Origin of the sequence: Paenibacillus sp. 7516, from assembly GCF_002272715.1 — a bacterium.
Lineage (GTDB): Bacteria > Bacillota > Bacilli > Paenibacillales > Paenibacillaceae > Paenibacillus > Paenibacillus illinoisensis_A.
Genome location: NZ_NPBI01000020.1, coordinates 461,372 through 557,572, shown reverse-complemented (window position 1 = coordinate 557,572; position 96,201 = coordinate 461,372). Strand labels below are relative to the sequence as shown.

The following is a 96,201-nucleotide window of genomic DNA, read 5'->3' as shown; positions in this document are numbered from 1 at the left end:
CATTCAGAACAGATTTGAGTAGGTGGTATGCTTCACCAATCAACTGCATATCTCCGTATTCAATACCGTTGTGCACCATTTTGACGTAGTGTCCGGCACCATCCGGTCCGATATATGTACAACAAGGATCATCGCCAACTTTGGCGGAGATGGCTGTCAGAATCGGTTCAACCAGCTCGTACGCACTTTCCTGTCCGCCCGGCATAATGGAAGGGCCTTTCAGCGCGCCTTCTTCACCGCCGGATACACCGGTACCGATGAAGCGAATTCCTTTTTCCTCCAGCTCTTTGCTGCGGCGCTGGGTATCAGGGAAGTAGGCGTTTCCTCCGTCAATAATGATGTCGCCCTCATCCAGGTGAGGCAGTAATTGTTCAATGGTTGCATCAGTCGCTTTACCGGCTTGTACCATGATCAAAATTTTGCGCGGGGATTCCAGGGATGCCACGAACTCTTCAATGGAGAACGTGCCTGTGAGGTTTTTGCCTTCAGCTTCTTTCAGAAGATCATTGGTTTTCTCCGGGGAACGGTTAAATACCGACACCGTGAAGCCTCTGCTTTCAATGTTAAGGGCCAAATTTTTGCCCATTACTGCAAGTCCAATGACACCGATCTGTTGTTTTGCCATCTGGGTCCTCCATCCTTTGCTCCAATAATTTTATTGAAATTGACTCTCAACAATACCCCCATTTTAACGGTTTTACGCATGGAAGTGAACCCCGTACCCCTGCTGCGCAACGAGAAAACACCCCAAATATCTGAGGTGTTCATCGTATTTTCATAAATACGGTCTTCGTGCTCAACCTTCGAGCATCAGCATGTGCCCGGACAGACGCTTTAATGTTTCTCGGCAGATGTCTGCTTTCTCTGTATTTTCCATCTGAATGGCAGCGTACAGACGCTCCAGTTCATCATCAATTTCCATCCGCAGGAGCATGAGCCGCTCCTCCCCTTCTCGCGATAGAAACATCTCTTCCATCTCCTCCGCCGTCGGCGCGGGTTCCTTTTGAAAAATGACACGCTGTTTGAATCCGGAAACTTCCACAAGACGTATGACCTCACCAAACAAAATGTTCTCGACCGTCATCTGCTGATCCTTGAAACGTTTAACGACAGCATGCCCGCGTGTATCCCCAATCAGCTTCTCGAGCCATTCTGCCAGCTTGGCGTCCTTAATGATGTAGTCACCTGTCATCTTGTAGTTCCCGCTGCGTGTCTGTTGAAAACGGAGCTTTACCAGCTTGCGCCCGGTGCGGACAGACAGAATAAAAAAGGATTCATCCTCGCTCCAATATAGTGAATACCCTTCACGAATAAGGTCTTTGATCAAATTTTGGATATGCCGACGGTTGAACCGCAGCTCCAGATTGCAATATTCAACTTCATAACTCTTATTCACGGCACTCCCCTCCATTTGTACCGGATGTGCTACCGGTCCTCTTCTTGCAGTGCTTATTTCATTGCTTCTTCCGTATCGGCTTACCCTATTTTATACTTCATTTTATGTAAGGGTACTTGGTTATTTGACTATTTTTCATCGAATCCTGCAGGGGAATCAATGTTTCCGCAGATGCACAGGGGCAAGCCCCCGAATTTCATGATTTAATGGACGCGAAATGGAGGAATACAGATGAATTTCTCGGGGTTTAACGACAACGATTTTGATGTATTTCAAGTTCCAGGGTTGGAACCGCTTATGGAATTGCTGATTGAATTCCCCCCATGTTGTGGCCTGCATATAGCAAAAGGAGTTCCAACACCGGATTCAATCCGGTATAGGAACTCCTTTTTATGTTCATTTGGCAGGTGCTGTGCGATACGGTCTTCGCGATAACACAAAATGAACAACCGCAAGCCCGGCCATAACAACAGCACTTCCGATAAATGGAGCGGGGTGGCTGATGTGGTCCCACAACAACCCCGAAACGATAGGACCCACTACCATGCCGGACCCCTGAAGGGTGAGGAAAAATCCCCAGATGGCCCCTCGCTCCCCCTTCGGTATGAGCGTAGCCACGAACGTATTCCAGGCAGGTAAAATCATGGCATAACTAACCCCTACCATCATAACGATGCCGAAAACAATCGGAATGGATGTAATGGACGAAAAGGCAAACAGACTTGCAGAGGCCAGTAAAAAGCCCATATGCAAAAATATCGAAGTACCGAATCGATCCACCATTTTCCCCACTGGAAGCAGGGCAATGACCGTTATTCCGCCGCCAGCGATTAACAGCAGACTATACAGGTTTGGCGAAATATGAAGGTCTGTTCGGGTATACAACGTAATAACCGGACTGAGGAGGCCTATAACAAAGGACTGCATAAACAGGGCAGGGTACACCAGCGGATTGACATTAAGCGTGCTCCGCACCCGCTGCAGGGTCCCCTGCACACTGTTTTTGAGCCTGATTAACGGTGTAAGCAGATGGGGCTTCGGCGGGTATTTAACCGCTTTTCCGGTCGTTTCCCCTACTCTATGCTGTTGTTCTTCCACCACCACCCGTCCTGGTAAAATCATGGCGACCAAAATAACAAGGACAGCACAGCCAAGAAGGACAAGAAATACGGTACGATAATCGTGGTCGGTACGCTCAAGCAGCCAGTTCATGCCGATCGGTCCAAGTCCCGTTCCACCCAGAGCGGCCATTTCCAGCGCCCCCATGGCTGTTCCGTTTTTGTTTTGAGGTCCGGACAAGGCAGTCACACCCGTCATGGCACAGGGCCAGAGCGGTGATGTCCCCACACCAAGAATCAGACAGGCCAGAGCCAGTCCAAATGCACTTTTGAAAAAAATAATCATGAGTACCGCAATTAATGTACAGACCAGGGCCGTCACCATCGTTGCACGAAAACCGATGCGTTCTGCCGCCCAGCCGGATGGTGCTCTGAACAGATTGTCCCCCAGGTATTGAAGGGCAAAGGCTACACCAATCACCCCTGCGGACAATCCCAAAATATTATCCATATACACTGGCAGGACGGCCACCAGTAGTGCTCCTTTAATCACTTCAACCAAGAAAAGTGTTAGCCACATCGCGATGAAAAATGGTGATCGCAAAATTTTGACTGGTTTGATGTCTGTCTGCATTTCTTATTCCCCTTTCGGTGTTCACCGGCCCATCTCCTATCCATACTGTAACCGTCAGGGATACGCCCAAATCTTAGCAATTTGAAAATTTGTCAAGCCTACCGCTTGCATTCGGTTCCTAATTTGCTATACTCATCTTTGTTTGACATTTTATCAGGAAAGGTTGTGACAGCACTGATGGATCACCGCCGTACGCCGCTGTTTACCGCTTTAAAAAACCACGCGGCACTCAATCCGGTGCAATTTCATATCCCGGGACATAAAAAAGGATTGGGAACGGATACCGAATTTCGTGAATTTATCGGCGATAACGCCCTCTCCATAGATTTGATCAACATCGCTCCGCTGGATGACCTTCATCAGCCAACCGGTGTCATTGAGGAAGCGCAGATTCTGGCGGCCGATGCATTCGGAGCCGATCATACCTATTTTAGTGTGCAAGGCACAAGCAGTGCAATCATGACTATGATTCTGTCGGTATGCGAACCGGGTGACAAAATTATTGTGCCCCGCAACGTTCATAAATCGGTCATGTCTGCCATTATTTTCTCAGGAGCGAAGCCTGTATTCGTATCTCCCGCACAGGATGCCAACCTCGGTATCGATCACGGCGTGACTACAGGTGCTGTACGACGTGCGCTTGAGCGTCATCCGGACGCCAAGGCATTGCTGGTCATTAATCCAACGTACTTCGGTGTATGTACAGACCTAAAAGAGATTGTTGAACTCGCACATAGCTACCAGGTTCCTGTACTTGTGGATGAAGCACATGGCGTACTCATTCATTTCCATGAGGAACTGCCGTTGTCTGCAATGGCGGCCGGAGCGGATATGGCTGCAACAAGTGTGCACAAACTCGGCGGTTCCATGACACAGAGTTCCGTGCTGAATCTGAACACCAAAAACGGATTCGTGAATCCGCAGCGTGTACAGACCATTCTCAGTATGCTGACTTCAACGTCCACTTCGTATATCTTGCTTGCTTCACTTGATACGTCAAGACGCAATCTGGCGCTGCACGGTCACGAAATGGCGCAAAAGGCGATTGATCTGGCCCAATTCGCGAGACGTACCATTAACGACATTGACGGATTGTACTGCTTCGGCAAAGAGCTGCTCGGTACGGAGGCAACCTTTAACTATGATCCAACCAAAGTAACCATTCATGTCCGTCATCTCGGCATCACAGGCTATGAGACCGAGAACTGGTTGCGTGAACATTACAATATTGAGGTCGAGCTCAGTGATATGTATAATATTCTGTGCCTGATCACTCCTGGCGATACGGATGAATCGGTGGACATCTTGCTGAACGCACTGCAGGATCTGTCCCGTACGTATTATCAGGTTAACCCTGCACATGAACTTGTGGTTAAGGTTCCTGACGTTCCACAATTGATGCTCACGCCGCGTGATGCATTCTACGGGGATACGGAGGTCATTCCTTTCAAGGAATCTGCAGGACGTATCATCTCTGAATTCATCTACGTATACCCGCCTGGAATTCCGATTCTGCTGCCGGGTGAGGTTATTACGCAAGAAAATATTGATTACATTATCGACCATGTAGAGGTTGGATTGCCTGTAAAAGGCCCTGAAGACCGCAGTGTTACCAATGTCAAAGTCATTGTGGAAGCAGATGCGATTTTCTAGGGGATTACTCTAATGATCCTACCCCATGGGTAATGATATCGAAGGGACCAAGCTCTGGCTTGGCCCTTTTTTGTTACTTTTTTAGAGCGTGAAAACAAACAAAAGACCCCTTGAGATCAAGGAGCCCCGTTGTTCTATTGCATAAGAAAAATTACTCTTGTCCTGCGACGAGCTCGTTGTATGCCGCTTCAACGCGGTTCCACTCGGCTTCGTCTTCAATATTGTAGAGCACCATTTCCTCGTCTTCTTCTTCCATACGCAGAATGATGCCGTCAGCTTCAGGATTGTTACGTTCCAGCAGGAGCGCATAAACATGGTTTTCCACGTCAAACGTCTCCACCAAAACCATCTCCACGTCATTTCCGTTCTCGTCTGTCAGAGTCAGAAGAACTTCTTCATGCTCGTGGTCGTGGTCATGATCGTGACCGCAGCCGCAGGCATCGCCGTGTTCATGTGTGTGATCGCTCATTGATATACCTCGCTTTGTAAATAGAAATTGTGTAACCTTGCATATCGTAACATGTTCGCAAGGCTAGGTCAATTTACTCAGCAACGTTATTTTTCGCCTCATTCGTTTAGTGCGGTAATGATTTTCTCTGCCACCAGAACGTAGTTGCTGTTTGCATTTTCTTTAATATGAAAACCAACCTGGTATTTGCCAGCACGACTGAAATCATACGTAAAATCGTAAGTCCGGAACCAGAAATTATCTTTCTGGGTTTTGAGCTCCTGGGATTGAATATCCTTCACCTGGCCACTCGGATTGGTAATTGTCACCTTCACTGCAGCCACATCCGTTGTTAAGCTGTCCACTTGAGAAAACACATTGAATTTCAATTTGCCAACGTTCACGTTGCCAAATACGGTGTCTCCCTTAAACAGAAAAATATGTACATTCGGCTTAATCACCGTTACTCTCTTGTTGATGTTATCCCATTTGGCGATCCCCCCCGCTTCTCTCACGGGTACATAGGTCGTTCCATCAATCAGGTAACCTCCGTCAGCTGCTTCCTTGCCGTTAAAGAGCACCCGAACCTTTTCGTTTACGGAATCCGCAAACAATAAAGACCCGCCGAGCAAGGAGAATACCGTGACACACAGCAATATTCTTTTCCATTTCATTCCGTCAATATTCCCTCCCCTGCTGCAAGCTGTTGTACATTTATACTGCAGGTTCAACTACAAAGTTGCGCTGTTTTTCATCATTTTTCATTTTTTATCCAGAAAATATCCCATCCCTTGGAACAATCAAAAAGAGGCCCCTCTCCTTCGAGAACGCCTCTGTAGTATGGTTATTGTAAATGTAACCTTATACGAATTCTTTCAGGGAAACTTTAGCCTGAAAAGAGACTAGGAAGTCGTGTGTCGAGTTAGGATGCAAGGAACGCCTTTCCCTACGGCTCCTGCCGTCCGCATGCGTGCAGCGTATTCCATGCCTCGTGTACAGGGTGTCTTGCACCGCTCGCACACATCTGAAGTGACCAATTTCATGGACACACGGAGTTTGTCACTCTTCAACGCTGATGCTTTTTTACCTTTTGCCTTTGCCATCCCGGATTCCCCATTTCCGCAAGTGCTTACTGATGTAGTGCATCATATGGGGATTCGCCCGGTTTGGTGTCAATGCCGAACGACTATTCTTGGGAAATCGTTAGATAAAACCACCGTTTACACGCAATGTCTGTCCGGTGACCCACTGCGATTCAGGGCTGACAAGAAAAGAGATGACACTTGCAATGTCCTCCGGTTCGCCCAAGCGACCAAATGCATTCATCTTACGCAGCCCTTCCAGCTGCTGCTCTGTCTTGCCAGCGGCAAACAGTTCCGTATTCACCGGACCAGGTGCCACTGCATTAATGGTAATCTGTTTGGAGCCGAATTCCTTCGCGAGCTGACGGGTAAATTGCTCCACTGCACCCTTGGTACCTGCGTACACGCTATATCCGGGAAACATCTGGCCAATTACGGAGGTGGAAAAGTTCACGATTCGTCCGGAGCTCTCCATGATTTTCAGGGCTTGTTGACAGGCAAAGAATGTTCCCTTTACATTAATTGCAAATTGCTGGTCAAACTCCTCCTCGGTAACGTCCGCCAAAGGTGTTGTTTTCATCACTCCAGCGTTGTTGATCAGAATATCCACTTTGCCCAGCTGCTTCACCGTTTCCGCGAATAAGTGCTCCACATGATTTTTTTGTGCCAGATCTGCGTGGATCGTGATCGCTCGGACACCCTTTTGCCGAATTAGTCCTGCCACTTCTTCTGCCTTGTCTGGACTGCTCGCATAGTTGATGACGACATCTGCGCCAAGATCGGCGAGCTGCAGTGCTATAGCCCGTCCAATTCCCCGTGATGAACCAGTGACGATGGCAACTTTACCTGATAAATTTGTCATGAGATTACTTCCTCCCTGAATTCAGATGAAATACACCTTGCTCAATCAGCAACCAAACCTGCTCGAATTCCTCATCGATGGTCTCACGATGCCATTCATACGCATGTGCGGGATGATGAAAGCGAGCAGTTGCGTGTAAAATTCCTGCAGCGTCCTTGTTCGGGTTCGGGAAACGAAGCTGCTGGTCCTGCTGTATAATCTCGGTGAGATGCTGTGTTAACTGCTCCACATGTCTGTATATGAGTTCTGCCGATTCCTGTGTAACCTTGGCATACATATCAAATAACTCTGTGTCTGATTCTGCATAGTGCCGTTTAAGATGAATTAAGGTTTCGATATATTTTTTGAGATGTTGTATTCCTTCTCCAGCATCGGTCTGCATGCTTACGACCTTCGCAAGTGGAGCGATAATCTCATCTTCCAACCACTGTGCCGTTACCCCTTCGAGTAATTCCTTCTTGCTGGCATAATGCCTGTAAATGGTTCCATGGCTGACTCCGAGCAATTTGGCTACATCTGTAACGGAGGTTTTGGCAGCACCAAACCGCCTGATGGTTTCCTGCGTGGCTGTAATAATCTGCTCTTTGGTTAGAAATTCAGAAATTTTATCTTTGGTCATATTCCTTAAGATGGTTAAGACGAACCATCCACTAGTCACCTCCATCGTAAAGTTAGATTAACACAGATTTTTACAAATGACAAATATTGATTTTTGTCATTTGTCATTATAATAATATGTACTTTTTTCACACAGCAAAAAAGAGCCCCAGCAACGGACTCTTCATCTCATCCTCTATTTATTCAGAAAACATACTTGAACAGTAAGAATAGGACAACCAGAATTCCTCCAAGAATCAGCCAGTTGCTGATTTCCCACCAGATGCCTTTACCTCCACCAGATATAAGCTGTTGTTCGCGCTCTTGGTGACGCTGGCTGTGTGTTTCTGTCTCTGAGGCATGCGGTGGTTTGCTAAAATCCATCATATACATTCCCCTTTCCAGCAGGATTTCCCGCCTTCAAGTTCCATTATAACCCAGAATTGAGTTAAAGAATGAATGATTCTCCTCATCGTGGATGGTGTCATCTATTCAGTTGATAACTCATTCTCTGTAACCCACTTGTGATTTTTCACCGGATCTCCTTCAGTTGTCGGCGTGTAATCCACCATATACACTGTTGTCTGTTCAGCGGAATCAATGGTACCGGTTGCCCCTTTCATACCGGACATATGGTCGGCTTCCAATACAACTTCTTCACCAACTTTATAGGGCTCTTTGTTGTGCTCCTTTATTTCCTCGTGGATCACCCACTTGTGATTCTTCACAGGCTCTCCCCCCGTTGTCGGTGTATACGTAACAGCATAAGCGGTCGTTTCGTAGGCTCCAACAATCGTGGCGGTTTCCCCTTTCATACCGGACATGTGGTCGGCACTCATGATAACCTGGCTGCCAACCGGATATGTAGGATCCACCTTTTCCATAAGCCCTTGTGGCAGCTCTCCTGAATCCGAATGGTGCATTTCTCCTGTAGCATGACTGTTATTGCTGTCTCCGCTGCCATTACTGCTATTCTGTTCCGTATTTTTACCGCAACCACTTACCATCAGACTTCCCGTGATCAGTAGAGATACCATCATCATTACGTACTTTTTCATGTCAACTCTCCTTTGAAATACGAATCTAGATATCTTATAATATACCCCACGTGGGTATATTTCAACCTTTAATCTCCCAAAGTTTATCCTTAGACCCCCATAATAAAAAACACCTTCAACTCTGTCCTATTCCCTTTTTACAATGGCAATAGGACAGACATTTGAAGGTGTTCTTAGTTCGTATTGATTGTTACGCCATCTCCAGAGTTACATTTACATTGCCTCTGATTCCTTTGGAGTATGGGCAATAGTCATGAGCAAGTTTGACAAATTTCTGTGCGGTCTCTTCATCCAAACCCTCGATTTTTACTTCCAGCTCGACTTCCAACTTCACTCCGTTGTCCGAAGGATCTGTAACAAGCATCACCGTTGCAGATACGGTACTTCGCTCAATCTCCACATTATGTTTCTTCAATTGAAACTCCAAAGCAGAGTTAAAGCATGCACTGTATCCTGCTGCAAACAGCTGCTCCGGATTCGTAGCCGTAGTCACTTTACCGCCAAGCTCCGGTGGTGCAGCTACATCCAGCATAAATACGTTATCTGGTGATTGCACAATCCCTTGACGTCCACCTGTATTGATTACTGTCGTTTCATATAGAGTTTTCATTGTCATTTCTCCTCTTTATCATTGAATTTTATTTGATAAAATAATCTCATTTACTTATTGTTTACAATTTGATTGTATACAATTTAATTGCGTTTGTAAACAATTATTTTGTTATAAAAAAAGAAGCCGCCATTTTGGCGACTTCAACACTTTGTTTTCTTAGTTTATTACATCTGAGTTTGATCCAAGTTTTTAGCGAATCTTCAAAACAAACAAGAAAAAAGCCCTTGCTACGCAAGGACTTTTCGTTATGATCTGTAGTGGGCTCGAACCACTGACCCCTACCCTGTCAAGATAGTGCTCTCCCAGCTGAGCTAACAGATCATGATAACCTATTCTGTTCGAATGAAGTAACAGTATCATACCAAGTAAACGCGTACAATGTCAATGGTTTATTGGTTATATTTTGTGGAGATTGGAGCACACTAAAGGAACGATTACCATTTTATTAAAGAGGTGACTCCCATGCCACACACAAATTCCCATAAATCCCGGCCCCATAGCAAAAAATTAGGCTTCATACTTTCCCTTACCATCCTTATTCTCGTGATCTCCGGCTGCAGTCTGGAACGAGATGAACATACCGTGCAATTCCAACAACTACAGCAATCGAATGTAACGGATGATCTGCCTGTTTGGCTCGATGTCTACTCGAAATCTGTCCATGAAGAGGTTTATTCGCCCCAGGGAAACAGTGAACTTTTGCCCTGACACTCTTGCATGTTCTCACTCATCCTCATCCCACTTTCTGGAGTAGGCTTTCTTGGTTACGTAATATAATAAAGCGATCATTCCGGCAGACATCAAGAGTGTAATGGTCATAATTCCTGCCACGCCCATCCTCTTCTCCCCTCTCCCAATATGTTCCAGACTCAACTATACAGGAAAAGCGATTTTTTGTATAATGCAGTCTGATATGTCGCTCAAGAGCAGAAAGAAGGAATGGAATTGGCAGCGGAAATTAGTTATGTAACGACAGATGAACAGCTCCAGCAAGCATTGGGCATCCGCCATGACGTTTTTGTCATCGAGCAGCAGGTGCCTGCCGAGATTGAAATCGATCAATTTGATGTCATCAGTCCTGATGTACATCATGTTTTATTAAGTACGAACGGACAGGCTGTTGCTACAGGACGACTTATCTATTACAGCAAGGATACGGCCAAAATGCAGCGAATCGCTGTGCTTCAATCCCATCGTTCATTCGGTTATGGACGTGTACTCCTGCTAGCCATGGAAGAGCGGGCACGCGAGCTTGGCTTGACTTACTCTGTACTGGATGCACAATGTCAGGCCCAGAAATTCTATGAGAAGCTCGGATATGAAGTGATCTCGGAGGAACCTTTTTATGATGCCGACATTCTGCATGTACGCATGAGAAAGAGCCTGTAAAACCTTATCCTTCGATGAATCTACGTGTTTACAAGTGTTCTACGATGTCATGCATACTTTTCTTCGATTCGGACAGGCTAAAGGGGAACTCAAAATTCTCATTTCCTCAGATAAGGAGTGTGACATGATGAATCAGACGACACGTGAGAGCTTCACAGCAGTACAAAAAAATGGTGACGGTGATCTGACTGGCTTCCAAACCTCATCTGGACGCATACTGGATTATCAACAAGCGCTTGCAGAAGTACAGGCAGGAGCCATAGCGGGTGTAAATGTGTTTAAAGGCAAGGACGGGGAAATGCACATTCGCGGTGATGCGGACGGCGACCCGACCAACAATCTGGATCAACTCCCCACTTTCTGAATATATGAACGATGTGTAATAACGAAACAAACGCCAGTCCGGCATCCCGGATTGGCGTTTTTATTTCGCAATAAAGTTTCCCTAGTATTCCAAAAAATATTTAACGGCATCTCCGGCAGGTTGACTCTTACGAATCGGCTGCGGATCCTGTTCCCATGCCTGCAAGATTTGTATTCCTTCCAGCGTGGACTTATTCGTCCAGTTAATATGCTGTCTGCGCTCCAGTTCAAGCAATGATTCGTGAATGAGAGCCCGGCTTCGCCCCGTCTTGTTCTCCAGCTCATCCATTCGGGGCATACGTCGTCGCTGCCCGGCATAATTAACGATAATCCGTAAAATCTTCCGTTCAAAATCGTTTAACATATGCCCGCCTCCCCGTCCTTATGAAGGATAGGACGCCATGCCAGAATACCTTGCTCCAGAAAAGTCCGGGGTGATCCATCTGCTCCTGCGGACGCTCTGATTCTCCCACCTCGCACACTGTTAATTCGAATCTGACGCTGCGTAATATGTCCTGCACGATCCATGTACACGAGCTCCACCATCTGGCCAATATATTTTCCCAGCATAATCATCCCTCCAATAAGAACGTTTGTTTGTATTACCTATTATATGCGAACATAAGTTCTTTATTCAATAACTAAAAAAAGGATTTTATACAGCAAAAAACCAGGCTTGTCCCTGCAATCAGAGATGCCTGGCTTTTTATATTTTTTAGTGTCGATCCGATTCACTGAACTGCACCTTTTTTAACTGCTGCGTAGACGGATTAAAATCTACATTGACATACACCGCAAACTCTTTGCCATCCTTGCCCCGCACCCATAACTTAAACTGCTCCCGGGATTGATTGGCTGTCAGCGATGTACGTCCAATATGCTTGTAGTCCAGTATGTCTACATTATACTTCGTTTGCGTTTCTTTTACCGCGATGATTCCCCACTTCGCATAATCCGGAATGGGAGCCGCTGAACTGGTGGCTAGTCCCGAAAAACCCAGCATAATCGTCATCAGTGTAACGATAAGTAATCTCATATCAATCACTCCTTGGGGCTTGTTTCCGTTAGCCTGCCCAGGGGAGGATTATTTTACACGATCAGTCGAATGATTAATGATACAGGTTGCTGCACCCAGCGAATAATCTGAAGGATTGTTTGATGCCGATCCAGGGGAGGATTGAAGCTTATTCCCCAGTCACCTGACAATAAATGATTCGTAGGGTCCGGATTGGACGGTGTATCCAGCCCATACTTTTTCTCCAAGGCTTCCCTCGTTTCTTGATCCACTTCGACTTGATGATGAACATAAGCAGAGACATGCTCTACATGAAGAAGTAAAAGTATACCTATAGTAAATACAGCAATAAGCCAACGTTTGAGCAATTCTTGTCCTCCTTTTCATTACCCTTAGCCAAAATCCCCATGACTCTGATTGTAACCCTAATCCATCCCCATTGGAAACTAGATCCTGAATCGGATATATACGTCTTTAGCCCCAAATATGCTATATGCGGTTTGATTCTCCCATTCTATGTGTAATAGGCCTTGATAGACTGAAGGATGATCTGAACACCCATTTCGAGGAGGTTATATGTAAATGTTCAAACGAATGGATGAAATCTTGATTGAAATTCCTAATGTCGAGAAGCCCGATCCCAATGCAGCTGCATCCATACAGGAACTGCTAGGCGGCAAATTCGGAGAGATGTCAACGTTGAACAATTACCTCTACCAGTCGTTTAATTTTCGCTCCAAGGAAAAATTGAAGCCCTTCTACGACCTCGTCATGAGTATTACAGCCGAAGAATTGGGTCACGTGGAGCTGGTATCTCACGGGATAAACCAATGTCTCAGAGGTTCAACCGTCTACAAGGAACCCGATGATACACCACTTGGTTCCGTGAAGGATGCACGTCTATCCTATCATTACCTGGCGGGGGCCCAAGGCGCCATGCCTTTTGATTCTATGGGCAACCCGTGGACCGGTGCAAATGTGTTCAACAGTGGTAATCTGGTCGAGGATCTGCTGCATAACTTTTTCCTCGAATGCGGCGCACGTACACATAAAATGAAAGTATACGAAATGACGGACCACCCTGCTGCCCGGGAAGTGGTTGGGTTCCTGCTTGTACGCGGCGGCGTACACGTTGTTGCCTACGCCAAAGCGCTGGAAATTGCAACAGGCGTGAACGTAACCAAGCTGGTTCCTATTCCTTCATTGGACAACAAGGCGTTCACCGAGACCCGAAAATATGAAGAAAAAGGCGTACACACCAAGCTGTACACGTATAGCGATAAAGACTTTAATGCCATCAGCCAAATCTGGAAAGGAACACACCCTGAAGATGGACAACCACTTGAAGTCATTCAAGGTGTTCCAGAAGGCTTTCCGATTCCAGAAGCCCCAGCGGTGGAAGAAGAATTCGCCCCAGGCATTTCACATGAGGACTTCGCGGAAATTGCACGTCGTCTGAAAATGGCGGGAAATATTGTTGATTGATAAAGCATGATCATTGATCATGTCATAATAATTAAAGCCCTCGTTTGCTAGATAAGCAGATCTGAGGGCTTTTGTTTTTTATGCTTCATTCACTTTTTTTGTTCTTGCACCGATTCCACTGGCTCCACATCCTGAACTTCGAGTTCAATCTGCGCCTGATTATCATCCGTTGACATGGCATCCCTCATGCGAACCGTCCAGATTCCTTTATCGGCATGGAACTCAACGTTTTCAATGACCGGCAAACTTATCTCCTTACCATCGGATAAATAAATTCCGCCGCGAATTGCGTCCGCCTCACTGATCTTCGCGCCAGCGGGAGTTGCCGCAGCATACTCTGCAATGGACTCTGCACGACCTGGATAAGGCTCAACCTCCGGACTTCCATCCGTCCAGACTTCAACATACGTACCAATCTGAGAATCAGGTACATTGGAGAACCATTTTTCCGGATAGTACCTACTGGTTTCTCCGTTCGTTCCGATGTCCTTATGTTCTGGATCCACAACAAGGATGGAATTCTCTTTGCGATCCACCACATAGCCGGTAAACCCTTTCTCTCTTGGAGCATCTGTTCGTGGCGGTTGTTCCCCTTGCTTCTGAACCTGTTGGGAACACCCTGTAAGAATTAAGATGATGAGCAGCATAAGAACGATATTACGACTGGCCACTTCCATTCCCCCTCTATTGACAACATGCGGTGCAACCTATTTCTCTTCAAATAGACGACTTTCCACTACCCGATGTTGCAAAAGAAGAGCATGATTATCGATCAATTTCTTTGGGATCTTTTGTACGCATACCTTCCCCAAATGATCAACCCCGCACAACACAGCAGAACACAGTAACCCCAGGCAAAAAGCATGGCAATTCCCAGCCCGATATTGGCATCCAGCCGTTCATCGGTTAACTCGGTATAAAAAGCAAAGCCCAAGGGCACCGCCCCCACGATAAATAATACAGCCATCAAACCGCCCCAGCGTCTGAACACCGGCTTTTGATGTGATTGCGACAGTTTTTTAATGCCCCGATACAGGATGACCAGAAGCAAAATGAATATCAGCCACGTGCCAAGAATTTGCGCCATCTTGTCCGCCTCCTTCGAATATAATCCCAACTTATCATGTAGAAAAATCATTTCCTGCTTATCCATTATATTTCGCCCTTCTCCGGTACATTAATCACATCCATATCAATTAAAACAAAAACGCCTTCACCCGGCCCTATGCGAGCCAAATGAAAACGTTCTGTTACCATGTAAATTGCTCTATCTGGTTCTGCTCAAGAGATAGAGGAAGTATGGCGCACCGAGGATCGCAACCAGAATTCCCGCCGGAATCTCGGAAGGCTGCAGAATGACACGGCCCAGCGTATCCGCAATGAGAACAAGAAGAGCACCGACCAAAGCAGAAGCAGGCAAAAGAAACTGATGTTTCGGACCTACAAGGCGTCTGGCCAGATGCGGTCCGATGAGACCTACAAAACCAATCCCGCCACTGACTGATACGCAGGACCCGGCAAGACCTACGGCAGCGGCAAGCAGGATGAGTCTTTCACGATTAACCGATGCACCAAGTCCACTGGCGGTCTGGTCCCCAAGGTTCAGGACATTCAGCACACGCGCCTTATATAGAACGACCGGAATAAGAATGATTAGAAATGGAAGCAATGCCGTTACGAACTTCCAGTTGGATCCCCAGATGCTGCCTGCCATCCATGTCGCCACAAACTGATACTTCTCCGGACTGAGCCGAAGTGTAAGCACAATCATAGCAGAGCTGATTCCGGCAGCCACCCCAATTCCTGTCAGAAGCATACGGGTAGGCATGATGCCCTCTCCCTTTTTATATGAAAGGACATAGATGAGAAAGGCAGCAAAACTGGATCCAATCAAGGCTAGAATCGGCAGCAGAAATACAGGGGCCGCCGTTGTTGTAGGAAAAAAGGATACAAATAGCATTACGACGAGCCCCGCGCCTGCATTGATCCCAAGTATCCCCGGGTCCGCCAGTGCGTTACGGGACACGCCTTGCAAAATACATCCGGACAAGGCTAGACCGGCACCAACCATAATTGAAATTACGATCCGGGGCAAACGGAACTCAAACAGGATCAGCTCCTGCTTCGGTGTTCCCCCGCCGAATATCGTACGCAGCACCTCAAAAGGGCTCAGCTTCGTGAACCCCGTGTTCATGCTGATCATAAATGCTGCAATAATCAATGCACCAAGTACAATCATGACAACGGTGCTTTTCGTTCTCTTTTTGCGCTCAGCACCAGTGAGAGTTGAGGATCCCATAATTATAGAGACCTCCTTTCTTTACGGGCCAGATAGAGGAAGAACGGTACCCCGATCAAGGCAACCAGAGCACCGATTGGTGTCTCGTATGGCGGATTGATCATCCGTGCAGCCAGATCGGCAAACACCAGCAGCAAGCTGCCCATAACAGCGGAACATGGAATGATCCAGCGATAATCAACCCCAACGATCTTACGTGTAAGGTGGGGGATAATAAGTCCAACGAAACCTACAGCACCGACCACGGATACGGCTGTACCTGCAAGAATAAGCACAACGATAAGACCAACTAGCTTAATCAAGCCGGTACGTTGTCCCAGTCCGACGGCAATCTCTTCACCGAGACTAAGAAGCGTGATAGAACGAGATATAATCAAGCCTACAATGAGTGCAGCCAGGACCCAGGGGAACATGACCTCCAGTTGAGACCATTTTGTACCGGCAACACCGCCTGCTGTCCAGAAGGCCAGATCCTGTCCAATTTTGAAATACAATGCGATCCCTTCACTCAGTGCGGACAACATGGCGGATACCGCTGCTCCCGCCAACACCAGTCTAAGAGGCGTAAGGCCCGACCGGGACGCTGCTCCGAATCCATATACAAGCAGTACGCCAAGCCCTGCCCCCATAAAGGAATACATAATGATATACATGTACGGCATGCCAGGGAAAAAAGCGAAACACACAGCCAGGGCAAATCCCGCCCCGGAATTGAGCCCAAGCAAGCCCGAATCTGCGAGTGGATTGCGGGTCATCCCCTGCATGATTGCACCAGCTACAGCGAAGCAGGCACCAACCATCGCCCCACCAAGAATACGCGGCAATCGAATTTCCCAGATGATCTGATGCGGGGTAAGATCCGGGTTGAAGTTAAAGATGGCTTGCCAGACTACACCGAGTTTAATATCTGCGGCACCAAAAGAAATGGACAAAGCCATACCCAGGGCGAGCAGTACGAGACCACCAGTCAGGATCAACGTAGCAGCCCAGGGACGAGTATGTATTTTGGCTGTCGGAGATTCCGCATTATGACTTGCCGATGAAGCCTTCGAACTCATATGTGCCCACCCTTGTTATGAGTGGAGTAGACCAATCCTATGTACATAACAATCACCTCTCTGTTATTGCCGTTCTTTTAATGATATTGATTCTCATTCCCATACATCATTGTATGTCAACAATCTCTCGCTGGCAATGGACAAATGGGACAAGTTTTTTTGCATTAAGCATTTTTTAGATCCAAAAAAGCTGCACCGAGCATAAGGGCTCAGGTGCAGCTTGTTCTTTTGATGTTAACGGCTATGTACTCCAGTCAATGCGGCCAGTACATCGGGAACATCCGTAATGATCGCCTCCACACCCATCTGGATCAATGCTTGCATCTCTACAGGATCGTTTACGGTAAACGGATGTGTCGAAATTCCCTGAGCCTGGGCAGCAGCTACTTCCTCCTGTGTTACAGCCAGCTTATATGGATGCAGTGCCGAGGCCTCCAGTTTGGCTGCATAGTCATAAGGACGATAAAGTTTTTCCATGTATAGAAGTGCTGTCCGAATCTCGGGAGCAATACGTTTGCACTTCACCAACGATGCATGATTGAAACTGGAAAGGATCACTCGCTGTTCCAAATCCCAATTTCGAATGGCTTGCACGATCTTTTCCTCCATGCCCTTGTAACCAACAATTCCATTTTTCAGTTCCAGATTAAGCAGAATCCTTTTTCCCTGGACGAGACCAAACAGCTCTTCCAGTGAAGGGATGCGCTCTTGGGCAAAATCGGCATGGAACCAGCTACCTGCGTCAAGTGTGCGCAATTGCTCGTATGTTGTATCCTTAACCCAGCCGGATGCACCTGCAGTCCGGTTCAATGTCTCATCATGAATCAATACCAATCTGCCATCACTGGACATCTGAACATCTGTCTCAATACCCGTGGCTCCGAGCTGCAGACAACGTTCGAACGCAGCCATTGTATTCTCGGGGCAGACGGCGGAAGCTCCCCTATGCGCAATAATTTCAATCGCCATTCCTCAGCACCTCCTGTATTCGCACATCAACTCTAGCAATTCCACTATACGACCGGTTTGTCATAACCGTATTAACAGAACGTTTAATGCGTGTTCGATTCCATATTGGACGAAGATGGTTTGGGGAAGATGTCCATTCAGATTGGGGATTCACTCATTTTTGCGAACTCAATCTGCAAATCGACATAACATAGTATGAGCGATAGAAGTTCCGTACCCCGCCATAAGGAGGTTGACTATTGAAGCCCTTAAGGAACAAGACCCTTCCCCCGCGATCTCGCATTTCCCAGTCACAGTCGGCTTCCAGGCATTCCAGTCCCTCTGTGCACATCAAAAACCAGTCTAGCAAAAAAACAGCGTCGAATCAGCGGAACACGAATTATATCTCTTCCAGAACCTTGGATCAGCTGGCTGTTGTCGCTGCCATTCTCTCCTTGATCGCAGCTGCCATAGGGCTATATATCGCCTGGAAATCACTGAGTATACCAGACGAGACCGCTGTTGTGGTATAGACCAGTGCAAGTTGTAGAACAGCTCTGCATGCCAGACGGTTGACTCTGCTCCTAATTGTCATGCGGGAGCAGGGTTTGTTTATTTTAAGTTCTAACCATTTCCTCGCTGGAAAAACAAAAAAACCGTTCCCCTGAAACGCCGACAGCTGCCGGCGTTTCTTCGGAAAGGCTTATTCCTCATTCGGTGCGCTTCAGTTAGAGCCTTCCCATCCGGGAATGGCTGACCGAATTACAGAATGAAGGTGCGGGAGATGATAACCAGCAGAATGAACAGTACCAGAATCGCGCCTGTAGATGTCCATGCTCCGCCGCCGAAGCCTCCGTATCCATACCCGTAATCTGTGCCTTTGATTTCGCTCATGAGTGACACTCCCCTCTTAAGAAAGTACACTATAGACTATGTCTCAGGCCGCAATTTGCTTGGGCAGAACGGAAAGTTTTCCGCAGATGCCGGTGGTCACCCCCTATCTTATAGATTACTTTTGTTCATTAAGCTGAGTCCATTTCTGTGTCAACTGTGCGGGAACGTAAGCCGACATCTTCGCAAGCAGTTCGGCCGGTTCGGATTCAAGGCTCCACAGGCTGAGATGGGAAGTATTCGAAAATCCTTCATGGACACTATGCTCCACCAGTTTCATCAAAGGTTCGTAATATCCGTTTACATTCAATAAACCAACTGGTTTGCGATGAATACCGATTTGAGCCCAGCACAGCACTTCGAACAATTCCTCAAAGGTGCCCATTCCACCAGGAAGGGCGATAAATCCATCCGATAGTTCCGCCATCGTTGACTTCCGCTCGTGCATTGTCCCTACTTCAATCAGCTGTGTAAGGCCTCCATGCACAATTTCTCCACGAAACAATCCGGTTGGCATAACGCCAATGACCTCTCCGCCATTCTCCAGAGCTGCATCAGCCACCGCACCCATTAATCCCATGCACGACCCGCCATATACGAGGGAGAATCCGTTATCTGCAATTTGCTTGCCCAAGTTAATTGCCTGCTGTGTATAGTCCGGATGATTTCCGGGGTTGGAACCTGCAAAAACACATATACGTTTCAAAGGGCTTCACTCCTTCTTGTTGTCTATCTCATTAGTATATAACAAGAATGTCATTGCTATGTTACCCCTTCGTATGGTCTGGAGACAAAAAAAACCTGACCGTTTGCAGCCGGCCAGGTTCCCATGTTATTACACATCATTTAGAAGGGGTTGTTACATTTAATATAAAGGCCAAAGATTAAATCTATATGATCTTTACATGAAATGAATATTAAATATACAAGCCATTTTAGCGTATGCCCCGTCTGGAACGCACTACAAACATATGCTTGTCCTTGCGAAGCAGCCGTCCATCTGCAAGCTCGACCTGATCTTCATCATGGCGAAGAATCGTCGTGGACAGGGCTACAATTTTGGCACGCCGCCATATCATGACCTGTGACTTGAAATAGATCGCATTGTCAAATTGAATGGCCTTTTTCATCACATATCCGACCTTATGCACCTCAGAACGTGCTTTCTTCAAGGGAAGGCTCTCTTCGGGCAGAGGTCTGATCATTGCGATATTGTCGAACGACACCTTGATCCGCTTCGGTCCGATTCGTACACAATCCGCTTCTTCATCCCACTCTACCAGGGTCCCTTTCAATGGCTCCCGTATTCCCGTTGCCCGATATACTGCTACTTTTCGTCCAACCCAATGCCGCAATGTCCTCACCTCCGCTTATCTAGTTTTCCGGTATAGTCCAATCAATCGGTTGAATACCTTTGGAGGTCAGGAAGTCATTGGCTTTGGAGAATGGCCGACTGCCCAGAAAACCACGATGGGCGGCAAGTGGACTAGGGTGTGTTGATTCCAGCACCAGATGTTTATCCCGGTTAATAAAGGCTCCTTTTTTCTGTGCATGACTGCCCCACAGCATGAACACCATCGGTTCCGAGCGTTCATTCAAAGCACGAATCACTGCGTCAGTGAACTTTTGCCAACCCAGCCCCTGATGAGAATTCGGCTGGCCCTCGCGTACCGTAAGCACATTGTTAAGCAGCAATACACCTTGTTCCGCCCAGTGCACCAAGTACCCGTGTTTCGGAATTGGCAATCCCAGATCTGCATGAAGTTCCTTATATATATTTAGCAGTGAAGGCGGAATGCGTACACCTGGCATAACCGAAAAGCTCAGTCCATGGGCCTGTCCAGCTCCGTGATATGGATCCTGACCCAGAATGACCGCTTTGACCTGATGATAAGGGGTAAGTTTGAGCGCGGAGAACAGATTTTCTTTGGACGGATATACCGTTTGTGTTTTGTATTCTCCCGCTAATGCATAACGTATATCGTTAAAATACTCCGATTCAATCTCTTCTCTAAGCACTGTGTCCCAATCGTTTCCAAACATATGTATGGGCTCCTTTCCCTGATGAAAACATACCCGTGCCGCCAGAAAGCTCTGGCTGCCCTTGTGCTGAGCCTGATTCAAGGCTCACAAACTATCCATCATTTTAACATACCTCCGGGCGGCAGGCCAGAAATGTGCTGTAGGGTCATGTCTGCTCAGATTCTGACTGGTATCCTCTGATTATTCTATAAGCCATTTTCATGAGCTATAAACTAAAAAAACGAGCCCCCGGATGGCTAAACCAACCGGGGACCCGTTTATGTTTATGCTTCCACTTTGCGAAAGCCCATGCACTGCTTTTGCTTAGTACTTGATCAGATCCAGTGTTTCGTCGAACAGGAAGCCTTGCTCCTCGATCTTGCTTTCATTGCCGACAACGCAGCGATTGCCTTGTTCCAGGATTGCAGATACGAGGGCAGCCGAATCAACGATATGGGCTTCCGTTGTGCTCAGCACTTCATCACGCTCCTGCTGCAGATCTGCTTCGGTAACGTTGGACAAGTAGCATTCCAGTGAGAAATTCCCTTCCGAATATGGTGTTCTCGGGGTGTCCAGATCCTGGATGGCACCGATAATATACCGCGTCATTTCACGTTCATCCGCTTTGAAGTTTTGCAAATACTGCGGAATGTCTTCATACACTTTGTACGTTTTCTCCAGGTTAGGGTCTCTGTATGAGGCCAGATAGCTGTCTCCATTCCGTCTAAAACCACTCATGCAGCCGTAGGCACCACCCTTGGCCCGGATATTCGTCCACAGATAATCAAGAGACAGGATCCCCTGAAGAACCCGCAGCGAGCCTGTATACTGGAAGCCCTTGGTGAGGAAGTTACCTGTCTGAACGACATATTGCACTTCCGAAGGGGACTTGAAGCCTTCATTATGATGAACCTCCTGGAATTCAGCAGGCTCCTTCGCCACATCATGTGTATACAGCTTGGATTTCAGGTCAGACACCTGCTGCTCCAATCCTTCATACCCTTTCTCATCTGCGGTATAGCTGACAAGCAGCAGTTCAGGTCGGAAGATCATGCCTGTCAATTCTTGAAGACGAGCAGCAAGCTCTTCTTTTCTCTCATCATAGTTCGCCTGGAGCTCTTCAAGCCATTGATAAAAGGCGATTCCACTCACAGCTTCCCGGAAAGCAGCCACCGCTGAATGTTTGGCAGAGGATCTGCCCATGGCCGCAGAATGTCCGCTATTGATCAAGCTGCGCTGCAGCTGCCCCTTCAGTTGGGAAATGATCTCATACAAGCGCTTCGAGTCGTCGAAGCGGGAAGTCAGAATGATCTCTTTGATCATGTCAAACGCAAATCCCAGCTTGCTGTACAAAACCTTCGCCCCGAATTCGAAGTGAGCCCGGTACGCGTTGTACTGTTTCGCATCAGCACTCGCACCTACGCTTGCACTGATTCCGCCAGAGTGGATATGGATTTCATTGGATAACTCGTTGAACGAGAAATTCTTCGTATCCACATAACCAAGTACACTTTTCAGCAGACCGGCATAAGGCAGCAGATGCTGCGGGATCTCTTTGACATCGAATAAAAGCTTCAGATAACCAATCCCGTTGGTGTATAGATTGTGATGCAGGATCGTTGTGCCCTCTACCGTCTTCAGGGTTTGGTACAGGGTGGATGCCTTGGGTTCGATATCTTCAATCGACAAGGTCGGAATAACCTGCTGCTGTTCTTTAGTCGAAGGCTCATTTTGATAATCCGCAAGCTCTTTCGTTTTTTGCACCAATTCTGCGATTTCGGTTTCATTCAGACTGGACTGATAGGTTTTAAGCCGGGTACGCAGCGCTTCTTCCTTCCGCTGATTCAGCCCTTTATCCGGAGTCACGGCAACAAATGAGGTATGTGTATTTTGCAGCAAATACTGCTCAATCAACTGCTCGAAGTATCCTTCATTCATTTTGGTTCGCAGCGTTGCAAATACGTCATTGGCCTCCAGGTGCGCAAATGGTGCCTGATCATCATAGAGCCAGCTCTGAAGCGTGTAGAAGCCATAGATGAGCCCTTTCGGCATTCTTCCAAAATCAGCTTCACGATGGTTGAATTCATAGGAGTTAATTCCCGCAAGCAGCGCCTTGGGATCAATTCCTTCCTTCACCACTCGCTGAAGCACTTCCTGCACTGTATCCAAAAATACCTGCTTGCTCTCCAGGTTACTCTTCTTCAAACCGATGGTCAGTACAGGCTGATACAAGCTGTCGTCATACGAGCCATAGACTTCTTTGGCAATCCCCTTATCCAGCAGTGCCTGCTTCAGAACAGCTCCCGGTGCACTCAGAAGTGCATACTGCAATATTTGAAAGGCAATGTTCAGCTCCTGATCAAGCGTGGTTCCAATGACGGCATTATACGTCAAAAAGCTGTTATCCACTTCCGACTCGGTACTTCCCGCGGAATAGGTTTTGACCACATCAACCCGCTGGCTGAAGGCTTCCTGTATCCCGATCTCCGAGTCAGTCTCGATACGATCGTACTGGTTCAGATAGGTTTCATCCAGCCATTTCAACTTCTCTTCCATATCCATATCACCGTACAGGTATATGTAGCTGTTCGAAGGATGATAGTATTTCGTGTGGAAATCGAGCAAGCCCTGGTAGGTCAGATCTGTGATCTCATCCGGAATGCCCCCAGACTCGCAGGAATAGGTTGTATCCGGGAAAAGTGAATTCAGGACGGCTCTGCGTACAACACGCTCCGGTGAGGAAAATGCTCCCTTCATCTCGTTGTACACCACACCGTTATATGTCAATTCATCCTCTGGCGAGGCCAGATTGTAGTTCCAGCCCTCTTGCAGGAATATTTTCTCGTTCTCATAAATATTGGTGTTCAGTACCGCATCCAGATAAATATCCATCAAGTTGTGGAAATCATGATCATTGCGGCTGGCGATCGGGTAGATCGTTTTGTCCGGGTACGTCATTGCATTCAGGAAGGTATTCAGTGAACCCTTCAACAGCTCCACAAAGGAGTCCTTAGCCGGAAACTTCTTGGACCCGCACAGTACGGAATGCTCCAAAATATGAGGTACACCCGTATTGTCACTCGGAGGTGTTCTAAACCCGATACTGAATACTTTGTTGTCATCCTCGTTGGATAAAACGACAATTCTGGCACCTGACTTTTTGTGTTCAAGCAGGTAACCATCTGATTTCAGTTCCTCCATCCTGCGTTCCTGTAAAACCTGGTAAGGCTGAAGTTGTTTCAACATATGCTGATCCTCCATCAAAAGAAATTTATTTTGCTTCCTTGAGTTCCGCAAGATAAAGGTAATTTATGCCTATGGATAGTATACACCATCGTTTCATGTCTTCCTAACTTACAGCCTGAGGCAACTAGACGTCTCCTGATATGTATTATGTACAATTTCGGTTTATGAACCCGAACGGCCTGGAAATTCAATTCCATATGCTCAAAATGGGTATAAAAAAAGATCGCATTAACAGCTTGTTCAACAAGCGTCATGCGATCTTCTTCATAAGGATGCCGAGGACCGGGATCGAACCGGTACGGTAGTCACCTACCGCAGGATTTTAAGTCCTGTGCGTCTGCCAATTCCGCCACCCCGGCATATGTAAGTATTACTTTATTACTTGAGGCGACAAGAAATATCTTATCATAGGATTGAACATTATGCAACATATAATTTTTTTTTTAATTACAACTCCCATAAAAAAGTGAAAAGGCACTACCAGCATCAGCTGGCAGTGCCTAGAAAGTCCGAGTTGCGGTCCCGGACTTTCTATAAACCATCTATATTAAGGGAGGTGTGAGATCATAATACCGCCCCAACATTAAAGAAACCTAAAATCAGGCTTAAATTAAACTAAAAAGTTGCAAGAGTCCTGGTCTATGCATCTTCCCCCTTCACAATCGGTGCAATGTGGGCAGCATCTTCCTCACTGCATTCCACCACAATAAGGAAGTGATCCTGAAGAAGCCACTGCTCATAATACTGGGCATCCTCTTCAGCAATGCCAGCTTCTGCCAGAGTAAGAACGAGATCATCCGTTTCTCCTCCAATTTCATTGCCAGCCAGTCGGCGAACCGCTTTGCCCGCAGAGATCGTCTGGTCCATGCGTTTTCCCAATGCTGCGAGTACACCCTTGAAGACGCCGAATGCACCATCTGTACCAGCACCCTTCAACGGTTTGTCCAGGCCTGCTTTTTCGCTGATCAAATCAAGATCCAAATGCTCCTTCGCCACAACTCCCATCGCTTCCGCTTCCAACCCTGCTTCCTTGAGCTTGTTAAGCATGATAATCGCTTCGTTCTCCGTTTGAACCAGTCCAACCAATAATTGTGTCATTCCGTTCCCTCCCTAATAGGACATGTTAGGACCCAAAACGTTAATCCGTCTTGGGATCAAGGCTTTAGTCAAACCATCTATTTCATAAGTCAATTCACCTAAACCTGAAGCATTTATTTCTTTTCTGGAAATCCATACCTAGTTCTGATAGACTAGATAAAGAAGCCAAATTAACCATTGAAATTATTGACATATTAAGCAACCATCTCATAACCAGGAGCAATGTCTTATGAAAAAAGAGGTAGAAATTGCCATTCGTCGCAATCAACAAATTGTAGTTCGCAACACCAGCGGTCAAACGGTGACCGGATTTCCCGAGCGTTCTGCTGACTCATCCATTCTTACCCTGCGTACGGTCCAGGGAAACCTTTGGATTCCTTTTGATGAGGTTGAGCAGGTTACCCGCATACTAAGTATCCGTTCCCATCATATGAAGGGCCTGCAGTTGAGTATTGCAGATCTGTAGCTTCTATCGCTGATCAAACCAAAAACCAGACCCTCACGGGTCTGGTTTTGCTTTGGTCTATGGGTTTGAATGTTCAAGCTACTTTACAACAAACTTCACCCTTGTTCCATCCGGATATGTACTCAGCTGATTACCAACCCATGAACCCGCTCCGCGGTTGTCCTTGGGTGTAATGTACTCGATATCTGCATTTGACCCGCCTTCAGCACACATGGCCATGGGCCACTCATCCCGATCCTTCCCTTTCTTCACGGGTACACCCTTGAGTGATAGGTCGCGATTGGCGTCTGCGCCCTCACGATCAATCGTACATACATCCGAGTGCCCTGCCTTGATAGCGTTCTTGATATGCTTCGCCGTCTCCGGATACCGATCTGAGGGAAAGGTGATGGTGTGATCCACGCCCTGACTGCTCCCATTAAACGGGGATGGCAGATCCAGCGGCAATTCTCCCTCGAACCAAGCAAAGACAGCCAGAACCACCAGCGTTACCAGCGTAATAAACGATTTCTTAAGATTGCTCCAACCTTTGTTTTTCTTCTTCCTTGTGCGCTTCCTCTTCATGCTGTCTCCCCCGTTCCCTCTTGCATTATACCAGAACGTTCGTTCGTGAAACAATACCAAAAAGACAGTCCGCATCACCCCGAACTGTCTTCTTTCCGTTTATTCTTATTAACCGCTTGTTATCCCACATGTGGGATAACAAGCTGCCGTAACAGTGGTAGTGTTACATGGAAGTGCGTTCCCTGACCTGGCACACTCTCTACAGCAATGTCCCCCTGCATCAATTCAAGCAGTTCCTTGCAAATGGTCAATCCCAGTCCACTGCCACCAAATCTGCGGGCATGAGACACATCTGTCTGGGTGAACGCCTCAAATAATTGATGTAACTTCTCTTCAGGAATACCGATTCCCGTATCACTTACGGTGAACAACAAGGTAATGGAGTCGCCTTGCTGCTCCTTCACATCAAGCTGCAGTAACACTTCACCTTGCTCCGTGAACTTAATCGCATTGCTCAGCAGGTTATCCAGTACCTGACGTAGACGCAACGGATCCCCGACCAAAACGTCCGGTACCTGCATGTCGGCCTGACAGCGCAATTGAACCTTCTTCTGTTCAGCCGCAGGCTCGTGCGTTCTAACGATCTGTTGAATGAGCTTAAGGGGCTGAAATTCGATCTGTTCAACTTGCATCTTGCCGCGCCCCAGCTTCGCCATGTCGAGACTGTTATTCACAATATTGAGCAGGGCTTCACCGGACTGACGGGCAAGGTCCAAATATTCTTCTTGCTCCTTACTGATTTCACCCATGCTGGTTAACTCGATCATGCCCATAATTCCATTGAGCGGTGTGCGCAGTTCATGGCTTAATTTCCCGATAAACTCCAGCTGTCCCCTGCTGTTCATCTCCGTCATCCTGGCCGCCCTGCGAAGCTGCTCTTCGGCATATTTCCGTTCAGAAATGTCATATTGGATGCCAACAAAGAAGAGACACTGACCTTCATCATCAAATATGGGATCAATGTTCAATTCGTTCCAGAATTGTTGACCACTTTTGGTATAGTTTAAAATATCAATTTTAATAGACTCCTGCCGATTAAGCGCCTTACGAATTTTGCTTACAGTTTCGGGTTTCGTGTCCCTGCCCTGAAGGAATCGGCAGTTCTGTCCAACCACTTCTTCGGAGGTATATCCTGTCAGAGCAGTGAACTGTTCATTGACATATATCAATGGTTGCTCTGGTGAAGTTGCATCGACCACAGTTACGGAAGATTTAAGCTTGGATATTAAAAACTCCCACTGAATGGGTATGGAGTGCTTATTTTGGATGCTCATGCTTCCCCTCCTGTTTCTTATGGTCCGTATCGTCAAATGCATATATAATTAAAATGATAACAATTGGGTATTGGATCAACCGAAATCAATATATTTAATTGTAACACAGTTATTCAAATGATGTGGTTTGTGGGTAAAATACGCTTAACTCACACCAACCCGTCAGGAGGAAAACATCATGAAATTTCTGTTGATTGTTATTATTGTTATTCTGGTATTGTATTTCTTCACCAGACGCAGACGTCGTTAATTTCGATCCGGGTCATGCAAACAAGGAAGGAAGATCGGGCATGAGAACCCTCTTTTTTATTTTCATGACACTTTGCATTATCAATCTCTGTTTTCCCAAGTTCGGATGGTATCTCCGTTATGGATGGATTTCCAGAGGAGAGTCCGAACCCAGTAAGCCTTATATGACGTTCACCCGCTTGACCAGTTTGGTGATGCTGATTATTGCTTTTACACTTGCATCAGCTTGAAGAGCATATACTTATGAAGCAGTTGTCCATCCGGATCACTGCTTTTTAAGCTATCAATGAACAAAAAATGATAATTTTATTTGTGGTGCATTACCCTCTGTCCCTTTACTATTAGTATTGTTATTCAGCGAGTACTGAATATATATGAACCTAGAAAGGGCATCTATGCATGAACATCATTTTCTACCCATACTGGGCTGCGAAGACACTCCTATCCTTTATTCATGTATTATATATCATGGTTATCACTTTACTGGTCTATGAACAGACCGGATCGGTGCTCTATGCCGCACTATTTCCTGTCATTCAGATGATGGCACGAATTGCGGCCACCTTAAGCTCTCCCTGGCTTGTGGGACGATTCGCTGTGGCTAAACGGCTTATCAGCATTCCCGGAGCAAAGGCGCTTATGTTCACCGGCATTGCCATATCACTTACTTACCTGACTTTACATATCCCTGTCTTACTGGCCGTTATCACCGTTCTTTCCTTTCTGGAGGGCTGGGAGTCGCTGGTGCTTGACACCATCACCCCCCGCCTTGCTGTACAAGACGAAGAGCTCGTAAAAACGAAACGCCTGCTATCCTTCTCCAGCCAGACCGCAACCATTGTTGGATATGCGATAGCCGGTTTGGTTGTCAGTCACTGGGGAGCTTCAACGACATTCTGGACGGCTGCAGCCATGTCATGGGCCAGCTTAACGCTTATGGTTGCCATCGGTTTGCTTTTGGACGACACTACTGAAAAGGAGGACCTCAGACATCTTGAACGCCCTAATCGAAATGTCTTCCGGGAGGGCTTGCTATTGACTGGAGGCTTCGGCGTGTCTGCCATCTTGTTTGGATGGGTTGCGGATGAGTCGGGAATCTGGCTGGTCTATCTCATCGGAGGAGCCGTGCTAGTTCTTTCATCTATGTTTTCTTCCGGATTAATTCAAGCACGCCAGCAGCGCCGCTCGATCCGAGCATAGGCATTTTTGAATAAAATAAAAGACGAGCAGATCTCTGCTCGTCCCAGGTTGTTCCGAACATTGGCGGAACAGCCTATTTTTTTTGAAAAACCATATGCACTGGTCGTATCATTATCTATTCTAACGGGTAATCGGTTAGCGGCTTGCCTTGCTTGTAATATAAAGTCGGTGACAGAATATTGAAGAAAATATGAGCATCAGAAAGGCCTTCGTCTGCCAGAATGCCATGGATGGAAGATGCAATGCGATTGTGAACTTCCTGATCACGCTGGAACATCAGGATCTCAATCGAGGCGGGAGATGGGGTGAGAGCTTGTACATCATAACGCTCTGCCTTCAGTCTTTCTCGTGGAATATTACAAATGAGAGCCATCTGCTCAGTAATCCGGGGGACAGTTCCCTCCAATTGGTGACCTGTGAATCCTCTAAAGCGAATAAACGGCATTACGATCCCTTCAATCTCTAAATTTAGTCTCTTATGTGATTTTAAGCACATTGTTTTCGCTTGTCAAATACAAGGGCTTGCTGCTGCTGCCGCGTACTTCTCTTATCCACATAGGAAAGGCCCCGCTGAGATCTCAGCAGAGCCTTGAATGATCCATCCGTTCCGTTACCAGGTACGAGTTACAACCAGAACGATTTCGTGATGATGACGAGCAGAATGAAGAGCACAAGAATTGCCGCAGTAGAAGTACACATACCGTATCCTACTCCACCAACATTGTTACAACCGTATCCAACGTGACTCATTTGATTGGCCTCCTTTGAATTTCAAGGTATGCCATAACATATGCCATATCAGCACAATTGACCGGGCATATCCCCAATCTGCTACGCCCAATCCACATTAACTATTCCAGGCAAAATACACTGATATTCAAGTCAGCTGCCATCCAGTCCTGTCCTGTCCCTACTGACTTCAGGTCAATGATTCGGGTCCGAGTATCGTTTCTCGACTCGATCAGAATTTCGCCACTCGGAGCGATGCAGTAGGCAATTGGAATACTGATGTCCGAGTCCCGATAAGCTCCGTCAGCATGGCTTGTCCCCAGGATCACACACTGCTCCGCAATCGCAATCTGCCGCGCCTCCTCCAGCCATTCCGCATATTGCTCCTCACTGAACATTCCAACACCGATGGAATGCATGATTAAATGCACCTGCCCATCAAACTCCTTACGAAAACCCTGCCGCACTAATTCGTCACACAACAAAGTACTGATTACCCATCCATCCTCCTCAACCGTAGTGGCAGGTGTGTATTTTGCCTTTTCAAGCACGATGTCTCCAGCCTTATTCATAATGATGGCTCGATCCTTGGGTCTCTCATCCAATCTGCGGTGTCCGGATATAATCATCGTTTCATACTTCGCAGCCAACCTGCGTGCCTCTTCCACATTCTGATTCAGATAACCCTCTGGATACAGCACAATATCCACATCAGGGTTGGATCTAAGCTCCCTTTCCAACTGGCTAAGGGCTGGCTCCAGTTTCGGTTGACCAATCAGGATTTTCATCTCATGTGTCCCCCATTCATGAATAAGAGAATAACGATCAACTTTCCAAACTTTGAAGCAACGAACGAGCTTCTTCATGATCAGGCTCCATCACAAGTACTTCTCGGGTGTAATTCAAGGCTTCGTTTTCGAGCTCGAGCTCATAACAGCACACGGCCAAATCGTATAATACTGCCGAACTGCCCTTCACTCCATCTGCTTCCAGAGCAAGTTCAAGAAAATGTTTCGCATCCTCATACATCCCCATTTCATTCAACAATTGCCCTGCTAGAAATGCAATATCCCCCATCCGGTCCATCGTGTAATAGGAGGACCACATGCTCTGAATTCCATGCTGGATATCCAACATCTCTTCGTCACTTGCCTCAGGAAGGAGATCAGATATTCTCTGGGCACTATGTATCAAAAATTCGGCATCATACCTGCCCAAACGCCAAAAGGGCAAAAGCTGCTTAAGTTCCATTCTGCTTAGCTGATGGTCGAACCATTCTTTTATACTGAAGAAGTCATCTGGTCCAAAACGCTCAATCTCTCGCAGATAGGCCAGTCTTATATTTACGTAGGTCATTGGCTCTTCTACCATCAACATACATCCGATATTCAGATCTTTGTAATGATGTAATGTAAAACGAACATGAGCTCCGCGCTGCTCAAAAACATGTTGAATTGCATGATAGTTCGCCGTCAACGAGAAGCTGCCATGAAGAACAAATTCAGGTGGCTCTGCAAACTTCCAATGATCCAGTCGATGATCCCCTTTATCAGCTGTAATTAGCACAAACCCGGACTGAGATAAAGTCTCCAGCCGTTCCAGGCAAGCGAGTCCGGCGGCCGGGAACAAAATATGGGAGTCTTCCAGTTCTTCCTGGTATAGGGATATGACATCTCGATACGGAAAGTCCGGTTTACTGTACTCCGGTGCGGGACGATACGCATAACTCAGCTCCATGTTTTTCAACATTTCATTAGGCTGAAGATTCGTGGAAAGGTCGGTATTCGATATCGTAACATCACATTCAAAGATCTGCCCTTCACCAACATATATCAATTCTTGAGGAATACTATCAAAGAAGTAATTGGCAATAATCAGTATTGGCTGACCCAGCTCACCCGGGCGAATAACCGTATCAGCTACCGTCAAATTTAATTCCGTGTCCTGCATGGCATCAAATTGCGCAAAATCAAGCAATCCCTGCTGGATCAGCGGTTGCATCGACGGATGATTCCTCCACCCCGTAACATTGTCAGCAGCAAGATCCGTCATTACATAACGAAAGGATGGCAGCGTTGTTGCAGCATAGTCCCTGAGCTCACATAGTTTGGTCACAATTTGAAAAGCCAAGCGTCCTACGCCAGCACCTAACTCCAGAATGGTTACCGTCTCTGATATCTGTCCCTTGGCAGCCAAGTCTTGAAGGAAGCCAAAGATCATTTCCGCGTATGCAGTCGCAATCATGGGATTGCTTGTAATGTATTGCGGAACCTGATTATCCGTCCAGGCCTGAAGTCCTTGCTGCTCATAATATGCTCGCTGCCAAGCCCATACCGGAGCCTCACTGAAGCGGAAGCGCTGTCCATCGTTTTCAATCATGTCATTTAAAACCCGCTTTCTTTCCATAAATTCTTTGGTTTTCATTATATCATAAGCCTGACACAACCCAAGAATTTCAGTACTCCCCAATGATAAAAAAAGCCTGCCTTATCAGGCAGGCAGTGATAACCCCAAACTTCTTCGGTCTCGGTCATCGTTTAAAAGCTCTTTTGAACTTCAGCAAGCAGGTACGCGATTAGTCGGAGTACAATGCTCCATCAAAGTTCTCAGGACCTACACGAATGGAACCCAGCAAGTTAGAGCTGATAAAAGCGGTGTACGTCAGTTGCGGAAGAACCGGTGGGTTGTAATCATCCGCGGAGAACGTAATAACCTGAGGTGCCAGAACGCTCAAGCTGAACGTGGACGTTGCGGAGTAAACAATCGGATCCGTTGGAGCGGTACCGCGTACTACCGTAATCGTGATTCCGACGAGTGCCAATGGGAGCTGTACGGATACCGTCCCTTTCATCTGCACACGCGGATTCGCTCCCATGCCAGCCGTCGTTACCAAACCAATCTGTCCAAACAATTGCGGCGTATTGGCTACAAGAATAGGAACATTAATGGAGTTAGCCAAGCTGGCATTCTGCGAGGTTCTCGCATCAATAAATTGACTCATGAAATCTACCTCCTATGGTTGGAATAGGATAGTATATGCGAGATACTAGAGATGGCATGGACAGACAAGAAAATCAAAAAAAAAAGGCACCTCATCAAGTACTTCTTCCATCTTGATTAGACACGCATTTGAAACTGTTCATGAGAATCATCCATGATCGTTTAGAGCGAGGATCAAACCACCATCCGGCTCATCTAATTTTTACCGTGTTTAATCCCTCGATAGTATGATTAAATATGGTAATGACAGTTTAGGAGGTGACTCGTATGTGCGGCAGATTTACCATAACGGACCCTTTAGAGGAATTAATGGACAGGTACATGGCTTCCATAAGTGATGACTACGAATATCAACCTAATTATAATGCTGCACCCATGCAGTATATCCCAGCCATCATTGGAAGCACACAAGGAAACCGTCTGGGTTCCCTCCGCTGGGGCCTCGTCCCTACGTGGGCCAAAGATGACAAGATCGGAAATAAGATGATTAACGCACGGGCAGAGACATTGGACACGAAGCCCTCATTTAAACGCCTCATCAGCTCCAGACGCTGCATTATTCCCACAAATGGCTTTTACGAGTGGAAGAAGGAAGGGACCCATAATCAGCCTCTCCGTATTCTGCTGAAGGACGAACAGATCTTCTCGCTCGCTGGATTATACGACACTTGGGAAGATTCTGAAGGCAACAAATTGAGTACATGCACCATTATTACCACTGAACCAAACGAACTGATGGCAGACATACACAATCGGATGCCGGTTATTCTGCGTCCACAGGATGAACAAGAATGGCTGGATCGAAATCATAACGACGTTCCTTCCCTGCTGTCGCTTCTGAAACCGTATAAGGCTTCTGAAATGAGGGTCTATAAGGTTTCCAGGGATGTGGGGAATGTCAAAAACAATTCGGAAGAACTGTTGAAGGAAGTTGACTAGCAATAGCCACCCTTTTCTATAAGTTAATCGCCACATGAAAATCAATACATGCAAAACAGGACAGAAAAAAGCCCTTGCTGCGCAAGGGTTTTAAGAGAATGGGCCCTGAGGGACTCGAACCCCCGACCAATCGGTTATGAGCCGACCGCTCTAACCAACTGAGCTAAGGGCCCTAGACATAATGTATAACGTGCAGATGATGGCTGTAAATCATCCAAGTGAAACTAAATTGCGGGGGCAGGATTTGAACCTGCGGCCTTCGGGTTATGAGCCCGACGAGCTACCGGGCTGCTCCACCCCGCGTCAGTAAAATATTAAAACAGCGACTTAATTAATATACACTATCCTACCCTAATAAGTCAAGGCGTAATGTCAGGGAATAAAACGAACGCCATATCTTCCTCTTTTTGAACGATATACTTCCACTTCTGCTGGCTCATTATGACCGTAAATCCACCCGTCCTGCTCCATACGTTTGGCAAGACATCCTGCCTGAAATTTAGTTGCATATAGCTTGCTGAAATATACCCAGCGCATCCTTCTCTTCCTTTCCGGAGTTATGATTCATCTCTGCTTGTTGTAGAATACCCCATTTGCCAAAAAAATAGCCGCCAGAGGTTAAAAACTCCAGCGACTATTTGTACTATGCCAATATTAAACCTGTCTATTTCCTTGTTAAGGCTTAAAATGTGGCCTTGGGATCTTTCTTTAACTTCTCTAACATTTCATTGCCTTTGGCTGCCCACTCACCAAGTGCTTCTTTTGGCGTCTTCTTGTTCTCGAGCACCTGAGTGAAGTATTCCATGCCTTTCTCGCTCACTTGCCAGAGGCTCGGCATTTTTTGGTACAGATTATCCAGATTGGTATTGGTAGGAGGCACAGGCTTCAACGTATAGAACGCCTGGATATTGTAATCCAAACCATCCTTCGGTTTAATGAAGCTTTTGCGGGATACCATCTCATAGCTGCTGCGTGCCTTAATCTTAGCCCAATCTTCACTATTCATATATTTGATCAATTCCCAGGCATCATCCGGATTTTGAGCGGAACTATTGATCGCCATGAGACTGCTGAGATAGATATTACCACCAATTTCAGGCGCTTCCGGATGTACTGGAGGGGTTACCACGTCCCAGTCCACCTTGGTGAAGCCTTCCATTTTATCTGCATTTTTGTTTGCGTCAATTAATTGGTTGATGTAGCTGTAATCCCCAATAACCATAGCAGCCTTGCTGCTCAGGAACAGATCACCTTGAAGCGGGTTATAACGTCCATTCGGATCTTGATCCTGAGGTTCGTCTCCTTTAGGGATCACTTTATCGATAGCAAGCTTGCTGATGGTACTCCATACTTTCTCCCATTGCGGTGAATCTACGGTCATTTTCTCTGCTTTGTCGTCAAAGATCTTCAATTGCAGAGCGCTGTAATATTGCTGCATGGTGTAGTAAGGCGAACCACCCTGGTACGTGGAGAATGAGAACCCGAATTCGTGATCTTTTCCTTCACCTTTGGTCAGACGTGTTGCCAGGTTGAAAATATCATCCCACGTCATGTTATCTGTAGGTGGCTCTACGCCTGCTTTTTGGAACATCGCCTTGTTATAGAACAGTGCGGAAGAGGAGAAGGTCGGTGTCAGCGCATAGATGCTCTGATCTCCCAGATCCTTGATGCCTTCAATAACACTTGGCACAATATCGCTCGTATCGAATTTATCCTCCTGTATCAGTGGGTCCAGCTGTTTCACCATATTCTCCTGGATGAGCGATTTAAGCGTAGCCGTGTCAGCCACAACGACATCCACAGGATTATCGCCAGTCATGATTTTTTTCATGTTTTCCAGGCTATCCGGCATTTCCTGCTGTTCTTCCTGGGTGCCATAGCCATACATGCTGCCCTGATCTACTGCAGCCACCACTTCAATCGTTACATTCGGATGTGTCAATTCAAATGCATCTGTAAATTGCTGACGGAAATAGCTGTCATCCTGGCTTCCCCACAATGTAGCCACACGCAATACACGCTGCTCTGTGTCCTTGGCCTCACTAGCTGTACAACCCGCAATCAGCGGCAATGCCAGACTGGCTGTAGCCAGCACAGCGAGCACACGTTTTCCCCAAAAGCTGTTCTTCATCTCCCAATTCCCCCTCAAATTTATCTTGGCGGTGTAATCACAATACGCTCACCGTCAAATTCCAATGTTGCCCTGTTGTCAATGGCCAAGGCCTCCAAATACTCTTTGGGTACCTGAAGGCGTCCCGCCCGGTCAATGATGACAAAGGCTTCATGAATATCCGGTGCTCCCGCTTCAGTTAATCCATGTTCATCATCCAGGTTCGGATTCCGTTTCACAAACTCGGTACTGGTCAAGCCATCACGTATCGCTACAATACGGTCCACCTTGCCGGCAAGCGTCAGATCATGGGTAACAATAACGATCGTAACGCCCAGTTCCTTGTTCATTTTGCGAAAAATGTTCATGATCGTATCACAAGTCTCGGAATCGACCGAGCCTGTTGGCTCATCGGCAAGCAGAATCTTGGGACGATTGGAGAGCGAGATGGCTATAGCCACCCGCTGCTGCTCCCCTCCGGATAATTGATGCAGCTTGTTGTGCATCCGATCCTTCAGTCCAACCCATTCCAGCAGCTGCATCGCGTATGCGCGATCCCGCTTGCCGCCAAGAATCATGGGTGTTTCCACATTCTCCAGTGCCGTTAGGTAAGGCAGCAGGTTACGCCCGTTATTTTGCCAGATGAAACCTACGGTATGTCGTTTGTATTCTACTAGCTGGGCGTCTGTCATTTTCAACAAATCCCAGTCTCCAACAACCGCAGTACCGGCCGTTGGACGATCCAGTCCCCCCAGAATGTTGAGCAATGTGGATTTACCGCTGCCGCTGTTGCCGATGATCGCCATCATTTCACCTTGATTGACAGTCAGGTTGAGACCTTGAAGGGCAACGACTTCCACATCGCTGGATTTAAAAATTTTCACAAGTCCTTCGCATTGGATCACGTTTACCTCTCCTCTCCCATTTTGACCGCTTGGTGAACCCGCAATCTGCGAATCTGCCACAGCAGCATCGTTGCTCCAACAATCAGCATGACCACGGTCACGCCGTACAGCTGCAGCATATCTTGTTGTTCAAATACAATCCGGAACGGAGGTACCTGCGCAGATACATTATCTGTCGTTTGCAGGAATGGCAGGAACAGGCGACTCGATACCTGACCGATTCCGATGCCGAGCAGTATGGAAAGACCTGCCGTGAACACTTGCTCCAGGAGCAGCATTCCGCTCAGCTGTGCTCGTGATAATCCCATGGCTCTTAATACACCGAACTGGACAACACGTCCTGACAGGTTAAAGAACCAATACAGGATGTACCCAATCAGGGATATGATGACCGAGACCAGGAAGCCCAGACTCAGGATCCCGAACACACCGCCACGCGACGGATGTTTGCCTTGGGATACCAATTCTGTACGTACATCGCGTACGGAGGATAGCTCAATGCCCTCTGCTGCCAGCTTCTCCATTAATGGAGCCACCTTGGCATCAGGTTCCATCTTCAGCCAGACCTCGTACGGAATCAGCGGCACCTGATCATAGATATAATCCAGATTGGCCACGAAGAATGGCGTCTGGTCGGGATACTGTGCAGGCCAGTATGGAATAATGCCGAAAACCACGAATTCAATGGCCTGGCCCTGAACACCAATAGAGAGCAGATCTCCAGTTTTGAGCTTGAACTTATCCGCAAATTTGGATGAGATCAACACAGCCCCTTCATACTTGCCTAATAAATCAAGATACTTATATGGATGTGCCGGGAACAGGTCGTTACGGAACCACGCCACCTTAGCAAAGTCCACATTATCAATCCCGACCAGCATGCCCTGGCCGCCGGATTTGCCGGATACAATGATATTTCCTTTCGTCTGCAGCACTCTCGCTGCGTGTTCCACACCGTCCAGTCTGCGGAATACTTCAAATGGAGGTTCGGAGTAGATGACTTTGGATGGTTGTGAATTTCCACCGCCCCCACCTGGAGCACCTCCACCGCCATTGCCGCCTCCGGCAGCACCACCGCCACCAGAACCTCCGCCACCGTTTCCACCGCCTTGCTGTCCTCCGCCTGAACCACCGTTCTGGCCGGAACCGCCAGGCTTAACCTCAGGTGTTCCTTCCCATACCGTTTGCATAATGACGTCAGAACCATATCGGTACAACGTACGCTCAGTGGAGTTCAGATCAATGGTCCGAGCTGCAGCCGAGTTGTACACGCCAAGCCCGAGTGTCAAAACAAGCAGGATCATCAACGGGTAATAAGACGATGATGACCGCGATAACTGTGTCAGGGTCAAGTAGAGTGGAACCGGCAGGAATTTGCGCCCAATCCACTGAATGAGCTTCAGAATCCATGGGAACAACCGCAGGAAGAACAGACCCAAGGCAAAGATCGCAAGCGCAGGTACAAAGAATAGAAACGGCTGTACCTGCAGCTGATCTGTCGTCATCCCCGTCTGGAACGTCAGCATTTGACGTTCATAGAACAGGTAGTATCCATATCCTGCAAGACCCAGCAGCAGGATATCGAGGAACCAACGCTGCCATATGGGAGCACGATCCGTACGTGCCTGGCGTCGTTTGGCCGAAACAATCGTCGCTCGCGCATAGGTTATTGCCGGAATAAGTGAAGCAATAATGGCTACGAGTACGGCGACAAGGCCCAGCAGGATGGCTTCTTTGGACACACCAATTGGAATCGACTTGCGATCCACGAACGACAGGAACCCACTGGCTGATCCGATACTTTTGGCCATAAACCAGCCAAGCATTGGTCCAATCACGAGCGCGATTGCCCCCAGAAAGATACCCTCCAGCAGGTATAGGGAGAAAATTTGCCGTGCTGAAGCTCCGCGGCTTCGCAGTACCGCAATGTCACTTTCCTGCTTCTGCAGAGACTGTCTGGCATTCATTGCAATAAAATAAAAAACCATCGCAATCATCGGTGCTGCCAGTGTAAACAGCATTGTCTGCAGCTGCAGACTCTGACTGCGGAATTGCTTCAACAGATCACCAAAGGTGATATCCACCTTCGTATCCTTCAGCCGCTGGTACAGATCGATATCCAAACGTTCCAGCATGGATGTCAGACCTGGCAGCTGACTGGTTTGGATTTCCTTCAGATCAAAGGCATAATACCAGCGCGAATTCTGAAGAGGTATTCCTTTTTCCTTCAGCAACACATCATTGAACACGGACTCATCCACATACAGCCCATTCATCATGCCGTCGAACCCCTGAACCCAATACGGACTATTCAGATCATCTGCCTTGAAGGAACCGGTAATTTTGATACGCAATGTGATATCAAGCCCGCTGTACACGGGGTATTCCAAAATATCACCGACGTGCAGATCGTTCCGGTACATGCCTTCCTCCAGCATAACCGCTTCAATAATGTCATCCTTCACTTGATTGCCTGGCTTCACGCCGGCAGTATAATTCACCTGTGCATCCAGCCCGCTCATCGTTCCGAGCGTCATGCTCCGAACCCGGCTGGCATCCACCTTGGTGGGGTCCTCCGGATTCACCTCAGTGCTCCGAATGGATCTGGAATTCACATACGTATGAAATGGAAAACCGATATCGCGAGGCACATCTTCCCGAATATAGCGATCCACTTCATCTAGTCCGCGCGTGTCAGTCTTAACCCCGCCTGGAGCCTGATAACTCATAAGCAACGAACCTGCAGGCAGCCCCTCACTGTTATCCTGCAGGGTCTGTGCTACCACCCGTTTCAGTGCACCGTCGGCATACATCGGTATACTGACAGTGAATGCTACCGCCACAATCAGTCCGATCAGTGTACTGAATGTCATCCAGCGGGTGTTCCACATTTTCCGGAACAACAGTCTGAGCAATGGCAGCCCCATTAGCGGCCCACCACTTTCTGTCCAACGGTCAGACCCTTCAGAATTTCAACAACCGTAGATGTCTGCTGCCCCACTTCAACGTCCACTTCGCGCTTGCTGCCATCACTTTCAACGACCTGCACGTATGTTCTTGAACCGATGGAGCGCAGCGCCGATACAGGAATGACAATGGCATCCTCCGTACGCTGGGTCACAATGGATACTGACAGAGGGGTTCCGCGTTCCACACCCTTAGGCATTTTCGTCAGGGAGACGATAACATACTGGTCGAGGGTTTCTTTGACTGGCGGGGTGCCACCTTCGCCTGTGCCTCCACCGTTTCCACTTCCACTTCCACTTCCAGCAGCCTCAGCAACAGGCATCACTTTAACTCTGCCGGATACCTTACCCGCTCCATTGATGTCGACATCTGCCTTCATGCCAGCCGAGAATTTCTCCAGATCTTCCTTGGCAAATGTAGCTGCGACAACCAGATTTGACGTATCCGCAATCGTTGCAATCGGATCATAGGCTTTGACTGCTGCACCTTTCTCCACCTGAACCGCAATAATCGTTCCTCCGAACGGAGCGGTCAGCGTCGCTTTACCTAACTGCTCCTCCAGATCAGCCAGTTCCTGGCGCAGTTCTTCAAATGCAATGGTGGCCTCTTCGAACTCCACCGGATCCATCTCATCTCGTTTACGAAGCGTTTCTTTCATTTGTACTTCCGATTTGCGAATCTGCAGCTTTTTGGCCCGAATTTCCTTTTCTACACTCTCCACGTCGAGCTCTGCGAGGAGCTGGCCTTTCTTCACTTTATCCCCCGGTTTCACGTTCAGTTCCTTGATGTGCATACCGTCCAGCGTGAAATACACCTTCTCTTCCCGCTGACTCATCATTTTACCGCTGCCGCTAACCTTTTTTTCCAGCGTTTCTGTCCGGACCTCATATTCCGGCTTTTTGGAAATCGTGGGCGGCGTGATCGGTGGAAGCACTTCTTCCTCCGTTTCTGCCGGCAGCAATGAGCAGCCTGACATCGTTGCAGCCATGATTGCACCAATTACAATCAGCGCTGCACGTTTCCCCCTTTTCGGAGCGGCCTCTTTACTTAATAAATCTGCCGTCCGCCATTTCATAAACATGGTCCGCAACCTCCAAAATCGTAGGATCGTGTGTAGTCATACATATGGTTACTTGTTCTACTTCAATAATATTGCGAAATACGGACATAACCTGTGCTCCCATCTTGGAATCCAGCTCAGCTGTCGGCTCATCCGCAAGCAGCAGTCTGGGTCTATGGGCAATGGCCTTGGCGATCGCCACCCGCTGCTGCTCCCCCCCGGACATTTCGAACGGCCGGTGCTTCACCCGTTTGGACAGTCCGACCAGATCCAGACAATGGCCGACTCTGTCCTTCCATTCCGAGCGAGGTACATCTGCCATCCGCAATGACAGCTCTACATTTTCCCATGCCGACAGCAAGGGCATCAGTGCATAGGCCTGAAAAATAAAACCGATTTCCTTGCGCCGCAGAGAGGTCCGCTTCCGGTCACCCCAATCCTGCAAAGGCTGTCCGGAAAACAGGATGTCCCCACTGGAAGGCTGATCCAGTCCCCCCAGCATATTGAGCAGTGTCGTTTTGCCCGAGCCTGATCGCCCTTTCAGCATAACCAGCTGCTGCGGGTTGACTTCCATGTCAATGCCCTTGAGTACATGGATAATCCGGCTGCCCGTCTGAAAGCTCCGATGTACATTACGAACTTCCAGCACAGGTCCGTCGTACGGAGGCAGCAAACTGGCTTTTGCCTTGGGCTGGGACTTCGCTTCGGGTTCAGCAGCGGCAACGGCTACCTCGTCCTGGATCATTCCATCACTTATGGATTGCGAGTCGATGGAAGGACTATCGGGGTCACTTATGTATGCCGAGGCTTCCTGCCCGGCGGTGTTCTGCTGCTCCGTGTGCCCTTTTGCATGCTTCCCGCCTGACTGGCTTTTGGCAGATTTCATACTGGAAAATAATTTCTTCATGCCAGCAATCACGCTCATCCTTTCTTAACATCCCAATCATTTCATTAAGGGTACTAAAATTAGAAATCTATTCCATACTACACTGCATTATAAACGACCGGTCCCAACTAAAAGTTACAAGCTTTTTACAACGTAGCCGGGAAAAAGTTAATATTTTGATGAACAAACGAAAAAAGCACCCCAATGTGCGGGATGCTTCTTGCCAATTCTATGAATTTGCCTCTATAGCGCCAATCATTACAATTTTGATACTGTTCATAAGTCGAACAGCACAAGATGCACAGATGATATTATTTACCAAATGAAGAAGGATCTTCACGCCAGGATTTGAGCAGCTCGAAATCACTCTCCTGGATGGTTCCTTGAGCCAAAGCCACGTCCATTAGGGCCGTATAGTTGGAAAGGGTTTGCAGCTGAATGTCAGCTTCTTCAAATGCTTTTACACCTTTATCCAGCTGATAGTTGAAAATCGCCAGCACGGCGAGAGGTTGTGCCCCTGCTGCACGTACTGCTTCGGCGGCTTTGATTGAGCTACCTCCTGTAGAAATCAGGTCCTCGATAACAACCACCTTTTGGCCTTCAGTAATGATGCCTTCAATCAGGTTTTCCTTACCATGTCCTTTCGCTTTGTCACGAATGTAGGCCATTGGCAGATTCAGCTTCTGAGCTACCCATGCTGCATGCGGGATACCTGCGGTTGCTGTACCTGCAATGACTTCTGCATCCGGGTACTGCTCACGAATAATGGCAGCGAAGGCTTCGGCAATGTCATTGCGGATCTCTGGATAGGACATTGTCAGACGGTTGTCACAATAGATCGGGGACTTGATCCCCGACGTCCAGGTAAAAGGCTGCTGCGGGCGCAGTGCCACGGCGTTAATCTTCAGAAGTTGGGAAGCAATATGGTTAGGAATCTCGTTCAGTGCGATCATGCGTTCAACATCTCCTTCAAAATGGTTTCTGCTGCTTCACGTGGATTGGGCGCGCCTGTAATCGGTCTGCCTACAACAATGTAATGGCTGCCTCTGGCGATGGCTTCCCCAGGCGTGAGGACACGAGTCTGGTCACCAAGACCACTGCCTGCCGGCCGAATTCCCGGGGTAACGGTGTGAAAATCACTGCCGCATGCTGCCCGGATTGCCGGCACCTCAAGTGGAGAAGCTACAACGCCATCCAGGCCTGCTTCATGAGCCAGTCCAGCATAACGAACCACTACCGCTTCCACACTTCCCTCAATACCAATCTCGCTGTTCATCGTTTCCTGACTTGTACTGGTAAGCTGGGTAACTGCGATGATTTCCGGCCTTTTCAGAGAAGGATCTGCAGCCAGCGCTGCTTCCGCTCCTTCACGTGCAGCACGCATCATGCTTGTACCGCCTGCTGCGTGTACGTTGAACATGTCTACACCGAGGCGGGTTATGCTCTCGGCACCACCGCGAACGGTATTGGGAATATCGTGCATCTTCACATCGAGGAACACCGAGTACCCTTTCGCTTTCAGCTCCCGGATAAGGTCCGGACCTGCTGCGTAGAACAGCTGCATTCCTACCTTCAGATAACATGGAATACCTTCAAGTGCCTGTACCAGTGCCTGCGCTTGTTCCGCATCAGGATAATCGAGTGCGACCATTAAACGGCCAGCCATTTCGTTGAAATTAGGGTGATTCATCCAGTCCGCTCCTTCCACATGCATGTTTTTTCCGTTTTTTGCCCGATATAAAGGACATCCCGCCAGCCCTTGGGCTGACTGATGTCCTTCATCAGAGATTACTTATTCAACAAAGGCCGGCATGGCTTCGGAGGAGAAATTGATCGTTTCCAGCATTCTCAGCAGGGCACGAATCGTATCCAGTGAAGTCATACATACAATGCCATTCTCTACCGCTTCACGACGAATCCGGAATCCGTCACGCTGCGGCGTTTTTCCTTTGGTCAGTGTGTTGAACACGAAGTTCGCTTCCCCGCTGCGGATCATATCGAGGATGTTCGGCGAACCTTCGCTCAGTTTTTTCACCGTCGTTACCGGAATGTTTGCCGCCTCAAGTGCAGCTGCCGTACCTCCGGTAGCCATGATTTTGTAACCCAGTCGGTAGAATCCTTCAAGCAATGGTACCGCTTCGTCTTTGTCTTTATCGGCAACAGTGACCACAATCGCTCCGGTAGCCGGAATTTTCATGCCTGCTCCGATAAGACCTTTGAACAATGCTTTGGCGTAATTCGGGTCACGTCCCATAACTTCGCCTGTGGATTTCATCTCTGGTCCAAGGGTCGGCTCTACACGGCGCAGCTTCGCGAAGGAGAAGACCGGCACCTTAACCGAAACATGATCCGTCTCAGGCCACAGACCGTCCACATAACCCAAGTCTTTCAGCTTCACACCCAAGATTGCCTGTGTTGCCAGGTTCGCCATTGGAATGTTCGTTACTTTGCTGAGGAAAGGTACTGTACGGGATGAACGCGGGTTCACCTCGATGACATACACTTGGCCATCATGGATAACGAACTGGATGTTAACAAGACCAATCGTTTTGAGTTCTTTTGCAATTTTGATTGTGATTTCGACGATTTTTTCTTTCAAATCCTGGGACAGGTGCTGTGGCGGATATACCGCGATAGAGTCACCGGAGTGTACCCCTGCGCGTTCGATATGTTCCATAATACCTGGAACCAGTACCGTTTCACCATCACAGATGGCGTCTACCTCAACCTCTTTACCCAGCATGTAACGGTCGATCAGTACCGGGTGCTCCGGATTGATTTTAACCGCCTGTTCCATATATGTCAGCAATTCGGCATCGGAGTATACAATCTCCATGGCACGACCGCCGAGTACATAGGAAGGACGAACCAGCACAGGGTAACCCAGGCTTTGTGCCGTCTCTACTGCATCATCTACGGATGTAACTGTTTTACCTTTCGGCTGAGCAATTTCCAAACGGGACAGAAGGCGTTCGAATTTCTTGCGATCCTCTGCCTCATCGATGCTCTCCAGATCCGTTCCGAGTATCGTTACACCAGCATTACGCAGTGGTGCTGCCAAGTTGATGGCCGTTTGACCACCGAACTGTACGATAACCCCTACCGGCTGTTCCTGCTCAATCACGTTCATGACATCTTCGAAGAACAGAGGCTCGAAGTACAGACGATCAGATGTATTAAAGTCTGTGGATACCGTTTCAGGGTTATTGTTAATAATAACCGCTTCATATCCTGCCTTTTGCAAGGCCCATACGGCGTGTACTGTTGAGTAGTCGAACTCGATCCCTTGACCGATCCGGATTGGACCCGAACCCAGCACTACGACTTTTTTCTTGTCTGAAGGGATAACTTCATTCTCGGTTTCGTACGTCGAGTAGTAGTATGGTGTTGTTGCTTCGAACTCCGCTGCACATGTATCAACCATTTTGTATACCGGACGAAGGTTTTCCTGCTCACGACGAGCTCTAACCTCAGCTTCCGTTGTCAGTGTGCTTCCAGGTTGACCTTGAGCACGCAGTTCAGCAATCGCACGGTCCGTGAATCCAAGACGCTTCGCTTGATACAGCGTTTCGGATGACAGCTCGGATTCCTCACGGATACGATCTTCGAAGCCGACCAGACCTTCAATTTTGTCCAGGAACCACCAGTCAATCTTCGTCAGATCCTGCAGTTGTTGTAATGTATAGCCTCTGCGGAATGCTTCAGCAACCAGGAACATACGCTCATCATCGGCTTTGACCAGACGTTCGTTCAGCGTAGCTTCGTCCAATGCTTCTGCCTCTTTCAAGTACAGACGGTGCACACCGATCTCGAGTGAACGAACTGCTTTGTGAATCGACTCTTCAAAGGTACGGCCGATAGCCATAACCTCGCCTGTTGCTTTCATCTGTGTACCGAGCTTGCGGTTCGCGGAAGTGAACTTGTCGAACGGCCAGCGAGGGATTTTGCTCACGATATAATCCAGTGTTGGCTCAAAGCAAGCATAGGTTTGGCCTGTTACCGGGTTGACAATCTCATCAAGCGTATAACCCATGGCGATTTTGGCTGCCATTTTTGCAATCGGATAACCGGTTGCTTTGGAAGCCAGTGCCGAGGAGCGGCTTACCCGTGGATTCACTTCGATAACATAGTACTGGAAGCTGTGCGGATCCAGGGCGAACTGTACGTTACATCCACCTTCAATGTTAAGGGCACGAATGATTTTCAGGGATGCTGAACGCAGCATCTGATATTCACGGTCAGACAGCGTCTGGCTTGGCGCCACAACGATACTGTCACCTGTGTGAACGCCGACCGGATCGAAGTTTTCCATGTTGCAGACTACGATACAGTTATCGTTTTTGTCACGCATGACTTCGTACTCGACTTCTTTCATGCCTGCAATACTCTTCTCGACCAGACATTGCCCAATCGGGCTGTAACGAAGTCCTGCTGCGACGGTCTCGCGCAGCTCTTCTTCATTCGCACAGATCCCGCCGCCTGTTCCGCCAAGCGTATAAGCTGGACGTACGATAATTGGATAGCCAATCTCAGCCGCAAATTCAAGGGATTCTTCAAGTGTCGTTACAATTACACTTTCAGGCACAGGCTGCTCCAGTTCGCGCATCAGATCACGGAACAAGTCACGGTCTTCCGCTTTCTCGATAGATGTCAGCTGTGTTCCGAGCAATTTCACGTTTTCACGTTCCAGGACACCGGCACGAGCCAGTTCCACGGCCATGTTCAAACCAGTTTGACCGCCAAGCGTAGGCAGCAATCCGTCTGGGCGTTCCTGACGAATGATCTGAGTTACAAAGTCCAATGTAATCGGCTCGATGTAGACTTTGTCAGCCATATTGGTATCGGTCATGATCGTTGCCGGGTTGCTGTTAATGAGTACAACTTCCACGCCTTCTTCTTTCAGTGCCTGGCAAGCTTGTGTACCGGCATAATCGAACTCGGCCGCTTGACCGATGACGATTGGACCGGAACCAATCACCAGGATTTTTTTGAGGTCTTTGTTAATCGGCATGTTATTGCGCTCCTTTCACTGCGGCTGCCAATACGGCTTGACGCGGCTTTTGCGGGTTAGTGACTTTGTGCTCACGAATCATTTCGATGAAACGGTCGAACAGATAGCTGTTATCATAAGGACCTGGTGCTGCTTCCGGGTGATATTGTACCGAAAACGCAGGGAATGTTTTATGTTTCAGACCTTCAATGGTCTTGTCATTGTTATTGATGTGTGTAACTTCCAATTCAGTGTTTTTCACTGACTCTTCGTTAACCGTGTAACCGTGATTCTGGGATGTGATGAAGCAGCGTCCGCTCTCCAATTCTTTGACTGGGTGATTACCACCGCGGTGTCCGAACTTAAGCTTCTCCGTATCCGCGCCTGCTGCCAGTGCAAAGAGTTGATGACCGAGGCAGATACCAAAGATCGGATACTCGCCAAGCAGTTCACTGATCATTTTAACGGCATGTGGTACATCTTTTGGATCCCCAGGACCGTTGGACAGCTGAATACCATCCGGGTTAAGACGGCGAATCTCTTCTGCAGTTACATCATGCGGCACGACAACAACGTCGCAGTTGCGCTTGCTCAGTTCACGCAGAATTCCTGTTTTTGCACCATAGTCTACAAGAACGATACGCTCAGCCGTTCCCGGGCTGTTGTACACATGCTGCGTGGACGTCAGAGGTACCTGATTGCGCAGCTCGGCGATGCTCGTGTCTCCCATCATCTCCAGCAGCTCTTCCACAGGCTTCGATCCTGTTGTGAGAATTCCCTTCATTGTGCCGTGATGACGAATCCGGCGAGTCAACATGCGTGTATCAATTTCGCTGATGCCGACGATGCCGTATTCTTTCAGCAGATCATCCAGGCTGTACTCAGCGCGCCAGTTGCTCGGTACTGTCTCATGACGGCGGACTACGAAACCATGCACGAATGGACGGATGGACTCGAAGTCGTCACGCGTAATGCCGTAGTTACCGATCAGCGGATACGTCATGGTTACGATTTGACCGCAATAAGAAGGATCCGAAAGCACCTCTTGGTAGCCTGTAATTCCCGTATTAAAAACGACCTCACCCGTTGTTTCACCTTCAGCACCGAATGCTTTCCCGGTGAACAGTGTGCCGTCTTCCAACAATAATCTTGCCTGTGCCTGCATCCCATTTCACTCCTCTGTGTTTATCAACGTTGAATGCCTCCTGAGTTGAACATGGGGTGCAATCCACAATAGCGGAGACTTCGTGGACAGAAAACCCTTCGATCGCTGTTATCAACAGATTCATTTGAATTAAACCCTCAATGGGTTAAATCTGTTGATAAAGGCGAACACTTCGTTTCTCCAGGTCTTTTCTGTCCACTTCGTTAGCTACTGCAGCACCCAAATTCAAAAGCATGACATTCAACGTTGCTTGTTTCGTATGTTTACACTCTCGGCATGATCGGCCTCGAGTAAGTTGTAAGATTTATTGAAGTAAAGAGTTAATGATACATTTATATACCGATTTACTGTTGTACTGTGTTATTCCATACGCTTTTGCCATCCACCCAAGTCTGTACCGGCCAGCCTTTCAGCTTCCAGCCCGTAAATGGTGTGTTTCTTCCTTTGGTAGCAAACGCTGAAGGGTCGACTGCCTGTTCCTGATTCAAATCAATCATGGTCAAGTCCGCCGGTGCTCCCTCTTCCATCCTGCCTGTATCCAGTCGGAATACCCGTGCCGGATCGGCTGTCATGCGTTTAACCAGGAAGTCCAGGCTCCAAAGTCCTGTTTCTACAAACTTGGTGTACAGCAGCGGGAAAGCAGTTTCGAATCCAACGATTCCGAATGGTGCCAGTTCCATGCCTTTGGCTTTCTCCTCTTCACTATGCGGCGCATGATCAGTTACGATCATGTCCAGCGTTCCGTCCAGCAAGCCTTCAATGCAAGCCTGCACATCACGCGGTGAGCGAAGTGGCGGGTTCATTTTCCAGTTGGCATCCATGCCCGGGATGTCCTCATCGGACAGAACCAGATGATGCGGACACACCTCAGCCGTAACCTTGATGCCAATCGATTTTGCCAGACGAATCAGGCGAACGGATTGTTCCGTACTTACGTGGCAGACATGGTAGTGCACTCCTGTTGCTTCGGCAAGCAGAATATCACGGCCAACGTGAATCGCTTCAGATTCATTCGGAATGCCTTTGATACCATGGCGCTTGGAGAATTCTCCTTCAGTCACGTATCCACCTACAACCAGTGAGTCGTCTTCACAGTGAGCGATGACTGGCATATCCATGCTAGCCGCGAGGCTCATGGCGTCTTTCATCATCTGCGCGTTCTGCACGCCTACGCCGTCATCCGTGAATCCGATGGCCCCTGCTTCTTTCAAAGCGGCAAAATCGGTCAGCTCACGACCAAGCTCGTTTTTGGTAATGGCCGCATACGGCAGAACTTTTACCAAATCGGCTTCCTTGGCTTTATTCAGAACCAACTTTACTACATCCGGACTATCTGTTACGGGTCTTGTGTTTGGCATGCAGGCGATTGTTGTAAAACCACCTTGGGCCGCTGACCTGGCACCTGTCTCGATGGTCTCTTTGTGTTCGAAACCAGGTTCACGTAAATGCACGTGCATGTCGATCAAGCCCGGAATTACCAATTTGCCTGAAGCATCCGTAACACTGTGCGCAGATTGTTCTACTTGTAGGACGGCTTCGTCTTCCACACCGACGATCTTTTGGATCTTGCCTTCATTTATAATGATTGTTTTCCGTTCGAGTTCCCCTTGAGCATTCAAAACATTCGCATTTTTAATAATCTGTAGCATAATTGCCCTCCGCTTCGGTTCTCACCCGGATTCCCAGAGAATCCGAATGATTTGGATTTATCGTGTACTTTACCGTTCTAAAGAAGATCCGCACTGTCAGCCTATGACCCATAGCCAGACCCTGTTACAGCTTTAATGCGCGTTCCATGACCGCCATGCGAATCGGAACACCGTTCGCCATCTGCGGGAAAATCCGCGATGCTGTACTCTCTACAACCGCGTCGTCAATTTCAACGTTCCGATTAACAGGAGCAGGATGCATGATAATGGTGTTTGGATTCAGGCGTGCCGCCCGTCCTTCCGTCAATCCGTAGTGTTCGCGATAATCCTCTGCCGAGGTAATGAGACCATGCTTATGGCGTTCCAGCTGAACCCGCAGCATCATGACTACATCCGCATTCAGTGCTTCATCCAGACCTACATAAGGAGCGTGCTCTGCCAGTTCCGGGGCTTGCATCGTTTGCGGAGCACAGAAGCGTACATCTGCTCCGAACTTTTGCAGCGCCCACAAGTTCGAGCGTGCAACCCGGCTGTGCATGATGTCTCCAATGATCGATACACGCAAACTTTTCAGCTCACCGAAGGCTTTTCGCATGGTGTACAGGTCCAGTAACGCCTGGGTTGGATGTTCATTATTTCCGTCTCCCGCATTAACCAGTGGAACATTCACCTTCTGAGCCAGCTGCTGCAGAACACCTGCTGGTTTCAGCCGAATGACTCCCGCATCAATGCCCATGGATTCAAGTGTTCGTACCGTATCATAGATGGATTCGCCCTTCTCTACACTTGAAGCTGCTGCCGTGAAGTTCAGCACTTGTGCACCCAGTCGTTTCTCAGCCATTTCGAATGAGAAGCGAGTACGCGTACTGTTCTCGAAGAACATGTTGGCAACAAAGCGTGATTCAAGTACAGGTACCAATTTATCCTTCTGAGCTTCCCAGTGGGCTGCTCTGTTAAGAATCGCTTCAATCTCACTGCGACTAAGTTCTTTCAGTCCAAGCAAGCTCCGGTCCTTCAATGCTGTCTGTGTAATCATCATGCTTGCTCCCCCCGGTTCTGAATGATTTTGACTTCGTCCTGTCCGTCCGTTTCCATCAGTGCCACTTCAATCTCCTCCGATTTGGAAGTCGGCACGTTTTTGCCGATAAAATCAGGTCGGATCGGAAGTTCCCGGTGTCCGCGATCCGCGAGTACGGCCAGCTGAATGTTCTGTGGTCTTCCACAGTCCATCAGGGCATCCATCGCTGCACGAATGGTACGGCCGGTATAGAGCACATCATCGAACAAAATCACTTTCTTGTCATGAATCGAAAGTGATTCAGGTGTCATTGTCAACAGTTCCTTGCGATTTGCTTTGTTCTCGTCCAAGCGGTCATCGCGATAAGGAGTTACATCCAGTTCTCCCCAGGGGACTTTAGCGCCTTCGATTTCTTCAATCTTCGCGGCGATCCGTTCTGCGAGATAAACGCCCCGCGTACGGATACCGACCAGCACACAACCGTCGATCCCTTTGTTTTTTTCCAAAATCTCATGGGCAATCCGTGTTAATGCGCGGCGGATCGCCGTTTCATCCATAATGACATGTGTTTCTGTGCTCATGCGTTCAGCCTCCTCAGGATTTCCCTCCAGATCATGGCCCCGTGACAGGAGAACAAAAAAGACTCCTTGCCGTGTTTATTGGCAAGGAGTCTCCGAACTTCAGACCGCTCTGAAGAAAGTTTACTCTCGGGATGCACCGTTATCTTGCCGCAGCAAAAAACGATGAATCGTTCACGTTACCTTGCCAGTCTCACGGGACTGATTTAAAGGTGCTATTCATGTCGAACATACTGAAGTGCCTCACAGGGCGCTATTGATCAATATGTCCGTTTATCTTCATGAATTATGACAGAAAGACAACCCCCTGTCAACACCTCACCTTAGCAGGCGAACTCCCCTGCTGTATTCCCTTTAGAATCAACAGGGCGGCTGAAAAACATCCATGCACATCACATTTCATTCATTACTCATAATTATACAATAATTCTGTATATTTATCCATAGGTATTTGCAAACTTGAATCGATCCAATTTAACCCTTTTGTTTATAGCTGCTTATATTACAGGAAAGATCAATTATTCACGCAAGAACGGGGTAAACAACTTTAAAGCGAGCCCGTTCACATTCCTTACACAGGAACCGATATACATAAAGATTTGTATCTTCCTGAGATGGGAATGATATAAAACCTAGAATTTGATTTGAATTAGGAGGACATCATGCGTAACATATGGCAAATCTACAAAACGGACTGGCTTCATATTTTAAAAGTACCAACCGGCATATTCTTAATTGTAGCCATTATTTTACTGCCCGGGGTGTATGACTGGGTCAACGTTAAATCGGTGTGGGACCCGTACAGCAACACTCAAGGAATCCAAATCGCGGTAACCACGGAAGATCAGGGAGCAACCGTCGCTGGAACAACGGTTAACATAGGAGACGAATTAGTGGCCAGCCTGAAGCAGAATCATAAGCTGGGTTGGACATTTGTAGATCAGGCGGAGGCCAGCCGTGGTGTGCAGACGGGTGAGTATTATGCAAGTCTGCTTATCCCAGGTGACTTTTCATCCAAAATCACCGGTATTGTCGATGGGAAACTGGAACGTCCAGAAGTCGTCTATACCGTGAATGAGAAAGTCAATGCCATTGCTCCCAAAATCACGGGATCAGGTATCTCTTCTATTACAACGCAAATCAACGAAAGTTTTACCGAAGCGGTTAGCGAGGCGGTATTAACCAAATTAAAAGAAGCTGGTGTGGAGATCGATGCACAGCTACCTACCCTGCGCAAGATGGAAAATGGAATCTTTACACTGGAAAAGAATCTTCCTGCCATACAGTCTGCGGGACAAAAAGTGCTGGAAGTGGAAAAGGCGATGCCGGAAATCGTCAAAGAAGCCCAAAAAATTGTAGAAGTTGAGAAACGTTTGCCTGAAATTAACGAAGCGGCACAGTATATACTTAAAGTGCAGGAATACTGGCCACAGATTATGAATGCCTCTGCCGAGGTACTAGCCATACAGGAGCGAATTCCGGATATTCGAAAAGCAGTGGAACGTATTCAAGAAGTGGATGAACATTTTGGTGAAGTATCCGGTGTCATTGATACGGCTTTAACCAAAACGGACAAGGCTCTAACTATCGTAACCGCTGCTCAAGATAAACTTGTCACTGTCTCAGGCATTACCGAAAACGGAGTGGAACTCGCTGAAGGCATGAACCGTTTCGTGGATGCCAGTGAAGAAGCATTTCAGACCATCGGACCAGTGATCCGGCAAAATCTATTGCTGGTGCAGCAGATCGCAAGTGCTGGCGAAGATCTGTTTAAACGACTTCAGAGTACGGATCTTAACGCACTCCCTACAGCAGACGAACTGGACAGCATAGCTGTTCGGCTTGCCGTTGCCGTAAAATTGGTTGACAGTATGGCCGACCTATTGGGCAAGATGGACAATCTCCTTCCAAACCATCCGTTAGCCGATAAAATCACCAGATTGAATACCCTATCGGACAAGTTACAGCTGCAAACGAAGCTTGCCGGTATCATCAGCGATGCATTACGTCGCAATACCACTCCACCAGCTGATATCATTGCTCAGCTGAGCACGTTATCAGAGGAAATCAACAGCGGTGTGAACCGAATCCTTGGAGCGTATGATGCTGAAATTGAGCCTGCTCTTACTACCGGAGCAGATAAACTAAGATCTATTCTCTCGGCATCAGCAGATACTTTACAAGGTGCCCAAGACAAATTACCGGATGTAGCAGACATCCTGTCAGCTACCAAGGAAGGTATTACTTTTGGACAGACGGAATTAAGAAAAATCCAAAGTGATCTGCCCCAAATACAGAACAAGATTCATGAAATCTCACAGACATTGCAAAGTAAAAGTGAAGCTTTCATCCAGGCACTGAATACAGTAGCGCCTTTCATTCAGAATGACCTGCCCAAAGTCGGGGCCAAGCTGAACGAAGCAGCCGATTTTGTCCGCAACGATCTGCCACAGGCGGAGAAGCAGATTGGCAGAGCATCCGACTTTGTACAACATCAATTGCCAGAGGTTGAAAAAGGCGTGCACCGCGTTGCCACACTTGTGCGAGAGGACCTGCCGGACCTGGAAAGTGCCATCAGCAAGGCGGCAGATAAACTCAGAGAGGTCGAAGGCAATAATCAATTTGCCGAACTTGCCAAACTGCTGCGCGGGGATATTGAGGAAGAGAGTGCCTTTCTTGCGAGTCCCGTTCAGATCAAGGAAAATCAATTGTATCCGATTCCCAATTACGGATCGGCCATGTCGCCATTTTACGGCGTACTGTCCCTGTGGGTCGGATCCACGCTCCTGATTTCCCTGCTTCGGGCTGAGGCAGAAAATCCGGACGGCAAGTTTCGAGGGTACCAATTGTACCTTGGACGCTTGGGTACGTTCCTGACTATAGGGTTGCTTCAGGCTGTGTGCGTAACGGTCGGAGATATGCTGATTCTCGGAACATATGTAGCAGATAAAATATGGTTTGTCCTGTTTGCCATGTTGGTAAGCGCCGTGTTCGTCACGATCACATACACCCTATTGTCCGTATTCGGAAACATTGGAAAAGGATTTGCGATAATATTCATGGTGTTTCAGTTCTCAAGCTCGGGAGGAACATTCCCAATCAGCATGACTTCTCCCTTCTTCCAGGCATTGAACCCGTTTATGCCCTTCACGTATGCAATCAGCCTTCTTCGTGAATCAGTCGGTGGCATTTTGTGGCAGGCTGCTCTCAAGGATATTCTATGGCTGTGTATATTTATAGCACTCAGTCTTATCCTTGCACTTGTGCTGAAACGTCCGCTTAGCAGTCTCACCAAGCGTTCGGCCGAGAATGCAAAGAAGACCAAAATTATCGCCTGATTCCTTCCAATAGAAAGAACCCTCGGCATGTTGCTGCAGAGGGGTGTTGCTTAGAATTCACCCATTGAATTACACATTGAATTAAAAGCAAGAGAGACAAGCCGAGTGGACATCATATCCATATGGCTTGTCTCTCTTTTACTATTCACATCAATTCACAGTCTGAGTCTGCTGCAATTTTTCGTATGACTGTTTGATCGTGGTCAGTGTTTCTACATGACGGTAGATATTATTCGCTGCCATCACCAGTACGCTAATGAAGAGTAAACCGAGCACTATTTTTTTGCCGATCCCTGGACGAAGACCAATCACCCACCCTCCACCAAGCAGGAAAAAGGCAAACAGATAGTGACCAGCATACAGGTACATATCGTATTGGAACACAGCCAGCCCGAAGCCAACTACGATATGCAGCAGAAATGCAAACAAAATATAGGGTGCAAGGGTCCACACTTCCCGTTCACGAATCCCCTTGATGAACCCGATCAGCGCCAGCAGCAAGATCAAGATACCGACAAGCTGAACATGAATCGGGTTGGAGCGGGACAGATCCGTTACAAAAGCGACCAGCCCCGGATCCAGCAAATGAACTTTGGGAGAGAGCATCGGATTAATCGTCAGCAGAGTCAGTGCCTTCCAATGAGCGGCAAACTGGAAAGGCGTAGCATAGCTGGTGCCTCCATTCTGAATTCCGAGCAGCCAATTGCTAACCCAGCTTCTTCCCCCGAATGCGATATACTGAATACCTGTCAATACGATAATGAAGGCGACCGCCAGTGACATGATTCCAATATACTTTTTCCATGTGGAAGCCTTTCGCCAGGTACGCCAATTGAAAAACATAGCAGCAGCCAAAGGAACAATGTTCGTTAAGGTCAGTCCAAAATTAACCGTTGCAATCAGGGCATTTGGCACATAGCGCACATCATCCCGTTCACGTGTATATTGCATATAAAGAACGGACCATAGGATAAAGAACTGTACATACGGATAGGAATCCGGAATAAGTGCCGTAAACATCAAATATGAACTAAATCCGAATAGAACCGCGAAGAGCAGTGGTGCTGCGATCTGTCTATCTTTTTGATTAAGAAAAATAAAAACCAGCACTACGGATCCGGCATTGATCAGGGATTGCAGAATAAGAAAGAACCAGTTCCCTCCCAGCAATTGCGATATTGCACCAAGCGTGACGACAAGAAAAGATATTAACGGATGAATAACCGAAGAACTGTTCGCCCCATAGTACATGGACGGATCGAAATTAAATAAATTCAGTGGAAATTGTTGCGTGTTAAATGGTGAATAGGCTCCAAGAACCTGTGACTGATCCGCAATGTACAGAACATAGGGCACGTTCATCAGAGCGTAAAAAAGAGCAAATCCCGCGAACAGGCATAGTGCCGCCCAATTCGTTTTGCGATCATACCATATGTAGTCCAGAAATTTCATGCATTCACATCCAATATGTCATTTTTCAAAAATTCTCTGTGCACTTATCCGTATTACCAAACCAAGAAACACAAACCGCCCATAATGCAAACCACACCCAGCCAGCGAAGCGGGCCCACCTTCTCCCTGAATGCAAACTTTGCAATGAAAAGTGTCCAGACATACGTCAGCGCATTGGCAGGCAGGACCACTGTTAAGGGAAGGAACTTCAGCAGCACAATGTTCAGAAGCGCGCCCATACCATAAAAACCGAGGCCCATGAGGACATGGAGCTTTTTGCGACTTGTGGCGTAGGCTTTCAAACCAGCACCACCCATAGCACCGCATAATGTCATTACAATCAGTACAACCACCATCCAGCTATCGATCAACACTGGTTAACGTCACCCCGATTCCGAGCAGCACAACGGCTGCAAGCTTCTGTATCGTGAGCTCTTCTCCCAGCAGAAAGTGACCGTAAATGAGCGCAAAAACATAGCTTGCACACATCAACGGATAAGCCACAGACAACTTTTCCAGAGCAAAAGCCTTAATCATCAAGATGGCTCCCAGCCCATAGCACACAAATCCGATGCCCAGATAGATCCACTCCGTCAGCCCCCATTTCCAGAACAACTGTCCGGTGGCCGTGAGGAAAGCGGAGACAAGCATTAATCCCTTGCCCGTATGACGTCCCTTCATTTCCCCCACGATAATGCCTCCATATCCGGAACCCTTCTGTTAATAAAATAGCGCTGTGCCACAAGCTGCATCACCGGCAGATCGGACAGCGAATCAGAGTAAGAGCAGGACTGTTCATAATCAATAACCATGTTTTTCTCACGCAGGTAAGCTTGTATTCGGCGTACCTTCTCTTCTCCTTTGCAATTCACGCCTTCAATCGTACAGGTATACCCATTCTGATGACGCACGAGTTCGGTTCCAATAACATGGTCTACCCAAGGGAAGTTTTTAAAATATTTCATATAAGCATGCGGAGACGCAGTCACGAGCAACACATGATATCCCGCTTCCTTGCGATGCTGCATTTCCACACTGGCCTCTGCGAAAATGGCAGTACGCAATCGGGTATCAAAAAAATGCTCCAGATCCTGTTCGGTCATACGCTCAATACTTTTAAAGTACGAACGCTTGACTTGTTCCACACTCATTAGCCCCGCCTTGAACATCGCGGTATGAAAGGCAATAAGCGGAAGCCTCCATACCTGTCCAGGGTAACGGCGAACGCCGTAATGCACAAACTGAAACATCGAATCCCGGCGTATAATTGTTTTATCAATATCAAAAATGGCAATTTTACTGCTTCTCACCCTGATCCCCCTCAAACTTTATATCGATAAGTTCCTTATTCAAAAATCGCAAAGATGACCACAACACTAACCACGTACAGAATGACGGTAACCAAAATGGGCTTGTCCTCAAACAAAACACGATCCGGTGAGCCCCCCTGGTTTTTCATATGAATGAGATACAGATATCGGAACATGCCGTAGATCACCAGCGGAATAGTCCACATCAGGTGAATTGTACGGTCAGAGGTGAAGGTAAACAAAGAGTAGCTAATAATCGTTGCTGTCGTCACGATGGTATTAAACTGATCCAGCAGTGTGACGGAGTAGTTATCCAGCACCTTACGATGCGAACCGGTATTTCCCTCAAGCAGAGTAAGCTCATTTCTCCGTTTGCCAATCGCCAGAAACAGGGACAGCAGCATGGTGCAGATCAGGAACCAGGGTGTAAAAGGTACATGAATCAATACACCGCCCGCTATGGCACGAAGAACGAATCCTGCTGCGATGGTCATCATGTCCACAATAACGAGATGTTTAAGCACAAAAGAGTAAGATACGTTCAACAGGAAATAAACCATGCACAGTCCACCAAAAAGCGGGTTCATCACAAAAGCAATGCCTACAGTAAGAATCAACAGAATTATGCCAAACAGCAGAGCATAGGCAGGCTGAACCTGTCCAGAGGCAATCGGCCGGAACTGCTTCACCGGATGCTGTCGATCCCTATCCCGATCCACGTAATCATTTAAAATATACACACAGCCTGCAACGAGGCTAAACAAAATAAAACCAAGCAATGTTGATAAAATGGTTTCCGTGCGAATTTCCTCAAAGGAAAACAATAACGCAGCAAATAACAGCAAATTTTTGGTCCACTGTTTCGGTCTTAGCAGCTTGAACAACCCTGTTATGGTATTACCCGTTCCTGCTGTATGTGAGGATACCGTATTTGTTCTTGAAGTAAACAATTTCCATAACTCCCTTCCAAACCTACTTATGTATATAAAAATAACGTAAAGACTTAATCATAAGTTGGTTGGGTAATTTTGTAAAGGGATAATACGGAATTTATTATAAAATTACGGACATAAAAAAAGAGACCGTCTCCGGTCTCTCCATTTATTTCATTCACTTGTATTGGTGAATTCCATTAGAATTCGAATTGTACGTCACTCAGACGACGTTTGATTTCAGCGATAACGCGTTTCTCTTCTTCTTCCCCTTTGGCTTCAAAGGTAACGGAGAAACGAACAAAGTTACCTGCATCATCCCAAGGTACAGAAGAAATCAATTTTTCACGAATCAGGAATTGGGAGAAATCTTCCCCGGACTCGAAACGACGTCCGCCTACTACACCTTTTGGAGCTTCAACATACAGGAAGAAGGAACCCTTCGGTTTCTCCGCCTGGAAGCCCAGTTCGTTCAGCGCAGCAACCAGCAGGTCATGACGACGGGAATATTTCTCTGCGATTTTCTCCGTAATTTCCGGATGGTTCAGACCGTAGGCAGCAGCCTTCTGAATCGCGATGAATTGACCCGAATCGTTGTTGTCCTTCACATCACTGAAAGCTTTAACAACAAGCGGATTCCCTGCAACAAATCCAATTCTCCATCCTGTCATGTTGTAAGACTTGGACAAGGAGTGCAGCTCAACGCCTACATCCTTCGCTCCAGGTACGGACAGGAAGCTGAATGGTTTATTGCCGTCATACGTCAGTGCAGCATATGGAGCATCGTGAACAACAACTACGCTGTACTTTTTCGCCCATTCAATCACTTTAGTGAAGAATTCAACCGTAGCTCCAGCACCTGTCGGGTTGTTTGGATAGTTCAAATACAGCAATTTTGCACGTTTTGCAATATCCTCAGGGATGGTTGTCAGATCAGGCAGGAAATTGTTTTCCTTCGTCAGTTGGATGTTGTAGACTTCTCCGCCCAGATATTTGGTATGTGTACCCATAACCGGATAACCAGGAACCGTCATGATCGTTACATCACCTGGATTAATGAAGCACGAAGGCATCATTGCCAGAGCTGGCTTGGATCCAATGGAGTGCACAATTTCTGTTGCCGGATCAATGCCTTCAACATTGAATACATTTTTCAGGTAAGCAGCTGCCGCTTCCTTGAATTCAGGGATCCCGTTATCAGCATAACCACGGTTCTCCGGTCTGGAAGCTTCTTGCGAGAGAGCAGCTACGATGCCTGCATCAGCCATCTCATCCGGTTCACCTACGCCAAGGTCGATCAGTTCAACATTAGGAAAATCTTTCTTTGCCGAAGCTTTGGCGCGTTTGATTTTCTCGAATTTATAGATGTTGGTGTCTTTACCATAGTTGGAGCCGCCAATACGGTCGGCAAAATTGGTTTGAATGTATGTCTCTTGATATTTATCGATACTCATACTCATGTTCATCTCCTCATTTGACGCAAATTTCTACAATCTAATATGAAGCATTTGCCCATGTTTAGCCATGGACAAAGTATCCGAACATTTGTACTTTCCCGAGGGGTCAGCGGCTGCGCAGTGAAGCAAGGACATCTTCCATGTCCTGTGGAAGCGGAGCTGAGAATTCCATGTATTCGCCTGTTGCCGGATGAACAAAACCAAGAACCGCGGCATGCAATGCCTGTCCGTTCATTTTGATACCCTTGTTACGTCCATAGATTGGATCTCCCACAAGCGGGTGACCAATAAACTTCATATGCACACGTATCTGATGCGTTCGACCTGTCTCCAGTTTCAGTTCAAGCAGCGTATAATCGTTAATTCTCTCCGTAACATTAAAATGCGTGACAGCATGTTTGCTGTTACGTTCGGTCACGGTATACATTTTACGATCATTCGTATCGCGTCCAATAGGCGCATCGATCGTTCCCTGATCATGACTCAAATGACCATGAACAAGTGCGATATACCGGCGGTTTACACTGTGATCCTTCAACTGGGCAGCCAATGAGGCGTGAGCACGATCGTTTTTGGCAGCCATCAGCAGGCCTGACGTATCCTTGTCGATCCGGTGCACGATTCCAGGACGCAGCTCTCCGTTAATGCCGGAAAGATCTTTACAGTGATACATGAGTGCATTCACAAGTGTACCTGATGTATGTCCAGGTGCCGGATGCACCACAAGACCACGCGGTTTGTTAATGACGATGACATCGCTGTCTTCATATACCACTTCAAGCGGGATATCTTCGGCAATGATCTCTACAGCCGTTGGTTCAGGAACCCGAAGTTCAATCAGATCCCCTTCAGCTAATTTGGCATTAGCCTTTACAACAGCTCCGTTTACGGTAACCAGACCATCTCCGATCCATAGTTGGACCTGAGAACGGGAGACATCATCCATAGCTTCAGTAATATATTTGTCAATGCGTTCCTTCTTATGTTCAGCCGAAACGGTCCATTCCAATCGTTCATTGTCATTCATCAGGTCATCGTCTTGTGCAGACGTATCCCCAGTAGTTTGTTCTTCATTGTGCATTTTACTCATGATGTTCATTCCCTTCAATCTTCGCGGCTGCCTTCTCGCGCCGTCCCTCAAGAAACGTCTCTACAATAATCAGTGCAACCCCGATACAGATGGCCGAATCGGCGATATTGAAAATCGGAAACGTATAACTGCCAAAATTAAGCTGGACAAAATCCACGACTTCACCCGTCAAAGCGCGATCCAGGAAATTCCCGATGGCTCCACCAAGCACCAGACTAAGTGCTACTGGCAGCAATTTGTGCGGGGAGTTTTTCACTTTTTGCAAGTACCAGATCAAAGCAATCACCACGATCACGGTAACGACGATAAAAAACCAGCGTTGGTCCTGCAAAATACCGAAAGCTGCGCCTGAGTTGCGATGTGAAGTGATTACAAAGAAATTGCCTATAACCGGAATTTCTTCCCGAAGTTCCATTTGGGTCGCAATTAAATACTTTGTTCCCTGATCCACCAAAAATACGATAAAAGCGAGGATATAATACACCACGTTTGTTCGTCACTCCGTTCTTGTCTTTTCCAAACCATACCAGGCTTTACGCCAGACTTGTTCATTGTAGCACAGCTGTTTGGAAGTCGTCCACGACGGGCGTTTTCCCTTTCTTAATGGCAAAATCGATAACATTTCCCTTCTGTAATCAAGGGCTGATTGGCACATCCTAGACCGAGACCAAATTCGGATTCCAGACGGACAGAAAGGGGAAAACGATGGCACATCTTACTTCAGAACAAATCCAATCCTTGCGTTCCCAATTGATGGCTGAAAAACGTGGTATTGAACATCGGCTTGAGCAAAATGACCATTATGGCCTCAGTGGGTCCATGAGATTTCAAACGGGTGAATTATCCCCTATCGATAATCATCCCGGTGATGTAGCTACCGAAATGTATGACCGGGAGAAAGATATTTCCCTTTTGGAGCATGATGAATTCCAATTGGAGCGTATCGACTCTGCCCTGCATTCCATCGAAGAAGGCCATTACGGCACTTGCGCAGTTTGTCAGCAGCCCATTCCTTACGAGCGTATGCAAGCCGTTCCTTACACCAAGTACTGCATAAAACATCAGCCTGAAACTGTAGTATCCGATAACCGCCCAGTGGAAGAAGAGTTCCTCGCTCCGGCCTTTGGACGCACGAGTCTCGATGAGCGCGATGATCAGAATGGCTTCGATGGTGAAGATGCGTGGCAGATCGTTGAAAGTTGGGGCACATCGAACACACCAGCCATGGCTGAAGGTCGCGATATTGACAGTTACGATGTGATGGCCATTGAAGCTACAGATGAGGTTGAAGGCTGCGTCGAAGCCTATGAGAGCTTTGTAGCAACCGATATTTATGGTCATGACGTATCCATCGTTCGCAACAGACAGTACCGGCAGTATTTGGAGAATCGTGAGGGCGAAGGCTTGCTCGAAATTGACAACGATTCTGATCCATATGACATGTACTAGACATGCTCTACCTCTAATATGTGTTCAATTCAAGCTGACGTTGTACAATACGGACGATATCTGCAATATAATCTCCTACGATTGGCAGATTGAGGGCTCCCAGCACCTGTAACACATAAATGATGGTGGCCGCAAAAAAAGTAAAACCAATGGCGATCCCAACACCTCTTGCTGCGCCTGATAACAGGTTGAGCCCAATCAGTTTCCATGGCCGATTCAACAATTCCGTATATTGTGCAATACGTGAACGCTCAAGCTCGTTAGCGAGTCGGTTCGTCAGGGTATGGAGTTCCTCAATTTTGTCATTATCGCTGCGTGGTGGATTGGCTTGTGAAGCGGACGATGCCTGCTTGTCTTCATTCATGTGTTCGCTCAGTTCCTTTGGTATCATAGAGTAACTGCACAATAGAAATCATTGCCCATTTGCATAAAAACCAAACGAGCCAAGATACAGGGATTATTCCCTGAGTCTAAGGCTCGTTTGTCTATACTCTATATCCTTTCCTAAATGGAATAGAGATACTCTACTTCATTTAGGATCCATTTGTAACTTGAGTTCATCGATTCATCTGTATCAAAAGAGAATGGGGTTACACCTCGATATAAACGCCCATTGCTTTACCGCCAGCTTCAATGCGTTCCATAGCTTCATGGGTACCAAATGTGACTTCAGTAACGAGTACATTCTCACGCAGAACCTCATCAAATGCCTCGATTGCAGCCTGGAGCTCAGGATCAACATCCAGTGTCAGGCGTACTCTCTTCTCAATCGGCAGATCCAATTTTTTACGTGTGTCTTGTACGGAACGTACAACTTCACGTACCCAGCCTTCCTGTTCCAATGCAGTTGTGATCTCGGTGTTGAGTGCTACTGTAAGACCGTACCCCGATGCCGAAGCAAAACCGGACTTGGCTTGTTTCTCCACCAGCAGCTCTTCACTTGTCACCTGCAGTTCTTCTCCTTCCGGAGAAACCACATTCAGCACGCCTTCCGTCACCACTTTGCGTGTTTCATCCGCTGACATGCCTTTGAAGAAGTTCTGCAGGAAACCTACGTTCTTGCCATATTTTTTCCCCGCTACTTTCAGATTGAGTTTCAATGTGAAATCAACGAATTCGGCATCGTTATGCTCCGTACGGATACCTTTGACATTGATCTCATCCTTGATGATCTCTTCATAGCTCGCCAGATCAAATCCTTTATCAAGCGAAACGATTAACTCGGACAGCGGCTGGCGATTCTTGATACCTGTTTCGTTACGCACGTTACGAGCGAGTTCGACCACTCGGCGAGCTGTCTCCATATCCTGTTCGAGATCCAGATCGATCAACGCTTCATTAGCTGTCGGGTAATCTTCCATATGAACACTTTCACCTGTAGTCAAGTTCAGATAGATATCTTCCGCAAGCATTGGTGTGAATGGCGCAACCAGCTTGGCTGTGGTCACAAGCACCTCTGTAAGTGTGCGATATGCATCCAGTTTATCTTCGGTCAATCCACTTCCCCAGAAACGGTCACGGGAACGACGAATGTACCAGTTGCTCAGCTCATCGACGAAGGCTTCAATCGCTTTGGATGAATTCAGATAGTCATTGACGGACAGCGCCTTTTCCACAACGATGATCAGACTGTTCAGTCTTGACAGAATCCAGCGATCCAGCTTATGCGCTGAAGGCTTAAACGGATGTTCCTGTGGATCAAAACCATCAATGGTCGCGTACAACGTCAGGAATGCATGCGTGTTAACCAATGTATCCACCATTTTGGATTTCGCTTCACCCACAATGCCTTTGGAGAAACGTTTACTGTTCCACGGTGCACTGTCAGACAACAGAGCCCAACGGAACGCATCTGTACCATATTCTTCAATGACTTCCCATGGATCAATAACGTTACCTTTGGATTTCGACATCTTCTGACCGTTCTCATCCAATACGTGGCCTGTTGCCATAACCGCCTTGTAAGGTGCTTTGCCTGTCAAAAGAGTAGATACAGCCAGCAAGCTGTAGAACCAGCCACGTGTTTGGTCAATCCCTTCGCAGATCATATCCGCAGGGTATTGCTGTTCAAACGTTTCTTTATTTTCAAACGGATAGTGCTGCTGGGCAAATGGCATGGAACCACTGTCAAACCAGACATCAATCACTTCCGGAGTACGTTTCATCTCATATTTGCCACAGGAGCTGAGTACTTTGACTTCGTCTACGTATGGTTTGTGCAGTTCCAGGTTCTCTGGTACATCTCCAACGGCACGTGCACGCAGCTCAGCGATGCTGTGCGGAGCGAACTGTTCGCCAGTCTCTTCACATACCCAGATGTTCAGCGGTGTTCCCCAGTAGCGATCACGGCTGATGTTCCAATCCACCAGATCTTCCAGGAATTTTCCGAAACGTCCTTCACGAACGTGGCCTGGGTACCATTCCACTTCACTGTTGTTTGCAATCAGTTGATCCTTGATCGCTGTGGTTTGGATAAACCAGCTGTCCATTGCATAGTAGAGAAGCGGTGTATCACAACGCCAGCAGAATGGGTAGCTGTGCTCATATTTCTCTTTGCTGAACAGGCGGCCTTTCTCGGACAGACTTCTCACGATATCAATATCGCAATCCTTAACGAAGCGTCCCGCGAAATCGGTAACCTGTGTCACAAATTTACCTTCAAGGTCCACCATGTTGACAAAACTGATGCCATTCTCGCGGCATACCCGGTAATCGTCCTCACCATGTGCTGGAGCCATGTGTACAATCCCTGTACCACTTGCATCCGTTACAAAGCTTGCACCCAGAATGACGTTCGTTTTTTCAGCCTGCACGTAGTTGAATGGTGGATCATACGTTTTACCAACTAAATCAGAGCCTTTCAGTGCACCAATGACTTCATACTTGCCTTTCGAGTCCTTCATGACTTTTTCCACGAGATTGGTTGCCATGATATACACTTCTTCGCCCTGGCGTACACGAGAATAATCCATGTCCGGATTAACCGCGAGTGCAACGTGTGAAGGCAGTGTCCAAGGCGTAGTCGTCCAGGCAAGCACAAATTCGCCGCTGTCATCCAGCTTAAATTTGGCTGTGGCACTAAGATCTTTGACATCCTTGTACCCTTGGGCAACTTCATGGGAACTCAGGGTAGTCTGACAAGATGGACAGTATGGACTCACACGATGTCCGCGGTAGAGAAGTCCTTTTTCATGAATCGTAGCAAGGATATTCCATACACTCTCAATGTAATTGTTGTCCAGCGTGATGTACGGGTTATCCATATCTGTCCAGTAAGCAATACCTTCTGTCAGATCACGCCATTGCTGTTCATATTCAAATACGCTCGCTTTACATTCGTTGATGAATTTTTCCACGCCGTAATCTTCGATCTCCCACTTATGGGAAATGCCGAGCTTCTTCTGTACTCCAAGCTCAACAGGCAATCCATGCGTATCCCAGCCCGCTTTACGAACCACGCGGTAACCTTTCATCGTATTGTAACGTCCTACAAAGTCCTTAATAACGCGTCCCAGCACGTGACCGATATGCGGCTTGCCGTTTGCCGTTGGCGGTCCTTCGTAAAACACGAAATTCGGTTTGCCTTCACGGTTCTCGATTGATTTCTTAAACGTATTTTCCGTTTTCCACTTGTTTAGCATGCGTAGTTCTCTAGCGCGTGCTTTTTCTTTGACATCCACTCTTTGCATCATGATCTTCCTTTCAATAATTGGATTGTGGACCGTCCACAATTCACATTTTTGGACACAAAAAAACCCCATCCCTGGAAAGGGACGAGGTTGTGCTCGCGTTACCACCCTAATTCTGTTCATCACAAACCATATCCAATCACATGGGTATGCTTTGTCATTAACAGCACTTGTGCCCCGCTTCACTACAGCAGGGTGCCGATATAACGTTCGGCTTACGGTTTCGCTTACGCACGGCCATTCATCACCGCTTCAGCGTCACTTCTCCGGGGAGATATTCGGCTATAACTCATCCATTGGCTTGCACCAAACGCCAACTCTCTGAGGGATGAGATCATAACGTACTTGAACCCGTCATGGAATCATTATTCATTATGAATATAGTTATAGCCTCTTTAGAGTCAAAAGTCAACCGGGCAGTCAGACTAATAAATTTCCTTCATTTCCCGTTCACGATCACGGACTTCCTGTTCGCGACTCTCCAGTGCTTCCCATCCATCCTGGGACAGCAGTTCGAGCTGAGCTTCAACAAGCGTACGGAAACGCGCCCGGTAGATCGAAGCCTGCTTTTTCAGTTCTTCCACTTCCAAAGCAATCTTGCGGGATTTCGCCAAGGACTCGTTCACGATCCGGTCAGCATTTTTCTCTGCTTCCTTCACAATGAGCTGTGCTTCCTTCTTCGCATTGTTCTTCACATCGTCGGCTGCTTCCTGCGCTATGATAATCGTTTTGCTGAGCGTCTCTTCAATTGTAGCAAAATGATCCAGTTTCTCCTGAACGGACAGCAACTGATTGCTCAGCTCTTTGTTCTCGCGAATGACGCCTTCGTAATCTTTGATGACTTGATCCAGGAATTCATTGACTTCATCCTCGTCATACCCGCGCAAGCGTCGGGAAAATTCCTTGTTATGTATGTCCAGCGGCGTTAATGGCATGCTGTCCACCTCCTGTTAAAGTTCCTTCCCGTTCCGAGAAGGTTTGCAGCACATGGGTATCACCCAAAGGGTCGTATGCAAGATGTCATATAGCAGCTTGAACGACTTGCACTTGCAGAATCGACGTTCTGATTCCAATACGGTTATATCGACTTTGCACTTCAATGTATATCGGAAACAGCGAATGTTTTTTACACCTTTATCTTAAACATTTCGACAAGAAAACGGGTTTTCCTGCAATGCCGCTAAGCAAATTTGCCGATTTTTACACGACAACGTCCCTTTTTGGTCATCCCATCCTGTTCCAGCACCTTGAAACGGCCAAAACCTTGAATGGAGACCACGTCCCCGGCTTTCAGAGCTTTGGACGGATCTTCCTCGACTTTCCAATTTACCCGGCATCGGCCCGCTTTGATGGGAACTAGAACTTTACTGCGACTCAGTCGGTACACATCCGCACAAATTCCGTCCAGACGCAAGGATGCAACAGTGATATCCATCGTCTCCAGTTTGCTCTCCGACCACCTCATCTGATCCAGAGGAAGCAGCTCTGTAAACACATGAACCCGATGAACCTGGGTCAATTGAAGCGATAAAAAAGCGCCGGTCTCCGCTGCCACCACGGTGTGGCATCCGTCATCCAGCACTTGGATATCTCCGATCTTGCCGCGTTTCAGTCCAAGCCCGAGCAAGGCTCCCATGTAGTCCCCGTGCTCCAGCTCTGTAATTTTCTGATCATCTGACGTGATGCTAAGCACCTGCATACCCATATCCTCATCATCGAGATACCGATAATCTGGCGCAATCAGCGCACGTTTGCGTTCAGCTGCCTCGTAGCCTCCGTCCAGACGAATCTGGACGTCATTGCGACGATTGACAAGCGTTTGCAATATAAAGGCCTGTCTTGGGTCAAGAAAGTCCGTTAGCTTCATATCATGAAGCTTGCCAGCGCGTTCCACCCAATCCGAGGCTTTATCCACGAAGTCACGCTCATCATGGCTAAAATGTTCGTAAATTTCACCACTCATCTATGTTCACCCTACCCTATCAGAAGTAGCTGATGATCGAGAGCAAACCTGATCTCGCCAGTTGAAGAGTAATTAACGCAACGATTGGTGAGATGTCCAGCATGCCGAACAAAGGCGGAATGAAACGTCTGAAAGGACTCAGATAGGGTTCCACCAATTTGGCAAGCCACTCACCAATGACGCTCTCCCGCGCGTTCGGAAGCCACGACATCAATACATATCCAATAATCATGTAGAAATAAATCTCAAACAGGTAAAACACGACGACTTGAAGTTGATACAAAAGCGGCTCACCTCATTCTGTTGTAATCTTGCTCGCTGTCAGCCAGTATTTCCGTAATTGCTCCTTGAATTTCAACGGTATCCGGCGTACAGAGAAAAATGTTGCCGCCAATTTTAGAAATTCCCCCGCCCAGTGCGTAGACTGTCCCACTCAAAAAATCAATAACGCGCAGTGCCTGATCTTGGCGCACCCGCTGCAGGTTCACAACCACTGTACGATGTGAACGAAGGTGATCGGCAATTTCTTGAGCCTCGTCATAGGAACGCGGTTCATAAAGGACAACTTTAACATTTTTCTGGGAATGAATGCTCACAACATTATTCCCCCTTTGGTTTCTACGTTTATCTAGACTGGAGGTTTCAGCTTCCTGTTGTTCAGATTCAGCCTCCTCTTGTGCAGCCAAACGTTCGCGTTCCACAATCTCTTCCTCTTCTTGAAGACCAAGGAAATTCATGAATTTATTCATTACGCCCATCGTGAACCCTCCTCTTTTCCTACGAGAATTGATCCCAGCCGTACCCATGTTGCCCCTTCTTCAATCGCCACTTCAAAATCATTGGACATTCCCATCGATAGCTGAGTCAATGGTTCCGATGTCAGCGCTTGTCCATTCAAATGGTCTCTCAGCTCACGCAGTCCACGAAATACGGGACGCGTAAGCTCCGGATCCTCTTCGTGGGGAGCCATGGTCATCAGACCGACGACCTTCAAGTTGCTGAAGCTGCTGATCTCACGCAAAAATGAAATCGCCTGTTCGGGCTGCAATCCATATTTGCTCTCTTCACCCGAAATATTCACCTGCAAAAATGTTTCCACTTGTGTCCCCAGAGCAGCTGCCTTTTTGTCCAGCTCCTTGGCCAGAGACAAACGATCCAGTGAATGTATGTAGCGGAATTTGCCTATGACGTCTTTCACTTTGTTGGTCTGCAAGTGACCGATAAAATGCCATGTTCCTTGCTGACCAAATGCTTCCCACTTGGCTTGTGCATCCTGCCAGCGGTTCTCTCCAATATGCTCAAGGCCACTTTCCAGCACAGCGCCTGTCGTTTCAAGGGAGACGTACTTCGTGACCGCAATCACATTTACGTCTTCGCGCTGACGGCCACTGCGCTGGCATGCAGCTTCGATCTTCTGATTTACCTGTTGAATTCGCTCCTCCAATGACACAGAGGGTCACCTCTCTTCCAGCCCAATCCAGCTCGCCATTCTTCCGGTCGTTCCATTTTCCTTGCGATACGAGAAAAACAGTTCCGGGTGGCAGCTTGTACACCACGTTGTACATTCGATATGATCCGGCAATATTCCTGCTTTCATCATAATGTGTCGATTACATTCTTTCAAGTTTAACATCGTCTTTCCATTTCCAGACGAATGATATGCTCGGCCCTGCACAGAGTTGTTGTATTCATCATTACCCGGAGCAGATTCAAACCAAACCCGTACATGCTGCATAACTGCCTCATCCACTTCATAACAGCAATCCCCAATGGAAGGGCCTATAGCTGTCCGGATATCCTGTGCCCGGCTTCCATATTCCCGTTCCATCGTTTCAACCATTGACTGGGCAATGCCGGCAACGGTCCCTTTCCACCCCGCATGAGCAAGCCCCACGGCTTGTTGCATCGGGTCGTAGAAATATAGCGGAACACAATCCGCATAAAAGGAAGTAAGCAGCACACCAGGTACATTGGTGACCAAGCCATCCGTGTCCTGCAGCGCTGACTGTCGATCCATCAGACCTCTACCTCGATCCTCAGCTCGTATAACGGCTACATGTTTGCCATGGACCTGTTCACCACACGTCCAGGCGCTCACCGAGAAACCAAGCTTTTCGGCCACCAGACGACGATTTGCCAAAACGTCTGAAGGATCATCGCCAACATGATAAGCGCAGTTTAGAGTGGCATAGGGTTTACTGCCCACCCCTCCCTCTCTTGTGGTAAACCCTGCCGTCATTCGGTTGAACTGTTCTCTCCACGGCTCCACATATAATAACAACGGATCTGGGCTTCCATTCACCACTTGATCTTCAGTCCGTTCGAAAAGTTGTTTATTCAGAACAAAGGGTTCCATTTTATCACCTCACAGCTTCCAGTGTACCAAATGAGCCACGTTCTGTCTTGATTATATCGTTCGACGCTGGCTTCGGTCCAATCGTTCCAGGCGTTCAACCCGCTCCACACGGCTGCTTTGCTGTTCATCATACATCTTTGCTTCGCGATCTCGCTCATCGTAGCTCGTTTCCCTGACTTCATCCAGTTTAACCAAAATAACATCCGAACCGATCTTAACAATGTTCCTCCAGGGAATAACCAGATCCGTTCCGCCCCCGAACAACCCCATGAACCGGCTGTAACCGGGTACCACGATGGCTTCGATTCGTCCCTGCTTTAGATCCAGTTCCAGATCACTAATCTGCCCCAGACGTTTGCCATCCGTGATGTTAATGACATCCTTTGTCTGAAAATCCGAGATCTTCATCCCTCTTTGTGCCGACTCACTTGCGTTTACTTTCATCTGTCGCTCGCCCCCCGCCTAGTCCGCTTATACCGTTCAACGCTTCTATACAATATATGTTTTATAGGCGAAAAATGTCCTGTTTTTCGGGGTATCCCTGAAATTAGTACAGCTTAATCCGAAACTGGGCGTTCTCTTTAAAGCCGCTCATTCGATCGCAGTTCTCTCCAGAGCTAATCGTATGTCTTTAAAAATAGAAAAAGACGACCAACGGATTTCAACCGTTAGACCGTCCTTGTGAATGAAGTGATGTTACGTCTTCACATGTTTCTGCATCTGCTGTATTGCCGATTTTTCCAGACGGGATACCTGAGCTTGGGAAATTCCAATCTCATCGGCAACTTCCATCTGTGTTTTGCCTTCAAAAAACCGCATGGACAGAATCATTTTCTCCCGCTGTCCGAGACGATGCATGGCCTCGCGCAGTGCAATTTCCTCAATCCACGACACATCCTTGTTTTTGTCATCACTGATCTGGTCCATCACATAGATTGGATCTCCACCGTCATGATAGATGGGTTCGAATAGTGATACCGGATCTTGAATGGCATCCAGTGCAAAAACTACATCTTCCTTGGGCACGTTCAATGCTTCGGAAATTTCGAATATAGTCGGTTCACGAGAATTTTTGTTGGTCAGACTGTCGCGAACCTGAAGCGCCTTATATGCGATGTCCCGTAATGATCGGGATACCCGGATCGGGTTATTGTCACGCAGATAACGACGGATCTCACCGATAATCATCGGTACTGCGTACGTTGAAAATTTGACATTCTGGGATAAATCAAAATTATCAATGGCTTTCATCAGGCCGATACAACCAACCTGGAACAGATCATCGACAAACTCCCCCCGATTGTTAAAGCGCTGAATGACACTGAGTACAAGCCGCAGGTTGCCATTCACTAATTTCTCTCTTGCTGAGCGATCATGGTGCTGCTGTAGGGAATGAAACAATTCCCGCATTTCTGTGTTGGTGAGGACAGGCAATTTTGCGGTGTCCACGCCACAAATCTCGACTTTGTTTCGGGTCATCGTGATTTACCTCCCAAGGAGAAACATTAATGTACATTATCTCCGGGGCAGGCTTTTTTATTCGTCCCTGGCATCCTTGCCATTAATACCCATTATATTAAAAGCACAAGATCAGACCATCTTATTAAACTCCTTGCGGAGTCTTTTAATGATTCTTTTTTCCAGACGAGAGATGTAGGATTGGGAGATTCCAAGCAAATCTGCGACATCTTTTTGTGTCTTTTCCTCCCCGTCCGTCAAGCCAAAGCGAAGCTCCATAATCATCCGCTCACGTTCGGTCAATTTTTCCAAGGCCTTATGGAGAAGCTTCCGATCTACCTGCTCTTCAATATTTCGATAGATTGTATCGTTCTCGGTACCCAGAACATCCGATAATAATAGCTCATTTCCATCCCAGTCAATGTTGAGTGGTTCATCAAAAGAAACTTCTGTCCGAATTTTGCTGTTACGCCGCAGGTACATCAATATTTCATTTTCAATGCATCGCGAGGCATATGTCGCCAGCTTGATTTTCTTTTCCGGATCAAACGTATTGACAGCCTTGATGAGCCCGATAGCTCCAATGGAAACCAGATCCTCAATGTTAATGCCTGTGTTTTCAAACTTGCGAGCGATGTACACGACCAGGCGAAGGTTTCGTTCAATCAGCATGGCGCGAATTGCAGCATCCCCTGAAGAGAGCTTTTGCAGCAAAAATTCCTCTTCTTCCCGCGTTAGTGGAGGCGGCAGGGCTTCACTGCCTCCAATATAATAGATCTCCTCACTCTTCAAACCAAGCAGAAATAACAGACGGTAATACTGCAGCTGCGCCACCAGTTTCCATTTCACAAGCATGTACGTTCCTCCTATACCACATTCAGCGGCTTTTCTGTTGCTCCCGCAGAGAGAGCCGTAGACTGCGCAGAGGCAGCGTCTTGCACAAGCTCAGGGTGAATGACCGCGCGGTACTTTCCTTCTGACGACAACACTCCGCCATCCAGCCCGATTAGTACTTTGGTTGTCTCATAACTCAGTTGATCCAATGTCACTCTCACCAGATCAGGCTTGATTGCCAGCATAAATGCCGTCCCCTTGTTGATACCACGATAGGGTACCAGTCTTAGTCGACCCTGCCAGCGAAAATCCTCCTGATCCAGCTCCATAATGAGGTTGTCCGGTGCTTCTTCCTTCAACCGGCCTTTCCAGGAAGCAGGCAGCATGTCTTGCCACAGTGAAACCTCCATCACCATAACCGGCAGACGGGAAAGAGGGTCCGTGAGTTGATTACCGGTATCGACAAGGCCTGTACAAGAAATAGTTACATCATCGATATAAACCAGCACTTGTCCCAGATAGGTTGTCATACGGTCTGATTTGCGCTTGGAACTTTGCACGGCTTTGAATAAAAACAGCACAGCAAAGAATACGATAAAAGTAAACCAGAAGGCGATCTTCAGATCAAAAGACATTCCGCCCGAGGCTGTATACCAAATTCCGTTAAACAGCTCGCCCGAACTCTGAAGCATGTAGTGTATACCTAAAATGCCTCCGGCAGCGACGAAGTTAATGACATAGAAGGTACCCAAATTCCTCAGAAACACCTGGAGGCCCTTAAAACCAAAAGCGATAAACAACATGACGAGTGACAAACCAAACTTGATCAAAAAGGTAAACATAAAATCAAACTCCGGTACAAACATCATAACGACATAGAGGGCGCCCACAATGGAAGACAGCAGCCATCTCCACCAAACCAGCTTCGTTTTGCGCATCCAGGCTGTAAGTCCGATGAGTGCACCGTCAATACACAGGTTTGTCAAAAAAATAAGATCAACATAAACGACCAACTCTTCACCTGCCTCGTACCAAATATCGGTATAGCGCTGTTCCGATATTCTATGAGCATACACACAAGTATAAGGAGCTTCCTGTTCAAAGTCTGTCTAATCATGGGGGTGTCGTCTCAACTTTTTTTGTCGTAATTCCTCGTGACCCTTGTTCAGAATTTGTTCATTTCTGTTTGATATGCTGTAGATAGAAAAACAGAAAAACCCGGTTTCTCCATAAGGAGAACCGGGTTTGAAGTTAAATATGAGTGCTGCTTAATCGTTATTGTTATTGCGTGAGCGATTGCGCAAAAATGTCGGAATATCCAGCTGATCACTGCTCGGTTGGTTCCCGAACGGGCGAAGATTAGGCGAGCGATTCTCAGCAGGCTCACTCGTTGGTACCGGTTTGCGTCCTGGTGGTGGTGAGACAGGCTTGTCTTCAAAACCAGTAGCAATAACCGTAACCTTGATTTCTTCTTTCAGATTTTCATCAATGATGGCACCGAAGATCATGTTCACTTCCGGATCGGATGCCGATGTAACGATCTCGGCAGCTTCATTCACTTCATAAAGTGACAGGTTGATGCCACCTGTGATGTTCATGATAACCCCACGAGCACCTTCAATGGACGTTTCCAGCAATGGGCTCATAATCGCTTTGCGAGCAGCCTCAGCCGCACGATTTTCACCTGTTGCTTCTCCGATTCCCATCAAAGCAGATCCGCGTTCAGTCATAATGGTTTTTACGTCTGCAAAGTCAAGGTTGATCAGACCCGGTACAGCGATCAGATCCGAGATACCTTGTACTGCTTGACGAAGTACGTTATCTGCTTGACGGAACGCCTCAAGCATCGGCGTCTTTTTATCTACGATTTCAAGCAAGCGGTCATTCGGAATGACAATCAGCGTATCCACTTTTTCCTTGAGAGCTTCAATCCCTTGCTCTGCATGGCTGGAACGTTTGCGTCCTTCGAAAGTGAATGGCCGTGTAACCACACCTACGGTAAGCGCACCGCACTCTTTGGCAATCTCAGCGATGACTGGAGCTGCACCTGTACCTGTACCACCGCCCATACCGGCAGTTACAAATACCATGTCCGCCCCTTTCAATGTGTTCATGATCAAATCGCGGGATTCTTCGGCTGCTTTTTTACCTACATCCGGGTTGGCACCTGCGCCAAGACCACGGGTCAGTTTATCACCGATTTGCAGTTTATGTTCGGATTTCGCCAGATGCAATGCTTGAGCATCCGTATTCACCGTTATAAATTCTACACCTTGTACACCATTTTCAATCATACGGTTGACTGCATTGCTTCCGCCGCCGCCTACACCGATGACTTTTATTTGAGCCAAGCTCTCCATCTCGAAATCAAATTCCAACATATTATTCCATCTCCCCCTCAATGTGCATGGATGGCCCGTCCAATTTTTGATTGAACCGAATCAATTTCATATATCGACGAACGAAGGCGTATATATTAATACCAGCGCATTCAGACGGCTTCTAGAAGTATGAAATAGATTCAACCTGTTATATAAATTCGCTGAACATATTTTTCAGCCGTTCGAACAAACCCGGTTTTTGCTCCGATTCCGGAGACGCACTCGGCTTAACACGGTTGGTCGGTTTCTTGTTGTTGTTATTATTATTGTTGCTGCCACCGCCGCTGCTTACCGATGGACGAATGCGCAAACTGCGAATTACACTGTGCAAAATGCCGACACCGCTTGTGTAGCCCGGGTCGCGAACACCGATGTAATCCGGAACAGCAATTCGTACCGATGCAGCAAGCTCATGCTGAGCTACTTGCAGAACCCCTGGCATAGAGACAGTTCCTCCCGTTAGTATATAACCTCCGGGAAGCTCCGTGTAACCGAGGCGCTTCACTTCTTGGGAAATCATCTGGAATATTTCCTGAACACGCGGTTCGATAATAGCAGCAAGGTCCTCCTGCGAGAATTCCTTGTCCACATTGCTGCCGATTCGCGTGACTTTGAACATGACGTCAGCCGCAGCATCATCAAGCCATGCGCAGCCATATTTCAGCTTCACCTTTTCGGCTTGATCTGTTAAGGTACGCAATCCATACGCAATATCGTTGGTAACAAATTCGCCACCGATCGGCAGGGTTGACGTTGCAACAAGACTGTCTTCCTCAAAGACAGCGATGGTTGTTGCACCTGCTCCAATATCAACAAGAACAGATCCCATCGTTTTTTCGTCCTTAGATAAAGCAAGCTGACCTGCTCCAAGTGACATGAGCACCAGATCGCTTACCTTCAGACCCGCTTTTTCCACGCAGCGCAAAAGATTATGTATCGCGGTTTTTGCACCCGTTATGATTGTTGCCTCAACTTCCAGTCGAACTCCAATCATACCCCGGGGATCCTGTATGCCCTCCAAGCCGTCTACAACGTACTGCTTGGCGACAACATCAATAATTTCCCGTTCCGGCGGAACCGCAATCACCTCGGCTGCTTTCAACACCCGTTCCATGTCTTCTTCTCCGATTTCACGATCCTCGTTAGACACTGCCACGACGCCGTGACTGCTCATCAGTCCGATATGATTTCCTGAGATTCCAACATATACTTCGGATATTTGAATACCTACCATACGTTCAGCATGATCCACTGCATTGCGGATCGACTGCACCGTCTGATCGATATCTACGATTACACCTTTGCGAATTCCCTCCGAGTCGGCAGATCCAACTCCAATAATATTAAAGGTTCCATTATTAATTTCCCCAATAATAGCGCGAATTTTGGATGTACCGATGTCCAAACTAACAATGATGTCATTGTTGCTCAAGTCTGTGGCACCTCCTGACTCCAATAGTAAAATTACGTTCGGGTTTAAACACTCTTAAAACATATTCAACACACGTTAGGCTTTCCCTCTTTTTTCTACAATTTTTTTGGGTGCCAAGATCTGGTTGTGAGACATAAAACCTTGAAGAAAAAAGAAGGAGACAACTGATGTGCCATAAGTTCAAGTGTATCATTTTTTCTCCGTCTCAGAAAGAACAACTTTCACGGATGAAACAGGGTCAAACCCCGACCCTGCTTGGACTTTTCATTAACTGCCATACATGATTAGCAAGAGGATCAGGGCGTTGCACCTGGCTCTTCACCATCTTCTGGGTCATCTGCGATAAAAGGCACGTACGTGTCTGCCTCAAGCATCGTGATTTTCCCTGGCCGCTCCGTCTCAATAACCTGATTCAAGTACTCCACCTTATCCGGCAGCTTGGAGATCGTGGTAATCACTTCAAACTGTGATTTGGTATACAACCGGATCTGATCCGGAAACGAAGGCGTAGGGTTAGGAATAATCTCCGATATATCCGTTGTCAATTCGTTTGGAATTTTGGCAAGCGTCTCACTCAATTGTTCTTTGAGCGGATCATCTGCTTTCCACTGTGTCAGAATGGGCTTCTCTACAGCAATTCCGATATTGGCCGGAACATTCAAGCTTGTCCCACTGGCCAGGATCGCCTGGAGTGTACCATCCGCTCCCAGTTCGTAAGCAACAGTCGGATACTCCTGAACCTTAATATGAACGATCCCCGGAAACTGTTTATCCACTGTCACATTCGCTACCGCTTTGAACGTCTTCAAACGCTCAATGACCTCAGCGGAGCTTGTCCCAAAAAACTGATCGCCTTCCTTCAAACCACTTTTCTCCAGCAGTTCGGAAGTTGTCGTGTATACATTACCCGTAATCTCAATGCTCGAAATCCGGCTCATGGAAGAGCGGAAGAACAGCACGGCAAGCAATACAATAAAAAGAAGTAACAGAATAAGAACAAGTTTACGGCTCGTGTTTCCTTTAGGCCGATTCTTCTTCAGAACCGGAATTTGACTTTTAGGCATAGGTCGCGCTCCACAAAGCCTTCGGTCCCCTCCCACAGCATTCTGAAGAAGGGGACTCAAAGGACGTTAATTGGCAAAATCCAGCTGTTTCGAAACGGGGGACTGTCGCTCAACCGAAGCTCCAAGGCTCTGGAATAACTTCTCGATGCGGTCGTACCCTCTGTCAATATGATGCACTTGCTCAACAACCGTTTTCCCCTGGGCAGCAAGGCCAGCAATAACCAGAGCTGCACCTGCACGCAGGTCGGTTGCTTCAACTGTAGCTCCGTACAAACGCGGGACTCCTCGGATAAAGGCTGCATTCAGATCGACCGAAATATCTGCACCCATGACGTTAAGTTCATCCACGTGCTTGAAGCGTCCCTCAAATACCGTCTCCTTCATTACACTGAACCCATCGGCCAAACTGAGCAGGACCATGATTTGCGACTGCAGGTCCGTCGGAAACGAAGGGTACGGTGATGTTACAATGCGATCCACAGATTTGGGACGGCTCATACAGCTCACCGTCATTATATCATTGCAGACCGTGATTTGAACACCAGTGCGCTTCAACACATGTATAAGGGAAGTAAGGTGTGCCGGGTTGCAGTGTGTCAGGGTAACATTACCTCTTGTCGCTGCTGCTGCAATCATGACGGTGCCGGCCACGATCCGATCAGGTATGATCTCGTAGGAACAAGGCTTCAGTTTCTCCACACCGTTAATCGTAATTGTATCGGTGCCGGCTCCAATTATACTTGCACCCATCGCGTTGAGAAAATGCTGCAAGTCCTGAATCTCAGGTTCTCTGGCTGCATTGAATATCGTTGTTGTGCCCTCAGCCGTAACGGCAGCCATCATGATATTTTCCGTGGCACCCACACTTGGGAAGTCCAGATGAATATCCGTGCCCACCAGCTTACGGCCCCGACAGATAATCTGTTGATCAAGCTCTTCAATTGATGCTCCGAGCGCTTCCAGGCCCCGGAGGTGAAGATCAATCTTGCGTTCTCCGATGGCACAACCACCTGGCTGGTATACGGATACTTGCCCAAACTTAGCCAGCAATGGCCCCATCAAGAAAATGGAAGAGCGCATCTGTTTCATCAGATCCTCAGGCACATCATATGACCGGATGGACGATGTATCAATCGTCACTGTTCCCTCTTCATGCCGACACGTGCATCCAAGCCGTTCCAGGATATACAGCATTACTTCAATGTCCAGCAAGTGTGGAACGTTGTGCAGCGTGACTTCTCCATCTGCCAACAAACTTGCAGCCATGATTGGTAAAGCGGCATTTTTTGCTCCATGGATGCGTATGGATCCTGAGAGGGGTTTCCCGCCTTCAATCACCAATTTGTCCAATGTATCACCTCCGGGGTTTACCGCTCACCCACTGGAAAGACTTCCGGTACCAGGTTATACCGTTTTGAGATGATATAGTTGCTCTGAATTTGCTGCATAAGGGTGATAACGTCCTCTGCTGTAGCTTGGCTGGACTGACAATCAAATTGGCATGCAAGGTGGATACCTGTAGGCCTCCCGTGTTTACCCTTTGACGCTGCTGTTTGAAACAGCCGGGCCGCTCGGTCACTGGGCGGATTTCGGAGTACGCTGCCTGCGTACGCATATGAAGTGGCAAAAACGTCTATGATTTTGGCAAGCCCCATCACTTCCGAAACGACTTTGCGTTCATTATGCCAAACTGAATATACAGCTTCTGGCACAACGCCTCTCCGTTAATGCATCACAGAGTGGTAATACGCAAATTCCCTGTCCTCCTTGCTGTAACGTACCCATTCGCCTGTCTCCAGCACAATCTCAGCGGATTGAAATATGCGTGACACATCCGATCCATAAGCACCAGCGTTAAATGTACACAACTTCTGCCCGCAGGACCCACTTCTTTTGGTACTAACCACAATCACCTTTGGATAGCATGGAATGCTTCTGCCGTTACGCATAAATCATGCTGCTCAACAACCATAGAAGTATCCCCTGCTATACGACAAAAACCGTGATGCGGCGCCTTGGAACGATTGTCACAATTTATACGGTATCTTATGTCAGTCCTGCCTTGTGTGTGACAATCGCCCAGAACACACTTTACCTGCGTACAGCAAGCCTTTGAATCTCCTTCACCAGCACCTCGGCTGCATCCGGCTTGCCAAGTTCCCGAGATGCTGCGGCCATGCGTTTGCGGGCCGCTTCATCATTCATGATGCGGGCAATAGCCTCATATAGCGCTTTTCCCGACAGATCCTTCTCCAGCATCGTGACAGAAGCTCCGCCACCTTCCAGTGTACGCGCATTCGCTTCCTGATGATTATTCGTCACGTTAGGTGACGGTATCAGAATGGAAGGAATGCCAAGCGATGTAATTTCGGCGAGGAATGACGCTCCTGCACGATTCACAATCAATGAGGTACAGGCGAGAACTTCCGGCATATTATGCACATAAGGAAGCACATGCAAGTGGTTTGGCATCGTTCCAAGTGAACTGCGTATGGCTTCTCGTGTTTCGTCAAAATAGGATTCACCTGTAACATAAACGACGTGTACATCATCCAGCTTCTCCAGCATGGGAGCCATGTCCACCATCGCTTTATTGATGGCCTTAGCCCCGCGGCTGCCTCCAACAACCAGCACAACCCGGCTGTCCATTGGCACGCCCAGTGTGGCAAAGCCTCGATCACGGCTGGCCTTGGCAACCGTGGTTGCCCTCGGATTACCCGTGTACACTACTCTTTTCGCTCCCGAGAAAGCCTTCTCTGAACCTTCGAAGCTAACTGCAACGGTATCCACATAACGAGTAAGGAACTTGTTGGTTAAGCCAGGGATCGCATTTTGTTCATGAATGACACTTGGAATCCCTAGTTTGGCAGCTGCATAAACCACAGGTCCACATACATAGCCGCCTGTCCCGATCACCACATCAGGTTTGAATTCCTTCAGCATTTTCTTCGATTTTCGGACGCCCTGAATAAAGCGCATAACGGTCTTCAGATTGTCCACGGACAACTTCCGTCGGAATCCTGTGATATCAATGGATTGAAAAGGAATGTTCTCCTGTGGCACTAACTTGCTCTCCAATCCACGGGTTCCTCCAATATATAAAAATGTCGAGTCGGGATTCTCCGCCTCACATTGTCTTGCTATGGCAACGGCCGGATAGATATGTCCACCGGTACCGCCGCCGCTTAGTACGACTCGCATCGCATAGTCACCTCGCATAACGTGATAAGTTTAACAGTATCCCTAGTGCTGTCAGCATCAAGGTCAGAGATGATCCGCCATAACTGATCAGCGGAAGGGTTATTCCGGTAACGGGCATGAGCCCGATGACTACGCCGATATTGATTATGACTTGTACAGCCACCATGCCGATAATGCCTACACCCAGCAAACTGCCAAAAGCATCCGGTACTGTCATCGCTACTCGCATACCTCTCCAAACCAGCACCAGGAACAATAGAAGTACAATGAGTCCGCCAATAAACCCGAGCTCTTCAGCCAATATGGAAAAAATGAAATCCGTTTGTGGTTCGGGCACATAGCTGTATTTTTGCCGGCTCATCCCAAGGCCCAGACCTGCCAGGCCACCCGGTCCGATTGCGTACAACGATTGTATGATTTGATAGCCGGCTCCAAGCGGATCGGACCATGGGTCTAGAAAAGCTGTTATTCGCTTCAGTCGGTAGGGAGCAGCTGCAATCAACGCGGCAAATCCCACAGCTCCGCCAAGAGCAAGCAGCAGCAAATGTTTCATTCTCGCGCCTGCCGTAAAAATAATCAGCATGGATGCGCCCATCATGACGGTGCCTGTCCCCAAATCGGGCTGCAGCATAATAATGCCGAAGGCGAGACCTATCAAACCAAGCGGGGGCAACAATCCGGTTGTGAATGTTTTGATTTTCCCCGGTTCCTTGCTCAGCCAGTGAGCCAAAAACAAAATCATGCCCAGCTTCATGAATTCAGAGGGCTGAATGCCGAACGATCCAATGCCGAGCCAGCTTCGTGCTCCGCCGCGGACCACACCGATCCCGGGAATTAACACCGCAATCAGCATAATAAAACAGGCGATCAATATCGGTTTCGCATATTTCCGCCAGACCCGGTAATCCACATTGGCTGTGACAAACATGGCAGCCAGTCCGAGTCCAGCAAATAACAACTGTCTTTTGACAAAATAAAATGAATCGCCATAGTCATGAAAAGCAAGCACCGAGCCCGCACTATAGACCATAATAATGCCGATGGCAAGCAATGCCACAATACAAATCAGGAGCCAGATATCCGGCGCCGGTCGCGTCTGTTTCATCAGGAGGCCACCCCTTGCATGGAAGTAGGGGCTTTTCCACCCCCCTACTTACAAGTTATGCGCCGCCTCTTTAAAAATGCGTCCCCGCTCCTCATAAGAAGCAAACATGTCCCAACTTGCACACGCCGGTGAGAGCAAGACTATATCACCAGGCGCTGCAAGCCGCGACGCTTCCTGCACTGCAGCGGTTAACGTCTGGGCAGCATCCTCCTCATTATCGACGACCTTAATTTGCTTTAATCCCGCCAGTTCCGCGACCTTGGCGATTTTCTCCCGTGTTTCGCCGAGAGCCACAACTGCTTTTACCCGTTCCTGGAACAAGGGGAGCAGCTCCATCATGTCTGAACCCCGATCCAGTCCTCCGGCGATCAGCACGACCGGAGCCTTGAAGGAATTCAATGCCATCACGGTTGCCTTCGAATTGGTAGCCTTGGAATTGTTATAGTACTTGGCACCATTGTGCTCCAGAACATACTCCAAACGGTGCTCAACCGCTTTGAATTCGGACAGGGGTACATCAAGTACAGCCGGATCGGCACCTGCCGCTACTGCAATGGCTACCGCAGCCAGGGCGTTCCCAACATTAAATTGTCCTGGTATTCCAATGTTATCAACGTCTATAACGATGTGGTGGTTTCCTTGGCCGTCGGCATATACCACCTGGCGTTTCACATCATCCTCTTCTCCATCCACGTAAGGAGGATCGGCGTATACGCCTGCTTCCAGCTTCTCAGTCATGGAGAACGGAAGCAGCCTGCTTTTAATATAAGGAACCAACTCCCGGCATACAGGATCATCCCAGTTCAGCACGGCTACATCATCGGGAAGCTGATTGGCAAAAATTTTAGCTTTGGAAGCGACATAGTCATCCATATCCCCATGATAATCCAGATGCGTTTCTGTAACGTTAAGCAGACTTGCAATCCGGGGACGGAAATGAACAGTTCCCTTAAGCTGGAAACTACTGAGTTCAACGACCATCCAGTTATCGGCCGTAGCTTGTTCTGCTGCCTCGCTTAGTGGCGTACCAATATTGCCGGCAACAATCGGGTTCAAGCCTGCATGCTCCAGCATTTTGCCAACCCATGTTGTAGTCGTTGTTTTCCCGTTGGAACCTGTAATCCCGATCATCGGTGCTGCACAGAGGTGGTAAGCCACTTCCACTTCCGTAACAACCTCAATTCCGAGGGAAAGAGCCTGCTGTACTGGTGGCGCCTGATAAGGGATGCCCGGGTTTTTAACCACAAGCTTCACACCCTCATGAATCAGATCATCGGGATGGCCCCCGCATACAACAGAAATTCCCAAAGCCTCCAATTCGGATGCTTCGGGACACTGTTCCCTCTCTTTTTTATCATTCACTGTGACTTTCGCTCCCGCACGGTCCAGCACCTTGGCAACTTGCACGCCACTCTTTGCCAGTCCGAGCACAACAACCTGTTGACCGCGATATGATTCAGGATGGTTCATGATTTACAACCCCTTGTTGAGATAAAGTCCGAGCGCAGCCAAAATAGCACCGACTGCCCAAAAAGTAATAACAACCCGCCATTCCGACCATCCGCTTAATTCGAAGTGGTGGTGAATAGGACTCATTTTGAATACACGCTTGCCCCGGGTCTTGAACGATACCACTTGAATAATAACGGATAGAATCTCGATGACGAACACACCACCAATGATTACAAAAAGAAGCTCCGTCTTCGTAACAATGGCTACGGCACCAATGGCACCACCAATACCTAGTGAGCCCGTGTCTCCCATAAACACTTTGGCCGGATGCGCATTGTATACAAGAAAACCAAGCACAGCCCCAATCATGGCTGCTGCACATACCGCTGCCGGCATAGACGTCGCCTGCATAGCTACGATGGCAAACGCCCCAAACGCAATAGCACTGATTCCGGACAGCAAACCATCCAGTCCATCCGTAAAGTTAACGGCATTGGTGATCGCGAGCATCATGAACACCACAAACGGATAATAGAACCACCCCGTCCAATCGAAGGAGACGGATGTTCCGGGAATCGAGATGGCTGTGCTGTGCCCATTCTGAATGAGCAAGAAACACATTACGGCACTGAAAAACAGTTGCCCCAGCATCTTTTGTCTGGCGGTCAGTCCCAAAGAACGTTTGAATACAATTTTGATATAGTCATCCAGGAAACCGATCAGTCCAAAACCGAGCGTAGCCACGAGCAGGACATAGAAATCCGTATTCTTGACTGCTGAAAACTTCAAAAAGGCTAATGTAAATGCAAGCAGGATCACAACCCCGCCCATCGTCGGAGTCCCGCTCTTTTTCAGATGGCTCTGCGGCCCGTCTTCCCGAACCTGCTGCCCGAATTTCATTCGGCGAAGTAATGGAATCAATAGCGGTGCGGCAATCACCGCCAAAATAAATGAAACGCCGATTGTTAACAGTAATACCTGAAAATCCATGGGTTCACCCCTCTAGTCTACTCAATTCTGTAATGATGCTATTTTTAGTGATTCGACCACGTCCTCCAGCTTCATGCCCCGGGAGGCTTTGAACAAAACGACGTCTCTGGGATGCAATTTTTCCAGCAGGTAACGGGTCATCTCTTCCTTGTTTTCAAATGCATGTACGGCTTCTGCAGGCATGTGCAGTTTTGCACCTTCAGCTATATTCACCGATAACGGTCCATAGGTTAGCACCAAGTCCATTTTCCCTGGCGTAATATACTCTCCGATGCCACGGTGAAGCTCCTGTTCCTGAGGTCCAAGTTCCAACATGTCTCCAAGTACCGCTACTCGAGAACGATAGCCTTTGAGTCCTTCAAGCACATCAATAGCTGCTTTCATCGACGTTGGACTTGCATTGTAGGCATCATTAAGCATCGTCAGTCCGCTGACTCCTTGAATTACCTCAATGCGCATGCCCGTCAGTTTCAAGCTGGATAGCCCGGAAGCAATCTGTTCGGCTGTTACACCAAAGTGACGTGCAACTGCAAGTGCAGCCAGACAGTTAACGACATTGTGTGTACCAAGCAGAGGAAGCGTAAGTGCTTGTTCCCCCAACTGTTTTGTCGTGAAAACAACACCGTTCTGAGCATTCATGAGTCCTGTCGGGTAATCATCATTGTCTGTCTGAAGTCCAAATGTAAATCGTTTCATTCCCTCGGGCTGCTTCGTTTCCGCTTCAGCCAGAACCTGCTTAATCAACGGCTCGTCTCCGTTATAAATTAACAGGCCGCCTGGTTTCATGCCTGCAGCAATTTCGGCTTTTGCTCTGGCAATCTCCAGCCTGGAGCCAAGCTGCAGCAGATGGGATTCACCAATATTCGTAATAATGGCGATATCCGGCTGAGCAATCAAAGACAATGCCTCGATTTCTCTGCGGCCGCTCATGCCCATTTCCAGAATCACAATCTCGGTATCTTGTTCCATACTTAGCACTGTAAGAGGAAGCCCGATATGATTGTTGAAGTTGCCCTGCGTCTTATGCACCTTGAAGGTGGTAGAGAGAATGGCATCCACAATGTCCTTGGTTGTTGTTTTGCCATTGCTGCCGGTAATGCCCACCACGGAAGTTTGGCTCTCAGCCAGATAAGCAGATGCAAGCCCCTGCAGGGCTGCCAGCGTGTCTTCAACGACGATGACTGCTCCTTCCTGAGGGGGAACACCATGATCATTTTGCCATAACGCCCCTGCGGCTCCCTTTTCTAAACAGGCTTGCACAAATTCGTGTCCGTCAAACCTCTCGCCGACAAGCGGGATAAACAAACTGCCTTCTACTGGCTTGCGTGAATCCGTAAATACACCTTCAACGCGGATGTCTCCGTAAGCAGTGTAGTCGTTTAGTGTTCCTCCGCACATTTCGGCCAATTGCGCTAATGTTCTTTTTATCAATTGGATTTGCCCCTTATCGCCTCTTTGGCTATGATCCGATCATCGAAATCCGTTTTGGTTGTTCCGATAATTTGATAGGTCTCATGACCCTTGCCCGCAATCAATACTACATCGGCTGGGCTTGCCATTTCAATAGCTTCATGTATTGCCTGACGACGATCTACGACCATGAGATAACGATCAGATGGTACGCCTTCTTCTACCAGACCTACTTCAATATCTTTGAGAATCAGATCCGGATCCTCCGTGCGTGGATTGTCAGAAGTTACAAATACAATGTCACTATACTTCGCTGCAATTTTCCCCATTAATGGACGTTTGGTCCGATCCCGGTCTCCCCCACATCCGAATACACAGATGACTCGCCCTTCGGCAAACTCTTTTACCGTTCGCAATACGTTTTCCAAGCCGTCCGGTGTATGAGCGTAGTCCACAATAACAGCAAATGACTGACCTTCGTCTACGGCTTCAACACGTCCATCCACACCAGGAACCGTCTCAAGACTGCGTTTAATCTCTTCCAAGGGTACCCCTTCAACAAGTGCAGCAGAGATAGCTGCCATGGCGTTATATACGTTGAATTTCCCCACCATGCGCAAGTTAATGTCTGTACTGCCTGCGAATGTATCCACATGGAAAGACGTGCCCTGCGATGTAATCGAGATGTTGGATGCCCGTACATCAGCATTATCTTCCATGCCATATGTAATGACTTCAGCTGCAGTCACGGATTTGAAATAATTGGCCGATGGATCATCAGCGTTAATGACCGCAAATTTGCGACGGGAGGCATCCTCTGCAAACTCGTTGCCAAGTCTTGCAAAGAAAAGGCCTTTTGCTGCGCGGTACTCTTCCATGGAATTATGATAGTCCAGATGATCTTGGGTCAAGTTGGTGAATACCGAAGTACGGAAATTGGTTCCTTTTACACGTCCCTGCTCCAGCGCATGTGATGAGACCTCCATTACGCAGCAGTCCGTACCCGCTTGAACCATATCATACAGACTGCGCTGCAGATCGAGTGCTTCTGGTGTAGTTCCCGACATTGGATAGGTCCGCCCGTCGTAACGCATTTGAATGGTACCAATCAAACCTGTCTTCTGTCCATGATCACTCATGATCTTTTCAATCAGATAGGTGGTGGTTGTCTTTCCGTTCGTTCCCGTTACACCAATCATATTCATCTTATGGCTTGGTGAGTCAAAGAAAGAGTCTGCAAGGACTGCCATTGCAAAACGACTGTCTTTGACCAGCAGTTGCGGTACAGGTAGTTCCAGTTGTCGTTCCACGACTAGTGCTACCGCTCCGGCATTCATAGCTTTTTCCGCATAATCATGTCCATCTACCGTATGTCCCGGAAGACAGATAAACAGATCTCCCGGTTGAACCTGGCGGGAATCTGTCTGTAAGTTTTGGCATTCTGTATCAGGCTCGCCAATCAGGCGGGCAGTTGTCAGCTTTGATGCAAATTGTTTTAAAAGCACATGAATAACCTCACTTCTTCAAGTTTACTTCTGCTCAAGGCATTTCTTTTTATTAATATCGTCCATATAGCCATTTAATGAAACGCAACTTTATGAATTTTGTTGCGCTAGGACTCGGAGCCGGTTAAGGCTCCTGTCCTGCTTCCCCTGTATGGTCGTGTGCTTCGTTCAGCACATCACTCATATAGATTCGTATGGTAGAGCCCTGCTCCACCCTTGCTCCGGGCTTCGGAGCCTGGTTAATGACGTACTTTCCGCTGCCGGACTTAGCCAGCATAAAGTTCATGTTGAGATCTTCATACAGATCTTCTACCGTTGCACCTGTGAGATCGGGAACCGTAACAATTTTGGTTTCGCCATACTTGTATTCTTTCGCAACCTGATCCTTGCGCACAGGAACGTTCATATAGTGCAGCGAGTCTTCAAGAATATTCTGTACAATCGGAGCTGCAACGACACCCCCGAACTGAATCCCTTTTGGATTATCGACAGCCGTGTACACTACGATCTGTGGATCATCTGCCGGAGCAAAGCCAATAAAGGATACAATATGCTCGGTAGAGGAATAACGTCCGTTAATAACCTTCTGGGCTGTACCTGTTTTGCCGCCTACCCGATATCCGTCGATGAACGCCGGTCTTCCTGTGCCTTTTGCAACAACACTTTCCAGAGCCTCACGAACCTGCTTGGATGTGTCTTCCGAAATGACCTGCCGCACAAGTTCCGGCTTGACTTCTTCCATTACTTCTCCCGTTTCAGGATGAACCCACGCTTTGGTTACATAAGGTTTGTAGAGCTTGCCTCCATTGATGGCAGCCGATACGGCCGCCACTTGCTGAATGGGTGTAACGGAAACGCCTTGCCCAAAGGCTGTTGTCGCAAGCTCCACAGGACCCACTCGGGACAGCTTGAACAAAATACCACTTGCCTCACCGCTAAGATCAATACCTGTTTTGGTTCCGAATCCAAAGTCTTTGATGTAAGAAAACAAGGACTCTTTACCCAGCTTTTGACCCAGAGCCACGAACCCGGGATTGCAGGAGTTTTCCACGACTTGCAGGAAGGTCTGACTCCCATGTCCGCCTTTTTTCCAGCATCGCAGCCGGGCACCTCCAACTTCAACATATCCTGGGTCAAAGAATTGATCCTGCTGCAGATTCACCTTCTTCTCTTCCAATGCTGCCGCCAAAGTAATGATTTTAAAAGTTGAACCCGGTTCGTATGTCATCCATATCGGTAAATTCCGGTTATAGATTTCAGATGGATACTGCTGGTAATCCGCTGGTTCATACCCTGGTCTGCTGGCCATGCCGAGGACTTCACCCGTCTTCGGGTTCATGGCGATAGCCAGAGCGGAGTTCGCCTGGAATTTGACCATGGCCTGATCCAGTTCCCTTTCCATAATGGATTGGATCGATTTATCAATCGTGAGCTCCAGGTTAAGACCATCTCTTGGTTCCACATACTTCTCAGATGAGCCCGGCATAAGCCTTCCGGCCGCATCGGACAAGTAGGACACACTGCCATTTAAACCGGTCAACTTCTCATCATACCTTTTTTCGACCCCGGTCAATCCCTGGTTATCAATCCCCGTAAAACCAAGAATGTGAGCGGCCAGATCATCATAAGGATAGAATCGTTTATTATCCTCTGCAACAACGATACCCGGAAGCTTCAAATCACGAATGCGCTGAGCTTTCTCCATCGTAATTTTGCGGCCGCCGGGTTGTAGTCGTACAATCAGTTCTCTTTTCTTGATGGTTGCCAGCACTTTCTCTTCAGTCATTCCAAGTAAAGGGGCTAGTGCCTTCGCTGTAGTCTCCGCTTCCTTCACTTGAGCCGGAATCGCCATAATCGTCGGTGTAGTTACATTATAGGCAAGAGAGGTACCATTGCGATCCAGGATCTCTCCCCGTTTGGCTGAATACGGAATGTTCCGCCGCCAGGACTCCTCCGCTTTCGCAGACAATTCCGGACCTTTCCCGAGTTGTACATAAGCAAGCCTGATCACCAGGGCCGAAAATAACAATACCAAAATGAGCAAACTCCATAACAGCCTGCGCCGTAGATTTACACTTGAACCCTTCACGAAAAGATCCCCCCACTCGTCCCAAAATCATGACCTCGTTCATTCATGAATATTCGGGACAACCGGGGGTTAGAACAAGCTATAAATTCAACGGCTATGGGAGGACTGGATCAATCGCGGCACCAGAAGACGAGTCAGTCTCATTGGCTGGAGCCTCTGTTCCATCCGAGTTCCCTGTTTCTTCTGTCTTGCTGGACTCTTCTGCTGCACCCTCTTCCTCCAATGCAGCATCCGAAGACTCAGGATCTTCATCCGCTATTCCGGTTACTGCGGCCTTTGCAGTCTGCAATGTGAGCTGTATGGTCCGCTGTTCCCCGGAGACCTGCTCCTTTTGACTCACGACATAACCCTCACCCTTGACAATCACTCCTACTTTCATGAGTGAAAGAACTTCCATGGCATCACGGAGTGATTCCCCTGTCAGATCAGGCACTTTCATACTGCTGCTGTCTTCCGTAAGCAGATAAATTCGCTGACCTGGGTTCATAAATTCGCCTGCAGCAGGGTACTGGCGAATAACACTCTCGCCCTTCCCTAGGGTCTCGTAAGCAATTCCTGCGTTCAGCAGCTGGCTTCTAGCCTGTTTGGCCGTTTTCCCAGTCAAGTCAGGAGTCTTCGTCTGAACGATAGTAGCTGCCTTTTTGTCCGTGGTCTTTGTCGTATCTTTTGGAACACCCATGTATTGCAGGGTTTGACTGACAATCTTTTTGAATACAGGAGCTGCAGCAGCACCACCACCAATGTTGGTTCCACTCGGTTGGTCAATGACGACCAGCATCGCAATTTTGGGATTGTTCACAGGGGCAAATCCGATAAACGAAACGACGTCTTTGGTTTTACTATATTCCCCGTTCACCCATTTTCTTGCTGTACCCGTTTTACCGGCCACCCGGTATCCTTCTATATAGGCGTTGCGCCCGGTACCGATCTGCTGGTCTGCTACAACTTGTTCCAAATAGCCACTGACCAGTTTCGCAGATTCCTTGGAGATGACCTGGCGGACCTCTTTTGGCTTGGTCACTTCAGTTGTTCCGTCATTTGGATTAATGATTTCCTTCACCAAATGAGGAACCATCAGTTTGCCACCGTTGGCAATGGCCGAAATGGCTGCCACCTGCTGGATTGGGGTTACCTGTACGAGACCATGTCCGTATGCAGCCGTTGCAATCTCAGATTTGTACACCAATGGTTTGATCGGTGAAGCCGACTCACTTGGCAGATCAATGCCCGTCTTTTGTCCGAATCCGAATTCGTCTATGTAATGACGCAGTCGTTCGCCGCCAAGCATGTTGTAACCGAGATTAACAAAGGCAACGTTACTTGAACGTTTGACGCCTTCAAGATAGGAAATCGTACCATAAGTGTGGCCATTATCACTGATTGAATATCCGCCAATGTTGAGCCGTTTGGACTCAAACGTCGCGTTTGGATCAAACAGCTTCTCTTCTACAGCACCCGCCAATGTAACAATCTTAAAGGTCGAGCCTGGTTCGTAGATGGACTGTGTTGCATGGTTAATGAAATCTTTTTGATCCGGAGTTTCCCAGTACGTATTGGGATTAAAATTCGGCCAGTTCGCCATGCCCAAGATTTCCATCGTGTTTGGGTCTGCTGCAATGACGGTCATACTGAGCGGATTATACTGAGCAACTGCTTCCTTGATGGCATCTTCAATGTAAAATTGAATGGTATCATCAATCGTCAGCTTCAGGTTATTTCCGTTTTGAGGTGGAAGATAGTTATCCTGAGAATCAGGAAGCTTGATGCCTTTGGCATCCTTTTGGTAGTTCAGGTAACCATCAGTGCCCGTCAGTTCTTCATCATACGAAACTTCAAGCCCGTTTACAGCTTTACCGTCACGACTCATGTAACCCAGAAGATGCGATGCAAGCGTCTCTTCGGGGTAAAACCGCTTCGATTCCTGTGCCATTACGATGGCGTTCTGAGCTTTGTACTCTTCCTTCAGTTCTTCCCTCAGCGCAGTTACTTTAGCTGCCAATTCCGGGCTAATTTTGTAGCCCTCACTACGTACTTCACGTTGTTGATAAAAACTACCATCTTTCTTCTTAGCAGTCACCAAAGCACGCATTTCACTTTCGTTTTTACCAAGGATTGCTGCGAGCTTGGTCGTAACGACATCTTCAATCCCAAGTTCATGGATCATCTCGGGATTAACCGATACCGTATATGCAGGCGCATCCGTTGCCAAGATGTTGCCGTTCCGATCCGTAATAGACCCCCGGCTTGCCTTAATCGTCTGCTCACGTTCCACCAGCTCGGATGCATATCCTTGCCAGGTACTGCCGTTTACAACTTGAATAAAAAAGATTCGGGTTATTAGTACAAGAAAAAAGAGGGTAATACATCCCCCTATAAGCAGCGTGCGCATCTTTATTCTTTTTACCATCGGTACACCTCTTTACTTACTTGCTGTATCCGAAGACGACTCTGTATCCTGTGTGCTCGTTACACCTGTTGAACGAGGCACAATTATAACGTCTTTGCCGGACGCTTCTACATAGCCGAGATTGCGTGCATTTTCAATAACCAAATTGTTCAGTCTTTCCTTTTCAACCTGCAGGTCTGCAATGGTTTTCTCCGCTTCTCTTGTCTCGGACAACGTTGATTGAGCCTGCTTGTTCAGATCATAGATATGAGCATAACGCCACATCAGTGCACCACCGATAACGATACAGACGATCAATGTCATCAGGTACAAGAATTTCTCTCGTGCAGGAAGACCCGTACGACGAGTCACCACTTTGGTGGTTTCCTTGTACCGCTGCTGCGTCACACGTTCTTGGGTTGCTTTTTCTTTCACTGCAAGGTTACCACGTGTATATGCCATACAAAGACTCTCTCCTTCGCTCTTGGTTTACAGTTTCTCGGCTACGCGCAGTTTAGCTGAACGTGCACGGGAGTTCTCGGCCAGTTCCGTATCCGTCGGAATCAGCGGTTTTCTGTTGACTAAACGCAGTACACCTTTACCGCCGCACACGCATAACGGAAAGTCAGGCGGGCACGTACACTTCTCCAGATAACTGCTGAATATTTGCTTGCAAATCCGATCCTCAAGCGAGTGAAAGGTAATAACAGATACACGTCCACCTGGTGCAAGACACCGAACCGCCTGATGCAATGCTTCCTCAAACGCGCCCAGCTCATCATTCACTGCAATCCGCAAAGCCTGAAAGCTGCGCTTCGCAGGATGTCCACCTGTACGGCGAGCAGCAGCCGGGATGCCTTCCTTGATCAATTCCACTAGCTCTCCTGTGGTCTCGATAACAGCCTGGCTTCGTTTTTCCACAATGACGCGGGCAATTCTTCTTGAAAACTTTTCTTCACCGTAACGATATAAAATTCGGGCAATCTCCTCTTCAGGCCATTCGTTGACAATCTCTTTGGCTGTCAGAAATGCATCCTGATCCATCCTCATGTCCAGCGGAGCATCGTGATTGTAACTAAATCCACGTTCTCCTTCATCGAATTGAGGTGATGACACACCCAAATCGTACAAAATGCCATCCACCTGCGGTACGCCGTCCTTCATTGGGACATCCAACTCTTTCAGAACCTGTTCCAGATCACGGAAATTCGTCTTCACCAGCGTGATGCGATCTCCATACGAAGCAAGCTTCTCGCGTGCATTATCCAATGCCCAATCATCCTGATCCAGTGCGATAAGCCTTCCCCCTGGACCGAGCTTGGAAGCAATGACGGAACTATGTCCTCCTCCACCTAAAGTGCAGTCCACGTATATACCGTCCTGCTTGATGTTTAATCCCTCTGTTGCCTCTTCTTTGAGTACGGTTATGTGGTGAAACAACCTGCACCCCTCCTGACTTTATAGATCAAAATTAAAATCGACCAGCTTTTCGGCAATGTCGTTGAATGCTTCCTCGGATTGATTGAAATAACTCTCCCATATGCCTTTGCTCCAGATCTCCACCCGGTTCGACACGCCAAGAACAACACAATCCTTGTCCAATTTGGCATATTCCCGTAAATTGCCCGGTAAATTTACCCTACCCTGTTTGTCCAATTCACATTCGGTAGCACCCGAGAAAAAAAAGCGGGTAAAAGCACGTGCATCCGACTTCATCAAGGGCAGTGCTTTGAGCTTCTGTTCCATGATCCCCCACTCCTCCATAGGGTACACGAAAAGACACTGGTCCAAACCCCGTGTGACAACAAAAGACGGCCCCAGAGATTCGCGGAATTTGGCCGGAATAATAACCCGACCTTTGTCATCAATGCTATGTTGGAACTCCCCCATAAACATTGGCCCACTCACTCCTCACCCGTTTCTCCCACTTTGCCCCACTTTCCACCACCTAAGCATAATAGATTCGCACTAAAAAATCAAAACCCTTCTTACTTGCTTGATTTTTTTCAATTTGCTTCATAAGAAAAACGCCTTTGATCCTCTTGCTCAGGATCAAAGGCGTTTCCCCGGTACCGGTTATTCTACTTACAATCGCTAATGAGCCATATCATCAATACACTATTCTAAACCCTTTGAACCAGTTCATCAGCTTGTAATTATTGGGTTCCCCTAAAACTTCCAACTATCCAAATATTTTTCCTGTTCAGCTGACAATGAATCAATAGAGATATTCAGGCTTTCCAGTTTGTAGCTGGCCACTTGCTGGTCAATTTCATAAGGTACGTTAACAACGGTTTTACCCAATGCAGCGTAATTCTCGCTAACGTAACGCAATCCCAAAGCCTGCAATGCAAACGTCGTGTCCATAATCTCAGCAGGGTGGCCATCAGCAGCACCCAAATTCACGAGACGCCCTTCAGCAAGAAGGTACATTTTACGTCCATCTTTGAAACGATACTCTTCAATATTGCGACGCACAGTGCGGATGGACTCTGAACGTTTGGCAAGCTCAGGTTTATTCACTTCCACATCGAAATGCCCTGCATTGCTCAAAATTGCTCCGTCTTTCATTACGTCATAATGTTCACCTGTGATCACATCTTTGTTGCCGGTAACAGCGATGAAGAAATCGCCCAATTTGGCCGCTTCCACCATCGTCATGACTCGGAAACCGTCCATATGCGCTTCAACCGCTTTGATTGGATCAATTTCAGTTACAATGACATTGGCGCCCAGACCTTTAGCACGCATCGCGACACCTTTACCACACCAGCCGTAACCTGCTACAACAACATTTTTTCCAGCTACCACCAGGTTGGTTGTACGGATAATGCCATCAAAGGCAGATTGGCCTGTGCCATAACGATTGTCGAACAGGTATTTGCAATAAGCGTCATTAACCGCAACCATCGGGAACTGCAGTTGTCCTTCTTTCGCCAAAGCTTTCAGACGGATAATTCCGGTTGTCGTTTCCTCTGCACCTCCACGAATCGTAGCCGCAAGGTCAGGACGTTCGGAAGCAATAATCGTTGCAAAATCGCCGCCGTCATCAATAATCAGGTCGGGTTTAACTTCCAGTGCACGAAGCTGGAGCTGCTTGAACTCTTCTGGCCCCGGATTGTATTTGGCATACACTGTAACACCATCTTCTACAAGAGCCGCACATACATCATCCTGAGTTGACAGCGGGTTACTGTGTGTAATGGTCACTTCTGCGCCGCCAGCCTGAATGACTTTTGCCAGGTAGGCTGTTTTGGCTTCAAGGTGAAGGCAAATGGCAACCTTTAATCCTTTGAAAGGAAGATCCTGCTCAAATTGGCGACGAATGCGGTTCAATACAGGCATATGTGCTTCAACCCAGTCGATTTTCAAGTGTCCTTCTGAAGCGAGTCCCATATCTTTAACAATACTGTTTTGCAGTGCAGGTGTAGTCATGCCATCCTCCTCGTTTATCTGTGTTTCTTCTATTATAAAGGTCTGCTGAACCACACAGTTACAGTTCAATCACTTGATGTTGACCCCGGAATTCACGTCCGCTCTCAATGAGCTCCTGAATCCACTTGGTTCCATAACGGTTCAAGTAGTAGAGCGCATTGTGCACTCGTTCCTGTGGTTTGTTCATAGGAAAGAGCGAGTTCTGTATGCCGTTCCAATGTCTGAGTCCAACCTCATGTTTATCCGCGATCGCCTTCTGTGTTTGCTTTTGCAGATATTGCATCTGTTCGTTGATCTTCCTCAGATTCGTATCACCGATCCGATCCAGTCCAGGGTGAATTTGTGCAAGTTGATCAAGCAATGGACGATAAAGCTCAGCAAAGGATTGCAGGACTTGATCGAATTGCTCCTCGACCTGGAACGTTTCCTGTCCTGCGAGCCACTTCTCTCTTTTTTCTTCCAGATGATATTGCACATCTTGGAAAGAGAGCTGGTACTGATTCATGTGCTTGTGATGGACATCCTCCAAAATGGTGAAAGACAACCTCGGCAGCAAGATGGGCATTTGCAGACCAAACTGGCGGAAAGCGGTTCTCGTCAGTCCCCAGTATGCAATCTCACCTTGTCCCAATATCACCGCAGCTACAGGCAGCACGGAATCCTGCATTAACGGCCGGGTCAGTACATTATTACTGAATCGCTCGGGATGTTCCCTCAGCTCCTGAAGCAATCGTTCTTCCGTAAACGACACTAGTCCTTTTCGATCCGTGTACAAACCATCCTTCAGGAACAGGAGCAACCGGGTTTCATCATGGATATAAAACAAATTTGCTCCGTCTTCAGCGACTTCTGCCGGCATTGGATAGCCCGCTTCCTGTACCTTCGAAGCACCTTGCAAATAAGCTTCACGCAATGAACCATTCTCGCGAATCAATCGTTCAAATACAGGGCGCTCCAGTTCTCTTAATCCGGAATCCGCAGCATCCATTAGGACAAGTCCAGTACTGCCGAACAATGCCGACACCATTCTCGCAAAAGCATCACTAAGATTCGAGCTGGACTGATGGATCGAGATGAGCATCTCCATTAATCCTGGTTTATGTACAGTATCCGGCAGAAGATGCTCCACCTGCTCGATTACGTTCATCCATTGTTCCGTCTCAATCGTGACACCACTCACCGAATTTCGGCCATCGAACCGCCCATGCAGCTTGACCTTGGTCATTTCGCCCTTGTGACCAGGCAGATAGGTGTGATTCACTTCATCCCAGTCATGGTCTTCACCAGCGATCCAAAATACGGGCACTACCGGACGCTGGAGCTTGGCTTCCGCTTCACGGGCAGCTGCAACGACACTGGCAGCTTTGTAGATGACAAATAACGGCCCTGTCAACAAGCCGCTCTGCTGCCCACCAGTAACTACAAACGTACCTTTCTCGGCCAAACGTGCGATAGAATG

95 protein-coding genes, 4 tRNA genes and 1 other annotated feature (1 of these 100 running past the window's edge) are annotated in these 96,201 nt (G+C 47.7%); of the genes, 11 read left to right on the top strand and 88 right to left on the bottom strand.

Annotation, left to right across the window (positions count from 1 at the left end):
* The 3 genes from CHI14_RS18510 to CHI14_RS18500 form a co-directional block, all read right to left on the bottom strand.
* The coding region (locus CHI14_RS18510) for an NAD(P)-binding domain-containing protein (RefSeq protein WP_170948182.1) at positions 1-625 on the bottom strand (625 nt) is incomplete at its 3' end.
* 171 nt (positions 626-796) lie between these two features.
* Positions 797-1,396, bottom strand: coding sequence for a hypothetical protein (locus CHI14_RS18505; protein ID WP_095290095.1), 600 nt, complete (start codon positions 1,394-1,396; stop codon positions 797-799).
* Positions 1,397-1,792: 396 nt separating this feature from the next.
* Positions 1,793-3,088, bottom strand: coding sequence for an MFS transporter (locus CHI14_RS18500; protein WP_095290093.1), 1,296 nt, complete (start codon positions 3,086-3,088; stop codon positions 1,793-1,795).
* A 177-nt stretch (positions 3,089-3,265) separates the two neighbouring features.
* Here CHI14_RS18500 and CHI14_RS18495 point away from each other — a divergent pair, with 177 nt between their 5' ends.
* The gene (locus CHI14_RS18495) at positions 3,266-4,741 is read left to right on the top strand and encodes an aminotransferase class I/II-fold pyridoxal phosphate-dependent enzyme (RefSeq protein ID WP_095290184.1); all 1,476 of its coding nucleotides are present in this window, start codon (positions 3,266-3,268) and stop codon (positions 4,739-4,741) included.
* 151 nt (positions 4,742-4,892) lie between these two features.
* Here the strand turns inward: CHI14_RS18495 and CHI14_RS18490 are convergent, their stop codons facing one another.
* The 8 genes from CHI14_RS18490 to CHI14_RS18450 form a co-directional block, all read right to left on the bottom strand.
* Positions 4,893-5,210, bottom strand: coding sequence for a DUF1292 domain-containing protein (locus tag CHI14_RS18490; RefSeq protein WP_095290091.1), 318 nt, complete (start codon positions 5,208-5,210; stop codon positions 4,893-4,895).
* Positions 5,211-5,308: 98 nt separating this feature from the next.
* Entirely contained in the window at positions 5,309-5,863 is a 555-nt protein-coding gene (locus CHI14_RS18485) for a copper amine oxidase (protein ID WP_095290090.1), read from the bottom strand.
* A gap of 529 nt (positions 5,864-6,392) precedes the next feature.
* Entirely contained in the window at positions 6,393-7,133 is a 741-nt protein-coding gene (locus CHI14_RS18475; protein ID WP_095290087.1) for an SDR family oxidoreductase, read from the bottom strand.
* Positions 7,134-7,137: 4 nt separating this feature from the next.
* Positions 7,138-7,752 carry a TetR/AcrR family transcriptional regulator gene (locus CHI14_RS18470; protein WP_095290085.1) on the bottom strand — a complete coding sequence of 205 codons (615 nt, stop codon included), beginning with the start codon at positions 7,750-7,752 and terminating at the stop codon, positions 7,138-7,140.
* 182 nt (positions 7,753-7,934) lie between these two features.
* Positions 7,935-8,114 (bottom strand): hypothetical protein, encoded by a 180-nt coding sequence (locus CHI14_RS18465; RefSeq protein WP_141236703.1) that lies wholly within the window; start codon positions 8,112-8,114, stop codon positions 7,935-7,937.
* A gap of 104 nt (positions 8,115-8,218) precedes the next feature.
* Positions 8,219-8,788 carry a YdhK family protein gene (locus CHI14_RS18460; protein WP_095290082.1) on the bottom strand — a complete coding sequence of 190 codons (570 nt, stop codon included), beginning with the start codon at positions 8,786-8,788 and terminating at the stop codon, positions 8,219-8,221.
* A gap of 190 nt (positions 8,789-8,978) precedes the next feature.
* Positions 8,979-9,398 carry an organic hydroperoxide resistance protein gene (locus tag CHI14_RS18455; RefSeq protein WP_095290080.1) on the bottom strand — a complete coding sequence of 140 codons (420 nt, stop codon included), beginning with the start codon at positions 9,396-9,398 and terminating at the stop codon, positions 8,979-8,981.
* 251 nt (positions 9,399-9,649) lie between these two features.
* Positions 9,650-9,722, bottom strand: a tRNA-Val gene (locus CHI14_RS18450).
* 624 nt (positions 9,723-10,346) lie between these two features.
* On the opposite strand from CHI14_RS18450, the gene CHI14_RS18440 reads away from it, so the two are divergent.
* Both CHI14_RS18440 and CHI14_RS18435 read left to right on the top strand, forming a co-directional pair.
* Complete coding sequence (locus CHI14_RS18440) at positions 10,347-10,790, top strand: GNAT family N-acetyltransferase (protein ID WP_095290183.1); 444 nt, start codon at positions 10,347-10,349, stop codon at positions 10,788-10,790.
* A 127-nt stretch (positions 10,791-10,917) separates the two neighbouring features.
* A complete protein-coding gene (locus CHI14_RS18435) occupies positions 10,918-11,154 on the top strand; it encodes a DUF3892 domain-containing protein (RefSeq protein ID WP_095290077.1) in 237 nt (78 codons plus the stop codon).
* A gap of 81 nt (positions 11,155-11,235) precedes the next feature.
* Here the strand turns inward: CHI14_RS18435 and CHI14_RS18430 are convergent, their stop codons facing one another.
* From CHI14_RS18430 to CHI14_RS18415, 4 genes are all read right to left on the bottom strand, one after another.
* Positions 11,236-11,517, bottom strand: coding sequence for a hypothetical protein (locus CHI14_RS18430; RefSeq protein WP_183521791.1), 282 nt, complete (start codon positions 11,515-11,517; stop codon positions 11,236-11,238).
* Positions 11,511-11,723, bottom strand: a complete 213-nt coding sequence (locus CHI14_RS18425) for a hypothetical protein (protein ID WP_095290075.1) — start codon at positions 11,721-11,723, stop codon at positions 11,511-11,513. The genes CHI14_RS18430 and CHI14_RS18425 overlap by 7 nt, the downstream gene beginning before the upstream one ends.
* Before the next feature lie 145 nt (positions 11,724-11,868).
* On the bottom strand, positions 11,869-12,189 hold the full coding sequence (locus tag CHI14_RS18420) for a DUF3889 domain-containing protein (protein WP_095290073.1): 321 nt from the start codon (positions 12,187-12,189) through the stop codon (positions 11,869-11,871).
* 53 nt (positions 12,190-12,242) lie between these two features.
* Complete coding sequence (locus tag CHI14_RS18415) at positions 12,243-12,536, bottom strand: hypothetical protein (RefSeq protein WP_095290071.1); 294 nt, start codon at positions 12,534-12,536, stop codon at positions 12,243-12,245.
* 214 nt (positions 12,537-12,750) lie between these two features.
* Here CHI14_RS18415 and CHI14_RS18410 point away from each other — a divergent pair, with 214 nt between their 5' ends.
* A complete protein-coding gene (locus CHI14_RS18410; protein WP_095290069.1) occupies positions 12,751-13,653 on the top strand; it encodes a manganese catalase family protein in 903 nt (300 codons plus the stop codon).
* Positions 13,654-13,742: 89 nt separating this feature from the next.
* Here the strand turns inward: CHI14_RS18410 and CHI14_RS18405 are convergent, their stop codons facing one another.
* The 5 genes from CHI14_RS18405 to CHI14_RS18385 form a co-directional block, all read right to left on the bottom strand.
* Positions 13,743-14,324: a DUF3221 domain-containing protein gene (locus CHI14_RS18405; RefSeq protein WP_095290067.1), complete on the bottom strand. Its 582-nt coding sequence runs from the start codon at positions 14,322-14,324 to the stop codon at positions 13,743-13,745.
* A gap of 101 nt (positions 14,325-14,425) precedes the next feature.
* Entirely contained in the window at positions 14,426-14,806 is a 381-nt protein-coding gene (locus CHI14_RS18400; protein ID WP_249281160.1) for a hypothetical protein, read from the bottom strand.
* Between the two features lie 114 nt (positions 14,807-14,920).
* Complete coding sequence (locus CHI14_RS18395) at positions 14,921-15,952, bottom strand: FecCD family ABC transporter permease (protein WP_095290065.1); 1,032 nt, start codon at positions 15,950-15,952, stop codon at positions 14,921-14,923.
* Between the two features lie 2 nt (positions 15,953-15,954).
* Complete coding sequence (locus CHI14_RS18390; RefSeq protein WP_095290063.1) at positions 15,955-17,010, bottom strand: FecCD family ABC transporter permease; 1,056 nt, start codon at positions 17,008-17,010, stop codon at positions 15,955-15,957.
* 234 nt (positions 17,011-17,244) lie between these two features.
* Positions 17,245-17,979 carry a glycerophosphodiester phosphodiesterase gene (locus CHI14_RS18385; RefSeq protein ID WP_095290061.1) on the bottom strand — a complete coding sequence of 245 codons (735 nt, stop codon included), beginning with the start codon at positions 17,977-17,979 and terminating at the stop codon, positions 17,245-17,247.
* A 239-nt stretch (positions 17,980-18,218) separates the two neighbouring features.
* On the opposite strand from CHI14_RS18385, the gene CHI14_RS18380 reads away from it, so the two are divergent.
* Positions 18,219-18,491 (top strand): hypothetical protein, encoded by a 273-nt coding sequence (locus CHI14_RS18380; RefSeq protein ID WP_095290060.1) that lies wholly within the window; start codon positions 18,219-18,221, stop codon positions 18,489-18,491.
* Between the two features lie 229 nt (positions 18,492-18,720).
* On the opposite strand, the gene CHI14_RS30325 is transcribed toward CHI14_RS18380, so the two are convergent.
* The 7 genes from CHI14_RS30325 to CHI14_RS18350 all read right to left on the bottom strand — a co-directional run bounded on the left by CHI14_RS30325 (position 18,721) and on the right by CHI14_RS18350 (position 25,215).
* Entirely contained in the window at positions 18,721-18,852 is a 132-nt protein-coding gene (locus CHI14_RS30325; RefSeq protein WP_212677006.1) for a YjcZ family sporulation protein, read from the bottom strand.
* Between the two features lie 115 nt (positions 18,853-18,967).
* Positions 18,968-19,555 carry an LOG family protein gene (locus tag CHI14_RS18375; RefSeq protein WP_095290058.1) on the bottom strand — a complete coding sequence of 196 codons (588 nt, stop codon included), beginning with the start codon at positions 19,553-19,555 and terminating at the stop codon, positions 18,968-18,970.
* A 229-nt stretch (positions 19,556-19,784) separates the two neighbouring features.
* Complete coding sequence (locus CHI14_RS18370) at positions 19,785-20,204, bottom strand: hypothetical protein (RefSeq protein WP_095290057.1); 420 nt, start codon at positions 20,202-20,204, stop codon at positions 19,785-19,787.
* A 19-nt stretch (positions 20,205-20,223) separates the two neighbouring features.
* The gene (gene ung, locus CHI14_RS18365; protein WP_095290055.1) at positions 20,224-20,892 is read right to left on the bottom strand and encodes a uracil-DNA glycosylase; all 669 of its coding nucleotides are present in this window, start codon (positions 20,890-20,892) and stop codon (positions 20,224-20,226) included.
* A gap of 303 nt (positions 20,893-21,195) precedes the next feature.
* Positions 21,196-24,117 (bottom strand): insulinase family protein, encoded by a 2,922-nt coding sequence (locus tag CHI14_RS18360; protein WP_095290054.1) that lies wholly within the window; start codon positions 24,115-24,117, stop codon positions 21,196-21,198.
* 273 nt (positions 24,118-24,390) lie between these two features.
* A tRNA-Leu gene (locus CHI14_RS18355) sits at positions 24,391-24,476 on the bottom strand.
* Positions 24,477-24,756: 280 nt separating this feature from the next.
* Entirely contained in the window at positions 24,757-25,215 is a 459-nt protein-coding gene (locus tag CHI14_RS18350; protein ID WP_095290052.1) for a general stress protein, read from the bottom strand.
* Between the two features lie 229 nt (positions 25,216-25,444).
* Here CHI14_RS18350 and CHI14_RS18345 point away from each other — a divergent pair, with 229 nt between their 5' ends.
* Complete coding sequence (locus CHI14_RS18345; RefSeq protein WP_095290050.1) at positions 25,445-25,681, top strand: hypothetical protein; 237 nt, start codon at positions 25,445-25,447, stop codon at positions 25,679-25,681.
* 78 nt (positions 25,682-25,759) lie between these two features.
* Here CHI14_RS18345 and CHI14_RS18340 read toward each other — a convergent pair whose 3' ends face one another.
* Together CHI14_RS18340 and CHI14_RS18335 are read right to left on the bottom strand one after the other, a co-directional pair.
* On the bottom strand, positions 25,760-26,245 hold the full coding sequence (locus CHI14_RS18340; RefSeq protein WP_095290048.1) for a NucA/NucB deoxyribonuclease domain-containing protein: 486 nt from the start codon (positions 26,243-26,245) through the stop codon (positions 25,760-25,762).
* A gap of 119 nt (positions 26,246-26,364) precedes the next feature.
* A complete protein-coding gene (locus CHI14_RS18335) occupies positions 26,365-27,519 on the bottom strand; it encodes a sensor histidine kinase (protein WP_170948181.1) in 1,155 nt (384 codons plus the stop codon).
* A gap of 290 nt (positions 27,520-27,809) precedes the next feature.
* On the opposite strand from CHI14_RS18335, the gene CHI14_RS30755 reads away from it, so the two are divergent.
* The gene (locus tag CHI14_RS30755) at positions 27,810-27,998 is read left to right on the top strand and encodes a DUF6199 family natural product biosynthesis protein (RefSeq protein WP_095290179.1); all 189 of its coding nucleotides are present in this window, start codon (positions 27,810-27,812) and stop codon (positions 27,996-27,998) included.
* A 238-nt stretch (positions 27,999-28,236) separates the two neighbouring features.
* Positions 28,237-28,968 carry an MFS transporter gene (locus CHI14_RS18325; RefSeq protein WP_212677005.1) on the top strand — a complete coding sequence of 244 codons (732 nt, stop codon included), beginning with the start codon at positions 28,237-28,239 and terminating at the stop codon, positions 28,966-28,968.
* A 115-nt stretch (positions 28,969-29,083) separates the two neighbouring features.
* On the opposite strand, the gene CHI14_RS18320 is transcribed toward CHI14_RS18325, so the two are convergent.
* The 5 genes from CHI14_RS18320 to CHI14_RS18300 all read right to left on the bottom strand — a co-directional run bounded on the left by CHI14_RS18320 (position 29,084) and on the right by CHI14_RS18300 (position 32,698).
* The gene (locus CHI14_RS18320) at positions 29,084-29,413 is read right to left on the bottom strand and encodes a DUF1904 family protein (RefSeq protein WP_095290043.1); all 330 of its coding nucleotides are present in this window, start codon (positions 29,411-29,413) and stop codon (positions 29,084-29,086) included.
* A 179-nt stretch (positions 29,414-29,592) separates the two neighbouring features.
* Positions 29,593-29,718: a sporulation protein YjcZ gene (locus CHI14_RS18315; RefSeq protein ID WP_095290041.1), complete on the bottom strand. Its 126-nt coding sequence runs from the start codon at positions 29,716-29,718 to the stop codon at positions 29,593-29,595.
* Between the two features lie 101 nt (positions 29,719-29,819).
* Positions 29,820-30,485 carry a hypothetical protein gene (locus CHI14_RS18310; protein ID WP_212677004.1) on the bottom strand — a complete coding sequence of 222 codons (666 nt, stop codon included), beginning with the start codon at positions 30,483-30,485 and terminating at the stop codon, positions 29,820-29,822.
* A gap of 37 nt (positions 30,486-30,522) precedes the next feature.
* The gene (locus CHI14_RS18305) at positions 30,523-32,076 is read right to left on the bottom strand and encodes a tetratricopeptide repeat protein (protein ID WP_095290178.1); all 1,554 of its coding nucleotides are present in this window, start codon (positions 32,074-32,076) and stop codon (positions 30,523-30,525) included.
* Between the two features lie 196 nt (positions 32,077-32,272).
* Positions 32,273-32,698 carry a hypothetical protein gene (locus tag CHI14_RS18300; RefSeq protein WP_095290040.1) on the bottom strand — a complete coding sequence of 142 codons (426 nt, stop codon included), beginning with the start codon at positions 32,696-32,698 and terminating at the stop codon, positions 32,273-32,275.
* A gap of 266 nt (positions 32,699-32,964) precedes the next feature.
* On the opposite strand from CHI14_RS18300, the gene CHI14_RS18295 reads away from it, so the two are divergent.
* Positions 32,965-33,636, top strand: a complete 672-nt coding sequence (locus CHI14_RS18295) for an SOS response-associated peptidase (protein WP_095290038.1) — start codon at positions 32,965-32,967, stop codon at positions 33,634-33,636.
* 99 nt (positions 33,637-33,735) lie between these two features.
* Here the strand turns inward: CHI14_RS18295 and CHI14_RS18290 are convergent.
* The 15 genes from CHI14_RS18290 to pyrR form a co-directional block, all read right to left on the bottom strand.
* A tRNA-Ile gene (locus CHI14_RS18290) sits at positions 33,736-33,809 on the bottom strand.
* 56 nt (positions 33,810-33,865) lie between these two features.
* Positions 33,866-33,939: transfer RNA gene (locus tag CHI14_RS18285), tRNA-Met, on the bottom strand.
* Between the two features lie 69 nt (positions 33,940-34,008).
* A complete protein-coding gene (locus tag CHI14_RS30115; RefSeq protein ID WP_164764226.1) occupies positions 34,009-34,173 on the bottom strand; it encodes a hypothetical protein in 165 nt (54 codons plus the stop codon).
* A 145-nt stretch (positions 34,174-34,318) separates the two neighbouring features.
* Positions 34,319-35,767, bottom strand: a complete 1,449-nt coding sequence (locus CHI14_RS18280; RefSeq protein WP_095290037.1) for an ABC transporter substrate-binding protein — start codon at positions 35,765-35,767, stop codon at positions 34,319-34,321.
* Between the two features lie 20 nt (positions 35,768-35,787).
* Entirely contained in the window at positions 35,788-36,651 is an 864-nt protein-coding gene (locus CHI14_RS18275; protein WP_095290035.1) for an ABC transporter ATP-binding protein, read from the bottom strand.
* A gap of 2 nt (positions 36,652-36,653) precedes the next feature.
* Complete coding sequence (locus CHI14_RS18270) at positions 36,654-39,578, bottom strand: ABC transporter permease (RefSeq protein WP_095290034.1); 2,925 nt, start codon at positions 39,576-39,578, stop codon at positions 36,654-36,656.
* Complete coding sequence (locus CHI14_RS18265; protein WP_095290032.1) at positions 39,578-40,699, bottom strand: efflux RND transporter periplasmic adaptor subunit; 1,122 nt, start codon at positions 40,697-40,699, stop codon at positions 39,578-39,580. Before CHI14_RS18265 ends, CHI14_RS18270 begins: the two co-directional genes overlap by 1 nt.
* On the bottom strand, positions 40,662-41,423 hold the full coding sequence (locus tag CHI14_RS18260) for an ABC transporter ATP-binding protein (RefSeq protein ID WP_095290176.1): 762 nt from the start codon (positions 41,421-41,423) through the stop codon (positions 40,662-40,664). The genes CHI14_RS18265 and CHI14_RS18260 overlap by 38 nt, the downstream gene beginning before the upstream one ends.
* Positions 41,424-41,875: 452 nt before the next feature.
* Positions 41,876-42,517, bottom strand: a complete 642-nt coding sequence (pyrE, locus tag CHI14_RS18255; RefSeq protein WP_095290029.1) for an orotate phosphoribosyltransferase — start codon at positions 42,515-42,517, stop codon at positions 41,876-41,878.
* On the bottom strand, positions 42,514-43,254 hold the full coding sequence (pyrF, locus tag CHI14_RS18250; protein WP_095290027.1) for an orotidine-5'-phosphate decarboxylase: 741 nt from the start codon (positions 43,252-43,254) through the stop codon (positions 42,514-42,516). Before pyrF ends, pyrE begins: the two co-directional genes overlap by 4 nt.
* A 102-nt stretch (positions 43,255-43,356) precedes the next feature.
* Positions 43,357-46,575 (bottom strand): carbamoyl-phosphate synthase large subunit, encoded by a 3,219-nt coding sequence (carB, locus tag CHI14_RS18245; RefSeq protein WP_095290025.1) that lies wholly within the window; start codon positions 46,573-46,575, stop codon positions 43,357-43,359.
* A gap of 1 nt (position 46,576) precedes the next feature.
* Positions 46,577-47,719: a glutamine-hydrolyzing carbamoyl-phosphate synthase small subunit gene (gene carA, locus CHI14_RS18240; RefSeq protein ID WP_095290023.1), complete on the bottom strand. Its 1,143-nt coding sequence runs from the start codon at positions 47,717-47,719 to the stop codon at positions 46,577-46,579.
* Between the two features lie 344 nt (positions 47,720-48,063).
* Positions 48,064-49,368, bottom strand: a complete 1,305-nt coding sequence (locus CHI14_RS18235; protein ID WP_095290021.1) for a dihydroorotase — start codon at positions 49,366-49,368, stop codon at positions 48,064-48,066.
* A 124-nt stretch (positions 49,369-49,492) separates the two neighbouring features.
* Positions 49,493-50,404: an aspartate carbamoyltransferase catalytic subunit gene (locus tag CHI14_RS18230; protein WP_481856430.1), complete on the bottom strand. Its 912-nt coding sequence runs from the start codon at positions 50,402-50,404 to the stop codon at positions 49,493-49,495.
* Positions 50,404-50,967 carry a bifunctional pyr operon transcriptional regulator/uracil phosphoribosyltransferase PyrR gene (gene pyrR / locus CHI14_RS18225; protein ID WP_095290017.1) on the bottom strand — a complete coding sequence of 188 codons (564 nt, stop codon included), beginning with the start codon at positions 50,965-50,967 and terminating at the stop codon, positions 50,404-50,406. The genes CHI14_RS18230 and pyrR overlap by 1 nt, the downstream gene beginning before the upstream one ends.
* 659 nt (positions 50,968-51,626) lie before the next feature.
* Between pyrR and CHI14_RS18220 the strand changes: the two genes are divergently transcribed.
* Positions 51,627-54,302 carry a YhgE/Pip domain-containing protein gene (locus CHI14_RS18220; protein WP_095290015.1) on the top strand — a complete coding sequence of 892 codons (2,676 nt, stop codon included), beginning with the start codon at positions 51,627-51,629 and terminating at the stop codon, positions 54,300-54,302.
* Positions 54,303-54,452: 150 nt separating this feature from the next.
* Here the strand turns inward: CHI14_RS18220 and CHI14_RS18215 are convergent, their stop codons facing one another.
* The 8 genes from CHI14_RS18215 to lspA all read right to left on the bottom strand — a co-directional run bounded on the left by CHI14_RS18215 (position 54,453) and on the right by lspA (position 61,030).
* Positions 54,453-55,754, bottom strand: coding sequence for a DUF6080 domain-containing protein (locus CHI14_RS18215; protein ID WP_095290014.1), 1,302 nt, complete (start codon positions 55,752-55,754; stop codon positions 54,453-54,455).
* A gap of 53 nt (positions 55,755-55,807) precedes the next feature.
* On the bottom strand, positions 55,808-56,110 hold the full coding sequence (locus tag CHI14_RS18210) for a DMT family transporter (RefSeq protein ID WP_249281158.1): 303 nt from the start codon (positions 56,108-56,110) through the stop codon (positions 55,808-55,810).
* A 4-nt stretch (positions 56,111-56,114) separates the two neighbouring features.
* Positions 56,115-56,435 carry an EamA family transporter gene (locus tag CHI14_RS18205; protein WP_095290174.1) on the bottom strand — a complete coding sequence of 107 codons (321 nt, stop codon included), beginning with the start codon at positions 56,433-56,435 and terminating at the stop codon, positions 56,115-56,117.
* The gene (locus tag CHI14_RS18200; RefSeq protein WP_095290010.1) at positions 56,432-57,064 is read right to left on the bottom strand and encodes an HAD family hydrolase; all 633 of its coding nucleotides are present in this window, start codon (positions 57,062-57,064) and stop codon (positions 56,432-56,434) included. The genes CHI14_RS18205 and CHI14_RS18200 overlap by 4 nt, the downstream gene beginning before the upstream one ends.
* Positions 57,065-57,099: 35 nt before the next feature.
* Complete coding sequence (locus tag CHI14_RS18195) at positions 57,100-58,014, bottom strand: decaprenyl-phosphate phosphoribosyltransferase (protein ID WP_095290008.1); 915 nt, start codon at positions 58,012-58,014, stop codon at positions 57,100-57,102.
* Between the two features lie 182 nt (positions 58,015-58,196).
* Positions 58,197-59,450, bottom strand: a complete 1,254-nt coding sequence (locus CHI14_RS18190; protein ID WP_095290005.1) for an LL-diaminopimelate aminotransferase — start codon at positions 59,448-59,450, stop codon at positions 58,197-58,199.
* A gap of 109 nt (positions 59,451-59,559) precedes the next feature.
* Complete coding sequence (locus CHI14_RS18185) at positions 59,560-60,480, bottom strand: RluA family pseudouridine synthase (protein WP_481856429.1); 921 nt, start codon at positions 60,478-60,480, stop codon at positions 59,560-59,562.
* 55 nt (positions 60,481-60,535) lie between these two features.
* Positions 60,536-61,030, bottom strand: coding sequence for a signal peptidase II (gene lspA / locus CHI14_RS18180; RefSeq protein WP_095290000.1), 495 nt, complete (start codon positions 61,028-61,030; stop codon positions 60,536-60,538).
* 218 nt (positions 61,031-61,248) lie between these two features.
* On the opposite strand from lspA, the gene CHI14_RS18175 reads away from it, so the two are divergent.
* Positions 61,249-61,992 carry a TraR/DksA C4-type zinc finger protein gene (locus tag CHI14_RS18175; protein WP_095289998.1) on the top strand — a complete coding sequence of 248 codons (744 nt, stop codon included), beginning with the start codon at positions 61,249-61,251 and terminating at the stop codon, positions 61,990-61,992.
* 13 nt (positions 61,993-62,005) lie between these two features.
* On the opposite strand, the gene CHI14_RS18170 is transcribed toward CHI14_RS18175, so the two are convergent.
* From CHI14_RS18170 to bshC, 31 genes are all read right to left on the bottom strand, one after another.
* Positions 62,006-62,356 (bottom strand): DUF5665 domain-containing protein, encoded by a 351-nt coding sequence (locus CHI14_RS18170; protein WP_095289996.1) that lies wholly within the window; start codon positions 62,354-62,356, stop codon positions 62,006-62,008.
* Positions 62,357-62,582: 226 nt separating this feature from the next.
* A complete protein-coding gene (gene ileS, locus CHI14_RS18165) occupies positions 62,583-65,681 on the bottom strand; it encodes an isoleucine--tRNA ligase (protein WP_095289994.1) in 3,099 nt (1,032 codons plus the stop codon).
* A gap of 77 nt (positions 65,682-65,758) precedes the next feature.
* Positions 65,759-66,048: a binding site (T-box leader), on the bottom strand.
* A 58-nt stretch (positions 66,049-66,106) separates the two neighbouring features.
* Entirely contained in the window at positions 66,107-66,616 is a 510-nt protein-coding gene (locus tag CHI14_RS18160; RefSeq protein WP_056696170.1) for a DivIVA domain-containing protein, read from the bottom strand.
* A 245-nt stretch (positions 66,617-66,861) separates the two neighbouring features.
* Positions 66,862-67,644 carry a YlmH family RNA-binding protein gene (locus tag CHI14_RS18155; RefSeq protein ID WP_095289992.1) on the bottom strand — a complete coding sequence of 261 codons (783 nt, stop codon included), beginning with the start codon at positions 67,642-67,644 and terminating at the stop codon, positions 66,862-66,864.
* A gap of 19 nt (positions 67,645-67,663) precedes the next feature.
* Positions 67,664-67,927, bottom strand: a complete 264-nt coding sequence (locus CHI14_RS18150) for a YggT family protein (protein WP_227779725.1) — start codon at positions 67,925-67,927, stop codon at positions 67,664-67,666.
* A 7-nt stretch (positions 67,928-67,934) separates the two neighbouring features.
* Positions 67,935-68,402 carry a cell division protein SepF gene (locus CHI14_RS18145; RefSeq protein WP_095289991.1) on the bottom strand — a complete coding sequence of 156 codons (468 nt, stop codon included), beginning with the start codon at positions 68,400-68,402 and terminating at the stop codon, positions 67,935-67,937.
* Positions 68,393-69,094: a YggS family pyridoxal phosphate-dependent enzyme gene (locus CHI14_RS18140; RefSeq protein ID WP_095289989.1), complete on the bottom strand. Its 702-nt coding sequence runs from the start codon at positions 69,092-69,094 to the stop codon at positions 68,393-68,395. The genes CHI14_RS18145 and CHI14_RS18140 overlap by 10 nt, the downstream gene beginning before the upstream one ends.
* Before the next feature lie 6 nt (positions 69,095-69,100).
* Positions 69,101-70,000, bottom strand: a complete 900-nt coding sequence (pgeF, locus tag CHI14_RS18135) for a peptidoglycan editing factor PgeF (RefSeq protein WP_095289988.1) — start codon at positions 69,998-70,000, stop codon at positions 69,101-69,103.
* 51 nt (positions 70,001-70,051) lie between these two features.
* The gene (locus CHI14_RS18130; RefSeq protein WP_095289986.1) at positions 70,052-70,444 is read right to left on the bottom strand and encodes a YlmC/YmxH family sporulation protein; all 393 of its coding nucleotides are present in this window, start codon (positions 70,442-70,444) and stop codon (positions 70,052-70,054) included.
* A gap of 252 nt (positions 70,445-70,696) precedes the next feature.
* A complete protein-coding gene (gene sigG, locus CHI14_RS18125) occupies positions 70,697-71,479 on the bottom strand; it encodes an RNA polymerase sporulation sigma factor SigG (RefSeq protein WP_095289985.1) in 783 nt (260 codons plus the stop codon).
* 111 nt (positions 71,480-71,590) lie between these two features.
* The gene (sigE, locus tag CHI14_RS18120; RefSeq protein ID WP_095289983.1) at positions 71,591-72,313 is read right to left on the bottom strand and encodes an RNA polymerase sporulation sigma factor SigE; all 723 of its coding nucleotides are present in this window, start codon (positions 72,311-72,313) and stop codon (positions 71,591-71,593) included.
* Between the two features lie 11 nt (positions 72,314-72,324).
* Positions 72,325-73,305, bottom strand: a complete 981-nt coding sequence (gene spoIIGA / locus CHI14_RS18115) for a sigma-E processing peptidase SpoIIGA (RefSeq protein WP_095290170.1) — start codon at positions 73,303-73,305, stop codon at positions 72,325-72,327.
* A gap of 255 nt (positions 73,306-73,560) precedes the next feature.
* Positions 73,561-74,673, bottom strand: a complete 1,113-nt coding sequence (ftsZ, locus tag CHI14_RS18110) for a cell division protein FtsZ (protein ID WP_095289982.1) — start codon at positions 74,671-74,673, stop codon at positions 73,561-73,563.
* 148 nt (positions 74,674-74,821) lie between these two features.
* Positions 74,822-76,105, bottom strand: a complete 1,284-nt coding sequence (gene ftsA, locus CHI14_RS18105) for a cell division protein FtsA (protein WP_095289980.1) — start codon at positions 76,103-76,105, stop codon at positions 74,822-74,824.
* 296 nt (positions 76,106-76,401) lie between these two features.
* The gene (locus CHI14_RS18100) at positions 76,402-77,169 is read right to left on the bottom strand and encodes a cell division protein FtsQ/DivIB (protein ID WP_095289978.1); all 768 of its coding nucleotides are present in this window, start codon (positions 77,167-77,169) and stop codon (positions 76,402-76,404) included.
* A 66-nt stretch (positions 77,170-77,235) separates the two neighbouring features.
* Entirely contained in the window at positions 77,236-78,519 is a 1,284-nt protein-coding gene (murA, locus tag CHI14_RS18095) for a UDP-N-acetylglucosamine 1-carboxyvinyltransferase (protein WP_095289977.1), read from the bottom strand.
* A 17-nt stretch (positions 78,520-78,536) separates the two neighbouring features.
* On the bottom strand, positions 78,537-78,881 hold the full coding sequence (locus tag CHI14_RS18090) for a hypothetical protein (protein WP_095289975.1): 345 nt from the start codon (positions 78,879-78,881) through the stop codon (positions 78,537-78,539).
* 12 nt (positions 78,882-78,893) lie between these two features.
* Positions 78,894-79,118: a hypothetical protein gene (locus CHI14_RS30320; protein ID WP_095289974.1), complete on the bottom strand. Its 225-nt coding sequence runs from the start codon at positions 79,116-79,118 to the stop codon at positions 78,894-78,896.
* 142 nt (positions 79,119-79,260) lie between these two features.
* The gene (gene murG, locus CHI14_RS18080; RefSeq protein WP_095289972.1) at positions 79,261-80,370 is read right to left on the bottom strand and encodes an undecaprenyldiphospho-muramoylpentapeptide beta-N-acetylglucosaminyltransferase; all 1,110 of its coding nucleotides are present in this window, start codon (positions 80,368-80,370) and stop codon (positions 79,261-79,263) included.
* Between the two features lie 7 nt (positions 80,371-80,377).
* The gene (gene spoVE, locus CHI14_RS18075) at positions 80,378-81,475 is read right to left on the bottom strand and encodes a stage V sporulation protein E (protein ID WP_095289970.1); all 1,098 of its coding nucleotides are present in this window, start codon (positions 81,473-81,475) and stop codon (positions 80,378-80,380) included.
* Between the two features lie 48 nt (positions 81,476-81,523).
* Positions 81,524-82,945, bottom strand: coding sequence for a UDP-N-acetylmuramoyl-L-alanine--D-glutamate ligase (gene murD, locus CHI14_RS18070; protein ID WP_095289969.1), 1,422 nt, complete (start codon positions 82,943-82,945; stop codon positions 81,524-81,526).
* A 3-nt stretch (positions 82,946-82,948) separates the two neighbouring features.
* Positions 82,949-83,917 (bottom strand): phospho-N-acetylmuramoyl-pentapeptide-transferase, encoded by a 969-nt coding sequence (gene mraY / locus CHI14_RS18065; RefSeq protein WP_095289967.1) that lies wholly within the window; start codon positions 83,915-83,917, stop codon positions 82,949-82,951.
* Positions 83,918-83,938: 21 nt separating this feature from the next.
* Positions 83,939-85,345, bottom strand: coding sequence for a UDP-N-acetylmuramoyl-tripeptide--D-alanyl-D-alanine ligase (locus CHI14_RS18060; protein WP_095290169.1), 1,407 nt, complete (start codon positions 85,343-85,345; stop codon positions 83,939-83,941).
* Positions 85,345-86,832: a UDP-N-acetylmuramoyl-L-alanyl-D-glutamate--2,6-diaminopimelate ligase gene (locus tag CHI14_RS18055; protein WP_095289966.1), complete on the bottom strand. Its 1,488-nt coding sequence runs from the start codon at positions 86,830-86,832 to the stop codon at positions 85,345-85,347. Before CHI14_RS18055 ends, CHI14_RS18060 begins: the two co-directional genes overlap by 1 nt.
* Before the next feature lie 124 nt (positions 86,833-86,956).
* Positions 86,957-88,921, bottom strand: a complete 1,965-nt coding sequence (locus CHI14_RS18050) for a stage V sporulation protein D (protein ID WP_095289964.1) — start codon at positions 88,919-88,921, stop codon at positions 86,957-86,959.
* Positions 88,922-89,015: 94 nt separating this feature from the next.
* A complete protein-coding gene (locus tag CHI14_RS18045) occupies positions 89,016-91,328 on the bottom strand; it encodes a penicillin-binding transpeptidase domain-containing protein (RefSeq protein ID WP_095289963.1) in 2,313 nt (770 codons plus the stop codon).
* A 12-nt stretch (positions 91,329-91,340) separates the two neighbouring features.
* Positions 91,341-91,769 (bottom strand): hypothetical protein, encoded by a 429-nt coding sequence (locus CHI14_RS18040; RefSeq protein WP_095289961.1) that lies wholly within the window; start codon positions 91,767-91,769, stop codon positions 91,341-91,343.
* 27 nt (positions 91,770-91,796) lie between these two features.
* Complete coding sequence (rsmH, locus tag CHI14_RS18035; protein ID WP_095289960.1) at positions 91,797-92,747, bottom strand: 16S rRNA (cytosine(1402)-N(4))-methyltransferase RsmH; 951 nt, start codon at positions 92,745-92,747, stop codon at positions 91,797-91,799.
* A gap of 18 nt (positions 92,748-92,765) precedes the next feature.
* On the bottom strand, positions 92,766-93,203 hold the full coding sequence (mraZ, locus tag CHI14_RS18030) for a division/cell wall cluster transcriptional repressor MraZ (RefSeq protein ID WP_095289958.1): 438 nt from the start codon (positions 93,201-93,203) through the stop codon (positions 92,766-92,768).
* A gap of 273 nt (positions 93,204-93,476) precedes the next feature.
* A complete protein-coding gene (locus tag CHI14_RS18025) occupies positions 93,477-94,742 on the bottom strand; it encodes an adenosylhomocysteinase (protein ID WP_095289956.1) in 1,266 nt (421 codons plus the stop codon).
* A 58-nt stretch (positions 94,743-94,800) separates the two neighbouring features.
* On the bottom strand, positions 94,801-96,201 hold the 3' portion of the coding sequence (gene bshC / locus CHI14_RS18020; RefSeq protein ID WP_095289954.1) for a bacillithiol biosynthesis cysteine-adding enzyme BshC. 231 nt of this gene lie beyond the right edge of the window; only the last 1,401 of its 1,632 coding nucleotides appear in the window; its start codon lies off the right edge, out of view; it ends in the stop codon at positions 94,801-94,803.

Bases quoted from the DNA above. Each gene is read 5' to 3' on its own strand.
- pgeF (WP_095289988.1), bottom strand. From the start codon at position 70,000: ATGGAACCCTTTGTTCTGAATAAACAACTTTTCGAACGGACTGAAGAT.
- CHI14_RS18045 (WP_095289963.1), bottom strand. From the start codon at position 91,328: ATGGTAAAAAGAATAAAGATGCGCACGCTGCTTATAGGGGGATGTATT.
- murG (WP_095289972.1), bottom strand. From the start codon at position 80,370: ATGCGAGTCGTACTAAGCGGCGGCGGTACCGGTGGACATATCTATCCG.
- sigG (WP_095289985.1), bottom strand. From the start codon at position 71,479: ATGACCCGAAACAAAGTCGAGATTTGTGGCGTGGACACCGCAAAATTG.
- CHI14_RS18270 (WP_095290034.1), bottom strand. From the start codon at position 39,578: ATGGGGCTGCCATTGCTCAGACTGTTGTTCCGGAAAATGTGGAACACC.
- CHI14_RS18185 (WP_481856429.1), bottom strand. From the start codon at position 60,480: ATGAATGACAATGAACGATTGGAATGGACCGTTTCGGCTGAACATAAG.
- CHI14_RS18315 (WP_095290041.1), bottom strand. From the start codon at position 29,718: ATGAGTCACGTTGGATACGGTTGTAACAATGTTGGTGGAGTAGGATAC.
- CHI14_RS30320 (WP_095289974.1), bottom strand. From the start codon at position 79,118: ATGCGTAACGGCAGAAGCATTCCATGCTATCCAAAGGTGATTGTGGTT.
- CHI14_RS18205 (WP_095290174.1), bottom strand. From the start codon at position 56,435: ATGAAGGGACGTCATACGGGCAAGGGATTAATGCTTGTCTCCGCTTTC.
- CHI14_RS18235 (WP_095290021.1), bottom strand. From the start codon at position 49,368: ATGCTACAGATTATTAAAAATGCGAATGTTTTGAATGCTCAAGGGGAA.
- CHI14_RS18465 (WP_141236703.1), bottom strand. From the start codon at position 8,114: ATGGATTTTAGCAAACCACCGCATGCCTCAGAGACAGAAACACACAGC.
- CHI14_RS18295 (WP_095290038.1), top strand. From the start codon at position 32,965: ATGTGCGGCAGATTTACCATAACGGACCCTTTAGAGGAATTAATGGAC.
- pyrE (WP_095290029.1), bottom strand. From the start codon at position 42,517: ATGATCGCACTGAACGAGATTCCTAACCATATTGCTTCCCAACTTCTG.
- CHI14_RS18320 (WP_095290043.1), bottom strand. From the start codon at position 29,413: ATGCCGTTTATTCGCTTTAGAGGATTCACAGGTCACCAATTGGAGGGA.
- CHI14_RS18420 (WP_095290073.1), bottom strand. From the start codon at position 12,189: ATGAGATTACTTATCGTTACACTGATGACGATTATGCTGGGTTTTTCG.
- CHI14_RS18100 (WP_095289978.1), bottom strand. From the start codon at position 77,169: ATGCCTAAAAGTCAAATTCCGGTTCTGAAGAAGAATCGGCCTAAAGGA.
- CHI14_RS18280 (WP_095290037.1), bottom strand. From the start codon at position 35,767: ATGAAGAACAGCTTTTGGGGAAAACGTGTGCTCGCTGTGCTGGCTACA.
- CHI14_RS18400 (WP_249281160.1), bottom strand. From the start codon at position 14,806: ATGGATAAGCAGGAAATGATTTTTCTACATGATAAGTTGGGATTATAT.
- CHI14_RS18430 (WP_183521791.1), bottom strand. From the start codon at position 11,517: ATGTTAAACGATTTTGAACGGAAGATTTTACGGATTATCGTTAATTAT.
- CHI14_RS18500 (WP_095290093.1), bottom strand. From the start codon at position 3,088: ATGCAGACAGACATCAAACCAGTCAAAATTTTGCGATCACCATTTTTC.
- CHI14_RS18340 (WP_095290048.1), bottom strand. From the start codon at position 26,245: ATGAAGAGGAAGCGCACAAGGAAGAAGAAAAACAAAGGTTGGAGCAAT.
- sigE (WP_095289983.1), bottom strand. From the start codon at position 72,313: ATGCTTGTGAAATGGAAACTGGTGGCGCAGCTGCAGTATTACCGTCTG.
- CHI14_RS18360 (WP_095290054.1), bottom strand. From the start codon at position 24,117: ATGTTGAAACAACTTCAGCCTTACCAGGTTTTACAGGAACGCAGGATG.
- CHI14_RS18345 (WP_095290050.1), top strand. From the start codon at position 25,445: ATGAAAAAAGAGGTAGAAATTGCCATTCGTCGCAATCAACAAATTGTA.
- CHI14_RS18490 (WP_095290091.1), bottom strand. From the start codon at position 5,210: ATGAGCGATCACACACATGAACACGGCGATGCCTGCGGCTGCGGTCAC.
- murD (WP_095289969.1), bottom strand. From the start codon at position 82,945: ATGAACCATCCTGAATCATATCGCGGTCAACAGGTTGTTGTGCTCGGA.
- CHI14_RS18025 (WP_095289956.1), bottom strand. From the start codon at position 94,742: ATGACTACACCTGCACTGCAAAACAGTATTGTTAAAGATATGGGACTC.
- CHI14_RS18040 (WP_095289961.1), bottom strand. From the start codon at position 91,769: ATGGCATATACACGTGGTAACCTTGCAGTGAAAGAAAAAGCAACCCAA.
- carA (WP_095290023.1), bottom strand. From the start codon at position 47,719: ATGCAGGCACAGGCAAGATTATTGTTGGAAGACGGCACACTGTTCACC.
- CHI14_RS18325 (WP_212677005.1), top strand. From the start codon at position 28,237: ATGGTTATCACTTTACTGGTCTATGAACAGACCGGATCGGTGCTCTAT.
- CHI14_RS18300 (WP_095290040.1), bottom strand. From the start codon at position 32,698: ATGAGTCAATTTATTGATGCGAGAACCTCGCAGAATGCCAGCTTGGCT.
- CHI14_RS18460 (WP_095290082.1), bottom strand. From the start codon at position 8,788: ATGAAAAAGTACGTAATGATGATGGTATCTCTACTGATCACGGGAAGT.
- CHI14_RS18455 (WP_095290080.1), bottom strand. From the start codon at position 9,398: ATGAAAACTCTATATGAAACGACAGTAATCAATACAGGTGGACGTCAA.
- CHI14_RS18390 (WP_095290063.1), bottom strand. From the start codon at position 17,010: ATGAGTTCGAAGGCTTCATCGGCAAGTCATAATGCGGAATCTCCGACA.
- pyrF (WP_095290027.1), bottom strand. From the start codon at position 43,254: ATGAATCACCCTAATTTCAACGAAATGGCTGGCCGTTTAATGGTCGCA.
- CHI14_RS18410 (WP_095290069.1), top strand. From the start codon at position 12,751: ATGTTCAAACGAATGGATGAAATCTTGATTGAAATTCCTAATGTCGAG.
- CHI14_RS18145 (WP_095289991.1), bottom strand. From the start codon at position 68,402: ATGGGCGTAATGAATAAATTCATGAATTTCCTTGGTCTTCAAGAAGAG.
- CHI14_RS18155 (WP_095289992.1), bottom strand. From the start codon at position 67,644: ATGAGTGGTGAAATTTACGAACATTTTAGCCATGATGAGCGTGACTTC.
- CHI14_RS18425 (WP_095290075.1), bottom strand. From the start codon at position 11,723: ATGCTGGGAAAATATATTGGCCAGATGGTGGAGCTCGTGTACATGGAT.
- CHI14_RS18265 (WP_095290032.1), bottom strand. From the start codon at position 40,699: ATGTTTATGAAATGGCGGACGGCAGATTTATTAAGTAAAGAGGCCGCT.
- CHI14_RS18335 (WP_170948181.1), bottom strand. From the start codon at position 27,519: ATGAGCATCCAAAATAAGCACTCCATACCCATTCAGTGGGAGTTTTTA.
- CHI14_RS18310 (WP_212677004.1), bottom strand. From the start codon at position 30,485: ATGAAAATCCTGATTGGTCAACCGAAACTGGAGCCAGCCCTTAGCCAG.
- CHI14_RS18170 (WP_095289996.1), bottom strand. From the start codon at position 62,356: ATGAATGAAGACAAGCAGGCATCGTCCGCTTCACAAGCCAATCCACCA.
- carB (WP_095290025.1), bottom strand. From the start codon at position 46,575: ATGCCGATTAACAAAGACCTCAAAAAAATCCTGGTGATTGGTTCCGGT.
- CHI14_RS18350 (WP_095290052.1), bottom strand. From the start codon at position 25,215: ATGACACAATTATTGGTTGGACTGGTTCAAACGGAGAACGAAGCGATT.
- CHI14_RS18230 (WP_481856430.1), bottom strand. From the start codon at position 50,404: ATGATTACACAGACAGCATTGAAGGACCGGAGCTTGCTTGGACTGAAA.
- ileS (WP_095289994.1), bottom strand. From the start codon at position 65,681: ATGCAAAGAGTGGATGTCAAAGAAAAAGCACGCGCTAGAGAACTACGC.
- CHI14_RS18495 (WP_095290184.1), top strand. From the start codon at position 3,266: ATGGATCACCGCCGTACGCCGCTGTTTACCGCTTTAAAAAACCACGCG.
- pyrR (WP_095290017.1), bottom strand. From the start codon at position 50,967: ATGAGCACAGAAACACATGTCATTATGGATGAAACGGCGATCCGCCGC.
- mraZ (WP_095289958.1), bottom strand. From the start codon at position 93,203: ATGTTTATGGGGGAGTTCCAACATAGCATTGATGACAAAGGTCGGGTT.
- CHI14_RS30755 (WP_095290179.1), top strand. From the start codon at position 27,810: ATGAGAACCCTCTTTTTTATTTTCATGACACTTTGCATTATCAATCTC.
- CHI14_RS18210 (WP_249281158.1), bottom strand. From the start codon at position 56,110: ATGGTGGTTGTACTGATTGTAATGACATTATGCGGTGCTATGGGTGGT.
- CHI14_RS18220 (WP_095290015.1), top strand. From the start codon at position 51,627: ATGCGTAACATATGGCAAATCTACAAAACGGACTGGCTTCATATTTTA.
- CHI14_RS18470 (WP_095290085.1), bottom strand. From the start codon at position 7,752: ATGACCAAAGATAAAATTTCTGAATTTCTAACCAAAGAGCAGATTATT.
- ung (WP_095290055.1), bottom strand. From the start codon at position 20,892: ATGTTTGGAAACGATTGGGACACAGTGCTTAGAGAAGAGATTGAATCG.
- CHI14_RS18435 (WP_095290077.1), top strand. From the start codon at position 10,918: ATGAATCAGACGACACGTGAGAGCTTCACAGCAGTACAAAAAAATGGT.
- CHI14_RS18175 (WP_095289998.1), top strand. From the start codon at position 61,249: ATGGCACATCTTACTTCAGAACAAATCCAATCCTTGCGTTCCCAATTG.
- CHI14_RS18485 (WP_095290090.1), bottom strand. From the start codon at position 5,863: ATGAAATGGAAAAGAATATTGCTGTGTGTCACGGTATTCTCCTTGCTC.
- CHI14_RS30115 (WP_164764226.1), bottom strand. From the start codon at position 34,173: ATGCGCTGGGTATATTTCAGCAAGCTATATGCAACTAAATTTCAGGCA.
- ftsZ (WP_095289982.1), bottom strand. From the start codon at position 74,673: ATGTTGGAATTTGATTTCGAGATGGAGAGCTTGGCTCAAATAAAAGTC.
- CHI14_RS18475 (WP_095290087.1), bottom strand. From the start codon at position 7,133: ATGACAAATTTATCAGGTAAAGTTGCCATCGTCACTGGTTCATCACGG.
- CHI14_RS18130 (WP_095289986.1), bottom strand. From the start codon at position 70,444: ATGAAAGTAAACGCAAGTGAGTCGGCACAAAGAGGGATGAAGATCTCG.
- mraY (WP_095289967.1), bottom strand. From the start codon at position 83,917: ATGGATTTTCAGGTATTACTGTTAACAATCGGCGTTTCATTTATTTTG.
- CHI14_RS18395 (WP_095290065.1), bottom strand. From the start codon at position 15,952: ATGGGATCCTCAACTCTCACTGGTGCTGAGCGCAAAAAGAGAACGAAA.
- CHI14_RS18160 (WP_056696170.1), bottom strand. From the start codon at position 66,616: ATGCCATTAACGCCGCTGGACATACATAACAAGGAATTTTCCCGACGC.
- CHI14_RS18260 (WP_095290176.1), bottom strand. From the start codon at position 41,423: ATGATCCAGGACGAGGTAGCCGTTGCCGCTGCTGAACCCGAAGCGAAG.
- CHI14_RS30325 (WP_212677006.1), bottom strand. From the start codon at position 18,852: ATGAGCGAAATCAAAGGCACAGATTACGGGTATGGATACGGAGGCTTC.
- spoVE (WP_095289970.1), bottom strand. From the start codon at position 81,475: ATGAAACAGACGCGACCGGCGCCGGATATCTGGCTCCTGATTTGTATT.
- CHI14_RS18385 (WP_095290061.1), bottom strand. From the start codon at position 17,979: ATGGCGATTGAAATTATTGCGCATAGGGGAGCTTCCGCCGTCTGCCCC.
- CHI14_RS18215 (WP_095290014.1), bottom strand. From the start codon at position 55,754: ATGAAATTTCTGGACTACATATGGTATGATCGCAAAACGAATTGGGCG.
- CHI14_RS18190 (WP_095290005.1), bottom strand. From the start codon at position 59,450: ATGAGTATCGATAAATATCAAGAGACATACATTCAAACCAATTTTGCC.
- CHI14_RS18305 (WP_095290178.1), bottom strand. From the start codon at position 32,076: ATGATTGAAAACGATGGACAGCGCTTCCGCTTCAGTGAGGCTCCGGTA.